Origin of the sequence: Azotobacter bryophylli, from assembly GCF_042643485.1 — a bacterium.
Taxonomy (GTDB): domain Bacteria; phylum Pseudomonadota; class Gammaproteobacteria; order Pseudomonadales; family Pseudomonadaceae; genus Azotobacter; species Azotobacter bryophylli.
Window position 1 is genome coordinate 344,734 of the sequence record NZ_JBHRSJ010000034.1, and the last position, 82,554, is coordinate 427,287.

Here is an 82,554-nt window from a genome sequence, read left to right on the forward strand (position 1 = left end):
GCGCCAGGTGTACGCCGACCCGGCCGGCACCCCAGATGGAGATCGCCGCGTCGGTCACTTCCAGCAGCAGGCGGGCGCGGTTCTCGATGCTGCCGCCGTACTGATCGGTGCGCTGGTTGGTGCTGTCCTGCAGGAACTGGTCGAGCAGGTAGCCGTTGGCGGCATGGATCTCCACGCCGTCGAAGCCGGCCGCCTTGGCGTTTTCCGCCCCCTTGCGGTAGGCCTCGACTATGCCGGGGATCTCGGCGGTTTCCAGGGCCCGCGGGGTCTCGAACTCCTTCATCGGCCGAATCAGGCTGACGTGCCCCTTGGGCTTGATGGCGCTTGGCGCCACCGGTCGCTCGCCGTTCAGATAGACGGGATCGGAGATCCGTCCGACGTGCCAGAGCTGCAGGACGATGCGGCCGCCGTTGGCATGCACCGCATCGGTGATGTTCTTCCAGCCGGCCACCTGCTCGTCCGACCAGATGCCGGGCGTGTTCGGGTAGCCCACGCCCATGGGCGCGACCGACGTGGCCTCGCTGATGATCAGGCCGGCCGAGGCGCGCTGCACGTAGTACTCGGCCATCAGCGCACCGGGCACGCGGCCGGGCTCGGCACGGCAGCGGGTCAGGGGCGCCATGACGATGCGGTTGCGCAGTTCCAGTTCGCCGATCTTGATGGGGTCGAAAAGGGTGGGCATGCGTAGGTCCTCGGTGTCGTTGGAAGAAGGCCGGGCCGATTCCGTCGGCCCGGCCGGGAAGACTTCAGAGTTCGTCGCCGATCTGCGCGAGGAAGGCCCGGATGGTCGCTTCGTCGCGGGAGAAGAAGCTCCACTGGCCGACCCGGCGCACGCTGACCAGGCCGGCCCGCTGCAGGGTCGCCAGGTGGGCCGAGACAGTGGACTGGCACAGCCCGGTACGCCGGTCGATCTGGCTGGCGCAGACGCCGAGTTCCAGGGAGTGCTCCTGCTCGGGGAAGTAGCGCTCGGGCTCCTTCAGCCAGTGCAGGATCTGTCGGCGTACGGGGTGGGACAGGGCCTTGATGATGGCATCGACGTCGATGGACATGGCTCGGGCACGCACCTCAGTATATCGCTCATGTCCGTACTTTAGATCGTCTTATTGCGATATGTCGATACTGTGATTCGGCCATGATCGTCCGCGGTCATGGCAGCATGCTTCCGGCAAGGCTCAGGCGGCTTCCGGCAAGCGCTCGACGGTGCCGAACAGTCTGGCGCTGATCGCCGCCTGCGCCCGTCGAGTCAGCTCGGTGCGGCTCAGTCCGTCGCTCTCCAGCACCGGCAGCAGATGGATCTCCACCGTGCTGCGCTCGCTGCCGAGCAGGCGCAGCAGATGGGACACCAGATCGTCCTCGCCGATGAAGGGGGCGATCGGATCGATCTCGCCGTCGCGCAAATAGCGGATCGCCACCGGTTGCACCGGCGCTGCGGCCTCGACCGCGCTGGCCAGCAGCCGGCTGTGGAAGTTGCGCAGGCTGCGTCCGTCGGTGGTGGTGCCCTCGGGGAAGATCAGCAGGCTGCGACGCTGCTGCAGGTGGCGCAGCAGCTGATTCTTGACCAAACCGCTGTCGCCCGCGCCGCGGCGGATGAACAGGGTCCCGGCGCGGTGCGCCAGCCAGCCGGCCAGCGGCCAGCTGCGCACCTCGGCCTTGGACAGGAAGGACAGCGGAACGAGGCAGCCCAGCAGGGGAATGTCGGTCCAGGAGACATGGTTGCTGACCCAGAGCATGGGGCGCTCCGGCAGTCGGCCGTGCAGGCTGACCCGGAAGGGCAGGGCAGCGGCCAGGCGGGCGAGGAACCAACGGGTCAGGCGCTGGCGCTGGGGCATCAGGTCGCGTCGGCCCAGACGTTCCTGCATTCCCACCCAGCCGGCCAGCAGCGTACCCAGGGCGAGCACGGCGAGCAGGCGGACGATACGCGTATAGAGGCGAAGCTTCTTCATGGGGCTCTCGGATGGCACCGGCCGGCGTCGGCGCTGGGGCGGTGCCGGCCGGTGGCGGGGTCAGACGGCCGCCTTGAAGTGACGGGCGTAACGTGGGCACAGCTCGTCGCGCTTGAGCAGGATGAACACGTCGGCGACCTGGAAGTCCGGGTCCCAGCAGGGTTCGCCGCAGATTTTCGCTCCCAGGCGCATGTAGGCTTTGAGCAGCGGCGGCAGCTCGGCGGTGACGTTGCCCGGCAGGTCCAGCGACGGCAGCGGAGTCTTCGGCTCGGCGCGCAGGCGTTCTGTGCACAGGTGGCGCTCGCGCAGGCGCTGCATCACTGCCTGGGCCTGGACGCCGCCATCGCGCATGGGGATGCTGGCGCAGCCCATCAGGTAGCGATAGCCGCCCTCGTTGAGCACCTCGGCCAGCTCGCTCCAGAGCACGGCGATGGTGGCGCCGTTGCGGTAGCCTTCGGCAACGCAGGTGCGGCCGATCTCCAGGAGCGGGCCTTCGAGGTGGGCGAGGCCGTGCAGGCTGAACTCCTCCTCGCTGTAGAAGCGTCCGAGGCCGGCGGCCGCCTGGCGATCAAGCAGGCGGGTGGTGGCGACCAGCTCCCCGCTGCTCAGATCGCGCACTCCGATGTGGCGGCAGTGCGGATCGAAGTCATCCATGTCCAGACCCAGTTCGGCGCCCTTCAGCTTGGCGTCGTATTCGGCGCTGAACACGCGAAAGCGCAGGGCCTGGGCTTCTCGCAGAGGCTGTGCACCGAGCAGGCGCTCGGCCCGCAGGCGGCGTTCCGGGGTTTTCTTGGCGGTAATGGCGCTGTGGGTCATGGCAGTCTCCGTGAGCCGGCCAGGGGGGGGCTCCGGTGCGGACGACGCACCCGCAGGGCCTCGCGCCTGGCCAGCCTGTTTCCCTTTGTGGATGTGTCGGTCCGCTTGGTTGACAGGCTCAGGCTATGGGGGGGCGGTGTCACGCTCGTGACGCTGGGGTGATTCTTGTATGACAGGGCGGCCGGACCGGCCGCCGGGAGGGGTGACACAGGTCACTTATTTCGCCTAGAGCATGGGCTATGTTCGCCGCAATTCATTGCCCGAGGTTTCCATGCGACGCGAACCCCAAGTGCTGTTCGACAACGGCACCCACCAATGCCTGCTGTTCGACGATCTGGTCACCGGCGATGGTGTGCAGTCCAACCAGTTTCTGATCACCGACCACGAGCAATACCTGCTGCTCGATCCGGGCGGCGATCTGACCTACACCCCGCTGTCGCTCGAGCTGTCCAAGCACATCTCATTGCAGGACCTGACCTACATCTTCGCCTCGCATCAGGACCCGGACATCATCTCCTCCCTAGGCAAATGGCTGCTGCACACCAAGGCGCGGGTGATCTGCTCGAAGCTCTGGGCGCGCTTCCTGCCCCATCTCACCGCCAGCTATCTGGCCATGAGCCATGGCATTTCCACCTTCGATCGGATCATCGCGCTGCCGGATCGCGGCGTTTCCTTCACCCTCGGCAGGTGCCAGCTGAAGGCCGTGCCGGCGCATTTCCTGCACTCGGTGGGCAACTTCCAGCTGTACGATCCGACGAGCAAGATCCTCTTCTCCGGCGACATGGGCGCCTCGCTGGTTCCGGACGCGACCCCGGTCAAGAACTTCGCTGCCCACATTCCCGAAATGGAGGGCTTCCACCGCCGCTACATGGCCAGCAACAAGGTCTGCCGGCTGTGGGCGAACATGGTCCGGAGCATGGACGTGGCGATGATCGTGCCGCAGCACGGCCGGCCCTTCGTCGGCCAGGACATGATCAATGCCTTCCTCAACTGGATCGAGAACCTGGAGTGCGGCATCGACCTGATGGGGCCGGACGACTACCGCCTGCCGAAATAGATCGGCACTGAGCCCTCGGACCGGACCCTGCACGAAACGACCGGCACTCATCGCGGTATGCTAGGTTCGGCGTCCGTTCCGGAGCTTGCCGATGCCTTTCATCCTCTTTCCCCTCCTGTTGCTGGCCGTCTGCCTGGGATTCGCCGGTACGGCCGCCGCCGAGACCTGGCCCGACGCCGACTGGCCGGTGCAGCCTGCCGCCCCGAGCGCCGCGGTGGCGGCCTTCGAGAACTACGCCTTTCCCCCGCGTGACGATGTCGAGCGCCGCGGCGTGCGCAGCGATGCGGTGGTGGTGATCCGCGACGGCGTGCTGGTCTACGAGCGCTACGCCGGCCCGACCGGCGCCGCCTCGCCGCATCTGGTCTGGTCGGTGAGCAAGAGCCTGCTCTCCTGCCTGCTCGGGGTGGCCTATGGCGAAGGCCGCTTCCGGCTCGACGATCCGGTCGCCCGCTACTACCCGCCTTTCGCCGCCCATCCGGACATCCTCCTGCGCCATCTGCTCACCTGGACCTCCGGGCTGGCCTGGACCGAGGACTACGAGTCGGCGCCGCTGACCTCGTCGGTCCTGGCCATGCTCTATACCCGCGGCCGGCAGGACATGGGCGCTTTCGTCGCCGGGCACGCCGCCGCCGTCGCCCCGGGCACTCGCTTCAGCTACTCCAGTGGCGACAGCAACGCGCTGGCGGCGGCGCTGAAGGGCATGCTCGGTGCGGAGGAGTACGCCGACTATCCGTGGCGGGCGTTCTTCGAGCCGCTGGGGATAACCTCGGCGGTCTGGGAGCGGGATGCGACCGGCACCTTCGTCGGCTCGGCCTATGCTTACCTGAGTGCCCGCGATCTGGCCCGGGTCGGACTGCTGATGCTGCGCGACGGGCGCTGGCGGGAGCGACAGCTGCTGCCCCGGGAGTGGGTCGAATTCAACCGCATGCCGGTCCCCGTCTACCGGCCGCAGGGCAGCGGCGCGGTGCCGGGCGGGCATTGGTGGCTGAATCGGGCCGTGGCTGGCGCCGCACCGCCCTGGCCGGACGCGCCGGAAGGCACCTTCGCCGCCCTGGGCCATTGGGGGCAGGCGCTCTACGTGCTGCCGGAGGACGGACTGGTGATCGTCCGTTTCGCCGACGACCGCGACCCGAGCTATCGGCACAACGATTTTCTGCGACTGGCCCGCGCCGCCTTCGGTCGCCGGGAGGAGCCCTGAATGCGTCGGCGTCATCTTCTGCTGCTGTCCATCGTTCTGCTGGTGATCGCGGTGATCTGGCCGAATCGCGCCCACCTGGCCGCCTTTCCCGACATCATCGGCGCCTATACCGCCAAGGAATACTGCTCCTGCCGCTACGTGACCGGGAATTCGCCGGACTATTGCCGGGCCTATACCCGGCAGTACGTGCCGATCGACCTTCTGCACGACGATCCGGGGCTGCGCCGGGTGACCGCCCGCGGGCTCGGGCGCAGCCACAGCGCCGCCTGGCTCGGCCCGCGGGAGGGCTGCCGCCTGCTGTCGGAGACGGAGTCCCCGCCGGAATCCTGAGCGCGCGGCCGGTCAGCCGGCTGGCCCGGAAGCGCCCGGTGCGTGGTGGCGGACTTCCAGCGACGGTCCCGAAGGGTTATCGTCCGATCATCCCCCGCAGGGAGCCGTCCATGCCCGCCTTCCTTCTTCCTCCAAGCCCTTGGGCTCGGCGCTAGCCGGGCGCTTCGCCATGCGCACCGGAGCCGTCTTCCCCTGGCGTAGCGGCAATCGCTTCGACCTGCTGGTCGACGGCGGCGAATTCTTTCCGCGCATGCTCGCCGCCATCGAGGCGGCCGAGCGGCAGATCGAGCTGGAGCTGTACCTGATCGAGGACGGCTACTGCGCCACCCGGCTGATCGACGCCCTGGCCGCCGCCGCCCGCCGCGGGGTACGGGTGCGCTGCCTGCTCGACGGCTTCGGCAGCATGAAGCTCGGCGTCCTGCTGCGCACGCGCCTGACCGATGCCGGCGCCACCCTGGCCCTGTACAACCCGCTGCACTGGAGGCTGGGGCTGCGCAACCTGCACCGCGACCACCGCAAGCTGCTGCTGGTGGACGACCGGCTGGGTTACGTCGGCGGTGCGGGCGCCACCGACCTGTTCTGGGCGCCCGACGCGGGCGGGCAGGACGTCTGGCACGAGGTCATGGTGGAGATCCGCGGTCCGCTGATCGCCGACTGGCGATCACTGTTCGAGTATCAGTGGCGCCTTTGCCGCGAGCGGCGCCTGTGGCTGCGGCCGCGCTCGCCGAAGCCGCCGCGCATTCCGCCGAGCCCGCCCCTCGGCGAGGGCATGGGCCGGGTCGCCTATGCCGCGGCGCGGCAGCACCGCGACATCCTGCGCGCGCTGATCCGCAGCCTGAGCCAGGCGCGGGAGCGCATCTGGCTGGCGACTCCCTATTTCCTGCCGACCTGGAAGGTCCGCCGGGCGCTGCTCAAGGCGGCGCGACGCGGAGTCGAGGTGCGCCTGCTGTTGGCCAGCCACAACACCGACCACCCGCCGACCCGCTATGCCGCCCAGCGCTACTACCGGCGCCTGTTGCACGGCGGCGTGCGGATTTTCGAATACCAACCGACTTTCCTTCATCTGAAGATGGTACTGGTCGACGACTGGGTCAGCGTCGGCTCCTGCAACTTCGATCACTGGAACCTGCGCTGGAACCTCGAGGCCAACCTGGAGGCGCTGGATCCGGCCTTCACCCGCGCCGTCGCCGAGAGTTTCGAGAGCGATTTTCTCCAGAGCCTCGAGATCGGCCTGGAGACCTGGCAGGCGCGCCCCTGGTATCGGCGGCTGTATCAGCACCTCTGGGGCTGGCTGGATCAGCTCATGGTCAATCTGCTGAACAGCCGTCAGTGAGCCGGGGGTAGGACTGGCGAAGCGAGTGGGCGTTTATAGTGCGCCGGGCCGGCGCCGCCGGACGGCGGCGATCGAGGCAATCAGAGGGCTCTGGGCGGGTCGGCTTTGTTTTGGTGCGGCCTATATCGATACCGGAACCGTGTTGCACTTTTGTGGTGCTCGCTGGTGTCGGCTATTCGACGGAAGCCGCTGCGCTAGTAGGGGTTTACTCCTCTGGCATGGGAACTGCAACTGGCCTTTCATCGAACCGGGCCATGCATGGAACGCGATCTATGAAGATGTATGACGAGATGTACGACGAGCATGGCGACTGTCGTCCCCACTATCGGGCCTTTGCCGAGTGGCTGGCGCAGACGCCGAAAGAGCTCCTGGCACAGCGCCAGCGCGAAGCCGATCTGCTGTTCCATCGCGCCGGCATCACCTTCACTCTCTACGGCGACAAGCAGGGCACCGAGCGGCTGATTCCCTTCGATACCATTCCGCGCAGCATCCCCGCGAGAGAGTGGCGCACCATCGAGGCCGGCTGCATCCAGCGGGTCCAGGCGCTGAACCTGTTCCTCGCCGACATCTATCACGAGCAGCGCATTCTCAAGGCCGGCGTCATCCCGCCGGAGCAGGTGCTGGCCAACGAGGGCTACCAGCTGGCGATGTCCGGGCTCGACCTGCATCGCGGCATCTACGCCCATATCGCCGGGGTCGACCTGGTCCGCGACGGCGACGGCACCTTCTACGTGCTGGAGGACAACCTGCGCACGCCGAGCGGCGTCAGCTACATGCTGGAAGACCGCAAGATGATGATGCGCCTGTTTCCCGAGCTGTTCGCCGGCCAGCGCATCGCCCCCATCGGCCATTACCCGAACCTGCTGCTGGAAGCCCTGAAGAGCTCCAGCCCGCTGGACAACCCCAGCGTGGTGGTGCTGACCCCCGGACGCTTCAACAGCGCCTATTTCGAGCACGCCTTCCTCGCCCGCGAGATGGGCGTGGAGCTGGTGGAGGGCGCCGACCTGTTCGTCCGCGACGAGCGGGTGTTCATGCGCACCACCGCCGGCGCCAAGCCGGTGGACGTCATCTACCGCCGGCTGGACGACGCCTTCCTCGACCCGCTGGCCTTCAATCCCGACTCGATGCTCGGCGTGCCCGGCCTGCTGGCTGCCTACCGCAGCGGCAACGTGGTGCTCGCCAACGCCATCGGCACCGGGGTGGCCGACGACAAGTCGATCTACCCCTACGTCACCGACATGATCCGCTTCTACCTCGACGAGGAGCCGATCCTGCAGAACGTGCCGACCTGGCAGTGCCGCAAGCCGCAGGACCTGTCCCACGTGCTGGCCCACCTGCCCGAGCTGGTGGTCAAGGAGACCCAGGGCTCGGGCGGCTACGGCATGCTGGTCGGCCCGGCGGCGAGCCAGGCGGAGATCGAGAGCTTCCGAGAGCGGCTCAAGGCGCGCCCGGAAGCCTATATCGCCCAGCCGACTCTGAGCCTGTCGACCTGCCCGACCTTCGTCGAGAGCGGTATCGCGCCGCGCCACATCGACCTGCGTCCGTTCGTCCTGAGCGGGCGCGAAACCCGCCTGGTGCCCGGCGGTCTGACCCGCGTGGCGCTGCGCGAAGGCTCGCTGGTGGTCAACTCGTCCCAGGGTGGCGGGACCAAGGACACCTGGATCGTCGAGGACTAAGGAAACAACCCCATGCTCAGTAGAACTGCTGCAGATCTGTACTGGATGTCGCGTTACATGGAACGTGCGGAGAATCTGGCACGGATGCTCGACGTCAGCTATTCGCTGTCCCTGATGCCCCAAGACGGCCGCGACGGTCTCGACGAACTGGCGATGCCGCTCTTGATCACCGGCACCATGGAGGACTACCGCGCGCGCCACGGCGAACTGGACGCCAAGCGCATGCTGCATTTCTTCGCCCTGGACGAGAGCAACGTGGCTAGCCTCTACAACTGCATGGCCGCCGCACGCAGCAACGCCCACGCGGTGCGCGGGCGGATCACCTCGGACATGTGGGAGAACCTCAACGCCTTCTGGCTGGAGATGCGCGACATCGCCGCCCAGGGGCTCGACCGATACGGCATCAGCCGCTTCTGCGAGTGGGTCAAGCAGTGCTCCCACCTGTTCCGCGGCGCCACCGTCGGCACCCTGATGCGCAGCGACGCCTATCGCTTCATCCGCCTGGGCACCTTCGTCGAGCGGGCCGACAACACCCTGCGCCTGCTCGATGCCCGTTACGAGTTGCTCGGGGAGGACAGCGACGATCCCAACGACGCCTCGGCGCGCGCCTACTACCAGTGGAGCGCACTTTTGCGCGCGCTGTCGGCGTTCGAGGCCTTCGCCGAGATCTACCGGGGCTCGCCGCGGGCCGGCAAGGTCGCCGAACTGCTGCTGCTGAACCCCGAGGTGCCGCGTTCCCTGCGCGCCTGCCTGACCGAACTGCAACAGATCCTCGCCAGCCTCACCGGCGACAACGGCCGCCCGGCGCAGCGCCTGGCCGCCGAGCTGGAGGCCGGCTTGCGTTACACGTCCATCGATGAAGTGCTGGAAACCGGCATGCACGCCTGGATCGCGGAGCACATCGAACGGGTGAACCAGTTGGGCCACGCCATCCAACAATCCTATCTGGAGGTAGCATGAAGCTCTCCATCGACCAAGACACGATCTATTCGTACCAGGACCAGGTGCTTGCCAGCATCCAGTACCTGCGCCTGACCCCGCAGGAGAGCGGGCGTCAGCACGTCCTCAGCTGGGATCTGCAACTGCCCCATGCGGCCCGCGCCCAGCGCGATCCCCACGGCAACATCCTGCACGTTCTGACCCTCGACGAGCCCCACGAGAGCATCAGCATCCACAGCCGCGGCGAGGTGGAGATCGACGAGACCCGCGAGGCCGAGGCGGACGCCGGATCGCCGCTGCCCTACCTGCGCACGACCCGCCTGACTCATGCCGACGAGGCGCTGCGCGATTTCGCCCTGCGCCACAGCGCCGGGCGCCGCGACCGTCCGGCGCTGATCGGCCTGATGGAGGCGCTCGCCGAACACATCGTCTACTCGCCCGGGGCGACCCAGGTGGAGAGCACCGCGGCGGAGGCCTTCGCCGGCCGCGCCGGGGTCTGCCAGGACCATGCCCACGCCTTTCTCGCCTGCGCCCGCAGCCTCGGCGTGCCGGCCCGCTACGTGTCCGGCTACCTGTACTGCGGCGGGGAGGGCGGGGCGCTGGCCAGCCACGCCTGGGCCGAGGCCTGGATCGACGGCGCCTGGTACAGCTTCGACGTGACCAATGGCCTGGCCCGTCCGGATCGCCACCTGAAGCTGGCGGTCGGCCTCGACTACTTGGATGCCTGCCCGGTGCGCGGCATGTGCCGCGGCGGCGGCGAACAGATGCACGCGCGGGTCAGGAGCCTGCCCCTGCGCCAGCCCTGGCAGTCCCAGCAGCTGCGCCAGCAATAATCCGCCGGCGCCTGCCTGTCCTTTCTCGGTGGCGGCCATGCCCGATCAGGCGTGGCCGAGATACCAGCGCCAGTCCTGCTCGCCTACCTCGCCCATGAACTGGCGGTACTCTTCCTGCTTGATCGCCAGATAGACCCGGTGGAACTCCTCGCCCAGCGCCTCGCGCGCCCAGGCCGATCCCTTCAGTGAACGCAGAGCGCCGAGCCAGTCGGCGGGCAGGGTTTCCCGTGCCTGCGCATAGCCGTTGCCCTCCACCGGCGCGCCGGGATCGAGCCGACGGCTCAGGCCGTGGCGGACGCCTTCCAGCAGCAGCGCGGCGGCCAGGTAGGGATTGGCATCGGCGCCGCAGATGCGGTGCTCGACGTGCCGGCTGGCGGCCGGCCCGCCCGGCACGCGCAGCGACACGGTGCGGTTGTTGACGCCCCAGTTCTTCGCCAGCGGCGCGTAGCTGTTGGCCTGGAAGCGGCGGAAGGAGTTGGCGTTGGGGCAGAACACCGCGAGACCGTCCTCCAGGGTGTCGAGCAAGCCGCCGATGGCCTGGCACAGCAGCGGCGTGCCGGTCGCCTCCGCGCTGGCGAACAGGTTGGCGCCGGCCGCGTCGGCCAGGCTGAGGTGCAGGTGCAGGCCGCTGCCGGCCAGATCGCCGAACGGCTTGGCCATGAAGCAGGCCTGGTAGCCGTGCCGGTTGGCCACGCCGCGCACCAGGCGCTTGTAGCGCACCGCCTCGTCCATCGCCTGCAGGGCGTCGCGGCGGTGCTCCAGGGTGATCTCCAGCTGGCCGGGGGCGTACTCGGATATCGCCGTGCGCGCCGGCAGGTCCTGGGCGGCGCAGGCGGCGTAGAGGTCGTCGAGGAAGGGCGCCAGCTGCTCCAGCTCCAGCACTCCGTAGACCTGCGGCACCTGGGGGCGCACGCCGTTGGTCTGCGGGGCCGGCTGTGGCCGGCCCTGGGCGTCGCGCGTCCGGTCGAGCAGGTAGAACTCCAGCTCGGCGGCCATCACCGGGTAGAAGCCCTCGGCTTCCAGCCGGGCGATGCTGCGCGCCAGCACGTGGCGCGGGTCGGCGACGCTGGCCGGCCGGCCCTGCTCGGGGTGCATGCTGACCTGCACCTGGGCGGTCGGCGTGGCGCGCCAGGTCTGCAGTCCGAGGCTGCCGGGCAGCGGATAGGCCCAGCAGTCGGCGTCGGCGACGTCCCAGACCAGGCCGGTGGCGTCCACGTCCTCGCCGCGGATGGTCAGGCCGAGGATGCTGCTCGGCAGCGGCCGGCCGTGCTCGTAGATGGCGCGCAGCTCCTCGCGGCGCAGCAGTTTGCCGCGCGGCACGCCGCAGGGGTCGATGATGAAGAGTTCGATGGTCTGGAGGTCGGGATGGGCGGCGAGGAAGGCGTCGACTTCCGCGAGATCGGCGAAGCGCATGAAGAAATCCTTGGGCAACAGGGCAGAACGGTGCCCCGGCGCGACGGTGGAAAGGACCTGCGGTCGCTTTTCCACCCGCGACGGACGGAGCGCCATGGCGTGGGGCGGGCGACGGCTCGGCCGTGCCCACCGTCCCGTCAGTGCCCGGGGGCGATGCCGGAAGGATACAGGGCCATGTTCAGCCTTCCCGGGCGCCGGGGATGGCCAGCAGTTCGCCGAGCACTTCATCGAGGGTGGCGAGCAGGCGGTCGACGTCGGCCTCGGTGGTGTCAGGGCAGCACAGGGTCATGTTGTGGAAGGGCGTGATCAGGATGCCGCGGTTGATCAGGTACAGGTGCAGGGTCTGCTGCAGGCTGTCGTGGAAGGCCGCCTCGGCCTCGGCGCCGGTCTTCGGCGGCGAGGCGCGGAACTGGAATTCGCAGCGGGCGCCCAGCTCGGTCACCGACCAGGGCAGCTCGTGCTTTTGGATGATTCTGCGCAGCCCCTGGGCCAGATGCGCCGCCAGGCCCAGCATATGGGCGTAGGCGCTCTCGGTCATCACCTGTTCCAGGTTGGCGCGCATGCAGTGCATGGCCAGGGCGTTGGCCGAGAGGGTGGTGCCCATGCCGCTGTGGCCGTGGCCTTCGGCCATTTCCCGGGAGTGGGCGCGGACCAGCTGCATGGCCTGGGCCATTTCCGCGGTGCAGCCGTACACCGAACAGGGCACGCCGCCGGCGACGGGCTTGCCGAGGGTGACGAAGTCCGGCTTCAGGTGCCAGGCGCGAGTGCAGCCGCCGGGGCCGGTGGAGATGGTGTGGGTCTCGTCGACGATCAGCAGGCTGCCGTACTGGCGGGTCAGCTCGCGCAGCCTGTCCAGGAAGCCCGGCTCAGGCAGGACCATGCCGATGTTGGTCAGCGCCGGCTCGCACAGCACCGCCGCCACGTCGCCGCGGGCCAGCGCCTGCTCCAGGGCGGCCGGGTCGTTGAAGGGCACCACGCGGGTGTGCTGGGTCAGGTTGCGGGCCTGGCCGATCAGCCCCGGGCGGTGCACCGTGTAGCCGTCGCGGTAGCGCACCATGGTCTCGTCGACGGTGCCGTGGTAGCAGCCGTCGAACACCAGGATCACCTTGCGCCCGGTGATGGCGCGGGCCCAGCGCAGGACGAAGCGGTTGGCGTCGGTGGCGGTGGTCGCGACCTGCCAGAACGGCAGGCCGAAGCGCTCGGCCAGCAGCTCGCCGCAGACCACCGCATCTTCGCCCGGCAGCATGGTGGTGAGTCCGTGGCCGGCCTGCTCGCGGAGGGCGGCGACGATCGGCGCCGGGGAATGGCCGAACATGCTGCCGGTATCGCCCAGGCAGAAGTCCACGTATTCGTGGCCGTCCACGTCGAAGAAGCGTGCCCCCTGGGCGCGGGCGACGAACAGCGGCAGCGGCGTCGACCAGTCGCTCATCCAGTGCATGGGGACGCCGCCGAACAGCGACTGGCTGGCGCGCTCGGCGAGGGCGGCGGACTGGGGATTGCTCTCGACGAAGCGCTGGCGCTCGCGGGCGTTGAGGGCTTGTACTGCGTGTTCGGCGATTCCGCTGGGTTTCATGCCTTGGCCCACCTCATGGGGTTTTTGCCCATAGTCGAGGTGAGCTCGCGGCGAGTCAATCACCTCTGCGCATGTCCTCAGCGCGACTCTCCCGTGGCGTTCGCGGCGGGAGAGCGGTCGGCCTCGAACGCGGCCTTGGCGCGCTGGCCGATTTCCTCCGGCGACAGGTTCTCCCGGCGGGTGGCGAGGTACCAGACGTGACCGAACGGGTCCTTCAGGGTGCCGCTGCGATCGCCGTAGAACTGGTCCTGCACCGGCATCAGCACCTTGGCTCCGGCCTCGACCGCCCTGGCGAACTGCGCGTCCACGTCGTCCACGTACAGATGCAGCGCGACCGCCGCTCCCGGCAGCGCCTGCGAGCCGCTGAGGATGCCCTGGTCGCAGGGATCGGACAGCATCAGGGCGGAGTCGCCGATGACGATCTCGGCATGGCCGATCCGGCCGTCCGGCATGGTCAGGCGGAACCGCTCGGTCGCGCCGAGCGCCTGCTTGTAGAAGTCGATGGCTTCGGCGGCCCCATGGATGCTCAGGTAGGGGGTGAGGCTGTGGTAACCGTCGGGCTTGGCTTTGACGCTCATGTCGTTCCTCCTCGCTGTTCCGGTCGTCTGGTGGCAGACGACCGCTTCCTCGGCTCCGGCGGCGCGGCCGGGCGCATCCCGCACTTCAGCTTAGCGTCGTGGCCGCGGCGTTCTGCGCCGACCGTCCGGGACGCTGCCTCCGGCCGGTCAGGGCACGAGTTCGAGCTGCGCTCTGCCGCTCTCCACGTCGAGCGGCACCGACCAGTGCTCATGGGCGATCTTCCACTGCCCGCCGACCTTGCGCAGGCAGGCGCTGGCGCGCATCCAGGCGGCCTTCACCTCGCCATCCGGATCGGCGCAGCCGCAGCGGCAGAGCCAGTAGGCGAAGGCCAGGGCGTCGGCCGCCTCGATGTGCGGCTCGGCCATTTCCATGACGATCGGCCCCTGGCAGGTGCCGATGCAGTTGCGCCAGTGCTGACGGTAGGCCTCGATGCCCTGGTACTGCAGCTTGCCGATGGTATCGAAGGCCAGGACGTCCGGCGTGTAGCCGACCATGATCGTCTCGAGGTCCTGGCGGCGCACCGCCTCCATCCGCCGCTCCAGCAGGGCGCGGATCTCCTCTTCGGCGGTGGGCTGGCAGGTGTGGTCCAAGATGCTGTTCATGCTGCTTCTCCGATCGGCGGGCGAGGGCTGGCCCGGAGCCGGCCGGCGCCCTGGTGGGCTCGCTTCGATGGGGGAATGCCGTTCAGGCGCGTGTCCGGGACGGAGGGCCCGGTCGCCGGATCGGCCGTCCTGCGCAGTTGAGCCTGCGGGCTGGCGCGGCGATCAGGACGCTTTCGCTCGGGTGGCGGGTTTCGGCGGCACCGCTCAGGCTCTTCTTGCCCGGCGGCGTCGTTCGGTATCCGTTCATTGGCAGGCTCCCTGGCGCAGGTTTCCTGATGGGGGCGGGAGCCGGCCGAAACGCTGGCGCTCCTGTCCCCTCGGCTGGAAATTAGGCTGCGGCTAAGGGGCTAGGTTCAGTGCCGGCAGGGCCGGTGCAGACGGACGGACGTGCAGGACTCGCTCAGTGGCAGTCCATGGCCGTCGCCCGGCGGAACTCGATGACTTCCTCGACCTTGAAGCTGCCGGGGAAGTCCCGGCAGGATTCACAGCTCAGTTGCGGCCCGGGCTTGCCGCGCAGGACCGCGAAGGCTTCGTCGTCGGGCTCGCTGACCAGGCTGGTGTAGCGGGACTCCAGGCGGTGGCCGGTGTCGTCGTCGGCCACCAGCCAGAGGGGATCGTTCGAGTCGCAGGGAACGAAGACGTGCATCTCTTCGTCCATCACCAGATAGCCTCGGTAGATCGAATCGCTGGGCGGCAAACCGTGCTCGGCGGTGTCGCGCTGGGGCATGCCGTCGGTTTCGGTTTTCGAGGCCATGCAGCCGCTGAGCAGGAGGGCGCTGGCGAGGAGGCAGGGGGCTAGACGCATGGGCTTCCTTGTGGGCCGGGGAGATAGTGCCGGTTTGCCATAGAGGATAGGCGCTGGCCCGCAAAGTGCGAAGCAAGACCAAAGGGTAGGCCGCGGGGCAGGGGCGTGCGCCCCTGTCCTCACGGCTGGCGGCTGGCTGTCCTCAGAGCGCCTCGGCCCAGAGGTCGTACTCGTCGGCGTCGGTGATCCGCACGCGGACCTTGTCGCCGGGCTTGAGCTTCTGCTCGCTCTCCACATAGACGTTGCCGTCGATTTCCGGAGCGTCGGCCGCGGAGCGGCCGATGGCGCCCTGCTCGTCGACTTCGTCGATCAGCACCTCGATCTCCTTGCCGATCTTCAGTTGCAGGCGCGCCGCGGAAATCTGCTGCTGGTGGGCCATGAAACGCTCCCAGCGCTCCTGCTTGACTTCGTCGGGCACCGGCTCCAGGCCCATGTCGTTGGCCGGCGCGCCCTCGACCGGGGAGTACTGGAAGCAGCCGACGCGGTCGAGTTGGGCTTCGCTGAGCCAGTCGAGCAGGTACTGGAAGTCTTCTTCGGTCTCGCCGGGGAAGCCGACGATGAAGGTCGAGCGGATGGTCAGCTCCGGGCAGATCTCCCGCCACTGCTTGATGCGGGCCAGGGTCTGGTCCTCGAACGCCGGACGCTTCATGGCCTTGAGCACCTTCGGGCTGGCGTGCTGGAAGGGGATGTCCAGGTACGGCAGGATCTTGCCCTCGGCCATCAGCGGGATGATCTCGTCGACGTTGGGGTAGGGGTAGACGTAATGCAGACGCACCCAGACGCCCATGCCCGACAGCGCTTCGCACAGCTCCAGCATGCGCGTCTTCACCGGGCGGCCGTCCCAGAAGTCGGTCCTGTATTTCAGGTCGACGCCGTAGGCGCTGGTGTCTTGGGAGATCACCAGGATCTCCTGCACGCCGGCCTTGACCAGGCGCTCGGCCTCGGAGAGCACGTCGCCCACCGGACGGCTGACCAGCTTGCCGCGCATGGACGGGATGATGCAGAAGGAGCAGCTGTGGTTGCAGCCTTCGGAAATCTTCAGGTAGGCGTAGTGGCGCGGGGTCAGCTTGATGCCCTGGGGCGGCACCAGGTCGACGAACGGGTCGTGGTCGGCCTTCGGCGGCACCACCTCGTGCACGGCGTTGACCACCTGCTCGTACTGCTGCGGGCCGGTGACCGCCAGCACATTGGGGTGCACGTTGCGGATGGAGTCTTCGGACACGCCCATGCAGCCGGTGACGATCACCTTGCCGTTCTCGGACAGGGCCTCGCCGATGGCATCCAGGGACTCGGCCTTGGCGCTGTCGATGAAGCCGCAGGTGTTGACCACCACCACGTCGGCGTCCTCGTAGGACGGGACGATCTGGTAGCCCTCCAGGCGCAGCTGGGTGAGGATACGTTCGGAGTCGACCGTGGCCTTCGGGCATCCGAGCGACACCCAACCGATGCTCGGCTCTTTCTTACTCATGACAGGTCGATCCCCCGTGGCTGCAAAAGGCGTAGGAAAAATGGCGCGAGAGTATACAGCTATTTGCGCCGTTCCGATCCTCGCCAGGCGACGGACAGCGGCACAGGCCGCTGCATGCCCTCCCGATTGCCTTTATAGAAGGTCGATCCCGAAATGACGGACGATCCAAGCGAACAAGCCGAAGCAGGCGACCGTCATCACGCTGCTTGCCAGCAGCGCGGGCCAGAAGCCCAGGCGCGACAGCAGCGGAGGAAAGGCGAGAAACATGGGCAGCGTCGGCACTACGTACCAGAAGGTGTACTTGGCGTGATTGGCGATCTTTTCCGCTGACTGGTGTTCGGCATGGAGCCATATCAGGGTCAGTAGCGTGATCAGCGGCAGTGAGGCGACGAGGCTGCCCAGCTTGTCGCTGCGTTTGGCTATCTCGGAAACGAGCACCACGATGGCGGCGGTCAGCGCGTATTTGGTGATGATCCAGCCCATGAGGCCTCTTGAGGGTAGAACTGCGGCCCGGTGGGAGGCCCCAGGCATGGCGTCGAAGACGGCAAGGGGCGAGCACGGGTAGAGCAGGGGCTATCTTGGATAGTTCGGGCCCCGGATAAAAGCCGGACTGCTTCCGACGGCGGCGAGTGAGCTGTGGTCCGACCTCATGGTTTTTTGGCTCGGGCCGCCCTGGCGGCCTCGGCTTTCGCCTTCGCTTTGAGCACCAATGCCAGAGGTGGCCAGACGGCACAGGCCAGAAGCAATAGAGCCGCCATGGCGGTTTCCAGGGCATCGGAGCTCGCTTTCGCGGGAAGCGAAGCCCCATACAGCAGCAGGTACGACAGAGCCATCGTTCCGCCCAATGTCGCGCAGCCATAGAGAAATACCCTGCGGCGAGACGCCTTGCCCATTCCGGCGGCCGGCGGATAAATGATCCCCGCCAGCGTCCATGGGATGGCGAGCAAACCGAGGAGCATGACCAGGAAGGGGATGTTCATGCGGCACTCCTGAGATGAAAGCCTGTGATCTGGGCATGACGGGGGAACCATTCGTCGGCTCGATCAGGGGCAACTATGCCGGTTTTCCGCGGTCTGCGAAGTACGGCAGCCCGCCGACCGTGGGGGCGTTGGGACGCCAGCCATTCTGCCCGGCAACCATGTGCCAATTTGGATGTCCTTATAGTGGCATTGGTGATCAGGTTACTCTCCGAGGGCCGGTTGGTGCACTCCGGGGCGTGACTGACTCGGGCAGGACTGCCCGATTGTGCGGATCGCCCTTGCAACTCGTATTGGCGAGTGACGAAGACACCCGACAGGGAGGTTCTGAAATCAATTTGCAGTTGGATGAACCATTGGCTCCGCTGAGCCAGGAGGACGCCCGGAGGAACCGGTTCGACCCGCTGGAACTCTCGAAGGCCGTCGCCTCCTGCCGCGGAACAATCAGGAAGAGTACGGCAAGCGGTATCAAGCGCGACGCCTGATCGCTGCCGTCTAGGGAACTAGTCAAGCCAGAGGACGGAAATCATGAGCAATCCCCGACTGAAACAGGCCATCGAGCAGATGCTGGCCGTCATCGATACCCGGCTTCCCCCGGCCGCCAAGGTGGAGAGGGTGCAAGAAGTGCTGCAACGGGTTTCGGAACCCATGGTGCAGGACGAGTTCGTTCGTTACGACGGCAAGCTCTGCCCGATCTGCGGCAGCAAGAACATCAAGCAGCAGGCGCCGGTGTTCACCGGCAACTACGAAGCCTCGGCCCTTTCCTCCTGCCACGATTGCCAGGCCCGGTGGAATGAACTCTACGGTCTGCGCGGCTATACCCCGTTGTACGAGCACGATCATGCCTTGACGCCCAATCCGCATCAGTCTTTGCGGCAACTATTGGAATGTATCGAGAAGTCGTGACTCCGGTTTTCACCGCCGAAGAGTACAGCATGCTTCTTCATCCGGATTAGGGCATCGACTTCGCGTCGATAGCCTGGTCCGGAGCAGAGTCTGACCGTGCGTAGTTCGGTTCAGGTATCGGTATAAGCAGTTTACGAGCGGAATCCAAAGTCCTCGCCGGGCCTCGGGAATATGGAACGTTATTCTTTTCCAGACGATATCGCCGAAACTAATAGGCCTGCATTTGGCAGTGAGGAAAGTTGAAAATTTCCCATGTTCCGTCACTCCCATTCCGATCGAGAACAGTCGTGAATGCTTTTCCAAGTGCTGGATGGTTCGGGTGGAGGTGAAGTCGCTCGCTATGAATTTCGAGAGATCCAGTCGAACTCTTGGAGTGCCGAGTGAGGAATCCGCTTCCGTGCGGATTATTTCGTTGCCGTGCGAGGATCTAACGTCCCCGGCTTATCGGTGCATACTTCCCGAGTGGATCAGTTGTCCAGCAGTTTGTGCGCGCTGTCCCATGCCGCAAGATTGCGACGTGCCTCCTGAACGAACGGGCTGCGGCGCACCGCTCCCAGGAACATATCGCCCAGGAGGCGGCCAGGCAGGTTCAGCGGACGCTTGAACTGAACCAGCAGCACGACGCGCGTCTCGTTGGTATCGTTCCAGACTTCATGCGGGTAGGTATCGTCGAAGACCATGCACTTGCCGTCTTCCCAGGATGCCGTCTGATCGGCGACCTGAATGCGGCACCGCTCCCTCTGGGTTGGGGTTATCAGGCTCAGGTGGCAGGTGATGATGCGCTTGGTCACGCCGTTGTGCAGCGGGATGTGAGTGCCCGGAGCCAGAATGGAGAAGAAGGCGCTGTTCAGTCCCGGTACTGCCGACAGGACGCGGGCCGTATTCGGGCAGCGGCGGCAGTTTTCCTCGATCTCGTAACCGTAGCCCCAGAGGAAGTACGACTGCCAGGACTGGGTTTTCGCGATGCGTCTATGGTCGGGAGATATATCCCGCAAGGCCGGTATCGAGTCCCTGTCCTTCAGCAGCTGTTCGGCCTCTGCGCGAATGGCCGGGAAGTTGGCCTCCAGCTTCGCCGTCCACGGGAAAGTCTGCTTATCGAAAAAGGGAGTATTGGCAACCAATGAGCTCTTGGCCAAACAATGATTGAACAGGGGCCGCAGTTTTTTTCCGGTCCTGTATACAATGCTGCGTTTGACTTTGTTACTGGCCTCATAAGTCGAAGAAATATTGCTGGTCATCGAGATTTCCTATTTCCACTTCTATGTATTGCCTTGACGCTCTGAAGTTGTGAGCCAACTACCGATTGCATCGGCTGTGCCGAATTGAAATCGGCCCGGAATATACACATGTTTTCGTAGTACTGCTTGCCCGCCTTATTCGATGATTGTTTATATGAAAAATATTGAAATGATGGGGCTGATGGGGCTGTATTGGAAATACCGGAGTTATTGACTTAAGTATTTGCCACCTTGGCCTCCACTACACGTCGATCTTTCCTGGGCATGGGGGCCGGGAAGCCGGAGAAGTTGGAGAGGCCAAGGACAGCTGCCTCTCTCTCATGCCGACTCGTGTCCGAGTCCGCCTCGATTGCCTGGGCTGGCGACGCGGGCGCCAAGGGTATCCATTTTTCATGCTTTATTCACGAAAATTTCACTTATCTGGGTCGAGGCATGACCTGTATCAAAGTGACTCCCCGAAGCGGGATCCCGAGAAAGTTGGCAAAAGCCGGCTGCTCTGCCGAATCCATGGAGCCAATGCCGGCCTCACAACAGGGGATCGCTGACCGGTACGATCAGATCCGGCCCTTCATTGCGTACATTCCCAACTGCCCGGTTTACCGGGAACCATTCGAACGCTTCGGTTGGCTGACCGTGGTACCTCAGCAACTCCTCGGCTCGTTCGGAGGGGAGGTCGGGATCGAGCCATTCCCGCGCCACGTCGGGAGGCAGCACCAGCGGGCGCCGGTCGTGGATGTCGAGCAGCCCGGTATCCGTGGCTGCGGTGATGATGACGAAGCCGTCGTTTCCTGGTTCGGCGGATTCGCCCTCGGGCCTTCGTGCCATGGCGGCGAAGAACATGGGCTCGCCGCTTTTCAGGCGGATGAAGTAGGGCTGCTTGCGTTTCGGGTTCTTCGCGTCCTTCTTCCATTCGTACCAGCCATCGGCGGCCACCAGGGCCCGGCCGGATGTCCATATTCCCCGGAAGAATCTGCTGGAGGCGGCTGTCTCCATGCGCGCATTGATCGCTGGAGGCCGCTTGCCCTGCGCCCAGAAGGGCGCATATCCCCAGGTGACCGGCTGCAGATGCAGGCCGTCCGGTTGCCGGTAAAGGATCGGCACCCGGGTTCCCGGCGCCACGTTGTACCGGCCGATCGGCGTTGAGTCCAAGGCGTCGGCCAGCGGGACTTCGCAGCCTAGCGCTTTCAGGTACTCGACTGCGGTTCGGTGTTGGCTGAGTCGTCCGCACATGCTCCCCTCCGCCATGGTTCGCCTCTCCTCGATAGACCGCGGGCAGGCCTCAGGTATCTCCCCTCCGGTAAGACTGCTTTACCGGAAACGGAACGGCGGCTTGCGGGATCGGGGGCGAGCGCCGAACATAGATGCGCCTCGTGACGAGTCCGACAAGCCGATCCGTCCGACGGCAAGCATTCCATCCTGAGAGGTTTATTGATGAAAACGTCCCGCTCCATCGCTCTGGCCGCATTCCTGACCATGACGGCGGGTTGCACGGCGTCCGCGTTCAACCTGGACGATGCCGCCAGGATGACCTCCGCGGTCACCGGTACCCCGACCACCAATGTCGGCGTGCTGGGCAATTCGCAGACCGCGACCCTGATCAATACCCTAGTCGCCCTCAATGTGACGCCGCTGCAGGCGCTGGGCGGTACCGGTGCCTTGCTCGGTCTGGCGAAGAACCAGCTGCAGGAGACGGCTTATGCGCAACTCGCCCAATCGGTGCCGGGGCTGGAGAGTCTCACCGGCAGCAATGCGCTGAACCAGGCGAGCGTCCTGGGTAGCCTGCTCGGGCAATCCCCCGGCATGACGCAGGCCTCCGAGCTGCTGGCCAACGTCAACAGCATGAATGATGTGAACCAGACCTTCTCCGCCCTGGGCATGCAGCCGACGATGGTCGGGCAGTTCACTCCGGTCCTCCTGCAATACCTGGGCAATCAGGGCGCGAGCGGCCCCCTGCTGCAGAGTCTGGAGGGTGTCTGGGGCGTGAACGGCACCCTGGCGAACCCCGCTCTTCCGGGAGCCGCCACGGGCGCCGCAACCGGCACGGCCACCGGTCTGTAAGACGGCCCGGGCGCCCTCGTTCGTCGGCGAGGGCGTTGTCTCGAGTTTTTTCCCGCTCTGGTTTTCGCCGGTAGCGCTGTCTTAACTCTAATGTCCAGCGGTTCGCCATGGCGGCATACCGCACGACGGAGGAGGGGATGGCATGCTGTCGCGGCGGAGCTTGATCGAGGCATCCCTGGGCTCGGCCATGCTGCTGGCGGCATCCCGCTCGTCTCTGCTCATGGCTACCGGGGAGCAGATGCTGGTCCGGTCCATCCCCGCCAGCGGTGAGTCGCTGCCGGTGATCGGCATGGGCACTTCCGGCAGCTTCGATGTGTCCGCCAGCGAGGAGGCCCTGTCCCCGCTACGCGAGGTGCTGCGACTGTTGCTGGATAAAGGCGGTCGCGTTCTCGATACCGCCCCCAGCTACGGTCGTGCCCAGACGGTCAGCGGCTTTCTGCTGGAGCAGGGCGGCTGGCGCGAGAACGTGTTCCTCGCCAGCAAGCTCGGCGTACGCGGCCGCGAGCGTGGCCTGGCGCAGTTCGAGGAGAGCCTCGGGGCGCTGCGCAGCAAGCGTCTTGATCTGTTGCAGGTACACAACCTGATCGACTACCGCACCCTGCTCGGTCTGCTGCGCGACCTGAAGGCACAGGGCCGCATCCGTTATCTGGGCGTCACCCACTATCTGGAGGCGGCCCACGACGAGCTCGTGGGCATCGTCGAACGCGAGCCGCTGGATTTCCTGCAGATCAACCTGTCCGTCGTTTCGCGCAATGCCGAGCGACGGCTGCTGCCGCTGTGCCGCGAGAAGGGCGTGGCGGTGCTGATCAATCGCGCCTTCGAAGGCGGCCAGCTGTTCGCCCGGGATCAAGAGCCGGGAGTTGCCGCGCTGGGCGGCGGACATCGACTGCAGCTCCTGGGCGCAGGTGTTTCTCAAGTACGTGATTTCGCACCCGGCGGTTACCTGCGTGATTCCGGCTTCCTCCGATCCTCGCCATATGGCCGACAATCTGCTCGCCGGGTTCGGTCGCATGCCGGATACGGCGCAGCGCGCGCGGATCGCCGCCTATTTTGCCTGAGCGAACCATGACCGCTCACGGTTGGGGCGAACGCTTCTGCCGGCTGTTGGGCGTTCGGCGCGAGGAAGCGGGTGCGGCCCTGGCCGGCTTCGCCTTCTTCTATTGCCTGTTCACCGGCTACTTCATGCTGCGTCCGTTGCGCGAAACCATGGGCGTCACGGCCGGGGTCGATCGGCTGCAATGGCTGTTCAGCGCCACCTTCGTGGTCATGCTGCTGGTTGCTCCGCTGTTTGGCGAGGCCGGTGCACGGGGGCCGCGGGTGCGCCTCGTCGACTGGGTCTATGGCTTCTTCGCGCTCGACATGCTGGTCTTCGCCGGGCTGTTCGCCATCGCCCCGGACAACGTCTGGACCGCACGGGTATTCTTCGTCTGGTTGTCGGTGTTCAACCTGTTCGTCGTTTCGGTGGCCTGGAGCCTGATGGCCGACGTGTTCCGTACCGAGCAGGCCAAGCGGTTGTTCGCCTTCATCGCCACGGGTGCCAATGTCGGCGGACTCAGCGGCCCGCTGTTCGGCGGCCTGCTGCAACCCGCGGGGCTGATGGTTCTGGCTGCGCTGCTGCTGGGGCTGACCCTGCTGGTCAGCGATATCTGATGCGCTGGCGCGCGGTGGCCGGTGCCGGACTCGGTCATTCGCCGCGGAGGACAACCCGCAGTGGCCGATGGGAGGAAACCCGTTCTCCGGCGCCCTGCGCCTGGGCTCTTCCTGGTTTCTGGCCGGTATCGGTCTGTTCGTGGTGCTGCTGGCCACGACCAGCACTTTCCTCTATCTGGAGCAGGCGCGGCTGGTCGCACAGCTGTTCCAGAGCACCGAAGAGCGAGTGCGCATCTTCAGCCTGCTGGATTTCATCGTGCAGATCCTGGCAGTGCTGACCCAGCAGTTCTTTACCGGGCGGATGGCCAGGCGTCTGGGCCTGTGCTTCCTGCTCGGCATGCTGCCGCTGCTGGTCTGCGTCGGCTTTCTGTTGCTCGCCTGGTCACCGGGCTTCGTCGTGCTGGCGGCGGTGATGGTCCTACGCCGCGCCGGCGAGTATGCCCTGATCCGGCCGGGGCGGGAGATGCTGTTCACCACGGTGGATGTGGAGGCCAAATACAAGGTGAAGAACTTCATCGACACCGTGGTCTATCGCGGCGGCGATGCAGCCGGCAGTTGGCTGAAGGCAGGGGGGGATGGGCTGGGCTACGGGGGAATCGCGCTGGTCGGCGCCTTTTGCGCCGCACTCTGGGGCTGCGCTCGGCTTTTCGCTCGGCCTGCATGCCGAGCGTGCCGCTCAGGGAGAATTGGGCGAAGAAAGGTGGAAATGAAAAAGGCCACTCGATCGAGTGGCCTTTTCTGATTTGGTTGCGGGGGCAGGATTTGAACCTACGACCTTCGGGTTATGAGCCCGACGAGCTACCAGACTGCTCCACCCCGCGTCTGATGAGTTGAATTCTACAGCGAAACGTATCGCTGTCAAGTTTTTCCTTTAAAAAGCCTTTTTTCTTCAAATATTTAGCAAAGCTCGGGAACGACAAAAGCTGGCTCCATGCCACTTCTGTGGCTGGAGTCGGCCCGAGCACGGCATTTCACTCGTTGTAGACGATCAGGTGGAAGCGGCCGTCTTCCGCTCCGGCGGCGACCAGCCGTTCGGCATCGTTCTCACTGATGTGCTTGCGCAGCTCTCCCTTCTCGATGATCGACATGCGTGCCTCCGGATCGGTGCTCACACGGACCTCGGTGATGGGCCATTCATGCCTGGTCCCTTCATGGGTGAAAATGCAGGTGGAGCTGTTGGTGTCGATTTCGATGCTCATGGGGATGCCCTCGCTGGTCCGGACTTCGACACGAGGCTGGCTGGCTGCTGCCAGCCAGGGGCGCTCTTCATCATTGGAGCCCGAAATGTGCGCGGGGTTCAGATGCCCTCGGTGCGGGTGAATTCCTCGGTGGCTCGCAGCACCTGTTCGCGCCAGTCGTTGTTCCCCCTGGCCAGCAGAGCCACGGCCTGGCACATGGCCTGGAAAGCCTCGCGGTAGAGGGTCGGATCGTCGCGGCTCACGGCTTCGTCCGCGTGCTGCCGTGCGCGCTGCAGCAGGGCGTCCACCTCGTTCGGGTCGAAAGACATGATGCGTCCTCCATGGGAGTGTCGCCTTGTAAGAGTAGACCAACGGTAGCTGAGGGCCCGGCTCCGTCGTGCGATCCTGCGACGAAAAATATTCGTCAATATTTCGACGAATATTGCCGTTCTTTGCTGTCCGATGGCTGCATGTCATCCCTGCTGTCTAGTTATCCTCAGGAGTAATGCGATGTTAAGGATGTTCGTACTGGCAATCAGCTTGATGCTTTCCCCTCTGGTGCTCGCCGAGGATCTCGTCAAGCTGCGCAACATGGCCCTGATCAAGGTGGGGCACAAGAACTACCTCCAAGGAACCGCGGTGAACACCTCGGGACGCGATCTGAAATCGGTGTCTATTCATTTCGACATCCTGAAGGCCGGTAAGGTCGTCGGTAGCCGGGATACAGAGGTCCACTCCGTCGGGGCCGAAGAGGCATGGCGGATCTGGCTGCCCATCGATATCGAGGGGCCCGACGGTTTCCGTGTCGACAGGATCGTCGCCGGGGAGTACTCCACGCACGAGAGCGGGGTGGCAGTGCAGTGAGCCGGCATTTCCCCTCCCGTTCGAGCGGGGCGGTGCTGACGGCGGGCACGTGACAGGATAGTCTGCAGGCAGCAACCCCACCCAGCATCCTGCAGCAGACCATGAGCGGCCGGAAAATCGTCCACGTCGATTGCGACTGTTTCTACGCGGCCATCGAGATGCGCGACGACCCGCGCCTGGCCAGGCAGCCGTTGGCGGTGGGCGGTTCGCCCGATCGGCGAGGCGTGATCGCCACCTGCAACTATGAAGCCCGTGCCTATGGCGTGCGTTCGGCCATGTCTTCCCGGCATGCGCTGAAGCTCTGCCCCGATCTGCTGATCGTCAAGCCGCGATTCGACGCCTACCGTGCGGCGTCCCGGGAAATTCACCGGATCTTCCGCGACTACACCGAGCGCATCGAACCGCTGTCCCTGGACGAAGCCTATCTGGACGTCTCCGCCAGTCCGCACTTTTCCGGTAGCGCCACGCGCATCGCCGCGGACATTCGCCGGCGCATCTGGCAGGAGCTGCACATCACCGTGTCCGCCGGAGTGGCGCCGAACAAGTTTCTCGCCAAGATCGCCAGCGACTGGCGCAAGCCCAATGGCCTGTTCGTGATCACTCCAGGCGAAGTCGATGCCTTCGTCGCCGACTTGCCGGTGAGCAAGCTGCACGGGGTCGGCAAGGTGACGGCGGACAAGCTCGGCCGCCTGGGTATCCGCAACTGCGCCGAGCTGCGCGAGTGGGACCGGCTTGCGCTGGTGCGCGAATTCGGCAGCTTCGGCGAGCGCCTCTGGCAACTGGCGCGGGGAATCGACGAGCGGCCGGTGCAGGTCGACAGCCGGCGCCAGTCGCTGAGCGTGGAGCACACCTACGATGTCGATCTGCCGGATCTGTCCGCCTGTCTGGAGCGCCTTCCGCTGCTGCTGGAGGAGCTGGACGGACGCCTGGAGCGGCTGGATCGCAGTTATCGGCCGGACAAGCCCTTCGTCAAGGTGAAGTTCCACGACTTCACCCAGACCACTCTGGAGCAGGCCGGTGCGGGCCGCGATTTGGACAGCTACCGCCTGCTGCTGGGGGCCGCCTTCGCGCGCGGTGCCAAGCCGGTGCGCCTGCTGGGCGTCGGCGTACGGCTGATAGATCTGCAGGACCGCCACGAGCAGCTGGAGCTATTCGCCCGCTGATCGCTGAAAGCGCTCGGTCTGGCCGATTCAGGTTGGTTTAAGCGGCGCTTCGTACTCTTGCCATGACACAAAATCACGACAGGAGAACGGTCATGCGTTATTTCGCCTTCGTTTTGTTTTCCATCATCTTCGGAGTGAGCCTGGCCCGAGTGATCGGGCCCTGACGCTTTGCCCGCGGTTCAGGCTTTCGCCTGGCATTTGGGGCACAGATGATGGCCGTCACGGCTCAGCCAGCCGAGCTCGGCGATGCGGCGCTCGGCGGCTTCGGTGCGGGCAGTGTCGCCCAGGGCGGCATCCACGGCGAATTCGAAGTCGAGTCGGGCGCCGCAGCCGTTGCATTCGACCTTCCAGTTATGAATGGCCAGTTCCTCGAAGACCGGGCCGTTGGCCACGGCCACCCAGTGACCGGGCGGATTGATCAGCATGCGGACCTTGTCCACCGTGAGCCTTTGATACAGCTCGCGGCTGCCCCTGAGGGTCACCAGCAGGGTATCGCCGCTGCGGATCGAGCCGCCGGTGCCGGAAACCTGATAGCGCCCAGGCGTGAGGGCGCGGCATTCGGTCAGGGTGTGCTGGGGGGTGAGCAGGCTGTAGCGGAAATCGTGTTCGGCCATGGAAATCTTCGCAGTGAAGGCGTTGGGGGCCGGCATCCTAACACGGGGTCGACCCGTCCTCGGACTTCCTGACGGTCAAGCCGGCCCCGCCTTTCCCGCGGCGCTTTAAGCGCTTTGCCGGGCTTCGCTGGCGAGGCGGACGATGGCCGCCTCCAGCTCGTCCAGGGCGGCTTCGGCGGCCGGGTCCTTCTGCTTGAGCAGGGTCTCGCTGAGCTGACAGGCGGCGCGCAGCTGGGGAACGCCGCAGTAGCGCGTCGCCCCGTGCAGCCGGTGAACCCGCTCGATCAGCGCGGCCCGGTCGCCGTCCTTGCGGGTCTGCTGGATGACCTGGCGGTCGGCGTCCAGGGATGCCAGCAGCATGGACAGCATGTCCGCGGCCAGATCGGGCTTGCCGGCGGCCAGGCGCAGGCCTTCCTCGGGATCGAGCACGCTGAGGTGGCTGATGGAGGTCGACTTGCTCTGGGCGGGCTTCTGCTCCTGGGTGCGCAGTTGCAGGCCGGTCCACTTGTGCACGACCTGGGCCAGCTGTTGTTCGTTGATCGGCTTGGTCAGGTAGTCGTCCATGCCGCTGTGGAGCAACGCGCGCTTCTCGTCGCTGAGGGCATGGGCGGTCAGGGCGATGATCGGGGTCGCCGAATGGTTCCCGGATCGCTCCCACTCGCGAATCGCCACGGTCGCCTGACGGCCGTCCATGCCGGGCATCTGCACGTCCATGAAGATCAGGTCGAAGCGCGACTGCTTCACCGCTTCCACGGCGGCCAGGCCGCTGTCCGCGACCGATACCTGGGCTCCCATGTCGCTGAGCAGGGTCTTCACCAGCAGCAAGTTGGCCGGGTTGTCATCGACGCAGAGCAGTCTGGGGGCGCGGCCGGACAGCGGCCTCGGGGCCTCGCGTCTGGTCGGCTCGGACTTGAGCAGGTCGCTGATGGCGCGCTGCAGCTTGTCGCTGCAGGCCGGCTTGGCCAGCAACTGGCTGTGGGAGTCCGGCAGGACGTCCTGGTACAGCAGCTGTTCGGTGGTGGGGCAGAGCACCAGACTCTTGCAGCCGAGCTGCTCGAGGGTGGCGACGCTCCGGCGCAGATCTTCGGCATTGAGGTCCCGGCTGGTCACCCCGAGGACGGCCAGCTCGAATGGTCGGCTCGCCTGGCGGGCGGCCTCGACTCCGGCGAGCAGGCTCTCCGGCTCGGTGAAGGCGGTGACCTCCATGCCGCAGTCTTCCAGCTGGTGCATCAGGGACTGGCGTGCCAGCTCGTGCTGCTCCAGCAGGGCCACCCGATGGCCGGGGCTCAGGGCGGGCTTCTCCGCCGTCGCCTTGTCGTCCAGTGGCAGGCTCAGGCTGATCCAGAATTCGGAGCCCTGGCCCGGCTCGCTGTCGACGCCGATCTCGCCGCCCATCTGCTCGATCAGGCGCTTGGAGATGACCAGGCCCAGGCCGGTGCCGCCGGTCTGACGCGTCAGCGAGTTGTCGGCCTGACTGAAGGCCTGGAACAGCTCGGCCAGATCCTCCCGGGACAGCCCGATGCCGGTGTCCTGGATGCTGATGCGCAGCTTGGCGAACTCCTCGCTGACGTCCTCGACCATAGCCCGCACGGCGATGGTGCCCTTGTTGGTGAACTTGATGGCGTTGCTGATCAGGTTGATGAGGATCTGCTTGAGCCGCAGCGGATCGCCGATCAGCGCCAGCGGCGTGTCGCGGTAGATCAGGCTGACCAGTTCGAGCTGCTTGGCGTGGGCGGTCGGCGCGAGGATGGTCAGGGTGTCCTGCAGCAGCTCGCGCAGGTTGAAGGGCACGTGCTCGAGAACCAGCTTGCCGGCTTCGATCTTCGAGAAGTCGAGGATCTCGTTGATGATTTCCAGCAGGCTGTCGGCGGACTTGGCGATGGTGTTCAGGTAGTCCTGCTGGCGGGGCGTCAGGTCGCATTTCTGCAGCAGGTTGGTGAAACCGATGATGCCGTTCAGCGGCGTGCGAATTTCATGGCTCATGTTGGCGAGGAACTCGGATTTGATCCGGCTCGCCTCCAGGGCTTCCTTGCGCGCCATGTCCAGCTCGATGTTCTGGATCTCGATGGTTTCCAGGTTCTGACGGACGTCCTCGGTGGCCTGGTCGATGCTGTGCTGCATCTCCTCCTGGGCGTGCTGCAGGACCTCGGCCATGCGGTTGATGCCGGCGCCCAGCTCGTCCAGTTCGTGGCTGCCGAGCGGGGGCAGGCGGGTTTCCAGATGGCCGTCGCGCAGTTGCGAGACGCTCTGCTGGATGCGTCGCAGGGGGTCGCTGATCGTCCGGCCCATGCGCAGGGCGAGCAGCGCACTGCCGAGCAGCACGGCGAGGATCAGGATCAGGCTGGTGAACAGGCTGCGGTAGCCCTTCAACAGCGCGCTGTGGTGGGACAGTTCGATGGCGACCCAGCCGAGCAGGCGGTCTTCCTGGTCGCTGCTGTCGCTGGCGAGATTCTGGTGATAGCCGAGCACCGGCATCAGCAGGTGGGTGTTTTCCGGGGTGGTGACCAGGGTCAGCCGGCTCGGGTCGTGGGGCGGCTGCTCGCTGAGGATGCTCGGCCCGGCGTGCACCAGGAGCTTGAACTGGGGATCGAAGAAGCTGACCGCGCGGATGTCCGACTGGTCGAGGATGCGATTGGCGATGCGCTGCAGGCGGTTGTTGTAGCCGTTGGCCAGGGAAGGAGCGCTGAGCGGGGCGAGCTGCTGGGTGATCAGCTGGCCGCGCTCGATGATCTGCTCGCGCATCTCCGACCATTGCTGCCAGGTGAAGTAGCTGCCCAGAACCAGGGCCAGCAGGCTGCTGGGCAACAGGGTGAGCATGACGATCCTGGCCTTGATGCTGAAATCCTGAAACACCCTTGTTTCTCCTGCGTGCCTGCGTGCTGTAGCGCAGTGTAGCGGTTGGTCGTGGAGGGGCAATAGGGGCTCCTGGCCTTATGAAAGCAAGGAATAAGTATCAGTTCATATGGGTTATGGGCTGCAGCCCTTTGCCAGCTATCATAGTCGCTTCTCTAATTTGTCCGGATTGCAAGGAAGGCCTAGACCCATGCATTTCCCAACCATCGCCGACTGCGTCGGCAACACCCCTCTGGTGCGTCTGCAGCGCCTGCCGGGCAATACCTCGAATACCTTGCTGGTCAAGCTGGAAGGCAACAATCCGGCCGGTTCGGTGAAGGACCGGCCGGCCCTGTCGATGATCTCCCGCGCCGAGTTGCGCGGCGACATCCAGCCCGGCGACACCCTGATCGAGGCCACCTCCGGCAATACCGGCATCGCCCTCGCCATGGCCGCAGCGATCAAGGGCTACCGGATGGTGCTGATCATGCCGGACAACATGAGCGCCGAGCGCAAGGCAGCGATGACCGCCTACGGTGCCGAGCTGATCCTGGTGGGCAAGGCCGAGGGCATGGAGGGCGCCCGCGATCTGGCGCTCAAGATGCAGAACGAAGGCCGGGGCAAGGTCCTCGACCAGTTCGCCAACCAGGACAACCCGGTGGCCCACTACGAGAGCACCGGCCCGGAGATCTGGCGCCAGACCGGCGGCACCATCACCCATTTCGTCAGCTCCATGGGCACTACCGGCACCATCATGGGCGTGTCCCGCTACCTCAAGGAGCAGAGCCCGGCGGTGCAGATCATCGGCCTGCAGCCCCAGGAGGGCTCGGCGATTCCGGGCATCCGTCGCTGGCCCGAGGAATACCTGCCGAAGATCTTCGACGCCAGCCGGGTCGACCGGGTGGTCGACATGGCCCAGAGCGAGGCCGAGGAGGTCATGCGCCGCTTGGCACGCGAGGAGGGCATCTTCTGCGGCGTGTCCTCCGGCGGTGCGGTGGCGGCCATGCTGCGCCTGTCTCAGGAAGTCGAGAACGCCGTGATGGTGGCGATCGTCTGCGACCGCGGCGACCGCTATCTGTCCACCGGCATCTATGACCAGCCCTGAGCCGATGAGTTTTCCCTACGAGTACGAGGCGTTCCACCTTGGCTAAACGAACGGGCGGTCTGCGTTTCCAGCCCGCCGGCGGAGCCCGCCCGGCGCAAGTGCCGGTGGGCAAGAAACAGGTCCTGACCATCGAGCGGCTGGCTCACGACGGCCGCGGTATCGCCTTTCACGAGGGGCGTACCTGGTTCGTCGCCGGCGCCTTGGCCGGCGAGCAGGTCGAGGCTCGGGTACTGGCGGCGCGCAGCCAGGTCGTCGAAGCCAGAGTCGAGCGCATCCTCGCGCCGGCGCCGCAGCGACGGCCCGCCACCTGCGCCCATGCCGGACGTTGCGGCGGCTGTACCCTGCAGCATATGCCCCATGCCGAGCAGCTGGAGCTGAAGCGGCGCACCCTCGCCGAACAGCTCGCGCGCTTCGCCGATCTGGAGCTGGACGAGTGGGCGCCGCCGCTGGTCGGCCCCGAGTTCGGCTACCGCCGCCGCGCGCGGCTGGCGGTGCGCTGGGATGCCAAGGCCGGCCGGCTGGAGGTAGGGTTCCGCGCCGCGGCCAGCCAGGCGATAGTCGGTATCGACGACTGTCCGGTGCTGGTACAGCCCTTGCAAAATCTCCTGCATACCTTGCCCGCGCTCCTGCAGGGGCTGGAACGGCCGCAGGTGCTGGGGCATGTGGAATTGTTCCACGGCAATGCCAGTGCAATTCTGGTGCGTCATATTAAGCCCTTGGCGGAGCGCGACCTGAAGCGGTTGCGGGAGTACTGCTTGGAGCACTCTACACAGCTCTGGCTGCAGGGCGAGGGTGAGCCGGAACCGGACTGTTCCGGCGAGGCGCTGGGTTATCGCCTGCAGCGCTGGAGTCTGGAGCTGCATTACCGCCCTGGGGACTTCGTCCAGGTGAACGCCCCGGTGAACGAGGCGATGGTCGCCCAGGCGCTGGAGTGGCTGGCGCCAAGCGGTACGGAACGGGTTCTGGATCTATTCTGCGGTCTGGGCAACTTCGCTCTGCCCCTGGCCCGGCAGGCCCGCGAGGTGGTGGCGGTCGAGGGCGTGGCGGCGATGGTCGCGCGGGCGCGTCGAAATGCCGAGGACAATGGCCTGGGCAATGCACACTTCCATCAGGCGGACCTGTCGAAGCCGTTGGCGGAGGCGTCCTGGGCCGCTGGCGGCTTTCCCGCCGTGCTGCTCGATCCGCCGCGCGACGGAGCGCTGGAGGTCGTGCGTCAGATGGGCGCCCTGCAGGCCGAGCGGATCGTCTACGTGTCCTGCAATCCGGCGACCTTGGCTCGCGATGCCGCGGAGCTGGCCGAGCAGGGATATCGTCTGAGGCGGGCCGGAATACTCGACATGTTTCCGCAGACGGCCCATGTCGAGGCGATGGCGTTGTTCGAGAGGCGCCCCGCTGCGCGCTGAGAGCGGGCGGTCGCAGGGCGCCAGCGGAGCCGCGGCTCCATGTGTTTTTCGATCGGCGAGCGGGTCGGCGTCCGGCCGGCGGGCTCGCGGGTCGTCGAGAGAGGAAGGGTATAGATGGTACAGGTGAGAGCGCAGCAGCCGGTCAATACGGATGGCAGTATCAATCTGGAGGCCTGGTTGGATCATGTCCTCAAGATGGACCCGGCCCTCGAACGCGAACCGCTGAAGGACGCCTGCGAATTCGCCCGTACAGCCGAACAGCGATGCCTGGAAGGGCGGGAGGCCCCCGCGGAGGGGGCCCCGTCGACCTTCCGGACGGGGCTGGAAATCGCGGAAATCCTCGCCGACCTCAAGCTGGATCAGGATTCCCTGGTAGCCGCGCTGCTCTATCGCGGCGTGCGTCTGAACCAGATCAGCCTGGAGCAGGTGCAGAAGCATTTCGGCGCCGTGGTGTCCAAGCTGATCGAGGGCGTGCTGCGGATGGCGGCGATCAGCGCCAGTCTCAATCCGCGCGAGTCCCTGGTGCTGAACGCCCAGTCCCAGGTCGAGAACCTGCGCAAGATGTTGGTGGCGATGGTCGACGACGTGCGCGTGGCCCTGATCAAGCTGGCCGAGCGAACCTGCGCGATCCGCGAGGTGAAGAACGGCAGCGAGGAAAAGCGCCGGCGCGTCGCCCGCGAGGTCTTCGACATCTACGCGCCGCTGGCTCACCGTCTGGGTATCGGCCACATCAAGTGGGAGCTGGAGGATCTGTCCTTCCGCTACCTGGAGCCCGAGCAATACAAGCAGATCGCCAAGCTCCTGCACGAGCGCCGGCTGGACCGCGAGCAGTTCATCGAGAACGTGGTGCAGCAGCTCAAGCAGGCGCTGGCCGACAACGGCATCCAGGGCGAGATCACCGGCCGGGCGAAGCACATCTACTCGATCTGGCGCAAGATGCAGCGCAAGGGGCTGGAGTTCAGCCAGATCTATGATGTGCGCGCGGTGCGCATACTGGTGCCTGAGATCCGCGACTGCTACACCGCTCTCGGCATCGTGCATACCCTCTGGCGCCACATTCCCAAGGAGTTCGACGACTACATCGCCAACCCCAAGGAGAACGGCTACCGCTCCCTGCACACGGCGGTGATCGGCCCGGACGGCAAGGTGCTGGAAGTGCAGATCCGCACCCATGCCATGCACGAGGAGGCCGAACTGGGCGTCTGCGCCCACTGGCGCTACAAGGGCACCGACGTCAAGTCCACCTCCAGCCATTACGAGGAGAAGATTTCCTGGCTGCGCCAGGTGCTCGAATGGCACGAGGAACTCGGCGACATCGGCGGGCTCGCCGAGCAGCTGCGGGTCGACATCGAGCCGGACCGGGTCTACGTCTTCACCCCCGATGGCCATGCCATCGACCTGCCCAAGGGCTCCACGCCGCTGGACTTCGCCTACCGCGTGCACACCGAGATCGGCCACGGCTGTCGCGGCGCCAAGGTCGACGGGCGCATCGTGCCGCTCAACTACAGCCTGCAGACCGGCGAGCAGGTGGAGATCATCACCAGCAAGCAGGGGGTGCCGAGCCGCGACTGGCTGAACCCCAACCTCGGCTACATCACCACCTCTCGGGCGCGGGCGAAGATCGTCCACTGGTTCAAGCTGCAGGCCCGCGACCAGAACGTCGCCGCCGGCAAGGCGATGCTCGAGCGCGAACTGTCCCGGCTCGACCTGCCGCCGGTGGACTACGAGCGCCTGGCGGAAAAGGCCAACCTGAAAACCCCCGACGATATGTTCGCCGCCCTCGGCGCCGGCGATCTGCGCCTGGCCCATGTGGTCACCCTGGCGCAGCAGCTGGTCGAGCCGGACCGCGGCGCCGAGCAGCTGGATCTCATTCCCCGCAGGTTCGGCGGGGCGGCCAAGCCGGGCAGGCGCGGCGACATCCAGATCCAGGGCGTCGGCAACCTGCTGACCCAGATCGCCGGCTGCTGCCAGCCGCTGCCGGGCGATCCCATCGTCGGCTACATCACCCAGGGCCGCGGCGTCACCATCCACCGTCAGGACTGCGCCAACGCCCTGCAGCTGGCCAGCCGCGAGCCGGAGCGGATCATCCAGGTCAGCTGGGGGCCGGCCCCGGTGCAGACCTACCCGGTGGACATCCTCATCCGCGCCTACGACCGCTCCGGCCTGCTGCGCGACGTCTCCCAGGTGCTGCTCAACGAACGCATCAACGTGCTGGCCGCCAATACCCTCTCGAACAAGGAGGACAGCACCGCGCAGATGGTCCTGACCATCGAGATCCCCGGGCTCGATGCCCTCGGCCGGCTGCTGGCGCGCATCGCCCAGTTGCCCAACATCATCGAGGCGCGCCGGCAGCGCAGCTCCTGAGCCGATGCAGTGCCCGGAGCCACGCCGGTGTGGCCCGGGCCGCACCACTCCCGGTCGGGTAGCCCCGCCAAGTTCTAGGAAACCGCCATGTACCAGCTCAACGACCTGCTGCACCTGATGGCCCGCCTGCGCGATCCGCAGTACGGCTGTCCCTGGGATCTGCAGCAGACCTACGCGAGCATCGTGCCGCACACTCTGGAGGAAGCCTACGAGGTCGCCGACGCCATCGAGCGCGGCGATTTCGCCCATCTGCCGGGCGAGCTCGGCGACCTGCTGTTCCAGGTGGTCTACTACAGCCAACTGGCCAGGGAAGAAGGGCGTTTCGACTTCTCCGCGGTGGTCGACGGCATCACCCGCAAGCTGATCCGCCGGCATCCCCATGTCTTCCCCGATGGCGATCTGTATGGCGCAGCGGACATGCCGAAGCTGTCCGAGGCGGCGGTCAAGCAGCGCTGGGAGGAGATCAAGGCCGAGGAGCGGGCGGAGAAGGCCGCTGAGCCGCAGCAGCTGTCCCTGCTCGACGACGTGCCAAACGCCCTGCCGGCGCTGTCCCGCGCGGCCAAGCTGCAGAAGCGCGCCGCCCAGGTCGGCTTTGACTGGCCGGAGGCGCTGCCGGTGGTGGACAAGGTGCGAGAAGAGCTGGACGAGGTGCTGGAGGCCATGAGCGAGAGCGATCCCGCGGCCATTGCCGAGGAGGTCGGCGACCTGCTGTTCGTGGTGACCAACCTGGCCCGGCATCTCAAGGTCGATCCGGAGGCCGCCCTGCGCGCCGCCAACGGCAAGTTCGAGCGGCGTTTCCGCTTCATCGAGGAGCGGCTGCGCGAGGGCGGGCGGCGTCCCGAGGAGTGCGGCCTGGACGAGCTGGATGCGCTCTGGGGCGAGGCCAAGCGTGCGGAGCGGGAAGGACCTGGCTGCGGTTGAATCCGGCCCCGGCCTCAGCCGGCGATCCAGCGGAACAGCAGCACGCCCAGCGCCACGGCCAGGACTGGGCGCACCACGCGATAGGCGGTCGGGTTGGCCCGCTTGAACTGACGGACCCGCGAGCCGATGGCGTTGCCGATGCGCTTGAAGCCGCCGTAGGCGCGGTTGATCGAGCCGACCCTTTCCCCCTCGACATTCTGCGGCGCGGTGGCGCGGCCGAGCACGCCGCTGATCCAGCGGTTGATCTGCCGCAGCGGGGAGGGAAGCGGCCGCTCCACGTCGCAGAAGAGGATCAGGCGGGGAGAGTCGGTCTCGTTCTTCACCCAGTGCACGTAGGTTTCGTCGAACATCACGTCCTCGCCGTCGCGCCAGGCGTAGGGCTGGCCGTCGACGAAGATGCGGCAGGAGTCCGAATTCGGCGTGGCGAGTCCCAGGTGGTAGCGCAGCGAGCCGCCGAAGGGGTCGCGGTGCGGGTTGAGATGACTGCCGGCCGGCAGCAGGGTGAACATCGCCCCCTTCACCGACGGCAGGCGGCCGAGCAGTTCGAGGGTTTTCGGGCAGAGCTGGCGGGCCGAGGGCAGGGGGCCGTCGTACCAGGTCAGGTAGAAGCGTTTCCAGCCCTTCTTGAAGAAGGAGCCGAAGCCGGCCTCGTTGTCGCGCAGGGCGGCACGGATGTAGCCCTCGTCGAACAGCGCCAGGGCTTCGTCGCGGATGGTCTGCCAGTTGTCGCGCAGGAGGTCCAGCTCCGGGAAGTCGCGGCGCTCGACGTAGGGGCGCGACGGCGTCCGGGAGAACAGGTACATCAGCGAGTTGTAGGGAGTGAACAGCGCCGAGTAGTTGAACATCTGGCGCAGCAGCGGCAGGCGGGCGCGGCCGCGGAGGTGCACGAACAGGACGCTGGCAAGAAACACGCTTACCAGGGTGGCCTTGGCGAAGAGTGGCATGGCGGATTCTGCATATGGCCCCGGAGCCGGTAGTGTAGGGCTATCGTTTGACGATGACCATGTGGCAAGGCAGCCAATCATGCTCGCGATGAGCGGCGAGACTTGCACTGTCCGCATGCAATCGGGAGGATTAGCCCTCGGCTGGCAGGCCGTCGGACGGATTGGCTTCGATCGCCTGTCGACTCCTGTTGCAGTTTCCCCTTGAATGAGCCTCCGGCCTGGCCGGGGGCGGTTGGATGAGTTCTAACGATGAGCATGTCATTGCGCGACCAGTTGCTGAAGGCCGGACTGGTCAACGAGAAGCAGGCCAAGCAGGCCGGCAAGCAGAAGCAGAAACAGGAGCGCCTGGAGCGCAAAGGTCAGGTCGAGAAGGACGATTCGCAGCGTCAGGCGGCGCTCCAGGCCCAGGCCGAGAAGCTCGCCCGCGACCAGGAGCTCAACCGCCAGCAGCAGGAGAAGGCGGAGCAGAAGGCCCGGGCCGCGCAGATCAAGCAGCTGATCGAGGTCTCGCGCCTGCCCAAGCTGACCACCGACGACTATTACAACTTCGTCGACGACAAGAAGGTCAAGCGCCTCTCGGTGAACGGCCTGATGCGCGACAAGCTCAGCCGCGGCTCCCTGGCCATCGTCCGGCACGGCGGCGGCTACGAGGTGATTCCACGCGAGGCGGCACTGAAGATCCAGGAGCGCGATCCGCGCCGGGTGGTCCTGCTGAACACGCCCACCGAGGCGCCGGATGCGGACGATCCCTACGCCGCCTACCAGATTCCCGACGATCTCATGTGGTAAGCCCGCTTCCGGGCCGAAACGAAGAAGCCGGCGCTAGGCCGGCTTCTCGCTTTCCAGGCTGTGGCAACAGTCTTACTTGCCCGCCACCTGCTTGCCATCGACCATGCCGTCCTTGAGCATGATGTCGTATTCCTTGCCGTCCTTCTCCACCTGGTGCAGGCGCACCAGCAGATAGTTCCAGTCCTTGGCGAGCCAGAAGATGGTCTGGCGGTTGCTCTTGGTGGGATCGCGTACGCGCTCGACCTTGATCGCCTCGATCTGGCCTGCCTGGGTGTCCACGCGCTCGCTGCCCAGTACGCGGAAGTCGTAGATCTCGATATCGTCGCCGTCGACCACTCGGTAGCTCATGCTCTTCTTGCCCTCGGCGACATCCTTCTGCAGGGCGATCTGGTAGGTGGACTTGTCGAGCAGGCCGCGATTGAGGCTGTGCTGGAACGGCTTGCCGCGATCGCTGCCGGTCACCTTCTTGGCTTTCCAGTCGAAGTCCTGCTCCACGTGCTTGACCTTGCCTAGGCCGTTGCGGTCGTAGCGATAGCTGAGCGGGAGCAGATGGCTCTGTTCGACGCGGAAGGTGCTCTCTTCCTGAAGGCCGGCGATCATCATGCTGGCCTCGAACTCCAGTTTCCAGCTCTGGTCGGCTTGTTGGCTCAGCCGACGTTCGGCCGTGCCACTGACCGGAATCTGCGACGAGTCGGTCGTATAACTGGCAGTGAAGGGGTGTAGCTCATAGGCGTAGCTGGGCAGGGCCAGCAACGCGAGCGCGAACAACAGGATACGACGCATAGTTTCTCCTAGGTTCGGATCAGATAGCCGGTAGCCGGCAGTTTCTCTCCGTCCAGCAACGCTCCTTCGGCTGCCAGCCGCAAGCGGCCTTCGGCGAACCAGCGAACCGCTGTCGGGTAGATGCGATGCTCCTGCATGTGCACGCGCAGGGCCAAGGTTTCCGCGGTGTCGCCCGGCTCGACTGGAACGACGGCTTGGATGATCAGCGGCCCGCCGTCCAGCTCCTCGCTGACGAAGTGCACGCTGCAGCCATGCTCGGAGTCCTGCGCATCCAGTGCCCGCTGATGGGTGTTCAGGCCCTTGTGCTTGGGCAGCAGCGATGGGTGGATGTTCAACAGGCGGCCGCTGTAGTGGCGGACGAAGGCGGGGGTGAGGATGCGCATGAAGCCGGCCAGCACCACGAGGTCGGGCCGGAAGCCGTCGATCGCCTCGATCAGCGCGCAATCGAAGGCCTCGCGGTCGGCGAAGGCCTTGTGGTCGAGGACCTGGGTGGCGATGCCCGCGTTCTGCGCGCGGGTCAGACCGTAGGCATCTGCGCGATTGGATACGACCGCGCGGATACGCAGGGGGTTGTCCTCGCCCAGGCTGTCGATCAGCGCCTGCAGGTTGCTGCCGGAGCCGGAGATGAGGACTACCGCATTGCAGGGCTGGACCATCAGTGGGCCTTCAGGTTGTTCAGCACGACGCGCTCGGCGCCTTCGCCGCAGGTGGCGATGCTGCCGATCACCCAGGGCTGTTCGCCGCTGGCGCGCAGGCTGGAGAGGGCTTCTTCGACCTTGTCCTGGGCCACGCAGATGACCATGCCGACGCCGCAGTTGAGCACGCGGTGCATCTCGCGCTCGTCGACGTTGCCGTTCTGCTGCAGCCAGTCGAAGACCGCCGGGCGGGTCCAGCTGGCCACGTCGATCACCGCCTGGGTGCCTTCCGGCAGCACGCGCGGGATATTCTCGGTGAGGCCGCCGCCGGTGATGTGGGCCATGGCCTTGACCGCGGAGGTCGCCTTGATCAGCTTGAGCAGCGGCTTGACGTAGATGCGGGTCGGCGCCATCAGCAGCTCGGCCAGCGGCTTGCCGTCCAGCTGCACCTGCTCGATGTCGACGCCGGCGACCTCGATGATCTTGCGGATCAGCGAATAGCCGTTGGAGTGCGGGCCCGAGGAGGGCAGGGCGATCAGCGCGTCGCCGGCGGCCACTTTCGAACCGTCGATGATCTCGCTCTTCTCCACCACGCCGACGCAGAAGCCGGCCAGGTCGTAGTCCTCGCCCTCGTACATGCCGGGCATCTCGGCGGTTTCGCCGCCGACCAGCGAGCAGCCGGCCATCTCGCAGCCCGCACCGATGCCGGTGACCACGGTGGCGGCCACGTCGACGTTGAGCTTGCCGGTGGCGTAGTAGTCGAGGAAGAACAGCGGTTCGGCACCGCAGACCACCAGGTCGTTGACGCACATGGCCACCAGATCCTGGCCGATGCTGTCGTGCTTGTTCAGGTTCAGCGCCAGGCGCAGCTTGGTACCGACGCCGTCGGTGCCGGAGACCAGTACCGGCTGCCGGTAGCCGGCCGGGATTTCGCAGAGCGCGCCGAAGCCGCCCAGACCGCCCATCACCTCCGGACGTGCGGTGCGCTTGGCGACGCCCTTGATGCGTTCGACCAGTGCTTCGCCGGCGTCGATGTCTACACCGGCGTCCTTGTAGCTCAGGGAGGGTTGCTTGCTCATAAATCCGGGCCTTTGAGGGGAAATTCAGGGGGCGACCGAGGCGCATGATGGCCGGTCCGCGAGGCGCGCGATTTTATCAGGCTTGCCCCGCAGGGGCCACTCGGGCCCGGCCCGCCCCGCGGGCGAGAAGGCGGGAACGGGCCGCGCGCCGTCTACGGCTGCGGTTGCCGGGGGGGCGATGGCTGTTTAAGGTATATCACTACTCGCGGCCAACCTGCCGTTCCAGTCGAGATTTCCCCATGCGCCTGATCGCCCGCCTCCTCGTCGTTTGCCTGTCGCTGTTCTGCCTTCCACTGTTCGCCGAATCCCTCGGCGACCTCTATCAGGTGCGCGAGCCGGTTTCCAGTCAGCAGCCTGCGGAGCGCGACGCTGCCCTGCAGCGGGCTCTGGATACGCTGATCCTGAAGCTGACCGGCGATGCCAAGGCCGTGCAGAACCCTGCCTTGCAGGCCGTGCGCAACGATCCGCAACAACTGGTCCTCAAGTACGGTTATGAGGGCCAGACCCTGGTGGTCGACTTCGACCCGGCCACCACCCAGCGCTACCTGCGCCAGGCCGGTCTGCCGCTGTGGGGGGCCAGCCGGCCGACCCTGCTCGTCTGGTGGCTGAACGAGGCCGACGCCACCTCGCAACTGGTCGGGGATGGTCAGGATCTCGCGCAGCCGCTGCAGCAGGCTGCTGCGCATCGCGGCCTGCCGCTGCGCCTGCCGATGGCCGACCTCAACGAGCAGCTGGTCGCCACCCCGGAGAACCTGGCGGCCGGCAGCGCGCTGCAGGAGCCCTCGAAGCGTTACGGCGCCGACGCCGTGCTGGCGGTGTACGCCCGTCAGGCGGATGCTGGCTGGCAGGCGCAGTGGCGCCTGTCCATGGGCGATGCCCAGGAGCAGGGGACGGCTCAGGCGGCGGACGCCGCCGCCCTGGCCGATGCCGTGCTGCTGGCGGCGAGCGAGCGTCTGGCGCCGCGCTTCATCGCCAAGCCCGGTGCCACCGCGCGCCTGAATCTGGAGGTACAGGGCGCCGATCTGGCCCGCTATGCCCAGCTGGATCGCGTGCTCGAGCCCTTCTCCGCCCGTCTGCGTCTGGTCGACGGAGACCGTCTGATCTACCAGCTCGACTCCTCGCCCGAGCAGCTGCGCTCGCAACTGTCGCTGATCGGTCTGCAGGAGTCTCCGGCCGCGGCTGCCTCCGGCGCCGAAGGCGGGCAGCAGCCGTTGCTGCAGTCGCGCGATACGGCGCTGCATTACCACTGGTAAGGCGAGGCGCCGAGCGCGGATGCGTGACGCGGGCTGGCCACGGAATGGCAGGGAAAGCCGATGAGCATGCTGCATTGGGTGCCCAATCTCCTGACCGGCCTGCGCCTGCTGCTGGTCCTGCCGGTCGCCGCGCTGATCCTGCAGCAGTCCTACGGGGCGGCGCTGCTGCTGTTCGCCGTGGCCGGCGTGAGCGACGCGCTGGACGGCTTCCTGGCTCGCCGGTTCGCCTGCACCAGCCGCCTGGGGGCGCTGCTCGATCCGCTGGCGGACAAGCTGCTGCTGATCGTCAGCTACGTCTGCCTGAGTCTGGTGGCAATCCTGCCCTGGTGGCTGACCCTGGTCGTGCTCCTGCGCGATCTGGTGATCGTCTCCGGAGCCGTCGCCTATCGCCTGCTGGTGGAGCCGCCGGAGATCAGGCCGACGCTGCTCGGCAAACTGTCGACGCTGCTGCAGGTCGTCCTGATCGTCGAGCTGCTGTTGCAGGAAAGCCTGCTGCCGGCGGCGGCCGCCTGGGAGCGACCGCTGATTCTCCTGGTGCTGCTGGCGAGTCTGGCCAGCGGCGCCCACTACGTCCGGGTCTGGTCCGGGAAATACCGAAGCGCAGGGACACGACATGACTGATTCGCACCGCTGGCTCTGGCTGGCCGGACTGCTGCTCGCCGGGTGGCTGGTCTACCAGCTGACGCCGATCCTCTCGCCGTTCCTGGTCGGCATCCTGCTGGCCTATCTGGGCGATCCCCTGGTCGACCGGCTGGAGCGGTGGATGTCCCGCACCTGGGGCGTGGTGGTGGTGTTCACCCTGTTCGGCCTGCTGTTGCTGGTCGCCCTGCTGGTCCTGCTGCCGATGCTGGGCAAGCAGATGGTGCATCTCTACCAACTGGCGCCGCAGATCCTCGATTGGCTGCAGCAGCGGGCCCTGCCTTGGCTCCAGGTCAGGTTCGGGCTGTCCGAGAGCTTCTGGCAGATCGGGCACCTGAAGGCCCTGTTCACCGAGCACCTGGGCCAGACCACCGATATCGCCAGCCAACTGCTCAGCCGGGCCACGGCCTCCAGCCTGGCCCTGCTCGGCTGGCTGGGCAACTTGCTGCTGGTGCCGGTGGTGAGCTTCTATCTGCTGCGCGACTGGGACATCCTGGTCGCCAAGCTGCGCGCGCTGCTGCCGCGTCGACAGGAGGGCCTGGTGGTGAAGCTGGTCAGCGAGTGCCATGAGGTGCTCGGCGCCTTCCTGCGCGGGCAACTGCTGGTGATGCTGGCGCTCGGCGCGGTCTATGCGCTGGGGCTGATGCTGGTTGGGCTGGATCTCGGACTGCTGATCGGCGTGCTCGCCGGACTGGCCAGTATCGTGCCCTACATGGGCTTCGTGGTCGGGATCGGCGCCGCGCTGGTCGCCGCGCTGTTCCAGTTCGGCGGGGATCTCTACCCGTTGTTCGGCGTGGCGGCGGTGTTCACCGTGGGGCAATTGCTCGAAGGCATGCTACTGACGCCGCTCCTGGTCGGCGACCGGATCGGCCTGCACCCGGTGGCGGTGATATTCGCCGTCCTCGCCGGCGGCCAGCTGTTCGGCTTCACCGGGGTGCTGCTGGCCCTGCCGGTGGCGGCTGTGATCATGGTTTTGCTGCGCCATGTCAACGAGTTATATAAACTTTCCGACCTTTACGGCAAGGACTCGCCAACTGGCTGATTTTTAAGGGTTTTCTTCTTTTGCTTCTTTGCCGGTGTCGAAGAAGTGTCGAAGCCATCCAGCGGGTTGAATCTAACCGCGTCCTGCAAGTGAGACGGCGACAGGTGCGCATAGCGCATCGTCATGGTCAGTGAGGAGTGCCCGAGGATTTTCTGTAGGACCAGGATATTCCCGCCGTTTTGCATGAAGTGGCTTGCGAAGGTGTGCCGAAGCACATGGCTTGCCTGACCCCTTGGGAGCTGGATGCCCGAACGCTTGAGCGATAGACGGAAGGCGTGGATGCACGCCGTAAAGCGGCCATACTTGGCGAAGTGAGCCGCCAGCCGTTCCTCAAGAGACGCACTGATCGGCACAGTCCGAACCCTCTTTGACTTGGTGTTGACGAACGTGACCGTCTGGTCGCGTACCAGGTCGGGGGACAATCCTTCGGCTTCAGACCACCGGGCCCCGGTAGCCAAGCAAACCTCGGCCACCAGGCGCACGCTTTTCGACTTGCGAGCGTCCAGAGCCTTGAGGAGCTGGGGTATCTGATCGGCCAGCAAGTACGAGAGCGGCTGCTCCTGAAACTTCAGCGGCTTCAGGCGTGACAGCGGATTCACGTAATCGATATCGCCCAGGCGATACAGCTCATTGAAGACGGCCTTGAGGTACGACAGCCGATTGTTGATCGACTTCGGGGCGGAACCGGATTCCAATTCATTCCGGCGCAATTCGACAACAGCCGCCCCGGACAGCTTGGATGCAACCGGATCGCCCAGGCGGTCAGCGACCAACAGCAGGACATTGCGACGACGCTTGCCACTGGTAATGGCATGTCCATGCAGGTCATACCAGCGGTTCACCAGCTCCGAAACCTTCCGCTTGTCCTTGGGCTTGGGATTCCAGTCCTTGGGCTGGATGCAGTTGGCCCGACAGGTGGCCTCAAACCGTTGCGCCTCAGCCTTGGTCTTGAAAGTCTTGCGGAATCGACGGCCCTTCACCGGCTCTACATCGACTTTCCAGCGGCCGTCATCGGTTGCAGTGATCGCCATCAGACAGCACGCCCCCACCGCACAACGCGCTCTTCGAGGCGCTCCTTAATCTGCCGGTAGATATCGCGCTCAGTCATGTCCTTGGAGGCGTAATGCTCCTGGATGACTTGCCAGACCGGCAGCGTCTTGAGTGCCTCAAACCCCTTTTTTGCGCCCACACCCTGCCGTGCCAGGAGCGTGACAAGGTTTCCCATCATCAGGTCGACGTTCTTGCCAGAGAAGCCCTTGGCCGTCTTGTAGTAGCGACGGTATTCGGTTTCGTCCAGGAGGGAGTCCCGGCCCGTCTCGACTCGTACGTCATCCCGGAGCAGGGTCCACAGCGGATCATTGACGCCAGGACGGGACAGCAGACGGAAGTTGCCCAGGCCGTAGCGCCAGAGGCCGTCCAGGTGAGGCACTAGCGACGCATAGCAATCCGAGTTGATGAGTTCGCCGGACTGGATGGAGCAGCTACCGTCGGCGAATTGCTGGACCACCGAATGGTGGTAGCGCAGTTCGATCCGCCAGACGGGTTGATCCTCCTGATAGTTGGCCGGGTCGGTGTCGTCGAATGGATTGTTGGAGCGCTTCCAGACGCTTTGCCAGTAGTCGAGCTTATCGATAGTCCTGGCCTGTTCTGTCTTGTTATAGATCGCGAGCTGGCAGGCCCCGGCAGAGCCCCACAGAAACGATTGGCCGTAGCCGTAGACAGCAGCCTTGTCCGCCCACTCAAACGACGACACACCGTCGAAGCGACGTTGCGCAGTGGCCTTGCAATGCAGACGGGCGACCAGGTCTTCGGGAGGCGTCCAGCCTTGCAGATCGAGGGCGATATGCACGGCGCATTGACCGCGTTCAACATGCGTCATAGCAGCCGAGGCGAGGAAGTCTAGTTGCTCCTGGAGGCGCTGGGAGTCTTGCGCGTCGATAGCATGGGGAGAGACTTCGATCTTGAGGTGAGGCCCAATGACGTCGGGCTTCACGTTGAAGTTCTTGAACAGCAGGATAAGCCCTAGATCCGCATTCTGGAGCTTGTACTGGTAGCCGGAGTCGCGGCCTATGCGGCTGAAGTGGAAACGGTAGCCGGCGAAGTCCACCAGTCCAGGCTTGGCCTCAGCCAGGGCGAGCACATCGGGCCGCAGCAGCCCCCGGTAATGCTGGCGGACGGTATCCACACCGCAACGGAGCAGGCGAACGCCTGACAGGTCGGTGAACACGGCGCGCTTGTCGTCGAAAAACAACCGGCCCTTGGCATCCTCCCGGACTTCACCGTCTGGCCCCATGAATACCCGGACTTGATCGACTGCCTTTTTCATAAACAACCCTTATTGAGACGAAACGACACTCACTTAATTTCTTTTATTGACGTGCTACAGGGTCGTCCCAGGCGCCGGCCGTCCCTCGCTCTGAACCGAGCCGCTCAGTCCGGCCGGCGCCTGGGCGAATCCCTGCTCTTTTGAGGACGGCGAAACCCCGCAGAAGACGAGCGACTTCCAATCGCGGTGGGCGAGCTCCACGACACAGTTAGTCTTCACCTGGACGCGATAGCCCAAGAGGCGCAGGTCATCAGCCGTCTGGTGGAAATAGCGCCCGTCGGCATGGCGAAGCTCAAAGAGCACGACCTGTCGAGGCAATCCATCCTTAAGGCCAGTCAGCACGCCCTGCAGCGTGAAGGCGTAGCCGGCCAGCGGATGACCCTCTACGCGAGGGCTAGCAGGAGCCCCTTGACCAGGAGCCACAGGAACCCCAGCCACAGGACTAGACGAAGGACCAGGAACCCCAGCAGGCGCAGAAGACGCAGAACCGGACGAAGCACCAGACGCACCAGATTTAGCGGCAGCCTGAGGATCGAGGACAGTAACGGGGTCAGAAGAAAAAACATTGATAAGCAGGCCGGCCACAAGTGCCAAAAGACCAAGAACCTTAGGCGACAAAAACATGTTCTTACCGGCTTTAGTATCTTGGACTTTGCCGGTAGCGGTGGATTGGTAGACCCTGAAAGTGCTGGGCTTGATCTTTTTGATACTGACGATGGATGAGCCGTCCATAGGCGGCTTATTTTCCTGAGCATCGTGCATGGCCTCCTTATAGCGGCCCGGAATGCCAATGACGGCGAGATTGGAGTGGAGGTAAGCCTTTTCGCAGGTCAGCCGGATATCGTCGCGGATATAGCGAATGTTCGGCGTGGTCAGGACGACATCCCAGTTCCAATGGCGATGGCGGGTCCAGGCATCGAGCCAGCCCGTAGGACGGTCCGCCTTCTTGGCTTCCTCAATACCCCCCGGATAATCGAATTGCTCCAAGTCCTTCTCCTTCCAAGACTTGGGAAAAAGGATTTGCGTCTCGTCGAAGATCAAGAAAGCGCCGCGAGGCGCCCACATAAACCAACGACGCATCTTGTCCAGGTCGTCAGTGGACTCCATAGACAAGTTGATGACATCGAAGGATTCGAGCGCCGCATCCGATAGATCGGGAAACGCCTCAAGGACCGATTCCCGCGTAAAGCCGCGAACATTAGTAATAACGACACGACCCTCATTAATGGCCGGAATAGCGTCGTCCTGGATAGCGCCTGAAGTTTTGTAACTACCATTGGCACCATGATGAATCTTAATAGACATGTTTAGCGACCTATAAAGGGAACGAACTTCATGGCCCAGCGAGTAGGGACAGCGCTGAAAATAATGGTCAACGCTTCAGGCACGCCAAAGAATGCCAAAGCGTTTTGTATTTCCCCTGGAATAGTGCCGTAAGCCGATTGAACCTGAGCAGCAATACCAAGATCGACGAAAATATCCTGGACAACTTCATACGCTACATCGACCAAGAAGATAGACGTTTCGATATACGAGTAAATGGCGACCTTGGTCAGGAACACCATAGTCTCTTTAACAAAATCATAGATGCCGGACGCAATAAAATCCCAAGCCGCCTGAAAGAACTGGGAAACATTGACGAAGAAGTCAGAGATAAATGAAAGATCCATGTATCACCTATCACTCGCGAAAAATAATGTAAAAGGCAATCAACGTGGCGATAAAGATCAGCACCCACTTGAGGTACGCGAGTTGGCCAGCGTAGTCATCGAGGCACAAATCAAACGTAGTGCCAAACACAGGGGCGGATTTGCAAAACAGGCCGCCAGAACCACCCGCGGGAAGAGAGACAAGGGCCTTCGAAGAAACCAAGTCCTTGATCTGCACTAACTTGTCTTTGAACTCCTTCTTAGCATCGGCAATCTTCTGATCCCACTCGACCAGGGCATCGTCATAGTTGCCCTTCTTCGGCTCTTTGAGTTCACCGGAGGGTAACCCTTCGCCGGCCTTTTCTTCGTCGCTCTTGGTCGGATCGGTACAGCCCGTGCCGGTACAACTGGATGTGTCCGGCTTGGCCGACCCATCGGCATTGGTGCCGCCGGTTTTGGTCTCGGTGGTGGTCGTCGAGGTGCAATTGTTGATACCGACGCACGAGGTCTTCGCCGTGGTGGTGGTCGTGGTTTGGGTGGTGGAGCCGTCCGGGTTAGTAGCGGTCTGAGTCTTGGTCTGGACCACCTTGTCTTCCGACTGGGACTTGACGACCTCCGTACAGACCAGCTTGCCGTCCACCGTGCCGCAGGTGGAGTCGCCTGGCTGGGAGAAGGTGCTTTGGGTCGTGCAGACAGAGGCGCCGGTAGCGGGATCGGTGGTCGGCGAGCACGGCAGCTCTTCGCTCTTCACCTGGGGCGTGTCGTCGGCCGTCGCCGGGTCGCCGGCGATAGGCGAGGACGTGGTGGTCTGCTCGCCCGTGATGGTCGCCGTCCCCGTGCAGACGCCATATCCGTCCGTGGTGTTGCGGCAGGTAATGACGCCACCGAACGTAGCTAGGCAACCATTGATATCGACCTGATCGGGCGGGCTGGCCGAAAGTTGCGTCTTGACGTAATAGGTCGTCGAGGCGCCTTTAGCCTGCTGGCAAAGATTCTCAGGAGGCGCATCGCAAACGCCCGTTGCGACGTTATAAGTAGAGTCTGATGGACACGAATCCCCAGCACGAGAAATAGATATATAAGTCGCACTATACGGGCCGCCCGTACAAACACCGGTTGTAGCAGACGTCAGCTTATAGCCAACATTATCGATAGCGGGAAAAATCTTGGCCATGGCGCGAGTACACAAATTAGCAGGCGAAGGGTCCTGCAAAGACGCGCCGTACCAATAATAATCCGTCGCCCAAACAGACGAGCCATATATACAGAACAGGAGGACTAAGAACAGCCGAATACGGAGCACCTGAAACCCCACATATAAAAAGGGGCCTTGCGGCCCCAGGGTTAGAGATATTCGGCGGCCCTGAATCCTTGAATCATGGCGCCGGCCATGAGAACGCCGAGTAGCAGCGACCAGATCACCGCTTAGATTTTGCGAACGATGGCGATGATGATGCCGATAGCGACCAGGGCAGCGACTGCGGCGATAACAGCCTGGCCCACAGTAACTCCGGCACCCTGAGCAGAACCAATGGCAGTGACAGCGGCAGTAGGATCGATATCCGCTGCGAACGCAGGTGCAGCGAAAGTGGCACCAGTGAAAGCAGCAATGCAGGTATTACGGAAGGAAGTACGGAAGTTCATATAGATCACCTTATGCGCAATTTGCGCAGTTGAGACACAACAACCCCAATCCCAAAGCCGATGGCAAACAACGACAAAGTGCCGGTGAAGCCAACGCCAAAGAGATTGGGAGAAAAGCCGCCTTGTATCAGCAGGTCGATTTGACCTTCCGCCTCAGGCGGCAATAAGTACGCCTGGGTCCACGTCCAGGACGAACAAGACGCGGTGCCATCGGTATTGGTTATCCAACTGGCACAGACTTGAACAAAACTAGCCATGGGGAACTTCCCGGCTCACACACTGAGCAAGCGTCTTGGCGAGCGCATCGCCAAAGACACTTTCGAACATTGGGGACAACTCCTGGACTTGCCAGATGGACAAGAGCGTTCCAAAAGCAATCCCCACCACGAAGGGAAAGGACCAACTCCAGAGCAGTTCGATTAAATAGCGAATGACTTTCCTCATGGTTGGTTTTCTCTTAGAAAGCCAGGCCATCAGCGAAACCCCACATATAACCGCCCGCCATTGCTAGTGCAGAAATAAAGAAGTATCGATACATCGGTTTTCCTCCTTTCAGGCAAAGCAATGGCGTTGCCGCAACTAAGCAGCTCGGTTAGTTGTTAGGGTTTATTGGGGTTTAGTTTGATCGACAGGCCGAGTTTGTTGCGGATTGGCCGCAGTAGTCGGGCGGGTCGGTTGGTCCTGGATAACTTTGGTCAGGACTTGGGTATTGGTGGTTCGGCCGAAGCGGTTGGTCATCGGGCGAACGTCTGCTTCGAACTTGCAGACAATCGGGCCGCGACTCAGATCGATTTGTTCCAGGACAGAGGCATCAGCCGCGTATTCGGTGATTTCATAGCCACGACCGTTGCCGGTAGCACCTTGCGGAATGGGCGCGAGAGCTTGCACGGAGGCGCGAATTTCTCCGGTATCTTTGGCGGCATACCAGTCGGTTTTGATAACGAACAGGGTGGTGGTGGAGGTAGCAGAAGGGATTGCGAACATGTGGTAGTTCCTTTTCGTCTATGTTTGAGCGTTTGTCTTGGCGCTGGTTTAAGTTCCGTTGGGCGACCCCTTACGGGGCGGGCTCTACTCGCTTCGCTCACCGAGCCAAACTGATAAGAAAACGAGACGTTTCCTTATCACTTTGTCTCGGCCCTACCGGGTAACGATCCCTGTCGCTCTTGTCCGTCCCGGACGCTAAGAGCAAGAGCGCTCCCTCCTCCTCGGGCTCTGGGGCGGGGTTTCCCTATCCCTGCCCCTTTGCCGTCTCTTCGATACGCGTGGGACCGTAGCCGTAAGCGAGCCCCAGGCAAGGGTCCGCTACGCCGCTGCGCGCCCTTGCCTGGGTCACGCTTCCGGCTCCTTTGGTCCCGCGATCGACGACGACGGCGACGGGGCGGGGATAGGGAGTTCGGAGGTGCCAACAGGGAAGTCAGGGCAACCAGCCTGAAGCCACGAAGCCAGGACAGCACCACCGAGGGTCCAGAGGTCCACGCCACGGCGGAAGGCTTCATCCGTCATGGCTTGTTTAACGCTGGACTTGGTGTGCACATACCAGCGGACTTCTTTGTCCTTGAGTTGGTCGGCGGGCTTGCGGGGCGGAATCATCGATTTAACCTCCAAAGTTGCCAAAGACAAAAAAAGACAGGGGCCGAAAAAGTAAGAACGACCAAAAAAGTAATAAGGTCATTCATAACTAAGTTCTGACTGCACATAACTAAGCCTCCACTGCACTATTTATCTTTCCTAAAAAGAGCGGAAAACACGTCATGAACAAAGGATAAAATTTGATATACGCAAAAGGTCCAGGCCGCAGCATGAAGAAAGAGCAGGAAGTATCGCGTCAGTTCATCCATAACTAAGTTCTCGCTGCACTGGCCTTTCCATCGGAATAAATGGCGCGGGCTTTTTCCCCGGATCTACAACTTGCCAATACTTAGGCGGACGAATTGCTGGAGAATGTTTCTCGCAAAAAGTGCATGGCTGGCAGAGCCAGCGGCCATTTTCCTTGTAAGGGCGCCCAGGGGGCCGGCAGTCGGGACACGGCGACGGGTTGAATAATTGCGGCTCCATTCTTGCGGTGAAGCACACAGAGCAGCCGCAGTCCATGGCGTGCGGCAGGTGCAGGTACTGGCTCGGGATCATCGACAGGCACCTCCAGGGCGAAGCTCTGTTGAAGGCGAACAACCAACTCAGAATTGATGGAGCGGCGTGACGCCTTAGCAGACTTCTCTACCCGAGCCCGGAGAACTGGCGGCATGCGGAGCTTGAATTGCGGATCAGTGCGACTCATGCGGTCCACTCCTGTTCCAGAAGCCAGTTACGCAGAAGGGCGCTGTTCACCATCCGGCGCTTTCCGAGCTTCACCGAGGGCAAAACGCCTTTCATGGCCCAGGCCCGTGCGGTGTCGTAAGTGAGGCCGTTGCGCTCGGCGAAGGATTCAATGGTCTCGACATCCCGTTGGGGGATGACCAGTTTTGAGGCGTCCAGCTCTTCCAGTCCCATGCTCATTCCGTCACTATTCATGCCAATAACCGCCTTTCTATATGGCCACCCAAAAGGAGTGGCTAGTGCAGAAAGGAGGTGCAAATATTGAACTTTCACGGTCAGAATACCAGATCAAAAGCAGAGTTCAACTATTGAACCGGGTAAGACTAGACCAAAATGGAATCAATACAGGACAGAGCTATAGCCCTTATTTATAAGGCGGGGCTCGATGACCTAGTGAGACAGTCGGAAATAAACTGGAGCCGGTGGAAAAACCTGCGCCATAAAAAAGCGCGTATCAGTACTGAAGAAATCGAAGTGCTGGTGAAAATTTATCCACGCTATGCCTTATGGCTGGCAAGCGGTCAGATCGCTCCAGAGTGTGGCCAAACCAGCCCCGAATACGACGAAGCGCGCTCGGCCTTGCCGAGTCAAAACGCGGGATAACTCTGACCAAGAAGGCAGCAGAGCGGTGGTTCGCGCGAAAGGAGCCGACTGAGAGATGAGATGGAAAGAAGTACTACTAGTGGTAATGCTTGCCGCAGCCGGAGCAGCCCAAGCAGAACCTAGCCAAGCAGAAAGAGATGCGGCACTCAAAAAGCTACTTGAAGGCCATAAGCAACCAGAGAGCCCATGGTTAAAGTCAGCCTCTGAACTAGCCGTAAAAGATCCCCGAATGGCTGCATGGGCATCGTGGAAATGCAGACAAGCCCAATACAAGCTAGACCACGAAACACCAACACCAGAAGCATTAGATCGCCTATATGAGCACTGCTGGATAAAGCAGTGACCCAAAAGGGATGTCGAAAAAGTGTCGAAAACATAGCAACGAATTGCCCCGGATCGAAACGGTAAATCAGAGCAAACCCTTGAAATTGCACGATTCGACACGGTATGACACCCCATAACGAAGGATATAAACTTTCAGCTCTTTATGGAGATTCCAGCGACGGTTCCGCGGAGCCGCCCGGTCGAGCATGAAACCCATTCAACTGCCCCTCGGGGTGCGTCTGCGCGACGACGCCACCTTCGCCAATTACTATCCCGGCGCCAATGCGGCGGCGCTCGGCTATGTTGAGCGCCTGTGCGAGCCGGATGCCGGCTGGACGGAGAGCCTGATCTACCTGTGGGGCGCCGAGGGGGTCGGGCGCAGCCATCTGCTGCAGGCAGCCTGCCTGCGGTTCGGCGAGCGCCGCGAACTGGCGATCTACCTGCCGCTGATTGAGGTGGCGGACTACGGTCCGGCGCTGCTGGACAACCTGGAGCAGAGCGAGCTGGTCTGCCTCGACGATCTGGAAGCCATCGCCGGGCGCCCGGAATGGGAGGAGGCGCTGTTCCACCTGTTCAACCGGCTGCGCGACGCCGGCAAGCGTCTGCTGCTGTCGGCCGCGGTGCCGCCCCGCGAGCTGAAGATAAGGCTGCCTGACCTGAAGTCGCGCCTGACCCTGGCCCTGGTCTTCCAGATGCAGGGACTGTCCGACGAGGACAAGCTGCGCGCCCTGCAACTGCGTGCCTCGCGCCGCGGCCTGCACCTGACCGACGAGGTCGGGCGTTTCATCCTCACCCGCGGCTCGCGCAGCATGTCAGCGCTGTTCGACCTGCTCGACCAGCTGGACCAGGCCTCTCTGCAGGCCCAGCGCAAGCTGACCATCCCCTTCCTCAAGGAAACCCTCGGCTGGTAGGAAGCCGGATGGCCGGTCGCCCGACACCCGCCATCCGGCTTCCGGCCGGGGAGGCTCGTTCGCGTAGGGCGATCGAGCCGGTATCCCCCTACACTTCGCCGGCCAGCCGGCGGTCGTACTGGAAGCGCCAGCGGGTATAGAGCATGGCGGCGCAGAACAGCGTCAGGCTGAGCACGATCTCGGCCCAGCCGAGGAGGGCGCGGTTCGGCTCGAAGGCGGCGAGCACGCCGAGGATGAAGTAGAAGTTGACCACGTAGCAGGCCCAGGCGTGGCCGCGGGCGCTGCCCAGGACGAGGCCGGGGGCGACGATCAGCAGGGGCAGCAGCTTGAAGCAGAGCACCAGCCAGGGCACCCAGCTCGCCGCGCCATGGGCGTCGGCGAACAACAGGTCCCAGACCAGGATGAACAGCACCAGGGCGACGAAGCTGGCGAGGGTGATGGTGCGGCTGGCCTTCAGGCGCGGGGCCAGCCATTCCAGCGGGGGCAGGGGTTTCTTCTTTCTAGCCACGGTTCGGCTCCAGGCGTCGCGCGGTCTGGGCCAGACGCAGACCCAGGGCGCGGCAGAGGGTGGTTTCGTGCTCGTCGAGCGGGCGCTTGCCGTCGCTGCCTGCATGGTGGCTGGCGCCGTAGGGGGTACCGCCGCCATGGGTCTCGAGCAGCGCCGCTTCGCTGTAGGGCAGGCCGCAGACCAGCATGCCGTGGTGCAGCAGCGGCAGCAGCATCGACAGCAGGGTCGCCTCCTGGCCGCCGTGCAGGCTGGCGGTGGAGGTGAACACGGCGGCCGGCTTGCCGACCAGCTCGCCGGTCAGCCACAGGCTGCTGGTGCCGTCGAGGAAGTACTTCAGCGGGGCGGCCATGTTGCCGAAACGGGTTGGGCTGCCGAGCGCCAGTCCGGCGCAGTGGCGCAGGTCGTCCAGGCTGGCGTAGAGCGCGCCCTCGGCGGGAATCTCCGGGGCCACCGCGGCGCACTCCGCCGATACCTCGGGAACCGTGCGCAGGCGTGCTTCGAGGCCGCCCAGCTCGACGCCGCGGGCGATCTGGCGGGCCATTTCGGCGGTGGCGCCGTGGCGGCTGTAGTACAGCACCAGGATGTAGGGGGAATTCACGGCAGGATCTCCAGGACCTTCTCCGGCGGACGGCCGATCACCGCCTTGTCTCCGTTGATCAGGATCGGCCGCTCGATCAGGCGGGGGTGGGCGACCATGGCCTCGATCAGCTGGTCTTCGCTCAGCGCGGGGGCGGCCAGACCGAGGGTTTGGTATTCCTCCTCACCGGTCCGCAGCAATTGGCGGGCGGAGATGCCGAGCTTGCCGAGCAGCTCCTTCAGTTCGGCCGCGCTGGGCGGGGTTTCCAGATAGCGCCGCACGTTCGGCTGCAGGCCGCGGGCTTCGAGCAGCTCCAGCGCGCCGCGGGATTTCGAGCAGCGGGGATTGTGATAGAGCGTCAGATCGGTCATGAGCGGATCGCATCCTGGGGGAAGAGGTCGCTATTCTAACCACCCCGGCGCAGAGGGGAACCTCGCGCCCGATCCCGAGGAGAGGTCATGCACCAACGTTTCGCCGATGCCGTGGATTTCTGGCGTTTCCTGTTCGAGCGGTTTCTCGCCGACCGGGGGCTGAACAGTGCGGCCGCGCTGACCTACACGACGCTGTTCGCGGTCGTCCCGATGATGACCGTGACCTTCGTGATGCTCTCGGCCATTCCGGCCTTCCAGGGCGTGGGCGAGCAGATCCAGGGCTTCATCTTCCGCCACTTCGTGCCGTCCACCGGCTCGGTGCTGCAGGGCTACCTGAAGATCTTCAGCGAGCAGGCCCGGCAGCTGACCTGGGTCGGCGTCGCGCTGCTGATCGTCACCGCCCTGATGATGCTGCTGACCATCGAGAAGACCTTCAACGCCATCTGGCGCGTGCGCCAGCCGCGCCGCGGGGTGTCCGGCTTCCTGCTCTACTGGGCGATCCTCAGCCTGGGGCCGCTGTTGGTGGGAGCGGGCTTCGCCGTGAGCACCTACGTCACCTCCCTGATGCTGCTGGTCGGGCCCTATGCGCTGGTCGGGGCCTGGCTGCTGAACGTCATGCCGCTGCTGTCCAGCATGGCGGCCTTCACCCTGCTCTATGCGGCGGTGCCCAACACCCGGGTTCCGCTGCGCCATGCGCTGCTCGGCGGGCTGTTCAGCGCCGTGCTGTTCGAGGCGGCGAAAGCCCTGTTCGGTCTCTACGTCAGCCTGTTTCCCGGCTATCAGTTGATCTACGGGGCCTTCGCCACCGTGCCGTTGTTCCTGCTGTGGATCTATCTGACCTGGATCATCGTGCTGTTCGGCGCCGAGCTGGTGTGCAATCTGTCGGCTTCCCGGCACTGGCGGCGCAACCCGCTGCCGCGCCTGCTGGCGCTGCTGGGGGTGCTGCGGGTATTCCACTCGCGCCAGCAGGCCGGCCGGGCGGTGCGTCGGCTCGACGTGGAGCAGGGCGGCTGGCTGCTGCCCGACCACGTGTGGGACGAGATCCTCGATTTTCTCGAACGGGAGCGGCTGATCTGCCGCACCAGCGGCGACAACTGGGTGCTCTGCCGCGATCTGGCGCATTACAGCCTGGATCTGCTGCTGAGTCGTTCGCCCTGGCCGCTGCCGCGCCCCGACCAGTTGCCGTCGACCCTCGACGAGCCCTGGTTCCCGGCCCTGCGCTCCGCCCTGGTCCGTTTCCAGCAGCAGCGCGAAGCCCTGTTCGGCGATGCCCTCGGGCAATGGCTGCAGGGCGATTCGTCGCCCCAGCCGGTCGTCGAGCCGGCGCAGGCCGGCCAGCGGCTTTCAGGCTGAGACGCGATGCGACTGCTCGGCGGCCTGAACGAACAGGTTTTCCACTTGCATGGCCTGCGGCGTGATCGCCGAGCGCAGGCATACCTGCATCTCGCCGATCCTTTGCTGCACGGGCAGCCGGGCCACGCCGGACAGCAGCACCCGGCCGCTGCCGTCGACCTTGCCGTGGTCGACCGTCGTTTCCCGCAGTCGCTCGCCGTCGCGATAGCTCACCAGCAGGGATACCGGCAGATCGATCAGTCCGGGCAGGCGCAACCAGGCGGCGATCTCGTATTCGGCGGTCCGGCCCTCGTGGGGAGAATTCAGTAGCGAGGCGGATTCGACGATCTGGGGAGAAACGGTGCCGATCAGTTGATCGTTGGCCTGTAGCATGTGCGGGGATCCTGTGGCTGCTCATCGAGCGGCGATTGTAGAGGCAGCCGCGGGTCGATACCGTGCGGGGACGCTGCCGGGCGGGTTGATCCCGCTCGCATTACGGCAAGAAATGACCAGAAACGTCAGTATCTTTGCCTTCCGGGCTCCGGCCGGCCGTCGGGGCTTGCCATGGGCGGGGCGAGCGCGAATCAGAATTTCCAGAGTGAGGGAGCGGGGGAGCGTCATGGGAAAACGGATGGGTGTCGTTCTGGGGCTGGCCGCGGTACTCCTGCTGAGCGCCTGCGGCCAGCGGGACTGGGGCGTCGACCAGCATGGCCGGCCGCTGGCGGAGCAGCTGCAGGGCAAATGGCTGGTGATCAATTACTGGGCCGAATGGTGCGGACCCTGTCGCCGCGAGATTCCCCAGCTGAATGCCCTGGACGAGCAGCTGCGCGCCGACGGCGTGCGCGTCGTCGGCGTGAACTTCGACGGTTTGCAGGGCGCGGAGCTGGCCAGGGCCAGCGAAGCCATGGGGATCCGCTTCAGCGTGCTGGCGACGGACCCGGCGTCGCGGTTGAAGTTACCGACCAGCGCGGCGTTGCCGGTCACCTACATCGTCGACGCCGAGGGCAGAGTGCGCGAGCGCCTGGTGGGCGAGCAGACGGCGGCTGGGCTGGATTCCCGCCTGAAGGCATTGCGAGGAGATTCCTGAAATGGCTCGGATAGGCGTGCGGGCGCTGGTCAGCGGCAGGGTCCAGGGCGTCGGTTACCGGCAGCGCACGGCGGACCGGGCCGAGCGCCTGGGGTTGGCCGGCTGGGTGCGCAACCTGGGCGACGGGCGGGTCGAGGCCTGGATCGAGGGCGAGGAGGCGGCGGTGCGCGAGCTGGCCGACTGGCTGTGGTCCGGACCGGAGCACGCCAGGGTCGAGGCCGTGGCGCTGGAGGAGGGGGCGGTGCAGGGCTTCGCCGATTTCATGGTGCGGCGCTGACCGATGGCCGGGGCTACGGCTTGACGTACCAGAAGTCGTACCAGAGGCCGATCACCTTGCTCGGATAGCGGCTCTGCCCCAGGCTGCCGTTGTAGCGGGCGAGCGCGCGGCCGAGATCGCCGCTTTCCTTCTTCAGGTAATAGCTGAGGATGGTGCAGCCGTAGCGCAGGTTGGTGGCGTTGTCGGTGAGGTTGTCCTGCGGCCGGCCGAGTTCGGCCTTCCAGAAGGGCATCACCTGCATCATGCCCTGGGCGCCGACCGAGGAGATGGCGAAACGGTCGAACAGGCTCTCCGCGTGGATCACCGCCATCACCAGGTCCGGGCGCAGGCCGGCCTTGCTCGCCTCGCGATGGACCAGCCTGAGCAGCCCCAAGCGCTCCTGGTGATCCGGCAGGAAGCGCTCGAGGCGGGTCGACATGTCGAGCAGCCAGACTTCCGCCTCGAAGCGGTCCTGGAAGCTATCCGCCTCGGCCACCGTGCGCTGCAGCAGGGCGCGCAGCTCGGGCTCCGGCTCCTGGGGCAGGTTGGCCGCCGCCGGCAGCGCCGTCCCCAGCAGGCAGAGCAGGGCGAGGCAGTGACGCAGTGCCATGAACGGTCAGGGCGTGCCGGAGACGGCGGCAGCCCGGCCGGTGTTCTTCAGGCTGGCGAGGAGTTCTTCCTGCAGCTCGGGATCGTTGCGGGTGAGTTCGATCAGGCTCTGCTCCATTTCCCTGGCCTCTTCCTCCATCCCCATTTCGGCGAGGCGCCTGACCCGCTGTGTCCATTGGCCGACATCGGCGTCCTCGAGATCCGCGTAGATCAGCTCGCGGGCCTCCGGCAGCTTGCGGCGCAGGGCGCGGCTGACCGTCAGCGCGGCCATGTTGCTGGTGCCGTCTCCGGGGTCTTCCACGCGCAGGTGCAGGGTGTTGATCTTGCTCGCGTCCTGCTCGCTGAAGGGCGGGTCGAGCAGGTTCAGGTGCAGCACGCCATGGCGGTCGGTGAGCAGCTCGTGGGTCTGCGTGCCGGCCTTGACCTGCACCGGGCGCTCGGCCCAGGGCAGGCTGGAGTACTCGGTTCGCTTGTCCTTCAGCTGCTCCTCCAGGCGCGCCAGGTTCTGCTGCGAGCGACCCTTGGACTCGGCGTTGAGGAACGGGTTGAGGCTGGCGAAACCGTAGTTGATCGGGTCCCGGGTGACGCTGTGGGGCAGCCGGCCGAGCAGGGCGACGTTGAGCACGTTGGCACCGATCCCGGCCATCACCGACACCATCCCGAAGGGAATCTCGTAGAGCTCCCGCCAGGCCTGGTAGGGGGTGTAGCGGTCGTAGCGGCGGGTCACCTCGAACTCGCTGACCTCGAAGGTCTTCTGCTCGTTGATGCGGATGTGCCGCTGCGGGACCTCCAGCACGGCCGGCTCGCCGAGGTCGATGAACAGGCTGTGGCTCAGGAGTTTGCGTTCGACACGATCCTCGTGCTCGCTGCGCTCGGACAGGTGGTTGGCACAACCGGTGAGCAGAAGGGCGCCGCAGACCGCGGCGCCGAGGCGCAAAGCGCTATGGGTGGGCATGATGGGCGATCAGTGACCAATACGGTTTCTAAGGAAAGCCATGACATCGGCGGCTGGGATGGCCTGGGCGTCGGTCTCGCGACGGCCCTTGTACTCGAGGTTGCCCTCCGCCAGGCCGCGCTCGCTCACCACGATCCGGTGGGGAATGCCGATCAGCTCCATGTCGGCGAATTTGACGCCGGGGCTGGTCTTCTTGTCACGGTCGTCGAACAGCACTTCGTAGCCGGCGGCGGTCAACTCGGCGTACAGCCGGTCGGCGGCTGCCTTGACCTCGGCGTTCTCGTACTTCATCGGCACGATGGCGACCTGGAACGGTGCCAGGGCCTGCGGCCAGAGGATGCCGCGCTCGTCGTAGTTCTGCTCGATGGCGGCGGCGACCACGCGGGACACGCCGATGCCGTAGCAGCCCATGATCAGGGTCACCGGCTTGCCGCTCTCGCCGAGCACCTTGCAGTTCATCGCCTCGCTGTACTTGGTGCCGAGCTGGAAGATGTGCCCGACTTCGATGCCGCGCTTGATCACCAGGGTGCCCTGGCCGTCCGGGCTCGGGTCGCCTTCCACCACGTTGCGCAGGTCGGCCACGGCCGGCAGCGGCAGGTCGCGTTCCCAGTTGATGCCGAAATAGTGCTTGCCGTCGACGTTGGCGCCGGCGGCGAAGTCGCTCGAGAGCGCCACCGAGCGGTCGACGATGGTCGGGATCGGCAGGTTCAGCGGGCCGAGGGAGCCGGGGCCGGCGCCGATGGCGGCGCGGATCTCGGCTTCCGAGGCGAACACCAGGGGGCTGGCGACCGGCTCCAGGTTGGCGGCCTTGATCTCGTTCAGTTCGTGGTCGCCGCGGACGATCAGGGCGACCAGGGTGCCTTCCTCGACGCCGTGCACCACCAGGGTCTTGACGGTCTTCTCGACGGGCAGGGCGAACTGCTCGACCAGTTCGGCGATGGTCTTGGCGTCCGGGGTGTCGACCAGGCGCAGTTCCTGGGTGGCGGCGGCGCGCTCTTTCTCGCGCGGGATCGCCTCGGCCTTCTCGATGTTGGCGGCGTAGTCGGAGGTGTTGCTGAAGGCGATGTCGTCCTCGCCGGAGTCGGCCAGCACGTGGAATTCGTGGGAGCCGGTGCCGCCGATCGAGCCGGTGTCGGCCTGCACGGGACGGAATTCGAGGCCCAGGCGGCTGAAGACGTTGCAGTAGGCCTGGTGCATGCGGTCGTAGGTTTCCTGCAGCGATTCCTGGGTCAGGTGGAAGGAGTAGGCGTCCTTCATCAGGAATTCGCGGCCGCGCATCAGGCCGAAGCGCGGGCGGATCTCGTCACGGAACTTGGTCTGGATCTGGTAGAAGTTGATCGGCAGCTGCTTGTAGCTGTTCAGCTCGTTGCGCGCCAGTTCGGTGATCACTTCCTCGTGGGTCGGGCCGACGCAGAATTCGCGGTCGTGCCGGTCGCGGATGCGCAGCAGCTCGGGGCCGTACTGCTCCCAGCGGCCGGACTCCTGCCACAGCTCGGCGGGCTGAATGGACGGCATCAGCACCTCGAGGGCGCCGGCGGCGTCCATCTCCTGGCGAACGATCGCCTCGACCTTGCGCAGCACGCGCAGCCCCAGCGGCAGCCAGGTATAGAGACCCGAGGCCAGCTTGCGGATCATCCCGGCGCGCAGCATCAGCTGGTGGCTGATCACCACGGCATCGGAGGGGGTTTCCTTGAGGGTCGAGAGCAGATACTGACTGGTGCGCATGTTGGGCCGTTATGTCCGGTTGCGGGGGGCAAAAAAGTGGCTGGCATTGTACGGCGCCGCACCTGCGCCGTACAGAATCCGCGGGCGCTTCGTCCCGGTCGCGGCAGCCGCGCGGGCGACCATCCGTCAGGGGAGCGGGCAGGCAGAGAGGGGGCTTAAGGCTTCGTTAAGAATCGGGGGCAGACAATGGCCCCAGGTTCCCCCTCAAGGTGATTACGGGATGGAAGAGTCAGAAGATGCGCTGGCGATCATCGGACGCCAGTGTCCGCTGGGTGTGCACCTGGTCAGACAGTTCCCCGAATCGAAGCGCCGCCGCCAGCTGGAAGCGTTCATCCGCGCACGTTATGCCCACTACTACGGCGCCCGCATCGTGCATTTCATGCCGTGCCTGATGGGCTTCGAGGATGCCGAGGGGAACGCCCAGGCGGCCGCCGGCCTGCGGGCTGCCACCCCTACGGTGAATCTGTTTCTCGAGCGCTATCTGAACGCTCCCGTCGAGGAAGTCCTCGGTGCCGAGATCGGCGCCGTCGTGGAGCGGCGGGAGATCATCGAGGTGGGCAACTTCGCCTCTTTCGGGCCCGGCGGGGCGCGCATGCTGATCGCCGCTCTGACCGACCTGCTCAGCGGGCTCGGTTACCACTGGGTCGCCTTCACCGGGACGCCGATGCTGCTCAACAGCTTCCAGCGCCTGGGTTTGCCGCTGATCTTCCTGGGAGAAGCCGATCCCGCCTGCATGGGCGCCGAGCTGGTCGACTGGGGCAGCTACTACGACACCCGGCCGCAGGTGGCGGCGACCAGCGTGGCCGCCTGCCACCAGCGCCTGCTCGCCGCGGGCGTCTACCGACTACTGGGCTATCAGCCGCTGCATCGGGAGGTTCCCCATGCCCATTGCGGTTGAGTCCTTCTGGCGCGCTCTGGCGGAGCATGGCGAGCGGCCGGCACTGGCGGAGGGGAGCACCCGGCTCAGCTACGCCGAACTGCTGGCCGAAGTCGAGCGGCGCAGCGCCTTCCTGCGGGAGCTGGGCGTCCGGCGTCTGGCCTTGGCGCTAGACAACGGCAGCGACTGGGCGCTCTGGGACCTCGCCGCCCTGCGCGCCGATCTGGTCTGCGTGCCGCTGCCCGGATTCTTCTCCGCCGAGCAGCGCCAGCACGTGCTGGACAGCGCCGGCATCGACACGGTCGTCACCGGCGATACCGCCGCCTTCGCCCCCCTGGGTTTCCGGCCGCTCACCGTGGGGCTCTGCCAGCGCCGTCCGGTGCAGGTCGCCGCGTTGCCGGCGGGAACCGCGAAGATCACCTACACCTCCGGCACCACCGGACAGCCGAAAGGCGTCTGCCTGGATGCCACGCTGCAACTGCGGGTGGCCGCGAGCATCTGGGAAGCCTGCGGGCCGAGCGGGCTCGAGCGGCACCTGTGCATGCTGCCGCTGGCGGTGCTGCTGGAGAACGTCGCCGGCCTCTACGCCCTGCTGCTCGGCGGCGCGCTGGTCGAGCTGCTGCCGCTGGCGCAGGTCGGCATCGGTGGCTCCAGCCAGTTCGATCTGACGCGCTTCCTCGCGGCGGTGGAGCGGGCACAGCCGAACAGCCTGATCCTCCTGCCGCAGATGCTGCTGGCCTGGGTGACGGCGCTGGAAGGCGGCGCGCCGCTGACCGATTCCCTGCGCTTCGTCGCCGTCGGCGGCGGGCGGGTCGCGCCGCAGCTGCTGGAGCGCGCCGATGCGCTCGGGCTGCCGGTGTTCGAGGGCTACGGGATGTCCGAATGCGCCTCGGTAGTCTGCCTGAACACGCCGGCGCATCGGCGTATCGGCACGGTCGGCCGGCCCCTGCCGCACCTGGTGCTGCGGCTGGCCGAGGACGGCGAGGTGCAGATCGGGGGCGCGCGGATGCTCGGCTACCTGGGCGAGCCGGCGCCCGCCGGCGAATGGCTGGGCAGCGGCGATCTCGGGCATTTCGATGGCGAATTCCTGGTCCTGCACGGGCGCAAGAAGCACCAGTTCATCACCGCCTTCGGGCGCAACGTCAACCCCGAGTGGGTCGAGGCCGAGCTGGTGCAGCAGTTGCCCATCGCCCAGGCCTGGCTGCACGGCGAGGCCTGCCCGACCAACGTCGCGGTGCTGCAGCCGCGCAGCGCCGAGATCACCGACGAGGCCATCGCGGCGGCGGTGGAGCGCGTCAACGCCGGCCTGCCGGACTATGCCCGCGTCCATCACTGGCTGCGCGCCGAAGGCCCCTTCACCGCGGCCAACGGCCTGGCCACCGCCAACGGCCGGCTGCGCCGGTCAGCCCTGTTCCAGCATTACCGAGCGGCCATCGAACGCGTGCTGGCCGCCCAACCTCTTTGACCTTCGACGGAGATCACCATGGATTTCTTCACCCGTCTGCAAGAACGAACCGCCGAGGAGCGCGAATACCTGCGCACCGCTCCGATCTTCGACGTGGCGCTGCAGGGCCGGCTGAGCCTGAACGGCTACCTGGCCTTCCTCGGACAGGCCTATCACCACGTCAAGCACACCGTGCCGCTGCTGATGGCCTGCGGCGCGCGCCTGCCGGAGCGTCTGGAGTGGCTGCGCGAGGCCATCGCCGAGTACATCGAGGAGGAGTACGGCCACCAGGAGTGGATCCTCAACGACATCCGCGCCTGCGGCGGCGATGCCGAGGCGGTACGCCGGGCCACACCCAACCTGCCCACCGAGCTGATGGTGAGCTACGTCTACGACCGAATCGCCCGGCACAACCCGGTGAGCTTCTTCGGCATGGTCAACGTGCTGGAGGGCACCAGCGTGTCCGTCGCCACCCTGGCGGCGCAGAAGATCCGCGAATCGCTCGGGTTGCCCGCCGAGGCCTTCAGCTATCTGACGTCCCACGGCAGCCTGGATATCGAGCACATCGAGTTCTTCAGGAATCTGATGAACCGTCTGGACGCCGCCGAGGACCAGGAAGCGGTGGTGCATACCGCCCGAGTCATCTACCGCCTGTACGGCGACATGTTCCGCAGCGTGATGCTGTCGGCGTGAGCGAGGAGAGAGAATCCATGCAGTTGTCTGAATGTCGTGCAGTCATCACCGGAGCCGGCGGCGGTATCGGCCAAGCCCTGGTCGCCCGGCTCTGCCAGGGCGGTGCCCGCCTGTTATTAGTGGGACGCCAAGGCGCCGCTCTGCAGGGCCTCGAGCAGCGCTTTCCCGACCAGGTGGAGGTCGTCCTGGCCGACATCACCGATCCGTCCGGGCGTCAGGCTATCGCGTCGGCCGCCAGGGGTTTCGGCATGAACGCCCTGATCAACGCCGCCGGCGTCAATCGCTTCAGCATGCTCGAGGAGCATGACGAGGAGGCCATCGCCAGCCTGATCGGGCTCAACGTCACCGCCAACCTGCAGCTGACCCGTCGCCTGTTGCCATTGCTGCGCCTGCAGCCGCACGCCCTGCTGGTGAACCTCGGTTCGACCTTCGGCTCGATCGGCTACCCGGGCTTCAGCGCCTACTGCGCCAGCAAGTTCGCCATGCGCGGCTTCTCCGAGGCCCTGCGCCGCGAGCTGGCCGATACCCAGGTGAAAGTGCTCTACATCGCCCCGCGGGCGACCCGCACCAGCATGAACGCCGACAACGTGGTGGCCATGAACGACGAGCTGAAGGTCGCCATGGACGATCCGCAGACGGTGGCCGATGCCGTCGCCCAGGCGATCCAGCGCGAGCGCGAGGAGCTGTATCTCGGATGGCCGGAAAAACTCTTCGTGCGTCTCAACAGCCTGCTGCCGCGCATGGTCGACCAGTCGCTGCGCAAGCAGCTGCCTATCATCCAGCGCTTCGCCCGCAGCAAATCCTGAGCGTCGATCAAGGAGATCAACCGATGTCAAAATCCCTACTGCGCAGCCTGTTCTTCAGCGGCGCGCTGCTCGTCAGTCTGCCCAGCTTCGCCCTGAGCGAAACCGGTGCCCAGAACCTCCAGCACCTGCAGGCGCGCTGGGCCGAAATCAACTACCAGTTGCCCGAGGCGCAGCGGGAGGCGGCCTTCGCCCGACTCGCCGGCGAGGCCGAGGCGGCGGTGAAGGCCGAGCCGCGCTCGGCCGAGCTGCTGATCTGGCGCGGCATCGTCCTCAGCACCTGGGCCGGCGCCAAGGGCGGGCTCGGCGCGCTGGATCTGGTGAAACAGGCGCGCGATAGCCTGGAGCAGGCGATCGGCATCGATCCCAAGGCGCTGGGCGGCTCGGCCTATACCAGTCTCGGTAGCCTGTACTACCAGGTGCCCGGCTGGCCCGTTTCCTTCGGCGACGGCAAGAAGGCGGAGAAGCTGCTGAAGCAGGCGCTGGCGTTGAGTCCGGACGGCATCGATCCGAACTTCTTCTATGGCGATTACCTGTTCCGGGAAAAGCGTTACGCCGAATCGGCCGCGGCGCTGGAGAAGGCCCTGGCGGCCCCATCACGGCCGGGGCGCGAGATCGCCGACGGCGGCCGGCGCAAGGAGGTCGAGGTACTGCTCGCCAAGGCGCGCGCCGAGTCGAAGAAGTGAGCCGCAGCGGAGTGGGCGGATAGAGGAGGGCTGCCGGAAAAGGCGTGTTTCGCGGGTGGAGACGAGGGGGCGACTTTGTCGTGGCAACGTGCCGGCCATGGACGGTCCACAAGACGGTAACCGAGGCGTATGCTGCAAGAGCGCGAAGAATCCTTACCGTTCGGTCGGGAAAGGGGGCTTCGTGCATCGCAACGGTTTGCTGCCGCTCCGGTCGATCCGACGCCGTGCGTGCAGCAGCCGCTCATCCAGCGCTCCGTCCGCAGCATGTCCCGAGCGGGCGGGCGCTCAAGGAAGGAGAACGCCTCATGATGTCGAAATCCGCTCTACGCAGCCTGTTCCTGAGCGGCGCGCTGCTCGTCTCCCTGCAGGGCTTCGCCCAGGGCGGGGCCGCAGACAAGAGTCCCCAGGCTCTGGAGGCCCGTTGGGCCGAGATCAGCTACCAGTTGCCCGTGGCGCAGCAGGAGCCGGCCTTCGCCCGTCTCGCCGGTACGGCCGAGGCGGCATCGAAGGCGGAGCCGCACTCGGCCGAGCTGCTGGCCTGGCGCGGCATCATTCTTTGCAGCTGGGCCGGGGTCAAGGGCGGGCGGCCCGCCTTCGAGCTGGTGAAGCAGGCGCGCGATCTGCTGGAGCAGGCGATCGCCATCGATCCCAAGGTGCTGGACGGCGCGGCCCATGCCAATCTGGCCAACCTGTACTTCCAGGTGCCGGCCTGGCCGATCGGTTTCGGCAACAAGGAGAAGGCGGAGCAATTGCTGAAGCAGGCGCTCGCGTTGGACCCGGAGGGCATCGACGCGAATCTCTTCTACGGCGATTTCCTCTTCCGCAGAGGGCGTTACGACGAATCGATCGCAGCGCTGCAGAAGGTGCTGGCGGCCAAGCCGCGACCGGGACACGAGGTCGGCGACGACGGCCGGCGCAAGGAGGCCGAGGAGTTGCTCGCCAAGGTGCAGGACGAGCAGAAGGGTCAATGATGAATAGAAGTGGGTGAGAGAGGTACGGCAAGGACATGCGTATTCTGCTGGTGGAAGACGACGTGGCGCTGGGCGAGGGTATCCGCACCGCCCTCAAGCCCGAGGGCTATACCGTGGACTGGTTGCAGGACGGTGCCAGCGCCCTGCATGCCCTGAGCTGCGAGAGCTTCGATCTGTGCCTGCTCGATCTCGGCCTGCCGCGGATGGGCGGTCTGGAAGTGCTCAAGCAACTGCGCGCCGCGGCCAATCCGCTGCCGGTGCTGGTGGTGACCGCCCGCGATGCGACCGGTGAGCGCATCGCCGGGCTGGATGCCGGCGCCGACGATTACCTGATCAAACCCTTCGACGTCGCCGAACTGAAGGCGCGCATGCGCGCGCTGCTGCGGCGCAGCTTCAACCGGCCGCAGCCGGCGTTGGACTACCGGGGCATCCATCTAGACCCGCAGAGCCAGGCCGTCAGCTTCCAGGGGCAGGGGATCAACCTGCCGCGCAAGGAGTTCCTCCTGCTTCACGAACTGATCGCGCAACCGGGGCGGGTGCTGACCCGCGACAAGCTGCAGCAGGTCCTCTACGGCTGGGACGAGGAGGTGGAGAGCAACGCCCTGGAAGTGCACGTGCACCACTTGCGCAAGAAATTCTTTCCCGAGCTGATCCGCACGGTCCGCGGCGTCGGCTACATGGTGGACAAGCCCTGAATGCTGCTGTCCATTCGTACGCGCACCCTGCTGCTGGTGCTCGCCGTGCTGAGCTTTTCCCTGACGCTGATCACCTACACGAGCTACCGGGATGCCCGGCACGAGGTCAAGGAGCTGTTCGACGCTTACCTGGCCCATGCCGCACGTCTGGTCGAGGGCATGGTCGGCCAGAGTCCGTCGCCGGAGACCCTGGCCGCCCAGCAGGCGGCGCTGGATGCGGTGTCGCGCTCGGTGCCGGGCGCCGGTGGGCCGGGGCATCCCTACGAGAGCAAGCTGGCTTTCGAGGTGCTCGATGCCCTGGGGCGGCCGCTGCTGCGCTCGGCCAGCATGCCGCCGGAGCTGTTCGAGATGCTCCTGGTGAAGCTGCACAGCAATGGCAACATCCCCCATAGCCGGCGCGCCGGGGCTCTGTCTTCCCTGTCGCCCTGGCTGGTCGGCTATCACCGTCTGGACCTGGGCGAGAACAGCTGGCGCGTCTTCGTGCGCAAGGACCGGGAGGACCCGCACTGGATCATGGTGGCCGAGCGCGAGGATGTGCGCGGCGAGCTGGCGGCGAAGATCGCCCAGCGCAGCCTGCTGCCCGATCTGGTCGGACTGCCGCTGCTGGCTCTGCTGGTCTGGCTGGCGATCGGCTGGGGACTGCGTCCGCTGGAGCGCATGGTTGGTCTGATCAAGGCGCGCGATCCCAGCAATCTCGCGCCCCTGGTGCTGGCGCCGCTGCCGCAGGAGCTGGAGCCGGTGGCAGCGGCCCTCAACCGCCTGCTGATGCAGGTCACCCAGCTGCTGGAGCGGGAGAAGCAGCTGCTGGCCGCGGCGGCCCACGAATTGCGCACGCCCCTGACGGTCCTGCGCATTCATGCGCAGAACGCCCTGGAGGCCCCCGATCCGGCCGACCGTGCCGAGGCGCTCAGGCAGCTGGGGCCGGGTGTCGAACGGGCGACGCGGGTCGTGGGGCAGTTGCTGGCGCTGGCCCGGCTGGGGCCCGCCGCCGTGCAGCTGAGCAAGGCCCGCCTCGACCTGGCTGTGTTCCTGCGCGACGAGTTGGCCGAGCTGGCCCCGCTGGCCCTGGACAAGCAGCAGGAGCTGACGCTGGACACCGCCGGCGATTGCGGTTTCGAGCTGCTGGCCGATGCGCCCAGCATGGCGATCCTGGTGCAGAACCTGGTCAGCAACGCCGTGCAGTACACCCCGGAAGGTGGACGGATCAGGCTGTGCCTAGAGTCGCTTCCCGGCAGTCTGCTGCTGCGGGTTCAGGACAGCGGGCCGGGAGTTCCGGAGGCGATGCGGGAGCGGGTGTTCGACCGCTTCTTCCGCCTGGGCAACGGCCAGGGCGCCGGCCTGGGGCTGGCCATCGTGCGGCGGGTGGTCGAGCTGCATGGCGGCGAGGTCGTCTTGGGCGAGTCGCCGCTGGGCGGGCTCGAAGTCGACGTGCGCCTGCCGCGCTAGCGGGGCCGCTACCTTTCGCCGCAGGCTCTCGGCTATGCTGGATGCGCCCCGTCGAAGCGCGATGCATTGCCGGACGGGGACGGTAATATCCCCATGGCTTGCTAAGCTCGATTGACGAGCCGAATGAAGAGGAGTCGGTATGTTCGAACTGGACCCACGCTTGCAACAGGACACCTTGCCCGTCGGTGACTTCCCGCTATGCCGGCTGCTGCTGATGAACGACGCCCAGTACCCCTGGTTCGTTCTGGTGCCGCGGCGGGAGGAGATCGTCGAGGTGTTCCAGCTCGACGTGGAGGACCAGCGGACCTTCTGGCAGGAAACCACCGAGTTGGCGGAGATTCTCAAGGACACCTTCGGCGCCGACAAGATGAACGTGGCGGCGCTGGGCAACGTGGTCAGCCAGCTGCACATGCACGTCATCGTCCGCCGTCATGGCGACCCCGCCTGGCCGGCGCCCATCTGGGGCAAGCATCCGGCCCAACCCTACACGGCTGAGCAGGTCGCAGCGATCCGCGAGAAGCTGCGCCTGGTTCTGACCGACGACTTCCGCTTCAGCGAGGAATAGAGCATGAGCCTGGAGATGCGCATCACCGAGCTGGAAACCCGACTGGCCTTCCAGGACGACACCATCCAGGCCTTGAACGACGAGCTGGTCGCCCAGCAGCGCCTGATCGAGCGCTTGCAGCTGCAGGTCGAAGCCCTGGCCAAGCGCCAGCAGGAGCTGCTGGACGAGCTGGGACCGGCCGAGGACGAGGCCCCTCCGCCCCATTATTGAAAAGCCGGTGCCTGCCTCTGGCAGGCTGCCGGACCGCTCAGCGACGCTCGGCGGCGGAGGCGACGATCACGTCTTCGGCCTGCAGACCCTTGTCCCGCTGCATCACCGTGAACTCCACCCGCTGGCCTTCGACCAGGGCTCGGTGCCCTTCGCCGCGAATGGCGCGAAAATGCACGAAGATATCCTCGCCCGAATCCCGGGCGATGAAGCCGAAGCCCTTGGAGGTATTGAACCATTTCACCGTGCCGGTTTCGCGGTTGCTCATGTCGATGGGTTTCTCGGGTTTTACGGTCTTCCTGACCTTCTTCACCGCTTGCGGCCTGCTCTGGCCAAGATTGCCGAAGAGATGCAAGAGAACGGTGGCGCCGGCCGCGAGCAGGCCGAGCAGTATCGCCGGCTGGCCGCCGATACTGTGCAGCGGGGCCAGCAGGGCCACGGTCTGCAGGGCGGTTCCCAGTACCAGTAGTGCCGAGGCCGCGCTCTGCAGCGACTTGTTGGCGCCCTTGTCGGCGAAGGGGGCCAGCGACAGATTGATCAGACCGATCAGGCTCAGGTAGATGGCGTCGGCTTGCTGCAGATAGGACAGGCTGTCGCTGCCCAAGCTTGGGACGAAGGACAGCAGCAAGGCGAGGGCGCCCGCCACCAGATGGACGATTTTCAACATATTCAGTGAGCTCACATTCAAGACGCACAACAATTGATGGGGAGCTGATCGAGGCGCTCGCCTTCTTATTGCCGGTTGGAATATCCGGGCTCAGCCTATGCGTTGATCTGGACGGATGCGGCCAGTTGCACGGCAGGTATTTAACCGGAAAGCGAAGATGCGCTCAAATCAGCGGTTCCTGCAGGGCATCTGGTCCGACCATGAGGGGAACGCCCGGGCGGGCCGAATCGGTCATACCTTTCGGTCGAGGTGCGGCCGTCCGTGCGGCGGCTGCGCGGGGGCGATTAACCATATATAATCCCGCCCTTTGTCATGCCACGTCGGCACAGGGTGCCTGTCCGGCTGCCGATGAGCGGCCGAGACGAATTCCAGACTTGAGAGAAGCGAAACACGACCATGATGCGCAGCCATTATTGCGGCCAACTGAACGAGGGCCTGGACGGCCAGGAAGTCACCCTTTGCGGTTGGGTTCACCGTCGCCGTGACCACGGCGGCGTGATCTTCCTCGATATCCGCGATCGCGAGGGCCTGGCCCAGGTGGTGTTCGACCCGGATCGCGCGGAAACCTTCGCCAAGGCCGACCGCGTGCGCAGCGAATACGTGGTCAGGATCACCGGCAAGGTGCGCCTGCGTCCGGCCGGGGCGGTCAACCCGAACATGGCCTCCGGTGCCATCGAGGTGCTCGGTCATGAGCTGGAGGTGCTGAACGAGGCGGAAACCCCGCCGTTCCCGCTCAACGAATATACCGATGTCGGCGAGGAGACCCGCCTGCGCTATCGCTTCATCGACCTGCGCCGCCCGGAGATGGCCGAGAAGCTCAAGCTGCGTTCGCGCATCACCTCGAGCATTCGCCGCTATCTGGACGAGAACGGCTTCCTCGACGTAGAGACTCCGATCCTCACCCGCGCGACGCCCGAAGGCGCACGCGACTATCTGGTGCCGAGCCGCACCCATGCCGGCAGCTTCTTCGCCCTGCCGCAGTCGCCGCAGCTGTTCAAGCAACTGCTGATGGTCGCCGGCTTCGACCGCTACTATCAGATCGCCAAGTGCTTCCGCGACGAGGACCTGCGCGCCGACCGTCAGCCGGAGTTCACCCAGATCGACATCGAGACCAGCTTCCTCGACGAAGCGGACATCATGGGCCTGACCGAAGGCATGATCCGCAAACTGTTCAAGGAGGTACTGGATCTGGAATTCGGCGCATTCCCGCACATGACGTTCGAAGAGGCCATGCGTCGCTACGGTTCGGATAAGCCGGACCTGCGCATCCCTCTGGAGCTGGTGGACGTTGCCGACCAGCTGAAGGAAGTCGAATTCAAGGTGTTCAGCGGTCCTGCCAACGACCCGAAAGGCCGCGTCGCTGCCCTGCGCGTACCGGGCGCGGCGAGCATGCCGCGTAGCCAGATCGACGAGTACACCAAGTTCGTCGGCATCTACGGCGCCAAGGGCTTGGCCTACATCAAGGTCAACGAGCGTGCCAAGGGGCTCGAGGGGCTGCAGTCGCCGATCGTCAAGTTCATCCCGGAAGGGAATCTCAACGTCATCCTCGATCGCGTCGGGGCCCAGGATGGCGATATCGTGTTCTTCGGCGCCGACCGGGCCAAGATCGTTTCCGAGGCGCTGGGCGCCCTGCGCATCCGCATCGGCCACGACCTGAACCTGCTGACTTGCAAGTGGGCGCCGCTGTGGGTGGTCGACTTCCCGATGTTCGAGGAGAACGACGACGGCACCCTGAGCGCGCTGCACCACCCGTTCACCGCGCCCAAGTGCACTCCCCAGGAGTTGGAAGCCAACCCGGGCGCTGCTCTGTCGCGTGCCTACGACATGGTGCTCAACGGCACCGAACTGGGCGGCGGCTCGATCCGCATCCACAGCAAGGAAATGCAGCAGGCCGTGTTCCGCATTCTCGGTATCGACGAAGCCGAGCAGAACGAGAAGTTCGGTTTCCTGCTCGACGCCCTGAAGTTCGGCGCACCGCCGCACGGAGGCCTGGCCTTCGGTCTCGATCGCCTGGTGATGCTGGTGACCGGCGCCCAGTCGATCCGCGAGGTCATCGCTTTCCCGAAAACCCAGAGCGCCGCCTGCGTCATGACCCAGGCGCCGAGCCCGGTGGACGCCAAGGCGCTGCGCGAGCTGAACATCCGCCTGCGCGAGCAGCCGAAGGCCGAGTGAGCCGGCCGGCAGGAGCCCGGATCGTCGGGCTCCCTTCATCCAGGGTCTAAACGACAGATTCATACGAGATACAACGGAGCGAGTTATGGCTGGTCATTCCAAATGGGCCAACATCAAACACCGTAAGGAACGCCAGGACGCCAAGCGCGGCAAGATCTTCACCAAGCTGATCCGCGAGCTGACCGTGGCGGCCAAGCACGGCGGCGGCAACCCGGCTGACAACCCGCGTCTGCGCCTGGCCGTGGACAAGGCGCTGACCGCCAACATGACCCGCGATACCATCGATCGCGCCATCGCCCGTGGCGCCGGCTCCAACGACGCCGACAACATGGTCGAGCTGAGCTACGAGGGCTATGCGCCGAGCGGCGTTGCCATCATCGTCGAGGCCATGACCGACAACCGCAACCGCACCGCGGCCGAAGTGCGTCACGCCTTCAGCAAGTGCGGCGGCAACCTGGGCACCGACGGTTCGGTGGCCTACATGTTCGACCGCAAGGGGCAGATCAGCTTCGCTCCGGGCGTCGACGAAGAGGCTCTGATGGACGCGGCGCTGGAAGCTGGTGCGGATGACGTCGTCAGCAACGACGACGGCTCGGTGGACGTGTTCACCAGCTTCGCCGATTTTCATGCCGTCAACGAGGCGTTGAACGTGGCCGGCTTCAAGGGCGACGAGGCCGAGGTAGCGATGATTCCGTCGATCAGTGCGCCGGTCGCCGATCTGGAAACCGCGCAGAAGGTGATGAAGCTCATCGACATGCTCGAGGATCTGGATGACGTGCAGAACGTCTATCACAACGCCGACATCCCCGACGAGGTGATGGCTCAGCTGTGATTCCGGCGGCGATCTCGCCCCTCGCTCGGCCTCCAGCCTTCCCGCCATTCGTGGTCAGGGCAGGGCTGGAGGCTTTGCGCTTGGGGGCATGTGCATGACTCTGATACTCGGTATCGACCCCGGCTCCAGAATCACCGGTTTCGGTGTGGTGCGTGACACCGGGCGCGGCTGCGAATACGTCGCCTCCGGCTGCATCCGCACCGGCAGCGGTGCCCTGCATGAGCGGCTGCAGGTTGTGTATCGCGGGGTGCGTGAGATCATCCGGACCCACGGCCCGGTCACCATGGGCATTGAGCAGGTATTCATGGCACGCAATGCCGACTCCGCCCTCAAGCTCGGTCAGGCGCGGGGCGCCGCGATCGTGGCGGCGGCGGAGGAGGGACTGGAGATCGCCGAGTACACGGCGACCCAGGTCAAGCAGGCGATCGTCGGCAGTGGCGGAGCGGACAAGCAGCAGGTGCAGATGATGGTGATGCATCTGCTCAAACTGGTGCAGAAGCCCCAGATCGACGCCTCCGACGCCCTGGCCATCGCGCTCTGCCATGCCCACCATCGGCAGAGCTTGATCCCCCATGGTCTGAATGGTGCACGGCGGCGTTCCGGGCGTTTGCGGTTATAAGATGAAGCTGATTGATATCCGCTCAATCGGCATGAGGTGGAGTTCTTGATCGGACGTTTGCGCGGTACCCTGGCGGAAAAGCAGCCGCCGCATGTGATCGTGGATGTGAATGGCGTCGGCTACGAAGTGGAAGTGCCGATGACGACCCTCTACCGTCTGCCCGCGCTCAGCGAGCCGGTCACCTTGCACACCCATCTGGTGGTGCGCGAAGACGCCCACCTGCTCTACGGCTTTTCGGAGAGGCGCGAGCGCGAGCTGTTCCGCGAGCTGATCCGGCTCAACGGCGTAGGCCCCAAGCTGGCGCTGGCGCTGATGTCCAGTCTGGAGGTGGACGAGCTGGTAAGCTGCGTACAGGCGCAGGATGCCTCCAGGTTGACCAAGGTGCCGGGGGTGGGCAAGAAGACCGCTGAACGTCTGCTGGTCGAGCTGAAGGACCGCTTCAAGGCCTGGGAGACCGTGCCGGCGATTGCTCAGCTGGCGGTTGAACCTCTTCCCGGTACGAAAGTCTCAAGCGCGGAAACCGATGCGGTGAGCGCCTTGATCGCCCTCGGCTTCAAGCCGCAGGAAGCCAGCCGCGCAGTGGCAGCGGTGCAGGAGGATGGTTTGAGCAGCGAAGAGCTGATTCGTCGCGCATTGAGAGGAATGGTCTAAGTGATCGAAGCCGACAGATTGATCACCGCCACCAGTCGCGATCGCGAGGAGCAGCAGGATCGGGCCATCCGTCCGTTCAGGCTGGCCGAGTACATCGGCCAGCCGGTGGTGCGCGAGCAGATGGAACTGTTCATCCAGGCAGCCAAGCGACGCCGCGAGGCGCTCGATCACACGCTCATCTTCGGGCCGCCGGGGCTCGGCAAGACTACCCTGGCCAACATCATCGCCGAGGAAATGGGCGTATCGATCAAGAGCACGTCCGGTCCAGTGTTGGAGCGCCCTGGCGATCTCGCCGCGCTGTTGACTAACCTGGAAGCGAACGATGTGCTGTTCGTCGACGAAATTCATCGATTATCCCCTATTGTCGAAGAAGTCCTGTACCCTGCGATGGAGGATTACCAACTCGACATAATGATCGGCGAAGGCCCGGCCGCCCGTTCGATCAAGCTGGACCTGCCGCCGTTCACCTTGATCGGCGCCACCACCCGTGCCGGTATGTTGACCAATCCGCTGCGTGACCGCTTCGGCATCATCCAGCGACTCGAGTTCTATGGCACCGCCGATCTTGCGACCATCGTCAGTCGCTCCGCCGGCATCCTGGGGATGCCGATCGAAGCCGACGGCGCCTTCGAGATCGCGCGGCGCGCCCGCGGCACACCGCGAATCGCCAATCGCCTGCTGCGTCGGGTGCGGGATTTTGCCGAGGTGCGCGGCGAGGGGCGGATCAGTCGGCAAGTCGCCGACCGGGCGCTGAATCTGCTGGATGTGGATGCCAGCGGCTTCGATCAGCAGGATCGTCGTTTGCTGCTGACCATGATCGAGAAATTCGATGGCGGGCCAGTAGGAGTGGACAGTCTGGCTGCAGCGATCAGCGAGGAGCGGCATACCATCGAGGACGTGCTCGAGCCCTACCTGATCCAGCAGGGCTATATCATGCGTACGCCGCGCGGTCGGGTGGTCACGCGGCACGCTTATCTGCATTTTGGCCTGAACCTGCCTGCCGGGCGGGGAGCGGTGGCCGCCGACCTGTTTGCCGACGACGCAAGCGATTGAGTGAAAGAAAAAATTATACCCACGCCGATTGGCAACCCTAAAAGCTAGCACTAGAGTATGCGCGCGCAAAACGGAACCCTGCCGTTCGTCCATCACTGCCGTGTCTATTACGAGGACACGGACGCGGGCGGCATCGTCTACTACGTCAATTACCTCAAGTTCATGGAGCGGGCTCGCACAGAGCGTCTGCGCTGCCTGGGTTTTTCCCAGTCGCAGATGGCGCGCGAGAATCTGCTTTTCGTCGTTCACTCCTGCGAGGCTCGCTACCTGCTGCCGGCGCGGCTGGATGACGAGTTGCTGGTCAGTGCCGAAGTGAGCGAGTTGAATCGCGCCAGCCTGCGTTTCCATCAGCAGGTGCGGCGTGCCGTGGACGGTGTGCTGCTCTGCGAAGGGCAGGTTTTGGTGGCCTGTGTGCGTACCGACAGTTTGAAACCCCGAGCCATTCCTGAGGCGCTGCGTACGGCCTTCAAGGTCTCGGGTCTATCTGAAGCAGGAGAGTAAGCGTGGAAGCCAACGCAGTCGACCATATGTCCATGTGGAGCCTGATCAGCAACGCCAGTCTGGTGGTGCAGCTGGTGATGCTCATTCTGGTGGGCGCCTCGGTCACCTCATGGATCATGATTTTCCAGCGCACCAATATGCTGCGCGCCGCCAAGAAAGCTCTGGACGGCTTCGAGGAGCGCTTCTGGTCGGGCATCGACCTCTCCAAGCTCTATCGCCAGGCCGGCAGCAATCCGGATCCGGATTCCGGACTGGAGCAGATCTTCCGTGCCGGCTTCAAGGAATTCTCGCGCCTGCGCCAGCAGCCGGGCTTCGATCCGGATGCCGTGATGGACGGCGTGGCGCGCTCCATGCGCGTGGCGATTTCCCGCGAGGAGGAGAAGCTCGAGCAGAGCCTGCCGTTCCTCGCCACCGTAGGTTCCACCAGCCCCTATATCGGCCTCTTCGGTACCGTCTGGGGGATCATGAACTCCTTCCGCGGTCTGGCCCAGGTTCAGCAGGCGACTCTCGCGACCGTCGCACCGAGCATCGCCGAAGCGCTGATCGCCACTGCCATCGGCCTTTTCGCCGCCATTCCGGCGGTGATCGCCTACAACCGCTTCTCCGCCCGCGGGGAAATGCTGATCGGTCGTTACTACACCTTCGCCGACGAGTTCCAGGCAATTCTGCATCGCAAGGTGCACACTTCGGACGAATGAGGCTCTAGCTGATGGCGAGAATTCGCAACAGGCGCAAGCCGGTCGCCGAGATGAACGTGGTGCCCTACATCGACGTGATGATGGTGCTGCTGGTGATCTTCATGGTGGCCGCGCCCATGCTCAATCAGGGCGTCAAGGTCGATCTGCCCAAGGTATCCAGCGAGGCGTTGCCGCAGGACAACAACGCGCAGGTGCTGACCATCTCCATCAAGAAGGACAAGACCTACTACTGGAACCTGGGGACTGAGGTCGACACCGACAAGGTGCAGGATCGGGCGCTCACGTTGAAGGAGATGGTTTCAGCGGTCACCAAGATCATGGATCAGAGCCGTAGTCAGGGTAAGCAGGTTCAGGTCTTCGTGCGCGGTGACAAGGCCGTCGATTACGGCGCGGTGATGGCTGCCATGGGCGGTCTGCAGCAGGCGGGTGTCGGCAATGTCGGCCTGATTACCGAGGCCCCCTGATGTCGTCGCAAACGCCTCGTTCCTCCTCGGAGAGTTACTTCTGGCCGGTGGTCTGGGCGGTGTCCCTGCACGTTCTGCTGTTCGGCCTGCTGTTCGTCAGCTTTGCTTTCACTCCGGAATTGCCGCCGTCCAAGCCGATCGTTCAGGCCACCCTCTATCAGCTGAAATCCCAGAGCCAGGCGACCACGCAGACCAACCAGAAGATCGCCGGCGAGGCGAAGCGAACCGCCGCCCGCCAGTACGAAGTCGAGCAGATGGAGCAGAAGAAGGTCGAGCAGCAAAAGCTGGCTGCCGCCAAGGCTGCTGAAGAGAAGCGCGCCGAAGAGGCGCAGAAGGCTGCCGAAGCGAAGAAGACCGCCGAGGCCGAGAAAGCCGAGCAAGCCAAGAAGGCGGCGGAGGCCAAGGCCGAAGCCGAGGCCGAAGCGAAAAAAGCCGCCGAGCAGAAGCAGCAGGCCGAAATCGCCAAGAAGAAGGCGGCCGAAGAAGCCGCGAAGAAGCAGGCCGAGGCCGAAGCAGCCAAGAAGAAGGCCGCCGAGGACGCCAAGAAGAAAGCGGCCGAGGAGGAGGCGCGCAAGCAGGCAGCAGCCGAGGCGGCTAAGAAGAAGGCGGCAGAAGAGGCTGCGAAGAAGCAGGCTGCAGCCGAAGCAGCGAAGAAGAAAGCCGCTGCCGAGTCCGCACGCAAGGCTGCCGAGGACAAGAAGGCCCAAGCTCTGGCCGAGCTGCTTTCGGATACGACCGAACGGCAGCAGGCGCTGGCCGAGACCCAGGGCGATCAGGTCGCCGGCAGTCTGGATGATCTGATCATCAGTCTGGTCAGCCAGCAATGGCGGCGCCCGCCGTCGGCGCGTAACGGCATGAGCGTGGAGGTCGCTATTCAGATGCTGCCGGACGGCACCATTACCAACGCCAGCATTACCCGTTCCAGCGGCGATTCGGCATTCGATAGCTCGGCTGTCGCCGCCGTGCGCAATGTGGGCCGGATACCGGAAATGCAGCAACTAGACCGCGCCACCTTCGACCGGATGTACCGGCAGCGGCGCATGATCTTCAAACCGGAGGATTTGGATCTGTGAAAATCTTCATTCGCTTCGCCCTGCTTGGCCTGACCCTGCTGGTCGGCCTCGCACAGGCTGCTGATCCGCTGGTTGTCACCAGTGGGACCAGTCGTGCCACGCCGATCGCCGTGGTGCCGTTTGGTTCCCAAGGCGGCGCACTGCCCGAGGATATGGCCGAAATCGTCGGCAACGACCTGCGCAATTCCGGCGTCTTCGAGCCCATTCCGCGGCAGAACATGATCAGCCAGCCGACCAACGCCAGCGAAATCATCTATCGCGACTGGACTGCTCTGGGTGCCCAGTATCTGCTGGTTGGCAGCATCGTCCCGGCAGGCGGTCGTCTGCAGGTGCAATATGCCCTGTTCAACGTGAGCACCGAGCAGCAGGTGCTGTCCGGTAGCGTCTCCGGTGGTACCGACCAGCTGCGCGATATGGCTCACTACATCTCCGACCAGGCCTTCGAGAAGCTCACCGGCATCCAGGGAGCCTTCTCCACTCGCTTGCTGTATGTCACGGCCGAGCGCATGGGCAACAACACCCGCTATACCCTGCAACGCTCCGACTACGACGGCGCACGGGCGGTGACCCTGCTGCAATCGCGCGAGCCTATCCTGTCGCCGCGCTATTCCCCCGATGGTAAGCGCATCGCCTACGTGTCCTTCGAGCAGAAGCGTCCGCGAATCTTCCTGCAGAACATCGATACCGGCCATCGCGAGCAGATCACCGACTTCGAGGGGCTCAACGGCGCTCCGGCTTTCTCCCCTGACGGCAATCGCCTGGCCTTCGTCCTGTCCAAGGACGGAAACCCCGAGATCTATGTCATGGACCTGGGCAGCCGCCGTCTGCAGCGCGTCACCGATCACTTCGGCATCGACACTGAGGCCTTCTGGGGTGCCGACGGTCAGACCATCTACTTCACCTCCGATCGCGCCGGCAAGCCGCAGATCTACAAGCAGCGTATCGGCAGCGGTTCCGCCGAGCGGGTGACTTATGTCGGCAACTACAACGCCAATCCCAAGCTGTCGGCCGACGAGAAGACCCTGGTGATGATTCACCGTCAGGATGGTTACACCAACTTCAAGGTGGCGGCACAGGATCTTGAGCGCGGTAACCTGCGCATCCTGTCCGATACCAGCCTGGACGAGTCGCCCACTGTCGCGCCTAATGGCACCATGCTAATCTACGCCACCCGCCAGCAGGGCCGGGGGGTTCTAGTGCTTGCTTCGATCAACGGTCGAGTTAGGATCCCGATTCCTACCGCACAAGGCGAAGTCCGCGAGCCGTCCTGGTCACCCTACCTGAACTGATGCGGCATCCACGCACGACACCTTTTTTTTCATACAACACAACCTGGGGTTCATTAGGAGTTCCATCATGGAAATGCTGAAATTCGGTAAATTCGCTGCGCTGGCTCTGGCCATGGCGGTTGCCGTTGGCTGTTCTTCCAAGGGCGGCGATGCTGCCGGCGAAGGCGCTGGTGCTGGCGTTGATCCGAATGCAGGCTACGGTGCCGGCACTGGCGGTCTCGACAGCGGCATGAGCGGCGACGAGGCGGATCTGCGCGCCATCACCACCTTCTACTTCGAGTACGACAGCTCCGACCTGAAGCCGGAAGCCATGCGTGCTCTGGACGTGCATGCCAAGGATCTGCGCTCCAACGGCTCCCGTGTCGTCTTGGAAGGCCACACCGACGAGCGCGGTACCCGCGAATACAACATGGCTCTGGGCGAGCGCCGTGCCAAGGCCGTTCAGCGCTACCTGGTTCTGCAAGGCGTTTCTCCGGCGCAGCTGGAGCTGGTGTCCTACGGCGAAGAGCGCCCGGCTGCCATGGGCCATGACGAGCAGGCCTGGGCTCAGAACCGTCGCGTCGAACTGCGCAAGTAATTCGCCATGAAAATGCGCCGCCTTGCCATCTCCCTCCTGGCATTCAGCTTGCCGCTTGCGGCTTTGGCTGAGGTTCCCGTGGATGACGATGCTGCCGGAAACGGCAGCGGGTCCTATCCTGTGGCTGGTGGATATGGCACTGGCGCTGCCTATGCCGGGGGAGGGATGAATACCCCGACCTCGGCACAAGGCGAGCTCTTCCTGCAGTTGCAGCAACTGCAGGAAGAGGTCTCCAGATTGCGTGGCATGGTCGAGGAGCAGCAGCACGAGATCAGCCGCCTGAAGCAAGAGAGCCTGGAACGTTATCAGGATCTCGACAGTCGTCTGTCCAGTGGCGCGGCAAGCGCTCCGGCGACGCAGAATTCCCCTGCTGGCGCAATCAATGCCAGTGGAACCCCGGTACCGCCAGCCGCCTCGGCCCCAGCCAGTAGCGAGCCCGGCGATCCGGCTAAGGAAAAGCTGTACTACGACACAGCATTCGATTTGATCAAGGCCAAGGAGTTCGACAAGGCCAGCCAGGCATTCACCGCCTTCCTGCGCAAATATCCCAACAGCCAGTATGCCGGTAATGCACAGTATTGGTTGGGTGAGGTCAATCTGATCAAGGGCGACTTGCAGGGGGCAGGCCAGGCGTTCGCCCGGGTCAGCCAGAACTATCCGAAACATGCCAAGGTGCCGGATTCGCTGTACAAGCTGGCGGATGTCGAGCGACGCCTCGGGCATGTCGACAAGGCCCGCTCTGCCCTGCAGCAGGTCATCGCCCAGTACCCGGGCACCTCGGCAGCCCAGCTGGCTCAGCGCGATCTGCAGAACCTGCATTGAGCAGCCAGAGCGAAAACCTCTGCCCAGCAATAAACCCGCGCCAGCCGCGGGTTTTTTCGTTAGAATCCACGCCCCGATTTCCCGCAACGGAGGCGGATGGCCTGTTTAGCCGTCACGCCCGTGGCTGATATGCAAGAAACCCTGCGAATCACCGAGATTTTCTACTCGCTGCAGGGGGAAACGCGAACCGCCGGCTTGCCGACGGTATTCGTACGCCTGACCGGCTGTCCCCTGCGCTGTCAATACTGCGATACCGCCTATGCCTTCAGCGGTGGCGAGATCCTTACCCTGGATGCCATCGCCGAGCGAGTGGCCGGCTACAAGCCGCGGTATGTCTGTGTCACTGGTGGTGAGCCGCTGGCTCAACCCAATTGCATTCCTCTTCTGCGCCGTCTCTGCGATGTCGGTTACCAGGTATCGCTGGAGACCAGCGGCGCTCTGGATGTATCCGCTGTTGACCCACGCGTCAGCAAGGTGATCGACCTGAAAACGCCCGGCTCCGCGGAGGTCGGGCGTAACCGCTATGAGAACATGGAGTACCTCACCCGCAATGACCAGGTGAAATTCGTGATCTGTTCGCGGGATGACTATGACTGGGCGGTTTCCAAGCTGATCGAGTACCGTTTGGATCAGCGTGCGGGAGAAGTGTTGTTTTCGCCCAGCCATCATCAGGTCGATGTCCGTGCTTTGGCCGATTGGATCATCGATGACAATCTGCCGGTACGGTTACAGCTGCAGTTGCACAAGATTCTCTGGAACGACGAACCCGGACACTGATTTGTCTGGCATGAGAGATCGACGATATCCACTTCGTCCGGCCGGTTGGGGGAGATGAAAATGAGCGAGAAGAGAGCGGTCATCCTGTTGTCCGGCGGTCTGGACTCGGCCACCGTGGTGGCCTTGGCGCGTGCCGAGGGGTATGCCTGCCATACCATGAGCTTCGACTACGGCCAGCGCCATCGTGCCGAGCTGCAGGCCGCAGAGCGGGTAGCCCGCCAGCTGGGAGTGATGGAGCACAAGGTGATCGGCCTCAATCTCAACGGAATCGGTGGCTCGGCGCTGACCGATACCTCGATCGCCGTACCCGAGACGCCGGGCGAGGGTATTCCGGTGACCTATGTGCCGGCACGCAATACCGTATTCCTTTCCCTGGCCTTGGGATGGGCCGAAGTGCTCGGGGCGCGGGATATCTTCATTGGTGTCAACGCAGTGGATTATTCGGGCTATCCGGATTGCCGACCGGAGTTCATCGCGGCCTTCGAGCGGATGGCCAACCTGGCGACCAAGGCTGGGGTAGAGGGGCAGGGCTTCAGGATTCGTGCTCCCCTGCAGAGCTTGAGCAAGGCGCAAATCATTCAGGCGGGAATCAGTCACGGGGTTGACTACGCACTGACGGTTTCCTGCTATCAGGCCGATGATCAGGGCCGGGCCTGCGGAAAGTGCGACAGCTGCCGGCTGCGTGCAGCCGGATTCGTGGCGGCAGGAGTGCCTGATCCGACCCACTATGCCTAAGTTTTTGGCAGGTATTGAAATTTCGAATTAAATCAGTATTATAGGTCTCGCGTTGGGTCGTTAGCTCAGTCGGTAGAGCAGTTGGCTTTTAACCAATTGGTCGTAGGTTCGAATCCTACACGACCCACCATCTTTATGACGCACATCGTGCAAGACGGTGTGACGTTCGTAAAAGTGGTAGAGCGAGTAAGACCAACCGCTTTCCTGCGATTCACTTGGACATTCCTAGTCCAGACCCTGCGTGAATTAGCACCCAACACAACACCAACAGACTTCACAGCTGTCTTCACGGCGAAACCTAGCCGTTTCCTCCCATGATGTCAAATTGGGAGCGTTAAATTGTCGTCATCCTTTTTTTACCGACGAGCGCCATCGCCACTCGGGTATAGGCCCAAATGCGGCGGTTCTATCGTTTTGGTATGACTAGACTTTCGTCTCATTCTCGCTTTCCACACGCGCAGCCGGCTCCGCCCACGCTAATCGTCCGATTCGCGGGTATCGGTGTCGCTACCGGGGAGGCGAGCGATTAGCGGCTGGGAGGTTGTGCTTCCAGCCGGAATAGACCGGCCTGACTGCGGCGCGAGGCGCTGTGTGGCTGACTCGTCTCACGCCTCACGGCGCGGACCAATCGGGCGAGCTGGAGCGCCGGCAGGGGCTGACGGAGCGCGGCGCCGCGTTCGAGGTCTGCTTCCAGCCGTGAGGGTTGCGGCCCGCAGGGTGGTTCGTCGCGAGACGGTACGGCGCCGGCTGCCCAGGGCCTGAGTCGCTCGATATCGTCGGGATCCGGAGCCGGAATCAGAGTCGTCGGGGCAGGCTCTCCTTCGCGTTCCGGGGCCTTATCAGTCCGCTCGCTCTGCGCCGGTGGAGCGCTCTCGACAGGGGGCTCGGTTGCCTCGATAGCCGTGCGAGCCTGCCCCTCCGGACGGGTGGCCATCTCGTCCTGGGTGCTCTGCCACAGCTTCGCCAGGTGCCGCTCCAGGTGTTGTTCCAGATGCTGTTCCACCTGATCGGCGATCAGTTGCGGAATGCGGGCAATGGCCTGATT

91 protein-coding genes, 2 tRNA genes and 3 pseudogenes (1 of these 96 only partly in view) are annotated in these 82,554 nt (G+C 64.8%); 52 read left to right on the forward strand and 44 right to left on the reverse strand.

Features of this window, described 5'->3' with window-relative positions; translation table 11 throughout:
• From ACFOJE_RS17645 to olsB, 4 genes are all read right to left on the reverse strand, one after another.
• Positions 1-682 carry the 5' portion of an alkene reductase gene (locus ACFOJE_RS17645; RefSeq protein WP_377815992.1) on the reverse strand. Its footprint begins 368 nt before the window's first position, so 682 of the gene's 1,050 nt are visible here — the first part of the coding sequence; it begins with the start codon at positions 680-682; its stop codon lies off the left edge, out of view.
• A gap of 64 nt (positions 683-746) precedes the next feature.
• Positions 747-1,049 (reverse strand): ArsR/SmtB family transcription factor, encoded by a 303-nt coding sequence (locus tag ACFOJE_RS17650; RefSeq protein WP_377815993.1) that lies wholly within the window; start codon positions 1,047-1,049, stop codon positions 747-749.
• Between the two features lie 123 nt (positions 1,050-1,172).
• Positions 1,173-1,943 (reverse strand): lysophospholipid acyltransferase family protein, encoded by a 771-nt coding sequence (locus ACFOJE_RS17655; protein ID WP_377815994.1) that lies wholly within the window; start codon positions 1,941-1,943, stop codon positions 1,173-1,175.
• A gap of 60 nt (positions 1,944-2,003) precedes the next feature.
• Positions 2,004-2,759 carry an L-ornithine N(alpha)-acyltransferase gene (gene olsB / locus ACFOJE_RS17660; RefSeq protein WP_377815995.1) on the reverse strand — a complete coding sequence of 252 codons (756 nt, stop codon included), beginning with the start codon at positions 2,757-2,759 and terminating at the stop codon, positions 2,004-2,006.
• 271 nt (positions 2,760-3,030) lie between these two features.
• On the opposite strand from olsB, the gene ACFOJE_RS17665 reads away from it, so the two are divergent.
• From ACFOJE_RS17665 to ACFOJE_RS17695, 7 genes are all read left to right on the forward strand, one after another.
• Positions 3,031-3,816, forward strand: a complete 786-nt coding sequence (locus ACFOJE_RS17665) for an MBL fold metallo-hydrolase (protein ID WP_377815996.1) — start codon at positions 3,031-3,033, stop codon at positions 3,814-3,816.
• 91 nt (positions 3,817-3,907) lie between these two features.
• Positions 3,908-5,014 carry a serine hydrolase domain-containing protein gene (locus ACFOJE_RS17670; RefSeq protein ID WP_377815997.1) on the forward strand — a complete coding sequence of 369 codons (1,107 nt, stop codon included), beginning with the start codon at positions 3,908-3,910 and terminating at the stop codon, positions 5,012-5,014.
• On the forward strand, positions 5,015-5,344 hold the full coding sequence (locus ACFOJE_RS17675) for an amidase (RefSeq protein ID WP_377815998.1): 330 nt from the start codon (positions 5,015-5,017) through the stop codon (positions 5,342-5,344).
• 169 nt (positions 5,345-5,513) lie between these two features.
• Entirely contained in the window at positions 5,514-6,677 is a 1,164-nt protein-coding gene (locus tag ACFOJE_RS17680; protein WP_377815999.1) for a phospholipase D-like domain-containing protein, read from the forward strand.
• A gap of 272 nt (positions 6,678-6,949) precedes the next feature.
• On the forward strand, positions 6,950-8,353 hold the full coding sequence (locus ACFOJE_RS17685) for a circularly permuted type 2 ATP-grasp protein (RefSeq protein WP_377816000.1): 1,404 nt from the start codon (positions 6,950-6,952) through the stop codon (positions 8,351-8,353).
• A 12-nt stretch (positions 8,354-8,365) separates the two neighbouring features.
• Complete coding sequence (locus ACFOJE_RS17690) at positions 8,366-9,313, forward strand: alpha-E domain-containing protein (RefSeq protein ID WP_377816001.1); 948 nt, start codon at positions 8,366-8,368, stop codon at positions 9,311-9,313.
• Positions 9,310-10,125, forward strand: a complete 816-nt coding sequence (locus tag ACFOJE_RS17695; protein WP_377816002.1) for a transglutaminase family protein — start codon at positions 9,310-9,312, stop codon at positions 10,123-10,125. The genes ACFOJE_RS17690 and ACFOJE_RS17695 overlap by 4 nt, the downstream gene beginning before the upstream one ends.
• Positions 10,126-10,170: 45 nt before the next feature.
• On the opposite strand, the gene ACFOJE_RS17700 is transcribed toward ACFOJE_RS17695, so the two are convergent.
• From ACFOJE_RS17700 to ACFOJE_RS17735, 8 genes are all read right to left on the reverse strand, one after another.
• Complete coding sequence (locus ACFOJE_RS17700) at positions 10,171-11,538, reverse strand: glutamine synthetase family protein (protein WP_377816003.1); 1,368 nt, start codon at positions 11,536-11,538, stop codon at positions 10,171-10,173.
• A gap of 178 nt (positions 11,539-11,716) precedes the next feature.
• On the reverse strand, positions 11,717-13,111 hold the full coding sequence (locus ACFOJE_RS17705) for an aspartate aminotransferase family protein (RefSeq protein WP_377816004.1): 1,395 nt from the start codon (positions 13,109-13,111) through the stop codon (positions 11,717-11,719).
• Positions 13,112-13,188: 77 nt separating this feature from the next.
• Positions 13,189-13,689, reverse strand: a complete 501-nt coding sequence (locus ACFOJE_RS17710) for a VOC family protein (RefSeq protein WP_377816005.1) — start codon at positions 13,687-13,689, stop codon at positions 13,189-13,191.
• Between the two features lie 147 nt (positions 13,690-13,836).
• Positions 13,837-14,292 (reverse strand): YybH family protein, encoded by a 456-nt coding sequence (locus ACFOJE_RS17715; protein ID WP_377816006.1) that lies wholly within the window; start codon positions 14,290-14,292, stop codon positions 13,837-13,839.
• A 400-nt stretch (positions 14,293-14,692) separates the two neighbouring features.
• On the reverse strand, positions 14,693-15,097 hold the full coding sequence (locus ACFOJE_RS17720) for a hypothetical protein (protein WP_377816007.1): 405 nt from the start codon (positions 15,095-15,097) through the stop codon (positions 14,693-14,695).
• A gap of 142 nt (positions 15,098-15,239) precedes the next feature.
• A complete protein-coding gene (gene rimO / locus ACFOJE_RS17725; protein ID WP_377816008.1) occupies positions 15,240-16,565 on the reverse strand; it encodes a 30S ribosomal protein S12 methylthiotransferase RimO in 1,326 nt (441 codons plus the stop codon).
• 132 nt (positions 16,566-16,697) lie between these two features.
• Complete coding sequence (locus ACFOJE_RS17730) at positions 16,698-17,048, reverse strand: DUF3147 family protein (RefSeq protein WP_377816009.1); 351 nt, start codon at positions 17,046-17,048, stop codon at positions 16,698-16,700.
• Positions 17,049-17,212: 164 nt separating this feature from the next.
• Complete coding sequence (locus ACFOJE_RS17735) at positions 17,213-17,545, reverse strand: hypothetical protein (RefSeq protein WP_377816011.1); 333 nt, start codon at positions 17,543-17,545, stop codon at positions 17,213-17,215.
• Between the two features lie 525 nt (positions 17,546-18,070).
• Between ACFOJE_RS17735 and ACFOJE_RS17740 the strand changes: the two genes are divergently transcribed.
• Positions 18,071-18,448, forward strand: coding sequence for a hypothetical protein (locus ACFOJE_RS17740; RefSeq protein WP_377816012.1), 378 nt, complete (start codon positions 18,071-18,073; stop codon positions 18,446-18,448).
• A gap of 467 nt (positions 18,449-18,915) precedes the next feature.
• Here the strand turns inward: ACFOJE_RS17740 and ACFOJE_RS17745 are convergent, their stop codons facing one another.
• Entirely contained in the window at positions 18,916-19,686 is a 771-nt protein-coding gene (locus ACFOJE_RS17745) for an aspartyl/asparaginyl beta-hydroxylase domain-containing protein (protein WP_377816013.1), read from the reverse strand.
• Positions 19,687-20,211: 525 nt separating this feature from the next.
• Complete coding sequence (locus ACFOJE_RS17750) at positions 20,212-20,916, reverse strand: SOS response-associated peptidase family protein (protein ID WP_377816014.1); 705 nt, start codon at positions 20,914-20,916, stop codon at positions 20,212-20,214.
• Between the two features lie 201 nt (positions 20,917-21,117).
• On the opposite strand from ACFOJE_RS17750, the gene ACFOJE_RS17755 reads away from it, so the two are divergent.
• From ACFOJE_RS17755 to ACFOJE_RS17765, 3 genes and pseudogenes are all read left to right on the forward strand, one after another.
• A complete protein-coding gene (locus tag ACFOJE_RS17755; RefSeq protein ID WP_377816015.1) occupies positions 21,118-21,744 on the forward strand; it encodes a DUF2780 domain-containing protein in 627 nt (208 codons plus the stop codon).
• A 142-nt stretch (positions 21,745-21,886) separates the two neighbouring features.
• A pseudogene (locus ACFOJE_RS17760) lies at positions 21,887-22,802 on the forward strand (aldo/keto reductase).
• A 7-nt stretch (positions 22,803-22,809) separates the two neighbouring features.
• Positions 22,810-24,104 (forward strand): annotated as a pseudogene (locus tag ACFOJE_RS17765) (NTP/NDP exchange transporter).
• A gap of 34 nt (positions 24,105-24,138) precedes the next feature.
• Here ACFOJE_RS17765 and ACFOJE_RS17770 read toward each other — a convergent pair.
• From ACFOJE_RS17770 to ACFOJE_RS17780, 3 genes are all read right to left on the reverse strand, one after another.
• Positions 24,139-24,215: transfer RNA gene (locus tag ACFOJE_RS17770), tRNA-Met, on the reverse strand.
• 150 nt (positions 24,216-24,365) lie between these two features.
• A complete protein-coding gene (locus ACFOJE_RS17775) occupies positions 24,366-24,593 on the reverse strand; it encodes a DUF3203 family protein (protein WP_377816016.1) in 228 nt (75 codons plus the stop codon).
• A gap of 98 nt (positions 24,594-24,691) precedes the next feature.
• Positions 24,692-24,901 carry a hypothetical protein gene (locus ACFOJE_RS17780; protein ID WP_377816017.1) on the reverse strand — a complete coding sequence of 70 codons (210 nt, stop codon included), beginning with the start codon at positions 24,899-24,901 and terminating at the stop codon, positions 24,692-24,694.
• A gap of 190 nt (positions 24,902-25,091) precedes the next feature.
• Here ACFOJE_RS17780 and ACFOJE_RS17785 point away from each other — a divergent pair, with 190 nt between their 5' ends.
• Both ACFOJE_RS17785 and dinB read left to right on the forward strand, forming a co-directional pair.
• On the forward strand, positions 25,092-25,436 hold the full coding sequence (locus ACFOJE_RS17785) for an FxLYD domain-containing protein (RefSeq protein ID WP_377816018.1): 345 nt from the start codon (positions 25,092-25,094) through the stop codon (positions 25,434-25,436).
• A gap of 101 nt (positions 25,437-25,537) precedes the next feature.
• Positions 25,538-26,599 carry a DNA polymerase IV gene (gene dinB / locus ACFOJE_RS17790; RefSeq protein ID WP_377816019.1) on the forward strand — a complete coding sequence of 354 codons (1,062 nt, stop codon included), beginning with the start codon at positions 25,538-25,540 and terminating at the stop codon, positions 26,597-26,599.
• A gap of 179 nt (positions 26,600-26,778) precedes the next feature.
• Here dinB and ACFOJE_RS17795 read toward each other — a convergent pair whose 3' ends face one another.
• A complete protein-coding gene (locus ACFOJE_RS17795) occupies positions 26,779-27,213 on the reverse strand; it encodes a hypothetical protein (RefSeq protein ID WP_377816021.1) in 435 nt (144 codons plus the stop codon).
• 105 nt (positions 27,214-27,318) lie between these two features.
• Positions 27,319-30,066 (reverse strand): response regulator, encoded by a 2,748-nt coding sequence (locus ACFOJE_RS17800; protein ID WP_377816022.1) that lies wholly within the window; start codon positions 30,064-30,066, stop codon positions 27,319-27,321.
• A gap of 190 nt (positions 30,067-30,256) precedes the next feature.
• Here ACFOJE_RS17800 and cysM point away from each other — a divergent pair, with 190 nt between their 5' ends.
• From cysM to mazG, 4 genes are all read left to right on the forward strand, one after another.
• A complete protein-coding gene (cysM, locus tag ACFOJE_RS17805) occupies positions 30,257-31,150 on the forward strand; it encodes a cysteine synthase CysM (protein ID WP_377816023.1) in 894 nt (297 codons plus the stop codon).
• 38 nt (positions 31,151-31,188) lie between these two features.
• On the forward strand, positions 31,189-32,553 hold the full coding sequence (gene rlmD, locus ACFOJE_RS17810; RefSeq protein WP_377816024.1) for a 23S rRNA (uracil(1939)-C(5))-methyltransferase RlmD: 1,365 nt from the start codon (positions 31,189-31,191) through the stop codon (positions 32,551-32,553).
• A gap of 114 nt (positions 32,554-32,667) precedes the next feature.
• Positions 32,668-34,917, forward strand: coding sequence for a GTP diphosphokinase (gene relA / locus ACFOJE_RS17815; RefSeq protein ID WP_377816025.1), 2,250 nt, complete (start codon positions 32,668-32,670; stop codon positions 34,915-34,917).
• Positions 34,918-35,004: 87 nt separating this feature from the next.
• Positions 35,005-35,838, forward strand: coding sequence for a nucleoside triphosphate pyrophosphohydrolase (gene mazG / locus ACFOJE_RS17820; protein WP_377816026.1), 834 nt, complete (start codon positions 35,005-35,007; stop codon positions 35,836-35,838).
• Positions 35,839-35,852: 14 nt separating this feature from the next.
• Here mazG and ACFOJE_RS17825 read toward each other — a convergent pair whose 3' ends face one another.
• On the reverse strand, positions 35,853-36,782 hold the full coding sequence (locus ACFOJE_RS17825) for an aspartyl/asparaginyl beta-hydroxylase domain-containing protein (protein ID WP_377816027.1): 930 nt from the start codon (positions 36,780-36,782) through the stop codon (positions 35,853-35,855).
• A gap of 249 nt (positions 36,783-37,031) precedes the next feature.
• Here ACFOJE_RS17825 and ACFOJE_RS17830 point away from each other — a divergent pair, with 249 nt between their 5' ends.
• Positions 37,032-37,571, forward strand: coding sequence for a DUF2058 domain-containing protein (locus tag ACFOJE_RS17830; protein WP_377816028.1), 540 nt, complete (start codon positions 37,032-37,034; stop codon positions 37,569-37,571).
• A gap of 72 nt (positions 37,572-37,643) precedes the next feature.
• Here the strand turns inward: ACFOJE_RS17830 and ACFOJE_RS17835 are convergent, their stop codons facing one another.
• From ACFOJE_RS17835 to purM, 3 genes are read right to left on the reverse strand one after another with little or no spacing between them, the layout of a single operon-like run.
• A complete protein-coding gene (locus ACFOJE_RS17835) occupies positions 37,644-38,354 on the reverse strand; it encodes a DUF3108 domain-containing protein (protein WP_377816029.1) in 711 nt (236 codons plus the stop codon).
• Between the two features lie 8 nt (positions 38,355-38,362).
• Positions 38,363-39,010, reverse strand: a complete 648-nt coding sequence (purN, locus tag ACFOJE_RS17840) for a phosphoribosylglycinamide formyltransferase (RefSeq protein WP_377816031.1) — start codon at positions 39,008-39,010, stop codon at positions 38,363-38,365.
• Positions 39,010-40,068, reverse strand: a complete 1,059-nt coding sequence (purM, locus tag ACFOJE_RS17845; RefSeq protein ID WP_377816032.1) for a phosphoribosylformylglycinamidine cyclo-ligase — start codon at positions 40,066-40,068, stop codon at positions 39,010-39,012. The genes purN and purM overlap by 1 nt, the downstream gene beginning before the upstream one ends.
• Before the next feature lie 239 nt (positions 40,069-40,307).
• Here purM and ACFOJE_RS17850 point away from each other — a divergent pair, with 239 nt between their 5' ends.
• The 3 genes from ACFOJE_RS17850 to ACFOJE_RS17860 are packed head-to-tail and all read left to right on the forward strand — an operon-like array spanning position 40,308 to position 43,002.
• Positions 40,308-41,321 carry a DUF2066 domain-containing protein gene (locus ACFOJE_RS17850; RefSeq protein WP_377816034.1) on the forward strand — a complete coding sequence of 338 codons (1,014 nt, stop codon included), beginning with the start codon at positions 40,308-40,310 and terminating at the stop codon, positions 41,319-41,321.
• A 60-nt stretch (positions 41,322-41,381) separates the two neighbouring features.
• Entirely contained in the window at positions 41,382-41,942 is a 561-nt protein-coding gene (locus tag ACFOJE_RS17855) for a CDP-alcohol phosphatidyltransferase family protein (RefSeq protein ID WP_377816035.1), read from the forward strand.
• Entirely contained in the window at positions 41,935-43,002 is a 1,068-nt protein-coding gene (locus tag ACFOJE_RS17860) for an AI-2E family transporter (protein ID WP_377816036.1), read from the forward strand. Before ACFOJE_RS17855 ends, ACFOJE_RS17860 begins: the two co-directional genes overlap by 8 nt.
• Here the strand turns inward: ACFOJE_RS17860 and ACFOJE_RS17865 are convergent.
• From ACFOJE_RS17865 to ACFOJE_RS17920, 12 genes and pseudogenes are all read right to left on the reverse strand, one after another.
• Positions 42,975-44,033 (reverse strand): phage integrase, encoded by a 1,059-nt coding sequence (locus ACFOJE_RS17865; RefSeq protein WP_377816037.1) that lies wholly within the window; start codon positions 44,031-44,033, stop codon positions 42,975-42,977. The genes ACFOJE_RS17860 and ACFOJE_RS17865 overlap by 28 nt on opposite strands.
• The gene (locus tag ACFOJE_RS17870) at positions 44,033-45,328 is read right to left on the reverse strand and encodes a hypothetical protein (protein ID WP_377816038.1); all 1,296 of its coding nucleotides are present in this window, start codon (positions 45,326-45,328) and stop codon (positions 44,033-44,035) included. The genes ACFOJE_RS17865 and ACFOJE_RS17870 overlap by 1 nt, the downstream gene beginning before the upstream one ends.
• A gap of 54 nt (positions 45,329-45,382) precedes the next feature.
• Positions 45,383-46,633, reverse strand: coding sequence for a zonular occludens toxin domain-containing protein (locus ACFOJE_RS17875; RefSeq protein ID WP_377816039.1), 1,251 nt, complete (start codon positions 46,631-46,633; stop codon positions 45,383-45,385).
• A gap of 2 nt (positions 46,634-46,635) precedes the next feature.
• On the reverse strand, positions 46,636-46,998 hold the full coding sequence (locus tag ACFOJE_RS17880) for a DUF2523 family protein (RefSeq protein ID WP_377816040.1): 363 nt from the start codon (positions 46,996-46,998) through the stop codon (positions 46,636-46,638).
• Between the two features lie 10 nt (positions 46,999-47,008).
• A complete protein-coding gene (locus ACFOJE_RS17885) occupies positions 47,009-48,151 on the reverse strand; it encodes a hypothetical protein (protein WP_377816041.1) in 1,143 nt (380 codons plus the stop codon).
• A 251-nt stretch (positions 48,152-48,402) separates the two neighbouring features.
• Positions 48,403-48,621 (reverse strand): major capsid protein, encoded by a 219-nt coding sequence (locus ACFOJE_RS17890; protein ID WP_377816043.1) that lies wholly within the window; start codon positions 48,619-48,621, stop codon positions 48,403-48,405.
• A gap of 5 nt (positions 48,622-48,626) precedes the next feature.
• The gene (locus ACFOJE_RS17895) at positions 48,627-48,878 is read right to left on the reverse strand and encodes a hypothetical protein (RefSeq protein WP_377816044.1); all 252 of its coding nucleotides are present in this window, start codon (positions 48,876-48,878) and stop codon (positions 48,627-48,629) included.
• Between the two features lie 349 nt (positions 48,879-49,227).
• Positions 49,228-49,605, reverse strand: coding sequence for a DNA-binding protein (locus ACFOJE_RS17900; RefSeq protein ID WP_377816046.1), 378 nt, complete (start codon positions 49,603-49,605; stop codon positions 49,228-49,230).
• A 345-nt stretch (positions 49,606-49,950) separates the two neighbouring features.
• Entirely contained in the window at positions 49,951-50,211 is a 261-nt protein-coding gene (locus tag ACFOJE_RS17905) for a hypothetical protein (RefSeq protein WP_377816047.1), read from the reverse strand.
• Between the two features lie 240 nt (positions 50,212-50,451).
• Complete coding sequence (gene pflM / locus ACFOJE_RS17910; RefSeq protein ID WP_377816335.1) at positions 50,452-50,748, reverse strand: lysogeny maintenance protein PflM; 297 nt, start codon at positions 50,746-50,748, stop codon at positions 50,452-50,454.
• Between the two features lie 55 nt (positions 50,749-50,803).
• Positions 50,804-50,896, reverse strand: a pseudogene (locus tag ACFOJE_RS17915) (Arc family DNA-binding protein); the annotation flags it as partial.
• Positions 50,893-51,108 carry a DNA-binding protein gene (locus ACFOJE_RS17920; protein ID WP_377816048.1) on the reverse strand — a complete coding sequence of 72 codons (216 nt, stop codon included), beginning with the start codon at positions 51,106-51,108 and terminating at the stop codon, positions 50,893-50,895. The gene ACFOJE_RS17920 and the pseudogene ACFOJE_RS17915, both read right to left, overlap by 4 nt.
• Positions 51,109-51,267: 159 nt before the next feature.
• Between ACFOJE_RS17920 and ACFOJE_RS17925 the strand changes: the two genes are divergently transcribed.
• From ACFOJE_RS17925 to hda, 3 genes are all read left to right on the forward strand, one after another.
• Positions 51,268-51,537 (forward strand): hypothetical protein, encoded by a 270-nt coding sequence (locus ACFOJE_RS17925; RefSeq protein ID WP_377816049.1) that lies wholly within the window; start codon positions 51,268-51,270, stop codon positions 51,535-51,537.
• Positions 51,538-51,592: 55 nt separating this feature from the next.
• On the forward strand, positions 51,593-51,880 hold the full coding sequence (locus ACFOJE_RS17930) for a hypothetical protein (protein WP_377816050.1): 288 nt from the start codon (positions 51,593-51,595) through the stop codon (positions 51,878-51,880).
• Positions 51,881-52,067: 187 nt separating this feature from the next.
• Positions 52,068-52,772 carry a DnaA regulatory inactivator Hda gene (gene hda, locus ACFOJE_RS17935; protein ID WP_377816051.1) on the forward strand — a complete coding sequence of 235 codons (705 nt, stop codon included), beginning with the start codon at positions 52,068-52,070 and terminating at the stop codon, positions 52,770-52,772.
• 88 nt (positions 52,773-52,860) lie between these two features.
• Here the strand turns inward: hda and ACFOJE_RS17940 are convergent, their stop codons facing one another.
• From ACFOJE_RS17940 to arsC, 3 genes are read right to left on the reverse strand one after another with little or no spacing between them, the layout of a single operon-like run.
• Positions 52,861-53,280, reverse strand: coding sequence for a DUF2069 domain-containing protein (locus tag ACFOJE_RS17940; RefSeq protein ID WP_377816052.1), 420 nt, complete (start codon positions 53,278-53,280; stop codon positions 52,861-52,863).
• Positions 53,273-53,878, reverse strand: coding sequence for an NAD(P)H:quinone oxidoreductase (gene wrbA, locus ACFOJE_RS17945; protein WP_377816053.1), 606 nt, complete (start codon positions 53,876-53,878; stop codon positions 53,273-53,275). Before wrbA ends, ACFOJE_RS17940 begins: the two co-directional genes overlap by 8 nt.
• The gene (gene arsC / locus ACFOJE_RS17950; protein ID WP_377816054.1) at positions 53,875-54,228 is read right to left on the reverse strand and encodes an arsenate reductase (glutaredoxin); all 354 of its coding nucleotides are present in this window, start codon (positions 54,226-54,228) and stop codon (positions 53,875-53,877) included. The genes wrbA and arsC overlap by 4 nt, the downstream gene beginning before the upstream one ends.
• Before the next feature lie 87 nt (positions 54,229-54,315).
• Between arsC and ACFOJE_RS17955 the strand changes: the two genes are divergently transcribed.
• Positions 54,316-55,581 (forward strand): YihY family inner membrane protein, encoded by a 1,266-nt coding sequence (locus ACFOJE_RS17955; protein ID WP_377816055.1) that lies wholly within the window; start codon positions 54,316-54,318, stop codon positions 55,579-55,581.
• Here the strand turns inward: ACFOJE_RS17955 and ACFOJE_RS17960 are convergent.
• Positions 55,573-55,953 carry a hypothetical protein gene (locus tag ACFOJE_RS17960; RefSeq protein ID WP_377816056.1) on the reverse strand — a complete coding sequence of 127 codons (381 nt, stop codon included), beginning with the start codon at positions 55,951-55,953 and terminating at the stop codon, positions 55,573-55,575. The genes ACFOJE_RS17955 and ACFOJE_RS17960 overlap by 9 nt on opposite strands.
• 226 nt (positions 55,954-56,179) lie before the next feature.
• Here ACFOJE_RS17960 and ACFOJE_RS17965 point away from each other — a divergent pair, with 226 nt between their 5' ends.
• Together ACFOJE_RS17965 and ACFOJE_RS17970 are read left to right on the forward strand one after the other, a co-directional pair.
• Complete coding sequence (locus ACFOJE_RS17965; RefSeq protein ID WP_377816057.1) at positions 56,180-56,647, forward strand: TlpA disulfide reductase family protein; 468 nt, start codon at positions 56,180-56,182, stop codon at positions 56,645-56,647.
• A gap of 1 nt (position 56,648) precedes the next feature.
• Positions 56,649-56,924, forward strand: coding sequence for an acylphosphatase (locus ACFOJE_RS17970; protein ID WP_377816058.1), 276 nt, complete (start codon positions 56,649-56,651; stop codon positions 56,922-56,924).
• Between the two features lie 13 nt (positions 56,925-56,937).
• On the opposite strand, the gene ACFOJE_RS17975 is transcribed toward ACFOJE_RS17970, so the two are convergent.
• Genes ACFOJE_RS17975 through ACFOJE_RS17985 form a run of 3 tightly spaced genes read right to left on the reverse strand, consistent with a single transcriptional unit; the run spans position 56,938 to position 60,192 of the window.
• Entirely contained in the window at positions 56,938-57,513 is a 576-nt protein-coding gene (locus tag ACFOJE_RS17975) for a transglycosylase SLT domain-containing protein (protein ID WP_377816059.1), read from the reverse strand.
• Between the two features lie 6 nt (positions 57,514-57,519).
• Positions 57,520-58,467 (reverse strand): hypothetical protein, encoded by a 948-nt coding sequence (locus tag ACFOJE_RS17980; protein ID WP_377816060.1) that lies wholly within the window; start codon positions 58,465-58,467, stop codon positions 57,520-57,522.
• 9 nt (positions 58,468-58,476) lie between these two features.
• Positions 58,477-60,192: a proline--tRNA ligase gene (locus tag ACFOJE_RS17985; RefSeq protein WP_377816062.1), complete on the reverse strand. Its 1,716-nt coding sequence runs from the start codon at positions 60,190-60,192 to the stop codon at positions 58,477-58,479.
• Between the two features lie 220 nt (positions 60,193-60,412).
• On the opposite strand from ACFOJE_RS17985, the gene ACFOJE_RS17990 reads away from it, so the two are divergent.
• From ACFOJE_RS17990 to ACFOJE_RS18035, 10 genes are all read left to right on the forward strand, one after another.
• Positions 60,413-61,090 carry a thermostable hemolysin gene (locus ACFOJE_RS17990; protein WP_377816063.1) on the forward strand — a complete coding sequence of 226 codons (678 nt, stop codon included), beginning with the start codon at positions 60,413-60,415 and terminating at the stop codon, positions 61,088-61,090.
• Positions 61,074-62,534 carry an AMP-binding protein gene (locus ACFOJE_RS17995; protein WP_377816064.1) on the forward strand — a complete coding sequence of 487 codons (1,461 nt, stop codon included), beginning with the start codon at positions 61,074-61,076 and terminating at the stop codon, positions 62,532-62,534. Before ACFOJE_RS17990 ends, ACFOJE_RS17995 begins: the two co-directional genes overlap by 17 nt.
• A gap of 18 nt (positions 62,535-62,552) precedes the next feature.
• The gene (locus ACFOJE_RS18000; protein WP_377816066.1) at positions 62,553-63,206 is read left to right on the forward strand and encodes a TenA family transcriptional regulator; all 654 of its coding nucleotides are present in this window, start codon (positions 62,553-62,555) and stop codon (positions 63,204-63,206) included.
• A gap of 17 nt (positions 63,207-63,223) precedes the next feature.
• Positions 63,224-64,012 carry an SDR family oxidoreductase gene (locus ACFOJE_RS18005; protein WP_377816067.1) on the forward strand — a complete coding sequence of 263 codons (789 nt, stop codon included), beginning with the start codon at positions 63,224-63,226 and terminating at the stop codon, positions 64,010-64,012.
• A 23-nt stretch (positions 64,013-64,035) separates the two neighbouring features.
• Entirely contained in the window at positions 64,036-64,695 is a 660-nt protein-coding gene (locus tag ACFOJE_RS18010) for a hypothetical protein (RefSeq protein ID WP_377816068.1), read from the forward strand.
• A 305-nt stretch (positions 64,696-65,000) separates the two neighbouring features.
• Positions 65,001-65,666 (forward strand): tetratricopeptide repeat protein, encoded by a 666-nt coding sequence (locus ACFOJE_RS18015; RefSeq protein ID WP_377816069.1) that lies wholly within the window; start codon positions 65,001-65,003, stop codon positions 65,664-65,666.
• 35 nt (positions 65,667-65,701) lie between these two features.
• On the forward strand, positions 65,702-66,361 hold the full coding sequence (locus tag ACFOJE_RS18020; RefSeq protein ID WP_377816070.1) for a response regulator: 660 nt from the start codon (positions 65,702-65,704) through the stop codon (positions 66,359-66,361).
• Entirely contained in the window at positions 66,362-67,807 is a 1,446-nt protein-coding gene (locus ACFOJE_RS18025; protein ID WP_377816072.1) for a sensor histidine kinase, read from the forward strand.
• A gap of 139 nt (positions 67,808-67,946) precedes the next feature.
• Complete coding sequence (locus tag ACFOJE_RS18030; protein WP_377816074.1) at positions 67,947-68,372, forward strand: HIT family protein; 426 nt, start codon at positions 67,947-67,949, stop codon at positions 68,370-68,372.
• A 3-nt stretch (positions 68,373-68,375) separates the two neighbouring features.
• Positions 68,376-68,582 carry a SlyX family protein gene (locus tag ACFOJE_RS18035; RefSeq protein WP_377816076.1) on the forward strand — a complete coding sequence of 69 codons (207 nt, stop codon included), beginning with the start codon at positions 68,376-68,378 and terminating at the stop codon, positions 68,580-68,582.
• A gap of 37 nt (positions 68,583-68,619) precedes the next feature.
• Here ACFOJE_RS18035 and ACFOJE_RS18040 read toward each other — a convergent pair whose 3' ends face one another.
• On the reverse strand, positions 68,620-69,246 hold the full coding sequence (locus ACFOJE_RS18040) for a cold-shock protein (protein ID WP_377816078.1): 627 nt from the start codon (positions 69,244-69,246) through the stop codon (positions 68,620-68,622).
• 396 nt (positions 69,247-69,642) lie between these two features.
• Between ACFOJE_RS18040 and aspS the strand changes: the two genes are divergently transcribed.
• From aspS to ACFOJE_RS18115, 15 genes are all read left to right on the forward strand, one after another.
• Positions 69,643-71,418, forward strand: coding sequence for an aspartate--tRNA ligase (gene aspS / locus ACFOJE_RS18045; RefSeq protein WP_377816080.1), 1,776 nt, complete (start codon positions 69,643-69,645; stop codon positions 71,416-71,418).
• 85 nt (positions 71,419-71,503) lie between these two features.
• Positions 71,504-72,250, forward strand: a complete 747-nt coding sequence (locus ACFOJE_RS18050) for a YebC/PmpR family DNA-binding transcriptional regulator (RefSeq protein WP_377816082.1) — start codon at positions 71,504-71,506, stop codon at positions 72,248-72,250.
• Between the two features lie 94 nt (positions 72,251-72,344).
• Positions 72,345-72,869 (forward strand): crossover junction endodeoxyribonuclease RuvC, encoded by a 525-nt coding sequence (gene ruvC / locus ACFOJE_RS18055; protein WP_377816084.1) that lies wholly within the window; start codon positions 72,345-72,347, stop codon positions 72,867-72,869.
• A gap of 45 nt (positions 72,870-72,914) precedes the next feature.
• Positions 72,915-73,520, forward strand: coding sequence for a Holliday junction branch migration protein RuvA (ruvA, locus tag ACFOJE_RS18060; protein WP_377816086.1), 606 nt, complete (start codon positions 72,915-72,917; stop codon positions 73,518-73,520).
• A complete protein-coding gene (ruvB, locus tag ACFOJE_RS18065) occupies positions 73,521-74,573 on the forward strand; it encodes a Holliday junction branch migration DNA helicase RuvB (protein WP_377816088.1) in 1,053 nt (350 codons plus the stop codon).
• Between the two features lie 57 nt (positions 74,574-74,630).
• Positions 74,631-75,074, forward strand: a complete 444-nt coding sequence (ybgC, locus tag ACFOJE_RS18070; RefSeq protein WP_377816090.1) for a tol-pal system-associated acyl-CoA thioesterase — start codon at positions 74,631-74,633, stop codon at positions 75,072-75,074.
• Between the two features lie 2 nt (positions 75,075-75,076).
• Positions 75,077-75,772, forward strand: a complete 696-nt coding sequence (tolQ, locus tag ACFOJE_RS18075) for a protein TolQ (protein WP_377816092.1) — start codon at positions 75,077-75,079, stop codon at positions 75,770-75,772.
• An 11-nt stretch (positions 75,773-75,783) separates the two neighbouring features.
• Positions 75,784-76,236 (forward strand): protein TolR, encoded by a 453-nt coding sequence (gene tolR / locus ACFOJE_RS18080; protein WP_377816094.1) that lies wholly within the window; start codon positions 75,784-75,786, stop codon positions 76,234-76,236.
• Positions 76,236-77,309, forward strand: a complete 1,074-nt coding sequence (tolA, locus tag ACFOJE_RS18085; protein WP_377816096.1) for a cell envelope integrity protein TolA — start codon at positions 76,236-76,238, stop codon at positions 77,307-77,309. Before tolR ends, tolA begins: the two co-directional genes overlap by 1 nt.
• Positions 77,306-78,598 carry a Tol-Pal system beta propeller repeat protein TolB gene (gene tolB / locus ACFOJE_RS18090; RefSeq protein WP_377816098.1) on the forward strand — a complete coding sequence of 431 codons (1,293 nt, stop codon included), beginning with the start codon at positions 77,306-77,308 and terminating at the stop codon, positions 78,596-78,598. The genes tolA and tolB overlap by 4 nt, the downstream gene beginning before the upstream one ends.
• Before the next feature lie 67 nt (positions 78,599-78,665).
• The gene (gene pal, locus ACFOJE_RS18095) at positions 78,666-79,175 is read left to right on the forward strand and encodes a peptidoglycan-associated lipoprotein Pal (protein WP_377816099.1); all 510 of its coding nucleotides are present in this window, start codon (positions 78,666-78,668) and stop codon (positions 79,173-79,175) included.
• 6 nt (positions 79,176-79,181) lie between these two features.
• The gene (gene ybgF / locus ACFOJE_RS18100) at positions 79,182-79,997 is read left to right on the forward strand and encodes a tol-pal system protein YbgF (RefSeq protein ID WP_377816101.1); all 816 of its coding nucleotides are present in this window, start codon (positions 79,182-79,184) and stop codon (positions 79,995-79,997) included.
• Positions 79,998-80,126: 129 nt separating this feature from the next.
• The gene (gene queE, locus ACFOJE_RS18105) at positions 80,127-80,774 is read left to right on the forward strand and encodes a 7-carboxy-7-deazaguanine synthase QueE (RefSeq protein ID WP_377816336.1); all 648 of its coding nucleotides are present in this window, start codon (positions 80,127-80,129) and stop codon (positions 80,772-80,774) included.
• A gap of 60 nt (positions 80,775-80,834) precedes the next feature.
• Entirely contained in the window at positions 80,835-81,509 is a 675-nt protein-coding gene (gene queC / locus ACFOJE_RS18110) for a 7-cyano-7-deazaguanine synthase QueC (RefSeq protein WP_377816103.1), read from the forward strand.
• Between the two features lie 54 nt (positions 81,510-81,563).
• A tRNA-Lys gene (locus tag ACFOJE_RS18115) sits at positions 81,564-81,639 on the forward strand.
• A gap of 396 nt (positions 81,640-82,035) precedes the next feature.
• Here ACFOJE_RS18115 and ACFOJE_RS18120 read toward each other — a convergent pair.
• The coding region (locus ACFOJE_RS18120; RefSeq protein WP_377816105.1) for a hypothetical protein at positions 82,036-82,554 on the reverse strand (519 nt) is incomplete at its 5' end.

Excerpts from the sequence above, each read along its gene's own strand:
- ACFOJE_RS17650 (WP_377815993.1), bottom strand. The coding sequence starts at position 1,049 with ATGTCCATCGACGTCGATGCCATCATCAAGGCCCTGTCCCACCCCGTA.
- ACFOJE_RS17655 (WP_377815994.1), bottom strand. The coding sequence starts at position 1,943 with ATGAAGAAGCTTCGCCTCTATACGCGTATCGTCCGCCTGCTCGCCGTG.
- olsB (WP_377815995.1), bottom strand. The coding sequence starts at position 2,759 with ATGACCCACAGCGCCATTACCGCCAAGAAAACCCCGGAACGCCGCCTG.
- ACFOJE_RS17665 (WP_377815996.1), top strand. The coding sequence starts at position 3,031 with ATGCGACGCGAACCCCAAGTGCTGTTCGACAACGGCACCCACCAATGC.
- ACFOJE_RS17670 (WP_377815997.1), top strand. The coding sequence starts at position 3,908 with ATGCCTTTCATCCTCTTTCCCCTCCTGTTGCTGGCCGTCTGCCTGGGA.
- ACFOJE_RS17675 (WP_377815998.1), top strand. The coding sequence starts at position 5,015 with ATGCGTCGGCGTCATCTTCTGCTGCTGTCCATCGTTCTGCTGGTGATC.
- ACFOJE_RS17680 (WP_377815999.1), top strand. The coding sequence starts at position 5,514 with ATGCGCACCGGAGCCGTCTTCCCCTGGCGTAGCGGCAATCGCTTCGAC.
- ACFOJE_RS17685 (WP_377816000.1), top strand. The coding sequence starts at position 6,950 with ATGAAGATGTATGACGAGATGTACGACGAGCATGGCGACTGTCGTCCC.
- ACFOJE_RS17690 (WP_377816001.1), top strand. The coding sequence starts at position 8,366 with ATGCTCAGTAGAACTGCTGCAGATCTGTACTGGATGTCGCGTTACATG.
- ACFOJE_RS17695 (WP_377816002.1), top strand. The coding sequence starts at position 9,310 with ATGAAGCTCTCCATCGACCAAGACACGATCTATTCGTACCAGGACCAG.
- ACFOJE_RS17700 (WP_377816003.1), bottom strand. The coding sequence starts at position 11,538 with ATGCGCTTCGCCGATCTCGCGGAAGTCGACGCCTTCCTCGCCGCCCAT.
- ACFOJE_RS17705 (WP_377816004.1), bottom strand. The coding sequence starts at position 13,111 with ATGAAACCCAGCGGAATCGCCGAACACGCAGTACAAGCCCTCAACGCC.
- ACFOJE_RS17710 (WP_377816005.1), bottom strand. The coding sequence starts at position 13,689 with ATGAGCGTCAAAGCCAAGCCCGACGGTTACCACAGCCTCACCCCCTAC.
- ACFOJE_RS17715 (WP_377816006.1), bottom strand. The coding sequence starts at position 14,292 with ATGAACAGCATCTTGGACCACACCTGCCAGCCCACCGCCGAAGAGGAG.
- ACFOJE_RS17720 (WP_377816007.1), bottom strand. The coding sequence starts at position 15,097 with ATGCGTCTAGCCCCCTGCCTCCTCGCCAGCGCCCTCCTGCTCAGCGGC.
- rimO (WP_377816008.1), bottom strand. The coding sequence starts at position 16,565 with ATGAGTAAGAAAGAGCCGAGCATCGGTTGGGTGTCGCTCGGATGCCCG.
- ACFOJE_RS17730 (WP_377816009.1), bottom strand. The coding sequence starts at position 17,048 with ATGGGCTGGATCATCACCAAATACGCGCTGACCGCCGCCATCGTGGTG.
- ACFOJE_RS17735 (WP_377816011.1), bottom strand. The coding sequence starts at position 17,545 with ATGAACATCCCCTTCCTGGTCATGCTCCTCGGTTTGCTCGCCATCCCA.
- ACFOJE_RS17740 (WP_377816012.1), top strand. The coding sequence starts at position 18,071 with ATGAGCAATCCCCGACTGAAACAGGCCATCGAGCAGATGCTGGCCGTC.
- ACFOJE_RS17745 (WP_377816013.1), bottom strand. The coding sequence starts at position 19,686 with ATGACCAGCAATATTTCTTCGACTTATGAGGCCAGTAACAAAGTCAAA.
- ACFOJE_RS17750 (WP_377816014.1), bottom strand. The coding sequence starts at position 20,916 with ATGTGCGGACGACTCAGCCAACACCGAACCGCAGTCGAGTACCTGAAA.
- ACFOJE_RS17755 (WP_377816015.1), top strand. The coding sequence starts at position 21,118 with ATGAAAACGTCCCGCTCCATCGCTCTGGCCGCATTCCTGACCATGACG.
- ACFOJE_RS17775 (WP_377816016.1), bottom strand. The coding sequence starts at position 24,593 with ATGAGCATCGAAATCGACACCAACAGCTCCACCTGCATTTTCACCCAT.
- ACFOJE_RS17780 (WP_377816017.1), bottom strand. The coding sequence starts at position 24,901 with ATGTCTTTCGACCCGAACGAGGTGGACGCCCTGCTGCAGCGCGCACGG.
- ACFOJE_RS17785 (WP_377816018.1), top strand. The coding sequence starts at position 25,092 with ATGTTCGTACTGGCAATCAGCTTGATGCTTTCCCCTCTGGTGCTCGCC.
- dinB (WP_377816019.1), top strand. The coding sequence starts at position 25,538 with ATGAGCGGCCGGAAAATCGTCCACGTCGATTGCGACTGTTTCTACGCG.
- ACFOJE_RS17795 (WP_377816021.1), bottom strand. The coding sequence starts at position 27,213 with ATGGCCGAACACGATTTCCGCTACAGCCTGCTCACCCCCCAGCACACC.
- cysM (WP_377816023.1), top strand. The coding sequence starts at position 30,257 with ATGCATTTCCCAACCATCGCCGACTGCGTCGGCAACACCCCTCTGGTG.
- relA (WP_377816025.1), top strand. The coding sequence starts at position 32,668 with ATGGTACAGGTGAGAGCGCAGCAGCCGGTCAATACGGATGGCAGTATC.
- mazG (WP_377816026.1), top strand. The coding sequence starts at position 35,005 with ATGTACCAGCTCAACGACCTGCTGCACCTGATGGCCCGCCTGCGCGAT.
- ACFOJE_RS17825 (WP_377816027.1), bottom strand. The coding sequence starts at position 36,782 with ATGCCACTCTTCGCCAAGGCCACCCTGGTAAGCGTGTTTCTTGCCAGC.
- ACFOJE_RS17830 (WP_377816028.1), top strand. The coding sequence starts at position 37,032 with ATGAGCATGTCATTGCGCGACCAGTTGCTGAAGGCCGGACTGGTCAAC.
- ACFOJE_RS17835 (WP_377816029.1), bottom strand. The coding sequence starts at position 38,354 with ATGCGTCGTATCCTGTTGTTCGCGCTCGCGTTGCTGGCCCTGCCCAGC.
- purN (WP_377816031.1), bottom strand. The coding sequence starts at position 39,010 with ATGGTCCAGCCCTGCAATGCGGTAGTCCTCATCTCCGGCTCCGGCAGC.
- purM (WP_377816032.1), bottom strand. The coding sequence starts at position 40,068 with ATGAGCAAGCAACCCTCCCTGAGCTACAAGGACGCCGGTGTAGACATC.
- ACFOJE_RS17850 (WP_377816034.1), top strand. The coding sequence starts at position 40,308 with ATGCGCCTGATCGCCCGCCTCCTCGTCGTTTGCCTGTCGCTGTTCTGC.
- ACFOJE_RS17855 (WP_377816035.1), top strand. The coding sequence starts at position 41,382 with ATGAGCATGCTGCATTGGGTGCCCAATCTCCTGACCGGCCTGCGCCTG.
- ACFOJE_RS17860 (WP_377816036.1), top strand. The coding sequence starts at position 41,935 with ATGACTGATTCGCACCGCTGGCTCTGGCTGGCCGGACTGCTGCTCGCC.
- ACFOJE_RS17865 (WP_377816037.1), bottom strand. The coding sequence starts at position 44,033 with ATGGCGATCACTGCAACCGATGACGGCCGCTGGAAAGTCGATGTAGAG.
- ACFOJE_RS17870 (WP_377816038.1), bottom strand. The coding sequence starts at position 45,328 with ATGAAAAAGGCAGTCGATCAAGTCCGGGTATTCATGGGGCCAGACGGT.
- ACFOJE_RS17875 (WP_377816039.1), bottom strand. The coding sequence starts at position 46,633 with ATGTCTATTAAGATTCATCATGGTGCCAATGGTAGTTACAAAACTTCA.
- ACFOJE_RS17880 (WP_377816040.1), bottom strand. The coding sequence starts at position 46,998 with ATGGATCTTTCATTTATCTCTGACTTCTTCGTCAATGTTTCCCAGTTC.
- ACFOJE_RS17885 (WP_377816041.1), bottom strand. The coding sequence starts at position 48,151 with ATGGCCAAGATTTTTCCCGCTATCGATAATGTTGGCTATAAGCTGACG.
- ACFOJE_RS17890 (WP_377816043.1), bottom strand. The coding sequence starts at position 48,621 with ATGAACTTCCGTACTTCCTTCCGTAATACCTGCATTGCTGCTTTCACT.
- ACFOJE_RS17895 (WP_377816044.1), bottom strand. The coding sequence starts at position 48,878 with ATGGCTAGTTTTGTTCAAGTCTGTGCCAGTTGGATAACCAATACCGAT.
- ACFOJE_RS17900 (WP_377816046.1), bottom strand. The coding sequence starts at position 49,605 with ATGTTCGCAATCCCTTCTGCTACCTCCACCACCACCCTGTTCGTTATC.
- ACFOJE_RS17905 (WP_377816047.1), bottom strand. The coding sequence starts at position 50,211 with ATGATTCCGCCCCGCAAGCCCGCCGACCAACTCAAGGACAAAGAAGTC.
- pflM (WP_377816335.1), bottom strand. The coding sequence starts at position 50,748 with ATGATCCCGAGCCAGTACCTGCACCTGCCGCACGCCATGGACTGCGGC.
- ACFOJE_RS17920 (WP_377816048.1), bottom strand. The coding sequence starts at position 51,108 with ATGGGACTGGAAGAGCTGGACGCCTCAAAACTGGTCATCCCCCAACGG.
- ACFOJE_RS17925 (WP_377816049.1), top strand. The coding sequence starts at position 51,268 with ATGGAATCAATACAGGACAGAGCTATAGCCCTTATTTATAAGGCGGGG.
- ACFOJE_RS17930 (WP_377816050.1), top strand. The coding sequence starts at position 51,593 with ATGAGATGGAAAGAAGTACTACTAGTGGTAATGCTTGCCGCAGCCGGA.
- hda (WP_377816051.1), top strand. The coding sequence starts at position 52,068 with ATGAAACCCATTCAACTGCCCCTCGGGGTGCGTCTGCGCGACGACGCC.
- arsC (WP_377816054.1), bottom strand. The coding sequence starts at position 54,228 with ATGACCGATCTGACGCTCTATCACAATCCCCGCTGCTCGAAATCCCGC.
- ACFOJE_RS17955 (WP_377816055.1), top strand. The coding sequence starts at position 54,316 with ATGCACCAACGTTTCGCCGATGCCGTGGATTTCTGGCGTTTCCTGTTC.
- ACFOJE_RS17960 (WP_377816056.1), bottom strand. The coding sequence starts at position 55,953 with ATGCTACAGGCCAACGATCAACTGATCGGCACCGTTTCTCCCCAGATC.
- ACFOJE_RS17965 (WP_377816057.1), top strand. The coding sequence starts at position 56,180 with ATGGGAAAACGGATGGGTGTCGTTCTGGGGCTGGCCGCGGTACTCCTG.
- ACFOJE_RS17970 (WP_377816058.1), top strand. The coding sequence starts at position 56,649 with ATGGCTCGGATAGGCGTGCGGGCGCTGGTCAGCGGCAGGGTCCAGGGC.
- ACFOJE_RS17975 (WP_377816059.1), bottom strand. The coding sequence starts at position 57,513 with ATGGCACTGCGTCACTGCCTCGCCCTGCTCTGCCTGCTGGGGACGGCG.
- ACFOJE_RS17980 (WP_377816060.1), bottom strand. The coding sequence starts at position 58,467 with ATGCCCACCCATAGCGCTTTGCGCCTCGGCGCCGCGGTCTGCGGCGCC.
- ACFOJE_RS17985 (WP_377816062.1), bottom strand. The coding sequence starts at position 60,192 with ATGCGCACCAGTCAGTATCTGCTCTCGACCCTCAAGGAAACCCCCTCC.
- ACFOJE_RS17990 (WP_377816063.1), top strand. The coding sequence starts at position 60,413 with ATGGAAGAGTCAGAAGATGCGCTGGCGATCATCGGACGCCAGTGTCCG.
- ACFOJE_RS17995 (WP_377816064.1), top strand. The coding sequence starts at position 61,074 with ATGCCCATTGCGGTTGAGTCCTTCTGGCGCGCTCTGGCGGAGCATGGC.
- ACFOJE_RS18000 (WP_377816066.1), top strand. The coding sequence starts at position 62,553 with ATGGATTTCTTCACCCGTCTGCAAGAACGAACCGCCGAGGAGCGCGAA.
- ACFOJE_RS18005 (WP_377816067.1), top strand. The coding sequence starts at position 63,224 with ATGCAGTTGTCTGAATGTCGTGCAGTCATCACCGGAGCCGGCGGCGGT.
- ACFOJE_RS18010 (WP_377816068.1), top strand. The coding sequence starts at position 64,036 with ATGTCAAAATCCCTACTGCGCAGCCTGTTCTTCAGCGGCGCGCTGCTC.
- ACFOJE_RS18015 (WP_377816069.1), top strand. The coding sequence starts at position 65,001 with ATGATGTCGAAATCCGCTCTACGCAGCCTGTTCCTGAGCGGCGCGCTG.
- ACFOJE_RS18020 (WP_377816070.1), top strand. The coding sequence starts at position 65,702 with ATGCGTATTCTGCTGGTGGAAGACGACGTGGCGCTGGGCGAGGGTATC.
- ACFOJE_RS18025 (WP_377816072.1), top strand. The coding sequence starts at position 66,362 with ATGCTGCTGTCCATTCGTACGCGCACCCTGCTGCTGGTGCTCGCCGTG.
- ACFOJE_RS18030 (WP_377816074.1), top strand. The coding sequence starts at position 67,947 with ATGTTCGAACTGGACCCACGCTTGCAACAGGACACCTTGCCCGTCGGT.
- ACFOJE_RS18035 (WP_377816076.1), top strand. The coding sequence starts at position 68,376 with ATGAGCCTGGAGATGCGCATCACCGAGCTGGAAACCCGACTGGCCTTC.
- ACFOJE_RS18040 (WP_377816078.1), bottom strand. The coding sequence starts at position 69,246 with ATGTTGAAAATCGTCCATCTGGTGGCGGGCGCCCTCGCCTTGCTGCTG.
- aspS (WP_377816080.1), top strand. The coding sequence starts at position 69,643 with ATGATGCGCAGCCATTATTGCGGCCAACTGAACGAGGGCCTGGACGGC.
- ACFOJE_RS18050 (WP_377816082.1), top strand. The coding sequence starts at position 71,504 with ATGGCTGGTCATTCCAAATGGGCCAACATCAAACACCGTAAGGAACGC.
- ruvC (WP_377816084.1), top strand. The coding sequence starts at position 72,345 with ATGACTCTGATACTCGGTATCGACCCCGGCTCCAGAATCACCGGTTTC.
- ybgC (WP_377816090.1), top strand. The coding sequence starts at position 74,631 with ATGCGCGCGCAAAACGGAACCCTGCCGTTCGTCCATCACTGCCGTGTC.
- tolR (WP_377816094.1), top strand. The coding sequence starts at position 75,784 with ATGGCGAGAATTCGCAACAGGCGCAAGCCGGTCGCCGAGATGAACGTG.
- tolA (WP_377816096.1), top strand. The coding sequence starts at position 76,236 with ATGTCGTCGCAAACGCCTCGTTCCTCCTCGGAGAGTTACTTCTGGCCG.
- pal (WP_377816099.1), top strand. The coding sequence starts at position 78,666 with ATGGAAATGCTGAAATTCGGTAAATTCGCTGCGCTGGCTCTGGCCATG.
- ybgF (WP_377816101.1), top strand. The coding sequence starts at position 79,182 with ATGAAAATGCGCCGCCTTGCCATCTCCCTCCTGGCATTCAGCTTGCCG.
- queE (WP_377816336.1), top strand. The coding sequence starts at position 80,127 with ATGCAAGAAACCCTGCGAATCACCGAGATTTTCTACTCGCTGCAGGGG.
- queC (WP_377816103.1), top strand. The coding sequence starts at position 80,835 with ATGAGCGAGAAGAGAGCGGTCATCCTGTTGTCCGGCGGTCTGGACTCG.